The organism is Streptomyces sp. NPDC107550 (assembly GCF_055639095.1).
The window spans coordinates 1-115,343 of record NZ_JBVKBC010000009.1 but is presented as its reverse complement, the minus strand read 5'-3'; the positions used below and the strand labels follow the sequence as shown (position 1 = coordinate 115,343).

The window sequence follows — 115,343 nt, the reverse complement described above, 5'->3', positions numbered from 1 at the left end:
ACGGGACCGCATCGCCACCGGCGAGGTCTACCAGGTCAACCTCTGCCGCGTGCTCGGCGCCCCGATCGCCCCCGATGCGGACGTGGACGCCCTGACCGCCCTCCTCGCGCGCGGCAACCCGGCCCCGTACGCGGGCACGATCCGGCTGCCCGGGCACGGCGTCGAGATAGCCACCGCGTCCCCGGAGCTGTTCCTGCGCCGCGACGGGCGGATCGTCGAGTCCGGGCCGATCAAGGGCACCGGACGCACCGAGGCGGAACTGACCGCCAAGGACCACGCCGAGAACGTGATGATCGTGGACCTCGTCCGCAACGACCTGGGCCGCGTCTGCGTCACCGGCTCCGTGACCGTGCCCGACCTGTGCGCCGTCGAGAAGCACCCGGGCCTCGTCCACCTCGTGTCCACCGTGCGCGGCGAACTCCTGCCCGGCGCCGGCTGGCCCGAACTCCTCGACGCGGCCTTCCCGCCCGGCTCCGTGACCGGCGCCCCCAAGTCCAGCGCGCTGCGCGTCATCGAGGAGCTGGAGACGGCCCCGCGCGGCCCCTACTGCGGCGGCATCGGCTGGGTCGACGCCGACCGGGGCACCGGCGAACTCGCCGTCGGCATCCGCACCTTCTGGATCGACCGCGCCGCCGGTGAGCTGCGCTTCGGCGCCGGAGCCGGGATCACCTGGGGCTCCGACCCCGAGGACGAGTGGCGGGAGACCGAGCTGAAGGCGGCCCGGCTGCTGGAGGTAGCGTCGGACGGGTACGCGGACGCCCCCTAGTCCGCGCGATGGTGGAGGGACCCACGTGAAGATCTGGCTCGACGGCGGCCTGCACGACATGCAGGACGCCCGCGTCTCCGTCTTCGACCACGGGCTGACCGTGGGCGACGGCATCTTCGAGACGGTGAAGGCCGCGGGCGGGAGGCCGTTCGCGCTCACCCGGCATCTCGACCGGCTCGCCCGCTCGGCGAGCGGCCTCGGGCTGCCCGCCCCGGACCTCGACGAGGTGCGCCGCGCCTGCGCCGCCGTCCTCGAGGCCAACCCGATGGCGCTCGGCCGGCTGCGGATCACGTACACCGGCGGCGTCTCGCCGCTCGGCTCCGACCGGGGCGACCACGGCCCGACCCTCGTCGTCGCGCTCGGCGAGGTCGCCCGGCGCCCCGACACCACCTCCGTGATCACCGTCCCCTGGACCCGTAACGAGCGCAGCGCCCTCGCCGGCCTGAAGACCACCTCGTACGCGGAGAACGTCGTCGCCCTCGCCCGCGCGCACGAGCACGACGCCTCCGAGGCCCTGTTCGCCAACACCGTCGGACAGCTCTGCGAGGGCACCGGGTCCAACGTGTTCGTCGTCCTGGACGGCGAGATCCACACCCCGCCGCTCGCCTCCGGCTGCCTCGCCGGGATCACCCGCGCCCTCGCCGTCGAGTGGACCGGCGCGAAGGAGAGGGACCTGCCGCTGTCGGTGCTCGCCGAGGCCGACGAGGTCTTCCTGACCTCGACCCTGCGCGACATCCAGGCCGTGCACCGCGTCGACGACCGCGACCTCGCCGACGCGCCGGGACCGGTCACCGCCAAGGCGATGCGGGTGTGGGACGAGCGGGCCGCGGACGACATCGACCCGTGAGCCGGTGAAAAACCACTGTCGTGCGCGGGGCGGGCACGGGTAGAACTCCCGTGATGACGACCACCCTGCGGCCGACAGAGCCGCTCCAGCGCACCGCCGACGGGTCGCGGGCGCGCCGCTTCACCGTGTGCGTGAACAGCAGGCCCGTCGGCACGCTCCACCTCGCCACCCACCCCGTCTTCGGCCCCGACGTCGCCCAGATACTCGATCTGCGCGTCGATGAGGGCGACCGGGGCCGGGGGCGCGGCACCGTCGCGGCGCTCGCCGCCGAGGAGGTCGCCCGCGGCTGGGGCTGCCGGCGCGTGGAGGCGACCGTCCCCGCCGGTGAGGAGGGCCTGCTGCGGCTCGCCTCCGCCCTCGGGTACGTGGAGCGCAACCGCAATCTGGCCAAGCCGCTGCCCGCTGAGCCGCCCGCACTGCCCGAGGGGAGCGCCGGGCGCCGCATGCGGGAGGACGAGTTCCCCGCCTGGCTGGAGCACGTCAAACAGCGGTACGCGCGCACCATCGTCGCCCGGGGCGCGAGCGAGGCCGAGGCCCGCCAGAAGTCCGACCGCGACCACGACGCGCTGCTGCCCGAGGGCGTCGCCACCCCGGACGTCCTGCTCGCCGTCCTCGAACACGACGGGGACCGCGTCGGGACGCTGTGGCTCGCCCAGCGCGCCGACGGCGCCTACATCTACGACGTCGAGGTCGCCGAAGACCGGCGCGGCCAGGGCCACGGCCGCTCCCTGATGCTGTACGCCGAGGCCGACGCGGCCCGCGCGGGCGCCGACCGCATCGGCCTCAACGTCTTCGCGGGCAACGAACCCGCCCTGCGCCTGTACGCGTCCATGGGCTACAGCCCGACGCGGTTCCACCTCTACAAGCCGCTGCTGTGAGGCACGGCGCCGGGAGAGCTACTCGGCGAGCAGCCGGTCCGCGATCTCCTCGACGCGCTCCCGCAGCCCCTCCTGGCTCTTGCCGCCGTCCAGCCGCTCGCCGCCGACGACGTACGTGGGCGTGCCGGTGACGCCGATCGCCTTGCCCTCGGCCTGGTCGGCGTCGACGATCAGGATGTGCCGGCCGTCGATGAGTGCGGTGTCGAACTCCTCGGCGTCCAGGCCCAGTTCACGCGCCACGTCGATGAGGACCGGCTCGCCCGCGCGGTCGAACTCCTCGACCCGGTCGAGGACCGCCGCCACGTACTCCCAGCCACGCCCCTGCGCGAACGCCTCCTCGGCGGCCTGCGCCCCGGCGAAGGAGTGCTTGTGCTTGTCGAGCGGGAAGTGCCGCAGGCGTACGTCGATGCGGTCCGCGTAGCGCTCACGCAGGGCGCGGACGTCGGCCAGGGCCGTGCGGCAGTCGGGGCACTGCAACTCGCACCACACGTCGATGAAGGGGATCGGGGCGTTCATGCGTCCAGTCTCCCAGGCGCCGGCCCTCCGCCCGAACCAGGACCTCGGGACGAGAGCGACCCGGAGATCACCCGGAGATCACCCTGAGGTCCGCCCCGGCCGTGGCCCCGGCACGTCCCGTCGGTGCAGGATGGAGGGGAGGCGGATCGTCCCGCCGCGTACCGATGTGCCCGAACCCTGGAGGACCGGATGATTGCCGAGACCGTCTGTTCCGCCGTGTCCGTCGCGGGCCTGGGCATCGCGGCGGTCACCGCCTACCGCAAGCGTTTCCTGTCCGCCGCCCGGATCGCCGCCTACTCCCTGGTGCCGATCGGCCTGGTGATGACGGGCGCCGTCGGCTGGGCGGCGCGCACCGCGTTCAGTCCGGGCGCCTGGGCCGGCTTCGGGATGCTCGGCGTGGCCTGGCTGCTGTTCGTCACGACCCGGGCCGTCGAGCGGCGCGGCGGCGGCACCCGCAAGGAGCGCAGGGCGGCCGCGAAGGCGGCCCGGCGCGACGCGGTCGCCCCGGACGCCTCCGCGCCCTCCCTGGGCGCCTCCACGGCCGCCGCCCCCGCCACCCGCCCGCAGGCCCGCCCTCAGGCCGCGCCCAAGGCGTCCGCCCCGGCCGACGACTTCAGCGACATCGAGGCGATCCTCAAGAAGCACGGCATCTGACCGGCCGCCGCGCCCGCCGGGTCACAGGCCCGCGACGACGTTCACCCCGTCCACCCACGGCACGCTCGTGTTCGCGCACCGCACCGCGCGCCCCCGCTCCGGCTGGAGCGGATCAGGCAGCGCGAGACCGACCCGTACCCCACCCGGCGTGAAAGGCAGGGAGCCGCGCACGGTGTGCGTCGCCGGGCCGCCGTGGTCGTCGTCCGTCTCCGCCCGGCCCTGCGGCTGCCAGGTCCGCCAGTCGGCCCCGGTGTCCGCCTGCGCGAGTACCCGGCCGCCCCGGTCGAGCAGGACCAGGCGCACCGGGCGCGCGTGCTTGGGCGCCGCGAACCCGCGGTTCACGAGATCGACCTCCACCCGCACCCGGCCGGCCTCGACCGAGGTCCGCGCCTGCCGCAGCTCGATCCGGTAGCCGAGGTGGTCGCGCAGATACTCGAACGGGGTGCGGGCGACGGCCCGGCCCCGCCCGTCGCGGAAGTAGCCGTCGGAGACCGGCAGCAGCGCGCCGCGCACCTCGTCCTCGCTCAGGCTCCCCGCCTTCCAGCCGGGCACGGTCACGGTCGCGTTGTGCACGATCGACAGGCTGTCCCAGCGCAGCGTCTGGAGCCTGCGTGCCGCCGCGAGCGGCGGGATGACACTGCTCCACGCGTACGGGTCACTGCTCTGGCCCTTGTCCCAGGGCATCTCGCCGTCCATCTGGTGCTCCGGCGACACCTCCAGATAGCGCGGCCAGCCCGGGTTGTCGGGCACGTAGTAGTCCCAGACGCCCTCGCCGAGCGTCACGTAGTCGTTGTGGAAGCCGACCCTCTCGCGGACCGTGCGGTCGGTGATCATGTCCCGCTTCTCCGCGTACCGCACCTGCGTCTGCATGCCGGGCGGCAGCGCGGCGACGAGCGAGGTCATGATGGCGGTGACGGCGTCCGGGTAGTTCTCGTGGCTGTAGTAACTGCCGTGCCACTCGCCCCACGCGCCGAGGAACCCGGCCTGCCACACCGCGACCACGTCGCTGTTGCGCGCGACGACGGGCGCCAGCTGCCGGATGTGCCGCTGGATGTCCTGCACGGTGTAGCGCCGCCCCTCGCGCACCCCGTCGTCGTACGCGAACCGCAGCACCGCCGCGAACCCCTTCGCGCGCAGGCCCGCGAAGACCCGCTCGATGTTGGCGAGGGCGCTCGCGGGGATCTCCGTGGTCGCGTACTCCCAGAGGTAGAAGTAGAGCTGCGTCAGATGCGCCCCCGGCCCGTAACGGCCCTGAAGGATCTCCAGGGTGCGCGCGGCGTCGGGGGAGTGGTCGGCCTCGTTCGCCCAAGGGCTCGTCAGATCCGACGCGTTGTACGACATCTCGTAGCGGAAGCCGCGCCGCGGGTTGGCCAACTCGCCCCGCCCGTCCGGGTCGTCGGGCCTGATGCCGCGGTGGGTGACGGTCCGCCAGCCGCCCGCCGCCGCCCACGCGGGGCCCGCGCCGGGCAGGGCCAGCGCCGCCGCCGCGCCGACGCCCGCCCCCAACACCCCTCTACGGGACGGCAGTCCGAGACGCTCGATCGTCATACGCACACTCCTCGCACACGAAGGCCGGCCCGGGACGCGCGCCGCCCCGGGGCCGCCGAGTCTGGGGCGCCGGAGCAGGCCCCGACCATGGACGTACGTACGACAAGCGCTGGACTTTTCGTGCGGGCGGACGTGCGAAGGGGTCACGTATTTTGGCGAACTCCCGCCCCTGGGAGGCGTATCGGGGCCTCGGCGGGGGAAAAGCGCGCGATCATCGCCGCGAGATGCTCGACACACCGCAGCCGACGCACCGGCTGGACGCCGACCAGAAGGCCGCGCCCGTCCCCGACGACGCCGTGCCGCCCGCCCCCCAGACTCAGCGAGGATGCCTCTTCGCGCTCTCCCAGCCGCCGCTGATGATCTTCCTCGGCGTGATCGGCTGCCTGCTCCTCATGGCCGCCCTGCACGACCTGCTGCTCCTGTGAGCGGGGCCGGGCGCGCGCTCAGCCCGCGGCTTCCTTGCGGCGGGCCCGGTAGGCGGCGACATGCAGCCGGTTCCCGCACGTACGGGAGTCGCAGTAGCGGCGCGAGCGATTGCGCGAGAGGTCCACGAACGCGTGCCGGCAGTCGGGCGCCCCGCAGCGCCGCAGCCGCTCCTGTTCCCCGGCGACCACGAAGAACGCCAGGGCCATCCCGCAGTCGGCCGCCAGGTGGTCCGCGACGGACGCGCCGGGCGCGAAGTAGTGCACGTGCCAGTCGTAGCCGTCGTGGTCCGTCAGCCGGGGCGTGGTGCCGGCCGCCGCGACCAGTTCGTTGATCACGGTCGCCGCCGCGTGCGGATCGGGCGCCGCGAACACCTCCGCGAAACGGTCACGCACAGCGAGCACCGCCGCGAGGTCGCGCTCGCCGAGCGACCCCACATCGCTGATCTCGTGCTTTTCTACGAAATCCGCGAGCGCCTGGACGCTCGGGAGGGTGTCGGCCGTCCCGGCCGCCTCGTCCGGCGCGGTGTTCACCAGAGCGACCACGGTGTCGAGCGCGCACCGGGTGTCGTGGGTGATCAGCACGAGTTCGCTCCCTGGCCTGGGGGTCGGGCCTGCGCCCGCCGATGCGGGCCGAGCCTAGCGCCTCTCCCGGGCACGGGGCGGGTGGGCGGTGCCGGCGGGCGGCCCGGCGGGCGGGCACGCACCGGCGCCGCCGCAGCGGGACTCCCGCGGCGGCGGCGCCGGTGTCTGCCGTATGCGGTTGTCCTGACCAGGTGGAACCCGAGCCGTCTCCCCGAGTGGACGGCACGGGGCGCTGTCGCCCCGCCGGGGCGCCGACCGGATGCCGGCGCGAGGCTCCTCGCGGCTAGCTCTCCGCGAGGATGTGCGACAGCTCCTGGTCGAGGTCGAAGTGACGGTGTTCCGTGCCGGGGGGCACGGCGGCGTCGGTCCGCTTCAGGAACGACTCCAGGGCCCGCGCCGGGGCCTCGAGCAGAGCCTCGCCCTCAGGAGAGCTCAGGGCGATGCAGACAACGCCCTGACCGTGGCTGCGGGACGGCCAGACTCGGACGTCGCCGGTGCCGGTAGGTCGGTGCAGACCTTCGGCGAGGAGGTCGCGGGCGAACACCCATTCGACCGTCTCCTCGGCTCCGGTGTGGAAGGTGGCGTGCACGGCATAGGGATCGGCCGTGTCATACCGCAGTCCTGCGGGAACGGGCAGTGAGGACTCGCTCGACACAACGAGGCGCAGGTGCAGCTCGCAGCTGACCGTGGTGTTCATAAGCGCCAGGGCCTTTCGCTCAGTGTGCGCTCGGGGATTCGCACGTCGGCGAAATCGACATGCCACCTACGGTGCCGTTGTAAACCCCTCTGAGGGTTTTGAGGGGCTTTACGTAGCTCGTACGGCCGAGTCTTTCTTGTCGAGGAACGGCCATTCCGGTGAGAGGAATGCGTCCGGTAGGTTTGGCTCCATGAATACGGGGAGTGACGAGTCGGCCGAGGGGGTCGCGGGCGCCGGGCGGGCCCCCGCGCAGTCGCACGAGAAGCCGCTCGGCTCGCGGGCGCCGGAGTACGTGCGGGCGCGCAGGGCGCTGCACCTGAGCTGGCAGGTCGGCGTCTTCGTCGTCGGCCTCGCGGTCGTGGTCGCCGGCATCATCATGCTGCCGCTGCCGGGCCCCGGCTGGCTGGTGATCTTCGCGGGCATGGCGATCTGGGCGACCGAGTTCGTCTGGGCGCAGCTCGTGCTGCGCTGGACGAAGCGCAAGGTCACCGAGGCCGCGCAGCGCGCCCTCGACCCGCGCGTACGGCGCCGCAACATCATCCTCACCACCGTCGGCGTGGTGATCATCGCCGTCCTCGTCGGGATCTACGTGTGGAAGTTCGGCCTGGAGATGCCCTGGCGCATCAAGGAGTGAGACCGGCGGCGGGCGGCGGGTGTCCGGACCGCGTGAGGTGGTCCGGGGCACCCCCTGACATGGGGTAATGTTCTTCCTGCGCCCGGGCGATTAGCTCAGTGGGAGAGCGCTTCGTTCACACCGAAGAGGTCACTGGTTCGAACCCAGTATCGCCCACCCGGACCGAAGGCCCTGGAGATCCCGTCTCCGGGGCCTTCGGCGTATCCCGGCACACGGGGAACACCGCGTGGCGCATACCCCCGCGATCCGATTCCCCGGATCTGTTTCCGCGTCAGAACGGAAAAGCGTTCCGCGAGAACACCGAACTCCGCTTCCGCGGGCACGATCTGACGCAATGTGGTCCTTTTCCGTCGCTTCCCCGCTCTTTAATTCACCGCCGGGGCCGCGCGGTGCCGCCCCTCGCAGCCCCTCGCCTCCCGTCGCCTCCCGTCCCCGCCCGGTGATCCCGCGCCGCACGGCGACAGCGGCCCCCGCGCCCGGCAGACTCGGCGCATGACCGACCGCGACTGGTGCCACTACCGCTTCCGCAGCGTGTGGGAACTGCCCGCACCCCCCGCCGCCGTCCACGCCGTCCTCGAACGGGCCGAGGAGTACCCGCGCTGGTGGCCCCAGGTCCGCTCGGTCACCGCCCACGACGACGACAGCGGCGTCGCCGTCTTCCGGTCCTTCCTCCCGTACGCCCTCGCCGTCACCGTGCGCCGCCGCGGCCACGCGCCCGGCACCGGGGTGCTGGAGATCGCCCTGGGCGGTGACCTCGACGGGTGGGTGCGCTGGACGCTGGCCCCGCTGCCCGGCGGCGCCACCCGCGCCCTCTACGAGCAGGAGGTCGAGGTCCGCAAACCCCTCATGCGGCGCCTCGCCCTGCCGGCCAGGCCCCTCTTCCTCGCCAACCATGCCTGGATGATGCGCGGCGGCCGGCGCGGTCTCGCCGACCTCCTGCGACCGGTTTGAACTGAACCCGCCGCGACCTGTATTGTTCAACCCGTTCCCGGGCGATTAGCTCAGTGGGAGAGCGCTTCGTTCACACCGAAGAGGTCACTGGTTCGAACCCAGTATCGCCCACCCGGAAGAACCGGCCCGCCGTACTGGCGGGCCGGTTTTCGTTGTGCCAGACCCCAGAGGTCAGGCCCCCACAGGTCAGGCCGCCATCGGTCAGGCCGCCGCCGGGAGTTCCGGGCGCAGCGGCCACGCCGGGTCCACCACCTCCGGCGTCCCCGACCGCGCGAACCACGCCTGAAGACCCCGCGCCTGCGACGCGTGCCACCCCGCCTGCAACACATGCAGCTCGGCGGGGGAGAGGCGGTCGAGCCGCCCCGCGAACCGGCGCCCCAGCGCCCGCACCACGTCCAGCGCCGCCAGCGCGTCCGCCGCCGCGTCGTGCGCCTCCGCCAACTCCACCTCGTAGTGCGCGCACAGATCCGTCAGCGTCCGCCGCCCCTTGCGATAGCGGTCCAGATGCTTGTCCAGCACCCGGGGATCGAGCACGCACAGCGCGGAGCGGTCCAGATGCCGGGACAGCGACGACGCCCGGTGCCGCCGCAACTCCCGGTCCAGCAACGTCAGATCGAACGGCGCGTTCATCACCACCAGCGGGCGGCCCGCCGTCGCCTGCTCCGCCAGCGCCCGGCCCACCTCGTCCATCACCGGGGCCGGCCAGCGCCCGTTGCGCTGGAGATGAGCGTCCGTCAGCCCGTGTATCCGCGACGCCTCCGGCGGCACCGGCACCCCCGGATCGACCAGCCACCGCCGCACCCGGGGCCGCGCCCCCGCCGCGTCCTGGACCACGACCGCCGCCGACACGATCCGGTCCCGCTCCACGTCCACGCCCGTCGTCTCGGTGTCGAAGGCGGCCAACGGGCCCTCGTACCAGCACGTCATGACCCACCAACTCCTCTGCTCCCCACGGCAGATGACGCGCCGTCGCACGCCGAAGGCTGCCGACCTCGGTGATACCCGGACCGTTTGCGTCGTACGCCGAGCGGTGACAACACAGGTACGAGTCATGGCGGTTCAGCGGGATCCCGTTGACCGGCCCTTGATCAACCCCCTGGTTCCCCGCGCGGCCCGCCCCGGGAACCACCCTCCCCGGAAGGCACGTTGGACCATGGCGCTCGCACGGCCCGAGCAGGGCCTGCCGCTGCCCGACCGGATCACCCCCGCGCGCGGCACCCTCGCCACGACCGCCTGCATGGAGACCCTCCAGGTGGGCTATCTGCACGCCGTCGCGGCGGCCGCCGGCTGCTCGCTGTCACAGCCGTTCCCCGACAACGGCATCGACTGGCACGTCAGTCACAGCGCCCCCGGCCACACCGTGGACGACGAGGTCACCATCAAGGTCCAGCTCAAGGCCACGTACCAGATCGCGCCCGGACCGCCCGGGCCCACCTTCGGCTTCACCCTCGACAACGCCCACCTGGCCAAGCTCGCCCGCACCCCCGTGTCCGTCCACAAGATCCTCGTCGTGATGCTCGTGCCGCGCTCCCAGGACGACTGGCTGCGCGCCGGACACGACCGCCTCGACCTACGGCACTGCTGCTACTGGACCAACCTCGCCGGCCACCCGGTCACCGGCCGCCACCGCACCACCGTCCGCATCCCCACCGCGCGGATCTTCGACGACCGCGCCCTGTGCGAGATCATGACCCGCGTCGGCACCGGCGGACGGCCCTGAGCCGACCACGGGCGCGCGGCCTCGGAAGGAGACCCGGCCATGCACCACCGCCCGAACGAGACCGCCCCCGGCCTCCGCCCGCTCGACACCCCGCACCCCGACCCCGCCCACGCCCCTGACCTCGCCCCCGGCCTCGCCCCCGGCCTCGACGCAGGACTCGGCGCAGGACTCGACGAGGGACCCGATCCCGCCCGCGTCGATCCCGCCGTCCTCGCCGCCCTCCTCGCCCGGCACGGCTGGCGGCGCCGGGGCGGGGCCACCGGCCGCTACACCCGCTGGACGGCACCCGGACCCGGCAGCCCCGCGAGCCTCCTCGTCCCCGACACCCGCGCCTTCCCCGACAGCGACGACCTGCTCGGCGAGGCCCTGCTCGCCCTCCGGCGCGGCGCCGGACCCGCCGCCCGCGAGGTCCTTGTCGCCCTCACCGTGCCCAGCGACGAGATCCGCTGGTGGCGCGATGTCGCCCCGGGCCCCGGCGGCGCCCCCGCGCTCAGCGCCGAGGAACACCTGCGCACCGCCGCCCGCCGCACCCTGCTCGCCGCCGCCCTCGCCGTCCGCTGCCGCACCGGCTACCACGGCGCCCGCCACCGCGGCCCCGCCGGCGCGGCCCTCGACCGCGTCCTCGTCCAAGGCGCCCCCGACGGCCGCCGTCTCACCGCGTTCGTGCCGACCGAAGGCGGCCGCGCCCTCGCCGTCCGGCTGCATCAGGCGCTCTACGCCGCCCGCGAGGCCATCGACTACCGGCGCGCCACCGGCGGCATGGACGCCTTCGACGGCGCGGTCGAGGCCGGCGTCAGCCACGAGATGACCGAGGCCCTGATCACCCTCGTCCACGGCAGCGAGGGCGCCCGCGTCGCCGTCTCCTGGGCCCCCGCCGCCGGCGTCCCCGACGAGTGCACCGACGGCGACGCCCCCGTCGAGTTCTCGCCCGGCGACCTCGGCGTGCTGCGCGAGGCCGCCGCCCGCTACCGGCGCGCCGAGCCCGCCGTCCCCGTCCGCGTCACCGGCACCGTCGTACGGCTGCGCAGGACCGCTCCCGGCGGCGAGGGCACCGTACGGCTGCGGGTGCTCGCCGGGGCCGAGGTGCCGTACCTGCGGATGACGCTGGACGAGGAGGCGTACCGCATCGCCGGCCAGGCCCATCTCGTCGGGCTGCCCATCCGCGTCCACGGCCGCCTGGAGAGCCGGGGCGGCTTCCGCAGGCTGACCGGCGCCGGCGGTGTCGTACCCGTACAGGTCGAGGAGGCCGAGCGGGACCGGCTGGTCAAGGCGCTCCAGGAGAACCTGGACTTCTTCGAGGAGGCGTGCGCGGGGGAGGGGTGACGCCCGGCGGACGGGTCCGGGGCGCCGGGGACAAACCGTTTAGCGACCGGGCCGGACGACTCGGTACGATCGCTACTGCGCGCGTCACAGGTAATGGCGCGGCGTTCCATCTTCAGGCAGGAGAGATCCGGTGTCAGACGTCCGTGTGACCATCCAACGCGATTCCGAGCGGGAAGAGCGCGTGGTGACGACGGGCACTACGGCCGCCGACCTCTTCGCAGGCGATCGCAGTGTCGTCGCCGCCCGCGTGGCCGGCGAGCTGAAGGACCTCGCGTACGCCGTCCAGGACGGCGAGGAGGTCGAGCCCGTCGAGATCGGCTCCGAGGACGGGCTGAACATCCTGCGCCACTCCACCGCGCACGTGATGGCGCAGGCCGTGCAGGAGCTGTTCCCCGAGGCCAAGCTCGGTATCGGCCCGCCCATCAAGGACGGCTTCTACTACGACTTCGACGTCAAGGAGCCGTTCACCCCCGAGGACCTCAAGCGCATCGAGAAGAAGATGCAGGAGATCCAGAAGCGGGGCCAGAAGTTCTCCCGGCGCGTCACCACCGACGACGACGCCCGCGTCGAGCTGGCCGACGAGCCCTACAAGCTGGAGCTGATCGGCCTCAAGGGCAACGCGGCACAGGCCGCCGACGGCGCCGACGCCGAGGTCGGCTCCGGCGAGCTGACCATCTACGACAACCTCGACGCGAAGACCGGCGACCTGTGCTGGAAGGACCTCTGCCGAGGCCCCCACCTGCCCTCGACCCGCGCCATCCCCGCGTTCAAGCTGATGCGCTCCGCCGCCGCCTACTGGCGCGGCAGCGAGAAGAACCCGCAGCTCCAGCGCATCTACGGGACCTCCTGGCCGACCAAGGACGAGCTGAAGGGCTACCTCGACTTCCTCGCCGAGGCCGAGAAGCGCGACCACCGCAAGCTGGGCGCCGAGCTGGACCTGTTCTCCTTCCCGGAGGAGCTGGGCCCTGGCCTCGCCGTGTTCCACCCCAAGGGCGGGGTGATCCGCAAGGTCATGGAGGACTACTCGCGCCGCCGCCACGAGGCGTCCGGCTACGAGTTCGTCAACACCCCGCACATCTCGAAGGAGCACCTCTTCGAGACCTCGGGCCACCTCCCGCACTACGCGGAGGGCATGTTCCCGCCCATCCAGTTCGACGAGCAGAACTACCGCCTCAAGGCGATGAACTGCCCGATGCACAACCTGATCTTCAAGTCGCGCGGGCGTTCCTACCGTGAACTGCCGCTGCGCCTCTTCGAGTTCGGCACCGTGTACCGGTACGAGAAGTCCGGCGTCGTGCACGGCCTGACCCGCTCGCGCGGCTTCACCCAGGACGACTCGCACATCTACTGCACGAAGGAGCAGATGCCACAGGAGCTGGACACGCTCCTGACCTTCGTGCTCGACCTGCTGCGCGACTACGGCCTGACCGAGTTCGAACTGGAGCTGTCCACGCGCGACGACTCCGACAAGTTCATCGGCACCGACGAGGACTGGGCCGAGGCCACGGAGGCGCTGCGGCTCGCCGCCGAGAAGCAGAACCTGCCGCTGGTCCCGGACCCGGGCGGCGCCGCCTACTACGGGCCGAAGATCTCCGTGCAGGCCAAGGACGCCATCGGCCGCTCCTGGCAGATGTCGACGCTCCAGGTCGACTTCAACCAGCCCAAGCGGTTCGGCCTGGAGTACACCGCCGCGGACGGCTCGCGCCAGCAGCCCGTCATGCTGCACCGCGCCCTGTTCGGCTCCATCGAGCGGTTCTTCGGCGTGCTGCTTGAGCACTACGCGGGCGCGTTCCCGGCGTGGCTCGCGCCCGTGCAGGCGGTCGGCATCCCGATCGGCGACGCGCACGTGGAGTACTTGCAGGAGTTCGCCGAGAAGGCGCGCGCCCAGGGCCTGCGGGTCGAGGTCGACTCGTCGTCGGACCGCATGCAGAAGAAGATCCGCAACCAGCAGAAGGCCAAGGTGCCCTTCATGGTCATCGCGGGCGACGAGGACATGAACGCCGGTTCGGTCTCCTTCCGCTACCGCGACGGCTCGCAGGAGAACGGCATCCCGGTCGACGAGGCCATCGCCAAGATCGTGAAGGTCGTCGAGGAGCGGGCGCAGGTCTGATCCGTCAGACGCCCTCACCGGTGTCACGGGCCCCCGGGGAATTCCGCGGGGGCCTGTCGGCGTCCTGGGCGCGTACGGTCTCGCCCTCCCGCGCGAACACCTGGACCAGCCACGACGAGAACGAGCCGGTGACCGCCCCGAGCAGTGCGAGACCGCAGGCCATCAGGCCCACCGAGACCAGTCGGCCGAGCGCGGTCACCGGCGTCTTGTCGCCGAAGCCCGTCGTCGACAGGGTCGTGCACGTGAACCACACGGCGTCCCCGTACGTCCGGATGTCCGCCCCCGGCACCCCGTGCTCCTGCTGGTACACGGCGAGGGACCCCGCGAAGCCCAGCAGCGCGACGGACACCCCCGCGTAGGTGATCACCCGCGCGTACAGCGCCAGCCGGGGCCGGTCGCGGTGCCGCTGCACGGTCTCGTACGCCTGCACGATCCGCACCGGCCGCAGCAGCGGCAGCAGCAGGACGAGGGTGTCCAGCCAGTGCGTCCGTACGAAGCGGGCGGGGCGCTGCCGGCTCAGGCGCAGCCGGACGACGTAGTCGACGAGGAAGACCGCCCACGCGGCGAGCGTGACCGCGAGGCTCAGGTGCCTGACCCAGCCGGGCAGCGCGTGGCCGAGGACGTGGACCGCGTACGAGGCGAGAAAGAGCAGGGACGCGGTGGCGAGGACGGCGCCGTTGTGCCGCTCCCAGCGGGCCAGGGGAGTGTCGGTCATCCGCACAGGATCGCCCGGGGTGCCTGGCGGCGGGCCCCGGCGACACGCCCCGCCGAGGTGACGCCATATGCTGCCTTTCATGACGAGTGAGCCGGAGCAGCAGATCGGTCCTGTGGGTGAGCCGGACGGATTCGGGCGTCTGTGGACCCCGCACCGCATCGCCTACATCCAGGGAGAGGGCAAGCCCACCGGCCCCGGCGCGGACGACGGCTGTCCCTTCTGCGCGGCCCCCGGCAAGTCCGACGAGGACGCGCTGATCGTGGCGCGCGGTGAGCACGTCTTCGCCATCCTGAACCTGTACCCGTACAACGGCGGGCATCTGATGGTGCTGCCGTACCGGCACGTCGCGGACTACACGGACCTCGACGACGCGGAGACGGCCGAGCTGGCGCTGTTCACCAAGCGGGCGATGACGGCTCTGCGGTCGGCGTCCGGCGCACACGGCTTCAACATCGGCATGAACCAGGGCGCCGTCGCCGGGGCGGGGATCGCCGCGCATCTGCACCAGCATGTCGTGCCGCGCTGGGGCGGGGACACGAACTTCATGCCGGTCGTCGGCCACACGAAGGTGCTCCCGCAGCTCCTGAGCGACGTCCGCACGATGCTCGCCAAGTCCTGGCCCACCCCCTGACCCCAGCCCCGCAATGGGCGAGGACCGCGAGATCACACCCCCACCCAGCCCCGTAAGGGGCGCGGGGAACTGCGCGAGCAACCACCCACGCCCCGCACCCACCGACGAACCCCTGGCCGGACGAAGCCCCGTAAGGGGCGCGGGGAACTGCGCGAGAACCCCCACCCACCCGCACCCGAAAACCAAACCCGACGCAGCCGCCCCGGCGCACGACGCAGCCGAACCCTGAACCCGCCCCAAGCGGCCAGCGCTCACGCGTCGTAGACATCAGCCTTCCGCGGCGAAGCATCCTGCACCTGCCCGCTGAGGAACCCGGACCGCGTACCGAACTTCGTCGTGTCCACGCCGTGCTCCTCCAGCACCCGGAACGCCGCCGCGTGCACGACCCGCAGCACCGGCGTGGCCGTACGCAGCGCGTCGTCCGCCATGAACCGGTGCCGCCAGGGCTGGTCGGCCCAGGCGTGCCGCAGGCCGAACGGCTCGGGCAGGACCAGCTTGCCGCCGAGGTGGTCGAGGACCGGCGGGTACCACGTGAACGGCGCGCGGACCGCGAGACGCACGACCTCGTCGGGGTCGATCAGCGGCAGCGTCTTCTCGGTGGTCTCCCAGAAGCGTATGGACTTCGAGACGGTCTTCGTCTTCGGCGCCGGCTTCGACGTGAACAGCGAGTTGACCGGGCCGAGCGCGTGGCCGGTGATCTCGATGCGCAGCGTCTCGTGCAGCACGGTCACCGTGATGAGCATGGTGATGACCAACTGGCCGTCCCACAGCGTGAACTGGACGCCCAGATAGTGCCGGTCGCCGCTGCCGAACTGCTGCTCGTTGCAGATCCGCTGTATCTCGTGCTGCTTGATCTGGTACGCGTCGACGTCCTCGCCCGACGGCCGGGCCACCGCCTTCGCGTTCTCCCCGACCGGCGTCACGATCCAGTGCTTGATCGAGGGGGTGGGGAAGCCGCCCGTGTGCAGCGGGCCGCGCTCCAGGAGCCGCAGTTGGTCGTGGATGGCCCGGATGACGTCCCAGCTGCGGAACGGGTGGATCTCCTTGCCGGGGTCGCGGGAGACCAGGTCTTCCGCGAGCTGCCAGCTTCCCCAGCGGGTGCCCATGCCGAGGATGCCCTTGGGGCCGGCGTAGAACACGGAGTTCGACTGCTGTTCGGCGCTGAGGCGGGCGAGGCCCTGGCGCAGTTGCTCGGCCGCGTCGCCGGGGGTGCCCGGCACCGCCTCGGGGATCTTCGCGCCGATGCCGCCGCCCGACAGCAGTCCGTCCCACCGGTCCCGCAGGTCTCTCGCGGTGCCCTCGCAGATCTGCCGGGCCCAGAACCCGCCGACGAGGGGCGCGACGAACGAGAGCCGCAGGTACCAGGCGAGGGGCCCGCCGAACGGCAGCCGGATCAGCAGGATCACGACGCCGACGCCGACGACGGCCATCACCGCCGTCATCACGGCGGCCCGCCCGCGGGCCTCGCGCTCCTTCTTGCGGGCCTCGCGCTTGACCGCCGAGGCGCCGCCCTCCGCCTCCTTGGCCTCCTTCTCCGCCTGCGCCACCTTGTTGTTGTTCGTACGGCGGATCTGGAAGGCGGCCAGCCACAGCAGGAAGCCGGGCAGGAACAGGAAGCCGAAGACGACGGTGACGAGGGTCAGCATCCGGTCGCGCCCGCGCCTGATGTTCGTCGCGGCGAGGCAGTGCTCCACGACGACCTGCGGCTCGGTGCCGAACGACTGGATGAGCGGCTTGCGTCCGCCGCCCAGCATCCGCACCTGCACCGCGCGCGAGAACGCCTCACCGAGATTGGGCGCGAACAGCGACCACATGCCCTTCGTGACCGTGGACTTGTGCCACTCGTTGTTCGCGTCCTCCATCTTGGCCGCCGGGTCGTCGCGGTACGCGGCCGACGCGATGGCGAACGTGGCCGCGGTCTGGCCCGCGGAACCCTGGAGCGGCACCTGCGCTCCCGGCCTGAAATCGAATGCGTCGTCCGCCACTGCCGCCCCCATCGCCGCCCTGCCCGCTGCTGCGGCTCTTCCCGACTTCCCTGCCCCGCACACCTGTTGATCAGTTCATCGTGCTGATCACGTTGATCGTCGTCCAGCGTAACGGCCGCCACCGACATCCCGCTCCGGGTCACGGAATGCCGGTGGCCGCAAGGGCGCGGACCGGCCGATCACGCGCCGTCGAGGGCCTGCCGGCGCAGCCGGTCGCCGAGTGCGGCGGGCATCGGCTCATGCCGGACGTAGCGGCGCTCGAAGCGGGCGGTGCCGTGCGAGAGCGCCCGCAGGTCCACCGCGTACCGCTCGATCTCGATCTCCGGCACCTCCGCCCTGACCAGCGTCCGCCCGCCCGGTGTCTGCTCGGTGCCCACGACCCGGCCCCGGCGCGCGGACAGATCGCTCATCACGGCACCCACGTACTCGTCGCCGACCAGGACCCGTACTTCGGCGACCGGCTCCAGCAGATGGATGCGGGCGCCCGCCGCCGCGTCGCGCAGAGCCAGCGCGCCTGCCGTCTGGAACGCGGCGTCGGAGGAGTCCACCGAGTGCGCCTTGCCGTCCAGGAGCGTCACGCGTACGTCGGTCAGGGGGTGCCCGGCGGCGACTCCCTTGGCGGCCTGAGCCCGTACGCCCTTCTCGACGGACGGGATGAACGGGCGGGGGACCGCGCCGCCGACGACCTTGTCGACGAACTCGATGCCGGAGCCGGGCGGCAGCGGCGCCACCTCGATCTCGCAGACCGCGTACTGGCCGTGCCCGCCGGACTGCTTGACGTGCCGCCCGCGCCCGCCCGCCCGGTCCGCGAACGTCTCGCGCAGCGCCACCTGATGCCCGACGACGTCCACCTGGACCCCGTACCGGCTGCGCAGCCGTTCGAGCGCCACCTCCGCGTGGGCCTCGCCGAGACACCACAGGACGAGCTGGTGCGTGTCCGGGTTCTGCTCCAGGCGCATCGTCGGGTCCTCGGCGACCAGGCGGGTCAGGCCCTGCGACAGTTTGTCCTCGTCGGCCTTGCTGTGGGCCTGGACGGCGAGGGGGAGCAGCGGCTCCGGCAGGTCCCAGGGCGTCATGAGCAGCGGGTCGCCCTTGGCGGAGAGGGTGTCGCCGGTCTCCGCGCGGCTGAGCTTGGCCACGCACGCGAGGTCGCCCGCGACGCACTGGGAGAGCGTGCGCTGCTGCTTGCCGAAGGGCGCCGAGAGCGCGCCGACGCGTTCGTCGGCCTCGTGCAGCGGGCGCTCCTCGTGCCCCGGGTCGGTGAGGCCGTGGCCCGAGACGTGGACGGTGTCGTCGGGGCGCAGGGTGCCGGAGAAGACGCGGACGAGGGAGACACGGCCGACGTAGGGGTCGGAGGACGTCTTGACGACCTCGGCGACCAGCGGTCCTGCCGGATCGCAGGGGATGGTTCCGCGGTCCGTGCCGTCCGGCGTGGTGACGGCCGGCGCGGGGCGCTCCAGCGGGGTCGGGAAGCCGCCGGTGATCAGTTCGAGGAGTTCGACCGTGCCGATGCCCTGGCGGGTGCCCTCGGGCGCCGGGGCCGCGGCGAGGACGGGGTGGAAGACACCGCGCGCGACGGCCCGCTCCAGGTCGTCGATCAACGTCTTGACGTCGATGTCCTCGCCGCCGAGATAGCGGTCCATCAGGGTCTCGTCCTCGCTCTCGGCGATGATCCCCTCGATGAGCCGGTCGCGGGCCTCGTCGAGCGCGGGCAGCCGCCCGGCGTCCGGCGCGGACTCCACGCGTTCGCCAGACGCGTAGTCGTACACCCGGCGCGTCAGCAGCCCCACCAGGCCCGTCACCGGCGCGTGCCCGTCCGGCGCGGGCTCGCCGCGCAGCGGCAGATACAGCGGCAGCACGGCGTCCGGGTCGTCGCCGCCGAACACCTCGGCGCACGCGCGGGTGACCTCCTCGAAGCCGGCGCGGGCCGCCTCCAGGTGCGTGACGACGATGGCCCGGGGCATGCCGACGGCCGCGCACTCCTCCCACAGCGTCCTGGTCGCCCCCGCCATGGTCTGCGGGCCGTCCGCCGCCGAGACGACGAAGAGGGCCGCGTCCGCCGCCCGCAGACCGGCCCTCAGCTCCCCGACGAAGTCCGCGTAGCCGGGGCTGTCCAGCAGATTGATCTTGCAGCCGCCCCAGGCGAGGGGGACCAGCGAGAGCTGCACCGAGCGCTGCCGGCGCTGCTCGATCTCGTCGTGGTCCGAGACGCAGGTGCCGTCCTCGACGCGGCCCGCCCGGTTCACCGCCCCCGCCGTCTGCGCGAGGGCCTCCACCAGTGTCGTCTTGCCCGAGCCGCTGTGGCCGACCAGGACCACGTTGCGTACGGTCGCGGGGTGGTCGGCCGTCACCGCCCTGCCGGCGGCCCCGGGGTGTGTGTGCGCCCTGTCGCCCATGTCCTTGCCTCCCGCTTCGCTGCCACCCTGCGGTGGTCTTGCTCGGGACCTCGTCATGCGGCGAGCGGACACGCGAAGCCGCGTGCAAGGAGGCGGCTCCGGCGGCGCCCGCGGTGTCTTCGAGCTTTGCACTCGGCTCCGCGCGCGTCCATACGTCGTACCCGATAGCACATACGTCGTACGGGATCGCACGCGCGCGTGGTGGCCCGGCGGCCGTCAGGGCGCGCGCGTGGCTACGATGGGCCAGCCGGTGGCCAGCAGGGGCCGCACGGCCACCGACCCTCCGGGAAGGCCATGCTGAACAAGTACGCGCGTGCATTCTTCACGCGTGTCCTCACACCGTTCGCCGCGTTTCTCATCCGCCGCGGGGTCAGCCCCGACGCGGTCACGCTCCTGGGCACCGCGGGAGTGGTGGCGGGCGCGCTGGTCTTCTATCCGCGCGGCGAGTTCTTCTGGGGCACCGTCGTCATCACGCTGTTCGTGTTCTCGGACCTCGTCGACGGCAACATGGCCCGCCAGCTCGGCCGCTCCAGCCGCTGGGGCGCGTTCCTCGACTCCACGCTCGACCGGGTGGCGGACAGCGCGATCTTCGGCGGTCTGGCGCTCTGGTACGCGGGCGGCGGCGACGACAACGTGCTGTGCGCGGTCTCCATCTTCTGCCTCGCCAGCGGCCAGGTCGTCTCGTACACCAAGGCGCGCGGCGAGTCCATCGGCCTGCCCGTCGCGGTCAACGGCCTGGTGGAGCGCGCCGAGCGGCTCGTCATCTCCCTGGTCGCGGCCGGCTTCGCGGGCCTGCACAAGTTCGGCGTGCCCGGCATTCAGTACCTGCTGCCCGTCGCCCTGTGGATCGTCGCCGTCGGCAGCCTCGTCACGCTGATCCAGCGCGTGGTCACCGTGCGCCGCGAGTCGGCGGAGGCGGACGCGGCGGCGCACGGCGCGGGCCGGGAGCAGGAGGAGACCGCCTCGTGAGCAGCGCGCAGGACCGTGTGACCGACGCGCTGTACGGGCTGGGCTGGGCGGGCGTCAAGAAGCTCCCCGAGCCCGTCGCGGCCCGCCTCGGGCGCACCATCGCGGACGCCACCTGGCGCCGGCGCGGCAAGGGCGTACAGCGCCTGGAGGCCAACCTCGCGCGCGTGGTGCCCGACGCCACGCCCGAGCGGCTGCGCGCCCTGTCCCGGGCCGGCATGCGCTCGTACCTGCGCTACTGGATGGAGTCCTTCCGGCTGCCCGCGTGGAGCAGGCAGCGCATCGAGAACGGCTTCGCCGGGCAGGACCTGCACCACCTCACCGAAGCGCTGGAGGCCGGCAAGGGCGTCGTCCTCGCGCTGCCGCACATGGGCAACTACGACCTCGCGGGCGCCTGGGTCACGACCAAGCTGGGCATCCCGTTCACGACGGTCGCCGAGCGGCTCAAGCCGGAGACCCTGTACGACCGGTTCGTCGCCTACCGCGAGGGCCTCGGCATGGAGGTCCTGCCGCACGCGGGCGGCTCCGCGTTCGGCACGCTGGCCCGGCGGCTGCGCGCGGGCGGCCTCGTCTGCCTGGTCGCGGACCGGGACCTGTCCACGTCGGGCGTCGAGGTGACGTTCTTCGGCGAGAGGACGCGGATGCCCGCCGGGCCCGCCGCCCTCGCCCAGCAGACCGGCGCGGCGCTGCTCCCGGTGACGCTCTGGTTCGACGACACGCCCGTCATGCGCGGCCGCGTCCACCCGCCCGTCGAGGTGCCCGCGACAGGCACCCGGGCCGAGAAGACGTCCACGATGACACAGGCGCTGGCCGACGCCTTCGCCACCGGCATCGCGGACCACCCGGAGGACTGGCACATGCTGCAACGGCTGTGGCTCGCCGACCTGGAGCGTTTCGAGGAGCGGCCCGCGTGAGGATCGGAATCGTCTGCCCCTACTCGTGGGACGTGCCCGGTGGCGTCCAGTTCCACATCCGTGACCTGGCGGAGCACCTGATCGCCCTCGGGCACGAGGTCTCCGTCCTCGCCCCGGCGGACGAGGAGACCCCGCTGCCGCCGTACGTGGTGTCGGCAGGCCGCGCGGTGCCGGTCCCGTACAACGGCTCGGTGGCGCGGCTGAACTTCGGCTTCCTGAGCGCGGCCCGCGTACGCCGATGGCTGCACGACGGCACCTTCGACGTCATCCACATCCATGAGCCGGCCTCGCCCTCGCTCGGGCTGCTGACGTGCTGGGCGGCGCAGGGTCCCATCGTGGCGACCTTCCACACCTCCAACCCGCGCTCGCGGGCCATGATCGCCGCCTACCCGATCCTCCAGCCGGCGCTGGAGAAGATCAGCGCCCGCATCGCCGTCAGCGAGTACGCCCGCCGCACCCTCGTCGAACACCTGGGCGGCGACGCGGTCGTCATTCCCAACGGCGTCGACGTGGACTTCTTCGCGCGCGCGGAGCCCCGGCCCGAGTGGGAGGGCGGCACGATCGGCTTCATCGGACGGATCGACGAACCCCGCAAGGGCCTGCCCGTGCTCATGAAGGCGCTGCCCCGGATCCTCGCCGAGCACCCCGACACCCGGCTGCTGGTCGCGGGGCGCGGTGACGAGGAGGAGGCCGTCGCCTCCCTGCCCGAGCGGATGCGCGAGCGCGTCGAGTTCCTCGGCATGGTCAGCGACGAGGACAAGGCGCGCCTGCTGCGCAGCGTCGACCTGTACGTCGCGCCCAACACCGGCGGCGAGTCCTTCGGCATCATCCTCGTCGAGGCGATGTCGGCGGGCGCCCCGGTGCTCGCCTCCGACCTCGACGCGTTCGCCCAGGTCCTCGACCAGGGCAACGCGGGCGAGCTGTTCGCCAACGAGGACGCCGACGCCCTCGCCGACGCCGCCGTCCGCCTCCTGTCTGACCCGGCCCGGCGCACCGAACTGCGCGAGCACGGCAGCAAGCACGTACGCCGCTTCGACTGGTCCACGGTCGGCGCGGACATCCTCTCCGTCTACGAGACCGTCACCCAGGGCGCCTCGGCGGTCGGCGAGGACGAACGGATCGGCCTGTGGGGCCGCCTGAAAGCCACCCGCGACTGACCGGCCCCGGGGACGCCCGAAGGCCCGCCCGGGGCCGCACACGGGCCCTACACTCGCCGCCGTGCTCCGCATCACCCCGTGCGCCGCCGACGCGCCCGAGCTGTCGGCCCTGCTCCTCGCCAACCACGGCGAACACGTGCGCCGCTACCCCGAACTCGCGGGCGCCTTCCGCGCGGTCGTCGTCGACGACGCCTCCTACCTGCTCGCGTTCCACCCCGACCACGGCGACGACCGCCCGGTGGGCTGCTGCGCCGTCCAGCCGCTGACCGCGCCGGGCGTCCCCCCGCGCGCGTACGAACTCAAACGCATGTACGTGCTACCCGGAGCGCGCCGGCTCGGGGTCGGCCGGGAGCTGGTGGCCGCCGCCGAGCAGGTGGCTTCCCAACACGGCGCCGATGCCCTCTACTTGGAGACCGGCGTCCGGCACCACGCGGCCCTGCGGCTCTACGAGGAGTGCGGCTTCACCCCCGTCCCGCTGTACGAGCCCTACCTCGACGACCCGTTCGCGCGCTGCTACGCCAAGCGCCTCGCCAGGAGGCCGCTCTGAGGGGGAACTGAGGGGGAGGGGCCATGTGGGGCATCCGTCTTCGGCGCCGGCAGACGCATCCGGTGGAGCAGCAATCGTGGCGCTGGTGGGTCAGCAGCCGCTCCGCGTGGCTGCTGCTCGGCGGCCTGTTCGGCTCGCTGATCCTGCTCTCGTTCGCCCTCGCCGCCCTCCAGTCGGCCAGCCCGCCGGCCGGAGCGCGGCGGGCGGACCGGTTCGACGACCTCAGCGACTTCCTGCACCTGACCGCCGTCATCTTCCAGTCGCTGCTCGGCAGCCGCGACTACCCGGCCGACGAACCGCCGAGCACACTCGCGGACGTCCTCGGCTCGTTCGCCGCGGGGGTCTCCCTCGTCCTGCCCGCCCTGGTCATCGCGGTCGTCTTCGTACGCCTCTATGCGATCCGCGGGTTCGTGTGGCGCACGTCGGTCAGCGTGTGCCTGCCCTGGGAGGTGGACGAGGTGCCCTACCGGCAGGAGCTCGAAGGCACCCACAAGGGCACGCTCGCCGTGCGCTTCTACAAGCAACTGCGCCACCTGGCCATCTCCGACCTGCGCTGCGAGGCGTATCTGCGCTTCCTCGAACCGTCGGGCGTGGACGGCTCGCGGCTCATCCGCACCCATCCGCTGAAGGTCCTCGGTTCGCAGGGCACCCGCGTCGACTCCCGGCTGTGGCCCGTCTCGCGCGCGGGCACCACGTTCACCCTGTGGATCCCCATGGACGCCGAACTCGACGGCGGCCTCATCCGGACCGTGCAGGGCGTCGACATCGCCGACAGCAGCCTGCACGAACTGCTCGTACGGGTCTCCGGCAAGGTCGGCGGGCTCGGCGTCGACGTGTACGACGAGCACTGGTACAGCCTCGGCAGGGACGCCGTGCAGATAGGCCGCTTCGCGCGCGTGGAGGTCGACCTCGACCGTCCCAGCCGCCAATGGGTGGGCTGGGACCGCTTCGACGAGCCCGCCCGCCAGGCCCTGTTCGTCTACGGCCGCCTCGTCGACCCGCAGGCCCTGCGCGACCTGTACGGACACATGCCGCGCCAGGGCGTCGACTACGTACGGGCCCGCATCCGGGGTTTCAGGCGCACCTGGAGCGTCGCCACCGACAACGGCGACGCCGAACGCGCCATCGCCTACCGGAACGCGGGCGGCGGCCCCGACATCGAGCCCGTGCAGGTCCTCTTCCTCAACCTGGAGGGCGCCCCCGGCCACTTCACCGAGGGCCTGCTGCTGCGCGTCAGCAGTGACACCGTCGCCAAGCTCGACAGCCCCGACGGCAACTTCGTCGTCGAGGACGTCACGAACCTCGTGGAGTTCGACCGCCCTTTCGCCGACGGTCCGCCGGACGTCATCCGTACCTACCTCGGCCGCGCCGACGCCCTCGACGTCGCCCGGCGCGGCCTGGACGCCGGGACGGCCGTCATCACCCGGGAGTTCCTGAGCGAGGTGCGGCGCGGCATGAACGCGTACGACCTCGCCATGCGCACCACGTTCGCCGCCGAGCCGCTGCCCGACGTGCCCGTCGTCGACCTCACCCGCACCCTGCGCGACCCCGCCCGCTCGATCGGCACCTCCCGCATCCCCGAACAGGGCTGAACGCCGTGTTTCCGGGGCGCGGGGCGGCGCACGGTAGCCTCACCTGTCGTGGATCTCCCCCTGACCCTGCTGTGGATCGTCGTCGTCTTCGTCCTCGTCGGGATCTATCTGAGCTGGACCGCCGGCCGTCTCGACCGCCTGCACACGAGAATCGACTCCTCGCGGGCCGCCCTGGACGCTCAGCTCCTGCGCCGCGCCTCGGTCGCCCAGGAACTGGCCACCTCCGGCGTCCTGGACCCGGCCGCCTCGATCGTCCTGTACGAAGCAGCCCATGCCGCCCGCCAGGCCGAGGAGGAGCAGCGGGAGGTCGCCGAGAGCGAGCTGAGCCAGGCGCTGCGGGCCATCTTCGGGGACACCGCGCAGGTCGAGGCGGTACGGGTGGCGCCAGGCGGCGAGGAGGCGGCGGAGGAGCTGGCGCAGGCCGTGCGCCGCGTTCCGATGGCCCGCCGCTTCCACAACGACGCGGTCCGGGCCGCCCGCGCCCTGCGCCGGCACCGCAAGGTCCGCTGGTTCCGCCTCGCGGGGCACGCGCCGTTCCCGCTGGCGTTCGAGATGGACGACGAGCCGCCGGTCGCCCTCGCGGACCGGGCGGCCTGACCCGCACAGGGCCCTGGCGTCGGCTTCGCCGAGGGATCGCAGGCCAAAAGGGGCCACCGCCTGACTATTGGCCCTTGTAGTGGACTGGTCGGCGGGGGTTTCCTCGGTGCCGTACCACCCCTCTTCAAGCGAGTTCACCGAGCGAGGTCCCCGTGTCCACTGTCGAAAACCAGGCTCCCGCCACCGGCACCGCCCGCGTCAAGCGCGGCATGGCCGAGCAGCTCAAGGGCGGCGTCATCATGGACGTCGTCACGCCCGAGCAGGCGAAGATCGCCGAGGACGCGGGCGCGGTCGCCGTCATGGCCCTTGAGCGGGTCCCCGCGGACATCCGCAAGGACGGCGGCGTGGCCCGGATGTCCGACCCGGACATGATCGAGGGCATCATCGAGGCCGTCTCCATCCCGGTCATGGCCAAGTCCCGCATCGGCCACTTCGTCGAGGCCCAGGTCCTCCAGTCGCTCGGCGTGGACTACATCGACGAGTCCGAGGTCCTCACCCCGGCCGACGAGGTCAACCACTCCGACAAGTTCGCCTTCACCACCCCCTTCGTCTGCGGCGCCACCAACCTGGGCGAGGCCCTGCGCCGCATCGCCGAGGGCGCGGCCATGATCCGCTCCAAGGGCGAGGCCGGCACCGGCAACGTCGTGGAGGCCGTCCGCCACCTGCGCCAGATCAAGGGCGAGATCGCCAAGCTGCGCGGCTGCGACAACAACGAGATCTACGCCGCCGCCAAGGAGCTGCGCGCCCCCTTCGAGCTGGTCAAGGAGGTCGCCGAGCTGGGCAAGCTGCCCGTCGTGCTGTTCTCCGCGGGCGGTGTCGCCACCCCCGCCGACGCCGCGCTCATGCGCCAGCTCGGCGCCGAGGGCGTCTTCGTCGGCTCCGGCATCTTCAAGTCCGGCGACCCGGCCAAGCGCGCCGCCGCCATCGTGAAGGCCACCACCTTCTACGACGACCCGAAGGTCATCGCGGACGCCTCCCGCAACCTGGGCGAGGCCATGGTCGGCATCAACTGCGACACCCTCCCCGAGGCCGAGCGCTACGCGAACCGGGGCTGGTGACCCGCCCCATGAGCACCACCCCCGTCATCGGCGTCCTGGCCCTCCAGGGCGACGTACGGGAGCACCTCATCGCCCTGGCCGCGGCCGACGCCGTGGCCAGGCCGGTGCGGCGCCCCGAGGAACTGGCCGAGGTCGACGGCCTGATCGTCCCCGGCGGCGAGTCGACCACCATCTCCAAGCTCGCCGCCCTCTTCGGCGTGCTGGAGCCGCTTCGCGCGCGCGTGGCCGACGGCCTGCCCGTCTACGGCACCTGCGCCGGCCTGATCATGCTCGCCGACAAGATCCTCGACCCGCGCTCCGGGCAGGAGACCATCGGCGGCATCGACATGATCGTCCGCCGCAACGCCTTCGGCCGGCAGAACGAGTCGTTCGAAGCCGCCGTCCCCGTCCGCGGTGTCGAAGGCGCCCCCGTCGAAGGCGTCTTCATCCGCGCCCCTTGGGTGGAGTCCGTCGGCGCGGCCGTGGAGGTCCTCGCCGAGCACGAGGGCCACATCGTCGCCGTCCGCCAGGGCAACGCCCTCGCCACGTCCTTCCACCCCGAGCTGACGGGCGACCACCGCCTGCACGCCCTGTTCGTGGAGATGGTGCGCGAGGCGGTGCGGGCGAAGGACGCCGCACGATCCTTGTAGGATCTCTGGCGTTCGTACTGAGGTTGGTTACGCGAAGGAGACAGGCAGATGTCCGGCCACTCTAAATGGGCTACGACGAAGCACAAGAAGGCCGTGATCGATGCCAAGCGCGGCAAGCTCTTCGCGAAGCTGATCAAGAACATCGAGGTCGCCGCGCGCATGGGCGGCACCGACGTCGAGGGCAACCCGACGCTGTACGACGCCATCCAGAAGGCGAAGAAGCAGTCGGTCCCCAACAAGAACATCGACTCCGCGGTCAAGCGCGGCGGCGGCCTCGAGGCCGGCGGCGCCGACTACGAGACGATCATGTACGAGGGCTACGGTCCCAACGGTGTCGCGGTGCTCATCGAGTGCCTCACCGACAACCGCAACCGCGCCGCCTCCGACGTGCGCGTCGCCATGACCCGCAACGGCGGCAACATGGCCGACCCCGGTTCGGTGTCGTACCTGTTCAACCGCAAGGGCGTTGTCATCGTCCCCAAGGGCGAGCTGAGCGAGGACGACGTCCTCGGTGCCGTCCTGGACGCGGGCGCCGAAGAGGTCAACGACCTGGGCGAGTCCTTCGAGGTGCTCTCCGAGGCCACCGACCTCGTCGCGGTCCGTACGGCCCTGCAGGAAGCCGGCATCGACTACGACTCCGCCGAGGCCAACTTCGTCCCGACCATGCAGGTCGAGCTGGACGAGGAGGGCGCGCGCAAGATCTTCAAGCTGATCGACGCGCTGGAGGACAGCGACGACGTGCAGAACGTCTTCGCCAACTTCGACGTATCCGACGAGGTCATGGCCAAGGTCGACGCCTGACATGACATCAGCGGCGGGCCGGCGGGACACACCCCGCCGGCCCGCCGCTTTGTCAGTGGCACCCGATAGCCTGCACAAACAGGCGATCGAAGTTGGGGGCGAGGCGTGCGCGTACTGGGTGTGGACCCGGGTCTGACCCGGTGCGGGGTCGGCGTGGTCGAGGGGGTGGCGGGCCGCCCCCTGACGATGCGCGGCGTCGGTGTCGTACGGACCCCGCCCGACGCGGAGCTCGGCCACCGTCTCGTCGCCATCGAGCAGGGCATCGAGCAGTGGCTCGACGAGCACCGGCCCGAAGTCCTCGCCGTGGAGCGCGTCTTCAGCCAGCACAACGTGCGCACGGTCATGGGCACCGCCCAGGCCAGCGCCGTCGCCATGCTCTGCGCCTCCCGCCGCGGCATCCCCGTCGCCCTGCACACCCCGAGCGAGGTCAAGGCCGCCGTCACCGGCAGCGGGCGCGCCGACAAGGCCCAGGTCGGCGCCATGGTCACCCGCCTGCTGCGGCTCGACGCACCGCCCAAGCCGGCCGACGCCGCCGACGCCCTCGCGCTCGCCATCTGCCACATCTGGCGCGCCCCCGCGCAGAACAGACTCCAGCAAGCCGTAGCCCTCCACGCCTCGAAAGGCCGTACCGCATGATCGCCTTCGTCACCGGCACCGTCGCCGCGCTCGCCCCGGACGCCGCCGTGGTCGAGGTCGGCGGCATCGGCATGGCCGTCCAGTGCACCCCCGACACCCTCTCCGGGCTGCGCATCGGACAGCAGGCCAAGCTCGCCACGTCCCTCGTCGTGCGCGAGGACTCCCTCACGCTCTACGGCTTCGCCGACGACGACGAGCGGACCACGTTCGAACTGCTCCAGACCGCGAGCGGCGTCGGCCCCCGGCTCGCCCAGGCCATGCTCGCCGTGCACAGCCCCGACGCCCTGCGCCGCGCCGTCTCCACCGGCGACGAGAAGGCCCTGACCGCCGTCCCCGGCATCGGCAAGAAGGGCGCCCAGAAGCTCCTGCTCGAACTCAAGGACCGGCTCGGCGCGCCCCTCGGCACCGGCGGCCCCGCCGTCGGCACGCCCGTCGCCACCGGCTGGCGCGAGCAACTGCACGCGGCGCTCATCGGCCTCGGCTACGCCACCCGCGAGGCCGATGAGGCGGTCACCGCCGTCACCCCGCAGGCCGAGGCCGCCGAGGGCACCCCGCAGGTCGGCCAACTGCTCAAGGCCGCCCTCCAGACGCTCAACAAGGCGCGTTAGCCCCCGGCCGGCCCGAGACCTTCCCCCCGTAACGACGACGCGAGGCACACCTGATGAACTGGGACGAGACGACCGACGAGGCCCCCCAGGACCGGCTCGTCGGCGCGTCCGCCGACGGCGAGGACCAGGCCGTCGAAGCGGCTCTGCGCCCCAAGGACCTGGACGAGTTCATCGGCCAGGAGAAGGTCCGCGAGCAGCTCGACCTCGTCCTGCGGGCCGCCCGCGCGCGCGGCGCCACCGCCGACCACGTCCTGCTCTCCGGCGCCCCCGGCCTCGGCAAGACCACCCTGTCCATGATCATCGCCGCCGAGATGGGCGCCCCCATCCGCATCACCAGCGGCCCCGCGATCCAGCACGCCGGCGACCTCGCCGCGATCCTCTCCTCCCTCCAGGAGGGCGAGGTCCTCTTCCTCGACGAGATCCACCGCATGTCGCGGCCCGCCGAGGAGATGCTGTACATGGCGATGGAGGACTTCCGCGTCGACGTCATCGTCGGCAAGGGCCCCGGCGCCACCGCCATCCCGCTGGAACTGCCGCCCTTCACCCTGGTCGGCGCCACCACCCGCGCCGGACTGCTGCCCCCGCCGCTGCGCGACCGCTTCGGCTTCACCGCCCACATGGAGTTCTACGAACCGGCCGAGCTGGAGCGCGTCATCCACCGCTCCGCGCATCTGCTGGACGTGGAGATCGACGCGGAGGGCGCGGGCGAGATCGCCGGCCGCTCCCGCGGCACGCCCCGCATCGCCAACCGGCTGCTGCGCCGCGTCCGCGACTACGCGCAGGTCAAGGCCGACGGCCGGATCGACAGGGACATCGCATCCGCCGCCCTCGGCGTGTACGAGGTGGACGGCCGGGGCCTCGACCGCCTCGACCGCGCGGTCCTCGAAGCCCTCCTCAAGCTGTTCGGCGGCGGTCCTGTCGGCTTGTCGACACTCTCCGTCGCGGTGGGGGAGGAGCGGGAGACCGTGGAGGAAGTGGCCGAGCCGTTCCTCGTACGCGAGGGCCTGCTCGCCCGCACCCCCCGGGGCCGCGTCGCCACCCCCGCCGCCTGGGCCCACCTGGGCCTCACCGCCCCCCAGGGCCGCCCCGGCGCCACCGGGCAGGGGGACCTGTTCGGGGGGTGACGGCGAGGGGACTCGCCGGGGCTGGAACCCCGGTGCCATGCTGAGCGTTGTTCCCACCGTGCGGACTCGCTTAGACTCCGCCGACGCCGTCTTTCACGACGGCCCGCACCCCCGAAACCGACGAGGCCGCTCCCCGGCGCGGTCGTATGAAGGAAGTTCCCACCCGTGAGTCTCGTGACCCTCCTCCCGTTCATCGTGCTCATCGGGGCCATGTTCCTGATGACCCGGTCTGCCAAGAAGAAGCAGCAGCAGGCCGCACAGATGCGTAATGACATGCAGCCCGGCTCCGGCGTCCGCACGATCGGGGGCATGTACGCGACGGTCAAGGAGGTCAACGAGGACACGGTCCTCCTCGACGCCGGCCCCGGCGTCCACCTCATGTTCGCCAAGAACGCGATCGGCGCCGTCCTCTCCGACGACGAGTACAACCGCATCGTGCACGGCGTCGACGCCGACGAGCTGACCGACGACGCCGTCGTGCCGGACGACGCGTCCTCCCTCACCGCCACCGACGAGACCGCCGACGCGGACGTCGCGCGCATCGACCTCGGCAAGAAGGACGAGGCCGACGAGACCGTCGCGCCCACCGAGACGGACAAGCCCGTCGAGGCCGCAGGGACCGTCGACGCCGACAAGGCCGTCGACGCCGAGCCGAAGAAGGCCGAGCCGAAGAAGACCGACGGCGAGTCCGACGCGAAGTAGTCACGACCGGGGGACCGGGGCGCCCGCACGCGCCCCGGCGGTCCCCGGGCGTTCGACGTCGCGCGTGGATTCTCGACACCATTTCATGGCCGCCGCGCACCGACTGTGAGCCCGGCGGATGGAGAGGGAGAACGAGAAGGTGGCAGCACCCAAGAAGGGCCGAAGTTCAGGCGCCCAGAGCAGGCCGGGCCGCACGCTCGCCCTGATGCTGATCGTCATGGCGGCCCTCGTCGGCGGGATGTTCCTGTCCGGCCACAACACCCCGCGCCTCGGCATCGACCTGGCCGGCGGCACGAGCATCACCCTTCAGGCGAAGAGCGAGCCGGGCCAGAAGAACGCCGTCAACCCGACCAACATGAACACGGCCGTGAGCATCATCGAGCGCCGTGTCAACGGGCTCGGCGTCTCCGAGGCCGAGGTCCAGACCCAGGGCAACGACAACATCGTCGTCAACATCCCCAAGGGCACCGACCAGGCCCAGGCCCGCAAGCAGGTCGGCACGACCGCACAGCTCTACTTCCGCCCCGTGCTGACGGTCGCCGCCGGAGCTCCCGCGGCCGACCCCGGCAAGTCGCCCAGCCCCTCCGCGAGCGCCCCGGGCGAGACCGCGAGCGGCAAGCCCGGCGCCAAGGCGTCCGAGAAGGCCACCGACAAGGCCACCGGCGGCAGCGCCACGGCCACCCCGTCGGCGACGGCCACTTCGCAGGGCCGGGCCCTGACCGACGCGCTCAAGGCCGACACCACGCCCTCCGCGTCGGCGTCCGCCGGCGGTGACGACAAGGCGAGCCCCTCCGCGACCCCCAGCGCCGACCCCGCCACGGCCGCGCTGCAGAAGAAGTTCACGGAGCTGGACTGCACCGACCAGGCCGCCCGCGCCAAGGTCACCGAGGGCGTCAAGCCCACCGACCCGATGATCGCCTGCGGCAAGAACGGTGCCGGTCAGTGGGAGAAGTACGTCCTGGCGCCCGCCGAGGTCGAGGGCAAGGACGTCGACAAGGCCCAGGCCGTCATCAACCAGCAGAACGGCCAGTGGGTCGTCAACATGGACTTCACGGGCGGTGGCTCGAAGAAGTTCGCCAAGACCACCTCGACGCTGAAGGACAAGCAGTCCCCGCAGAACCAGTTCGCCATCGTCCTCGACGGTGACGTGGTCTCCGCGCCCAGCGTCAGCTCCACGCTCAGCCAGAACGCCGAGATCTCCGGCAGCTTCACCCAGCAGTCCGCCCAGGACCTGGCCAACGTGCTGTCGTACGGCGCCCTGCCGCTCACCTTCCACGAGCAGTCCGTCACCACGGTGACCGCCGCGCTCGGCGGCGAGCAGCTGCACGCCGGTCTCATCGCGGGCGCCATCGGCCTCGCGCTGGTCATCATCTACCTGGTGGTCTACTACCGGGGCCTGTCGCTCATCGCCATCGCCTCGCTCGCGGCCTCCGCGATCCTCACGTACGCGCTGATGACGCTCCTCGGCCCGGCCATCGGCTTCGCGCTGAACCTGCCGGCCGTCTGCGGTGCCATCGTCGCCATCGGTATCACCGCGGACTCGTTCATCGTGTTCTTCGAACGCGTGAGGGACGAGGTCCGCGAGGGCCGCACCCTGCGCCCGGCCGTCGAGCGTGCCTGGCCGCGCGCCCGGCGCACGATCCTCGTCTCCGACTTCGTGTCGTTCCTGGCCGCGGCGGTGCTCTACATCGTCACGGTGGGCAAGGTGCAGGGCTTCGCGTTCACGCTGGGCCTGACCACCCTGCTCGACGTCGTCGTGGTCTTCTTCTTCACGAAGCCGCTCATGACGCTGTGCGCGCGTGGCAAGTTCTTCTCCAGCGGCCACAAGTGGTCCGGCCTCGACCCCGTGCGCCTGGGCGCCAAGCCGCCGCTGCGCCGCACCCGGCGCGCTTCCGCTCCCGTCGACCACACGAAGGAGGCGTGAGCAGATGTCGAAGCTCGGCAATCTCGGCGCCCGGCTGTACCGCGGTGAGGTCGGGTACGACTTCATCGGCAAGCGCAAGATCTGGTACGGCGTCTCGATCCTGATCACCATCACGGCGATCCTGGGTCTCGTCGTGCGCGGCGTCAACGAAGGCATCGAGTTCCAGGGCGGCGCCGTCTTCACGACGCCCAAGACGTCCGTCTCGGCCGCCAAGGCCGAGGAGTACGCGCAGCAGGCATCCGGCCACGACGCCATCGTCCAGGAACTGGGCAACGGCGGCCTGCGCATCCAGGTAGCGGGCATCGACACGGGCCAGTCGGACCAGATCAAGGCCGACCTGTCCAAGGACATGAACATCCCGGCCAACAAGATCAACGCGGATCTGGTCGGTCCGAGCTGGGGCGCGACCATCGCCAACAAGGCATGGACCGGCCTCGTCGTCTTCATGGTCCTGGTCGTGATCTATCTGGCCATCGCCTTCGAATGGCGGATGGCCATCGCGGCCCTGATCGCGCTGATCCACGACATCACGATCACCGTCGGCGTGTACGCCCTGGTGGGCTTCGAGGTCACCCCGGGCACGGTGATCGGTCTGCTGACCATCCTCGGTTACTCGCTCTACGACACCGTCGTCGTCTTCGACTCCCTCAAGGAGCAGACGAAGGGCATCGAGAAGCAGACCCGGTACACCTACAGCGACATCGCCAACCTGTCGATCAACAGCACCCTCGTCCGGTCGATCAACACGACGGTCGTCGCGCTGCTCCCCGTCGCGGGCCTGCTGTTCATCGGCGGCGGTTTCCTCGGCGCGGGCATGCTCAACGACATCTCCCTGTCGCTGTTCGTCGGCCTCGCCGCCGGTGCGTACTCCTCCATCTTCATCGCCACCCCGCTGGTCGCCGACCTCAAGGAGCGCGACCCGAAGATGAAGGCCCTCAAGAAGCGGGTGCTCGCCAAGCGGGCCGCCGCCGCGGCGCAGCCCGAGGCGGCCGTCGTCGGCCACCAGCCCGAGGGCGACGCGGGCGACGACCCCGAGGACGCCACCCCCGCGGGCGCGGGCCCGCGCAGCCAGCCGGCCCGCAACCGCGGGCGCGGCCGGCCCTCGGGCAAGCGCCGCTGAGCGCATCCCCTCGTACGCGGGCGTCGACGGCCACCCGGCTGTCGGCGCCCGCGTCGTTGCGCCCCGGGCCCGCTGCTAGGGTGGTCGACCGGACCGAGCCCGCCCACACATGCCCTGAGGTGCAGAAATGACCGACATCAAGGAGCTGCTCCTCAGCCGCATCCGGGACGTCGCCGACTACCCCGAGCCCGGCGTGGTCTTCAAGGACATCACCCCGCTGCTCGCCGACCCGGCCGCGTTCACCGCGCTCACCGACGCCCTCGCCGAGCTGTGCGTACGGCACGGCGCCACCAAGGTCGTCGGCCTGGAGGCCCGCGGCTTCATCCTCGGCGCCCCCGTCGCCGTCCGCGCGGGCCTCGGCTTCATCCCCGTACGCAAGGCGGGCAAGCTGCCCGGGGCGACGCTCAAGCAGTCCTACGACCTGGAGTACGGGTCCGCTGAGATCGAGCTGCACGCCGAGGACCTCAGCGCCGGCGACCGGGTCATGGTCATCGACGACGTGCTCGCCACCGGCGGCACCGCCGAGGCCGCCGTCCATCTCATCCGCCGCGCGGGCGCCGAGGTCGCGGGCGTCGCCGTCCTGATGGAACTCGCGTTCCTCGCCGGCCGCGCCCGCCTGGAGCCCGCGCTGGCCGGCGCCCCGCTTGACACCCTGCTCACCGTGTAGACCCCCAGGTCACAGCCGCCCCGAGCGTCCCGGAGGAATCCCCGGCCCCACCGTGCTGTTCCGGTAGTACGTATCCGCCTTCCCGGCCGAATACGTTCGGTCGCCGCCGGATCGCTACCATGGGCTTTCCGGGACCTGAACGGGGACCCGTCGCGCACGAGGAGCGCCGTTGCCAGACGAGGCCAAGCCACTGCCCGCCGCCGAGCCCGACCAGCAGGCCGCCAAGGCCGCGGCGGCGCCCGCAGCCGCGCCCGCGAAGCCCGCGACCGGCGGCCAGGGCGCCGCACGGCCCGGGCAGGGTTCCTCCGCCGCGACGCCCGCCGCGCCCGCGTCCTCCGGCTCCGGCGGCAAGCCCCGGTCCGCCGACGCGCCGCGCCCCGCGCCCGCGCCGCCCGCGGTCCGCCAGGCGGCGAGCCAGTCGGCCCGTTCCGGCTCCTCCAACCGCGTACGGGCCCGCCTCGCCCGGCTCGGCGTGCAGCGCTCCAACCCGTACAACCCGGTCCTGGAGCCGCTGCTGCGGATCGTCCGGGGCAACGATCCGAAGATCGAGACCTCGACGCTGCGCCAGATCGAGCGCGCCTACCAGGTCGCCGAGCGCTGGCACCGGGGGCAGAAGCGCAAGAGCGGCGACCCCTACATCACGCACCCGCTCGCCGTCACCACCATCCTCGCCGAGCTGGGCATGGACCCCGCCACGCTCATGGCCGGGCTGCTGCACGACACGGTCGAGGACACCGAGTACGGCCTCGACACGCTCCGCCGCGACTTCGGCGACCAGGTCGCGCTGCTGGTCGACGGCGTCACCAAGCTCGACAAGGTCAAGTTCGGCGAGGCCGCGCAGGCCGAGACCGTGCGCAAGATGGTCGTGGCGATGGCCAAGGACCCCCGCGTCCTCGTCATCAAGCTCGCCGACCGCCTGCACAACATGCGCACCATGCGCTACCTCAAGCGCGAGAAGCAGGAGAAGAAGGCGCGCGAGACCCTGGAGATCTACGCGCCGCTCGCCCATCGCCTGGGCATGAACACGATCAAGTGGGAGCTGGAGGACCTCGCCTTCGCGATCCTCTACCCCAAGATGTACGACGAGATCGTGCGGCTGGTCGCCGAGCGCGCGCCCAAGCGCGACGAGTACCTGGCCATAGTGACCGACGAGGTGCAGAGCGACCTGCGGGCGGCCCGCATCAAGGCCACCGTCACCGGACGCCCCAAGCACTACTACAGCGTCTACCAGAAGATGATCGTGCGCGGCCGCGACTTCGCCGAGATCTACGATCTGGTCGGCATCCGCGTCCTCGTCGACACCGTCCGCGACTGCTACGCGGCACTGGGCACGGTCCACGCCCGCTGGAACCCGGTTCCGGGGCGGTTCAAGGACTACATCGCCATGCCCAAGTTCAACATGTACCAGTCGCTGCACACGACGGTCATCGGGCCCAACGGCAAGCCGGTCGAGCTCCAGATCCGCACCTTCGACATGCACCGCCGCGCCGAGTACGGCATCGCCGCGCACTGGAAGTACAAGCAGGAGGCCGTCGCCGGCGCCTCCAAGGTGCGCTCCGACGCGCCCAAGGCCACCGGCAAGGACGACCACCTCAACGACATGGCGTGGCTGCGCCAGCTGCTCGACTGGCAGAAGGAGACGGAGGACCCGGGCGAGTTCCTGGAGTCCCTGCGCTTCGACCTCTCGCGCAACGAGGTCTTCGTCTTCACCCCCAAGGGCGACGTCATAGCGCTGCCGGCCGGGGCCACCCCCGTGGACTTCGCGTACGCCGTCCACACCGAGGTCGGCCACCGGACCATAGGGGCCCGGGTCAACGGGCGCCTGGTCCCCCTGGAGTCCACCCTCGACAACGGCGACCTCGTGGAGGTCTTCACCTCCAAGGCGTCCGGCGCCGGCCCCTCCCGGGACTGGCTCGGCTTCGTCAAGTCGCCGCGCGCCCGCAACAAGATCCGCGGCTGGTTCTCCAAGGAGCGGCGCGACGAGGCCATCGAGCAGGGCAAGGACGCCATCGCGCGGGCCATGCGCAAGCAGAACCTGCCGATCCAGCGCATCCTCACCGGGGACTCCCTCGTCACGCTCGCGCACGAGATGCGCTACCCGGACATCTCGTCCCTGTACGCGGCCATCGGCGAGGGGCATGTCACGGCGCAGTCCGTCGTGCAGAAGCTCGTCCAGGCGCTCGGCGGCGAGGAGGCCGCCAACGAGGACATCGCGGAGAGCGCCCCGCCGTCGCGCGGCCGTTCCAAGCGGCGGTCCAACGCGGACCCCGGGGTCGTCGTCAAGGGCGTCGAGGACGTCTGGGTCAAGCTCGCCCGGTGCTGCACCCCGGTCCCCGGCGACCCCATCATCGGGTTCGTGACGCGCGGCAGCGGCGTCTCCGTGCACCGCAGCGACTGCGTCAACGTGGACTCCCTGTCCCGCGAGCCCGAGCGCATCCTGGAGGTCGAGTGGGCGCCGACCCAGTCCTCGGTCTTCCTCGTCGCCATCCAGGTCGAGGCCCTGGACCGCTCGCGGCTCCTGTCGGACGTCACGCGCGTCCTCTCGGACCAGCACGTCAACATCCTGTCGGCGGCCGTCCAGACCTCCCGCGACCGGGTCGCCACGTCCCGCTTCACCTTCGAGATGGGAGACCCGAAGCACCTCGGGCACGTCCTGAAGGCGGTACGGGGTGTGGAGGGCGTCTACGACGTCTACCGCGTCACCTCGGCCCGCCGCCCCTGACAGCCCGCGTCCACCGCGTCCCGTCGGCCCGCCTCTGACACCGCGCACAGCAGACGGCCCCGGCCCCTTGACGGGGGCCGGGGCCGCGAGCGTGCCCGGAGCGGCAGGTCAGCCGCCGAACTCCTGGAGACCCTTGAGGGCGGAGTCCAGGAGGGCCTGACGGCCGTCCAGTTCCTTCTGGAGCTTGTCCGCCTTCGCGTTGTTCCCCTCGGCGCGGGCCTGCTCGACCTGGCCCTTGAGCTTGTCGACGGCGGCCTGGAGCTGACCCGTGAGGCCCGCGGCACGCGCCCGCGCCTCAGGGTTCGTCCGCCGCCACTCGGCCTCCTCGGACTCCTGGATCGCCCGCTCGACCGCGTGCATCCGGCCCTCGACCTTCGGCCGCGCGTCCCGCGGTACGTGGCCGATGGCCTCCCAGCGCTCGTTGATCGAGCGGAACGCGGCACGGGCCGCCTTCAGATCCCCGATCGGGAGCAGCTTCTCGGCCTCCTCGGCCAGCTCCTCCTTGAGCTTCAGGTTCTCCGTCTGCTCGGCGTCCCGCTCCGCGAACACCGCGCTGCGCGCCGCGAAGAACACGTCCTGGGCGCCGCGGAAGCGGTTCCACAGCTCGTCCTCGTGCTCGCGCTGCGCCCGCCCGGCCGCCTTCCAGTCCGCCATCAGCTCCCGGTACCGGGCGGCCGTCACACCCCAGTCCGTCGAGTTCGACAGGGACTCGGCCTCGGCGACCAGCCGCTCCTTGGCCTTACGGGCGTCCTCGCGCTGCGCGTCCAGCGACGCGAAGTGGGCCTTGCGGCGCTTGGAGAACGCGGAGCGCGCGTGGGAGAAGCGGTGCCACAGCTCGTCGTCCGACTTCCGGTCGAGCCGCGGCAGCCCCTTCCACGTGTCCACCAGCGCGCGCAGCCGCTCACCGGCCGCCCGCCACTGCTCGGAGGCGGCCAGCTCCTCCGCCTCGGCGACCAGCGCCTCCTTGGCGTGCCGCGCCTCGTCGGACTGCTTGGCCTTCTGGGCCTTGCGCTCCTCGCGGCGCGACTCCACGGTCTCGACCAGCTTGTCGAGCCGCTTCGCCAGCGCGTCCAGGTCCCCGACCGCGTGCGCGTCGGTGATCTGCTCCCGAAGGTGCTCGATCGCCGTCATCGCGTCCTTGGTCGACAGGTCGGTGGTCCGCACCCGGCGCTCGAGGAGCCCGATCTCGACGACCAGACCGTCGTACTTGCGCTTGAAGTAGGCCAGGGCCTCATCGGGCGATCCGGCCTTCCAGGAGCCGACTTCACGCTCGGTGCCGTCGGCGTTACGCACGTACACGGTCCCCGTCTCGTCGACGCGGCCCCACGGGTCGCTGCTCACAGCGCCTCCTCCACATGATGCCTGCGGGCGGCTCGTGGGCCCCCGGGCATCGTCCACAGTTTCGTCACGGCCAACATAGGCGACCGGCGGGGATGCTGTCCGCATCCCGCACGACCGAAATTTGTCGGTCGCCAGGTCAGTCCTTCGTCACCGTCGCGGTCTTCACCGTGACCGCCTTCTTCGGGGCGCCGTCGGTCGGGCTCTGGCCGCCGGCCGCCACTCCGCCCTTGGCCACGCCCTGCACGGCCTTGAGCCCCGCCGAGTCCATCGTGCCGAACGGCGTGTACTGCGGCGGCAGCTTGCTGTCCTTGTAGACCAGGAAGAACTGGCTGCCCCCGGTGTGCGGCTGGCCGGTATTCGCCATCGCCACCGTGCCCGCCGGGTACGTCACCGTGCCGTCCTTGCCCGGCTTGCCGAGGCCTTTCAGGTTCTCGTCGGGCAGCGTGTAGCCGGGGCCGCCCGCGCCGGTGCCCTCGGGGTCGCCGCACTGGAGCACGTAGATGCCCTGGGTGGTGAGGCGGTGGCACTTCGTCTTGTCGAAGAAGCCCTTGTCGGCGAGGTACTTGAACGAGTTCACCGTGTGCGGGGTCTTCGCCGCGTCCATGGCGATGCCGACGTCGCCCTGGTTCGTCTTCAGGGTGAAGGTGTACTTCGCCTTCTTGTCGACGGCCATCTTCGGCTCGGGCTTCTCCGTCGAGGAGGCGCTCGGGCTCGGCTTCGCCGCCTTCGCGTCCTTCTTGCCGTCGTCACTCTTGAACGCGCCCGCGGCGTACGCCCCGCCCGTGCCGAGCACGGCGACCGCCAGCACGGCGGCGATCACGGTGTTACGGGTGCGCGCCTTGCGTCGCGCGGCCTCGCGCCGCTGCTGTTGGCGCAGGAACTTCTCCCGGGCGAGCTGGCGCTGCCGCTGATCCTTCGTGACCACCGGGTCTTCTCCTCGTACGTCTCGTGACCTGAGCTGCCGGCCGTCGGCTGGTGCCCCGTACCGTATATGGGTTCGCTGTGGAATCGGCAGCGCCGGTAGGCTCTGATCTGCCGCATTCCACTGTTACGACGACATACGAAGGACGATCGTGCTGATTGCCGGGTTCCCCGCCGGAGCCTGGGGCACCAACTGTTATCTGGTGGCCCCCGCCGCGGGTGAGGAGTGCGTGATCATCGACCCTGGCCACCAGGCCACCGAGGGAGTCGAGGAAGCGCTCAGGAAGCACCGGCTCAAGCCGGTCGCCGTCGTCCTCACGCACGGCCACATCGACCATGTCGCCTCCGTCGTCCCGGTGTGCGGGGCCCACGACGTCCCGGCCTGGATCCACCCCTCGGACCGCTACATGATGAGCGACCCCGAGAAGGGCCTCGGCCGCTCCATCGGCATGCCGCTCATGGGCGAGCTGACCGTGGGCGAGCCGGACGACGTACGGGAGCTGGCCGACGGCGCCGTGCTGAACCTCGCCGGGCTGGAGTTCGGCGTCGCCCATGCCCCCGGGCATACCAAGGGGTCGGTGACCTTCCGGATGCCCGAGTCGGCGGACGTGCCGTCCGTCTTCTTCTCGGGCGACCTGCTGTTCGCCGGCTCCATCGGACGCACCGACATGCCCGGTGGCTCCATGGACGACATGCTCGAATCGCTGGCCCGCGTGTGCCTGCCGCTCGACGACTCGACCGTGGTGCTGTCCGGACACGGCTCCCAGACGACCATCGGCCAGGAACGCGCCACCAACCCGTATCTGCGGCAGGTGGCCGCCGGCCAGGGACCCTCCACCGAGGCTCCCCGACGAGGAATGTGACGAGAAGACTTCCCGTGAGCACCTTTCAGGCCCCCAAGGGCACGTACGACCTGCTGCCGCCGGACTCCGCGACCTACCTCGCCGTCCGCGAGGCGATCTCCGGCCCGCTGCGCAACTCCGGTTACGGCTACATCGAGACGCCCGGCTTCGAGAACGTCGAACTGTTCGCGCGCGGTGTCGGCGAGTCCACCGACATCGTGACCAAGGAGATGTACGCCTTCGAGACCAAGGGCGGCGACCGGCTCGCCCTGCGCCCCGAAGGCACCGCCTCCGTGCTGCGCGCCGCCCTTGAGGCCAACCTCCACAAGGCCGGCAACCTCCCCGTCAAGCTCTGGTACTCGGGCTCGTACTACCGCTACGAGCGCCCCCAGAAGGGCCGCTACCGCCACTTCTCCCAGGTGGGAGCCGAGGCGATCGGCGCCGAGGACCCGGCCCTGGACGCCGAGCTGATCATCCTGGCCGACCAGGCGTACCGCTCGCTCGGCCTGCGGAACTTCCGCATCCTGCTCAACTCGCTCGGCGACAAGGAGTGCCGTCCCGTCTACCGGGAGGCCCTCCAGACGTTCCTGCGCGGTCTCGACCTCGACGAGGAGACGCTGCGCCGCGCCGAGATCAACCCGCTACGCGTCCTCGACGACAAGCGGCCCGACGTGCAGAAGCAGCTCGCGGACGCGCCGCTGCTGCGCGACTACCTGTGCGACGCCTGCAAGGCGTACCACGAGCAGGTACGGGAACTGCTGACCGCCGAGGGCGTCGCCTTCGAGGACGACGCGAAGCTGGTCCGCGGCCTGGACTACTACACGCGTACGACGTTCGAGTTCGTGCACGACGGCCTCGGCTCGCAGTCCGCGGTCGGCGGCGGCGGGCGCTACGACGGCCTCTCCGAGATGATCGGCGGCCCCTCGCTGCCGTCCGTGGGCTGGGCGCTCGGCGTCGACCGGACCGTCCTCGCGCTCAAGGCCGAGGGCGTGGAGCTGGAACTGCCCGCCGCCACCAGCGTGTTCGCCGTCCCGCTCGGCGACGAGGCGCGCCGCGTGCTGTTCGCCAAGGTGACCGAGCTGCGCAAGGCCGGGATCTCCGCCGACTTCTCCTTCGGCGGCAAGGGCCTCAAGGGCGCCATGAAGAACGCCAACCGCAGCGGCGCCCGCTACACCGTCGTCGCCGGTGAGCGCGACCTCGCCGAGGGCGTCGTCCAGCTCAAGGACATGGAGTCCGGCGAGCAGAGCGCGGTCGCCGTCGACGAGATCGTCACCGTCCTCAAGGACAGGCTGGGCTGACCCGGCCGGCACGGAGGGGACGGAAGGGGAGGGCAGGGCCGCGCGGTCCCGCCCTCCCCTTCCGCGTGCCCGCGCCCCGCAGGTACTTATGCGCATCGAACGGTGTACGGGCCACCCCTTGCGGCACAATGAGCCTGCCCGAGGGCCCACACCGCCCACTGACTCTGCGACGACGGATCGGCGTGATGAGCGACACCACCTCTGCAAGCGACAGCGTCCCCCGCACGAGCGGCGACAGCGGCGTCGCGCGCCTTGTCGGCGGCAGCCGCGCCTTCGCGCTGCTCCTGGTGATCACGGGCGCGGCCGGGGTGCTCGCCGCGTGGGTCATCACGCTCGACAAGTTCAAGCTCCTCGAGGACCCGAACTTCACGCCGGGCTGCTCCATCAACCCGGTCATCTCCTGCGGCTCCATCATGAAGAGCGACCAGGCGGCGGTCTTCGGCTTCCCGAACCCCATGCTCGGCCTCGTCACGTACGGCATCGTGATCTGCGTCGGCATGAGCCTGCTCGCGGGCGCCCGCTTCCCGCGCTGGTACTGGCTGACCTTCAACGCGGGCTGCCTGTTCGGCGTCGGGTTCGTCACCTGGCTCCAGTTCGAGTCCCTGTACCGGATCAACGCGCTGTGCCTGTGGTGCTGCCTCGCCTGGGTCGCCACCATCCTCATGTTCTGGTACGTGACCTCATCCAACGTCCGCAACGGCTTCCTCCCCGTGCCGGGCTGGCTGCGGAGCTTCTTCGCGGACTTCACATGGGCGCTGCCCGTCGTGCACATCGGGATCGTCGCCGTCCTGATCTTCACGCGCTGGGGCGACAAGCTCTGGGCCTGAGCGCCGCCCCCGGAGGCCCGGCGAGGCCCGGGCCCGGCGGGTTGTCAGTGGGGTGACATAGGGTTTTCGTCGTGGAGCCCGACCTGTTCACCGCCGCAGCCGAAGACCGCCAGGAGAAGGACCCGTCCGCGAGCCCCCTGGCCGTCCGGATGCGCCCCCGCACCCTCGACGAGGTCGTGGGGCAGCAGCACCTGCTCAAACCGGGCTCGCCGCTGCGCCGTCTCGTCGAGGGCGGCTCCGGCCCGGCGGGCGCCTCGTCGGTGATCCTGTGGGGCCCGCCCGGCATCGGCAAGACGACCCTCGCGTACGTGGTCTCCAAGGCGACGAACAAGCGGTTCGTGGAGCTGTCCGCGATCACCGCGGGCGTCAAGGAGGTCCGCGCGGTCATCGAGGGGGCCCGGCGCGCGATGGGCGGGCACGGCAAGGAGACCGTCCTCTTCCTCGACGAGATCCACCGGTTCAGCAAGGCCCAGCAGGACTCCCTGCTGCCCGCCGTGGAGAACCGCTGGGTGACGCTGATCGCGGCGACCACCGAGAACCCGTACTTCTCGGTGATCTCTCCGCTGCTCTCCCGCTCCCTGCTGCTCACGCTGGAGCCGCTGACCGACGACGACCTGCGCGGGCTGCTGCACCGGGCGCTGGGCGAGGAGCGCGGGCTGGCCGGGGCGGTGACGCTGGAGGCGGAGGCGGAGGAGCATCTGCTGCGGGTCGCCGGCGGGGACGCGCGGCGGGCGCTGACCGCGCTGGAGGCCGCCGCCGGGTCCGCCCTCGCCAAGGGGGAGGAGACGATCACCCTCGAAAGCGTCGAGGAGACCGTCAACCGGGCGGCCGTGAAGTACGACAAGGACGGCGACCAGCACTACGACGTGGCCAGCGCCCTCATCAAGTCCATCCGGGGCTCGGACGTGGACGCGGCGCTGCACTATCTGGCGCGGATGATCGAGGCGGGGGAGGACCCGCGGTTCATCGCGCGGCGGCTGATGATCTCCGCGAGCGAGGACATCGGGCTCGCCGACCCGACCGCGCTTCCCACGGCGGTGGCCGCCGCGCAGGCCGTCGCCATGATCGGCTTCCCCGAGGCGGCGCTCACGCTGAGCCACGCGACGATCGCGCTGGCGCTGGCGCCGAAGTCCAACGCGGCGACGACCGCGATCGGGGCGGCGCTGGAGGATGTGCGCAAGGGGCTCGCGGGGCCGGTGCCGGCGCATCTGCGGGACGGGCATTACAAGGGCGCGGCCAAGCTGGGGCATGCGCAGGGGTATGTCTACCCCCATGACGTGCCCGGGGGGATCGCGGCGCAGCAGTACGCGCCGGATGCGGTGGCCGGGCGGGAGTACTACTCGCCTACGCGGTATGGGGCGGAGGCGCGGTATGCGGATGTTGTGGAGCGGGTTCGTGAGCGGTTGCGGGGGGACGGGGGGTAGGGGGCGGTCCCTGGGGGAGCTTTCCAGCGCGGGCTGCTTGCAGTGACCGTTCGCGCAGTTCCCCGCGCCCCTAGGGGGTTCTCCGGCTCAGGCCCGCTGTGCCCAGGGGGGAGATGGCGACGTAGTCGGCCCTCCCAGGGGCGCGGGGAACTGCGCGAGCAACCCCCACCGGCCGGTGGAGGGGCGACAACCTCAGGGGGCTGGTCAAGGCGGGCCGGGTTGTCCGGTAGGATGGCGCGGAGCGCTGTGTCCCGTGCTTCCGCTCCCGAAAGGGAGAAGAGGCGTCACCAGAGCGGGACATCCAGCCGGGCCCCCCGAACCGCAAGGCACAGGGGACCCAGGAGCGTCGCGCACCGTCGAAGGTGTCGCGGGCAGCCCACCACCCTCCCGCCCGGCGGGACCAGGTCGGTGGGCCACTCGCGTGCTGCACGTATGTGCCCAGACCCAGGAGCGGCTGCCTGCCCGTCCGCAAGGACGACGCGGGTTTCCCGGGCTGCGGATGCGACCTCCCGAACCCTGGTGAAGCCGTATTCGAAAACGAAACATGAGGTGTTTGGTTCATGGCGAACCAGTCCCGCCCCAAGGTCAAGAAGTCGCGTGCCCTCGGCATCGCGCTGACCCCGAAGGCCGTCAAGTACTTCGAGGCCCGCCCCTACCCGCCGGGTGAGCACGGCCGCGGCCGCAAGCAGAACTCGGACTACAAGGTCCGTCTGCTCGAGAAGCAGCGTCTGCGCGCGCAGTACGACATCAGCGAGAAGCAGATGGCCCGCGCCTACGACCGCGCCAAGAAGGCCGAGGGCAAGACCGGCGAGGCCCTGGTCATCGAGCTGGAGCGTCGTCTCGACGCCCTGGTCCTGCGTTCGGGCATCGCCCGCACGATCTACCAGGCCCGTCAGATGGTCGTCCACGGCCACATCGAGGTCAACGGCCAGAAGGTCGACAAGCCGTCCTTCCGCGTCCGTCCCGACGACGTCGTGATGGTCCGCGAGCGCAGCCGCAACAAGCCGCTGTTCCAGGTCGCGCGTGAGGGTGGCTTCGCCCCCGAGGGCGAGACCCCGCGTTACCTCCAGGTGAACCTGAAGGCCCTGGCCTTCCGCCTGGACCGTGACCCGAACCGCAAGGAGATCCCCGTGATCTGCGACGAGCAGCTCGTCGTCGAGTACTACGCCCGCTGATCTTCCAGCAGGCGCAGCGCTCTTGCGTGTGAGCCCGCCGTCTTCCCACCGTTCGCGGTCGGGGAGGCGGCGGGTTCGCGTTGCGGGGGTAATGCGGTACGGACCGCGGGGTGGGGCGCGATAGGCTCGGGGGACGACTTTTCGATGTGCGGCGGTGACGTACGGTCAGCGCCCGCGCACGAGCGAAAGCCCGACGAACCAAGGAGCGGTGCCGAGTGTCCGGTGGTGAGGTGGCCGGGATCCTGGTGGCCGTCTTCTGGGCGATCCTGGTCTCCTACCTCGCTGTGGCGCTGGCGAGGCTGGCCCAGACGCTCAGGGCGACCACGAAGCTGGTCGCGGACGTGACCGAGCAGGCCGTGCCGCTGCTCGCGGACGCCTCCGCCGCCGTGCGCTCCGCGCAGACCCAGATCGACCGGGTCGACGCCATCGCCACGGACGTCCAGGAAGTCACGTCGAACGCGTCGGCGCTCTCCTCCACCGTGGCCTCCACCTTCGGCGGCCCGCTGGTCAAGGTGGCCGCCTTCGGCTACGGAGTGCGCCGCGCCATCGGCGGGCGCGGCAAGGAAGCGCCCGCCAAGCAGAGCCGCCGCACCGTCATCGTGGGCCGCCCCGTCCCCGGCGCGCGGCGTGCCAAGCGAGCCGACCGGAATAAGAGGGACTGACCGAGCGATGTTCCGTCGTACGTTCTGGTTCACCGCGGGCGCAGCCGCCGGCGTGTGGGCCACCACCAAGGTCAACCGCAAGCTCAGGCAGCTGACGCCGGAAAGCCTCGCCGCGCAGGCCGCGAACAAGGCGGTCGAGGCAGGCCACAAGCTCAAGGACTTCGCGCTCGACGTCCGCGACAACATGGCGGAACGCGAGGCACAACTCGGCGACGCGCTCGGCCTGAACGATCCGGTGGACTCCGAACTGCCCGCGCAGCGCCGCTTCGCGGTCATCGAGAACACCTTCAAGACCCCCACCAAGCACCCCACGTACCTGAAGAACGACAGGTACGCGATCGACAACCGGAATGAGGACCACTGATGGAGTCGGCTGAAATCCGTCGCCGCTGGCTGAGCTTCTTCGAGGAGCGTGGCCACAAGGTCGTGCCCTCGGCGTCGCTCATCGCGGACGACCCGACTCTGCTGCTGGTGAACGCGGGCATGGTCCCGTTCAAGCCGTACTTCCTCGGCGAGGTCAAGCCGCCCGCCCCGCGCGCCACCTCCGTGCAGAAGTGCGTCCGTACGCCGGACATCGAAGAGGTCGGCAAGACGACCCGGCACGGCACGTTCTTCCAGATGTGCGGCAACTTCTCCTTCGGCGACTACTTCAAGGAAGGCGCCATCAAGCTGGCCTGGGAGCTGCTCACCTCCCCGGTCGACAAGGGCGGCTACGGCCTGGACCCGGAGAAGCTCTGGATCACCGTCTACCAGGACGACGACGAGGCCGAGCAGATCTGGAAGGACGTCGTCGGCGTCCCCGCCGAGCGCATCCAGCGCCTGGGCAAGAAGGACAACTTCTGGTCCATGGGCGTCCCCGGCCCCTGCGGCCCCTGCTCCGAGATCAACTACGACCGCGGCCCCGAGTTCGGCGCCGAGGGCGGTCCCGCCGTCAACGACGAGCGGTACGTGGAGATCTGGAACCTGGTCTTCATGCAGTACGAGCGCGGCGCGGGCATCGGCAAGGAGGACTTCGAGATCCTCGGCGACCTCCCGTCGAAGAACATCGACACGGGCCTCGGCCTGGAGCGCCTCGCCATGATCCTGCAGGGCGTACAGAACATGTACGAGACGGACACCCTGCGCGTCGTCATCGACAAGGCCACCGAGCTGACCGGTGTCCGCTACGGCGAGAACCACGACTCGGACGTCTCCCTGCGCGTCGTCGCCGACCACCTGCGTACGTCGACCATGCTCATCGGCGACGGCGTCACCCCCGGCAACGAGGGCCGCGGCTACGTGCTGCGCCGCATCATGCGCCGCGCCATCCGCAACATGCGCATCCTCGGCGCCACCGGGCCGGTCGTGAAGGAACTGCTCGACGTCGTCGTCGAGACGATGGGCCTGCAATACCCGGAGCTGATCTCGGACCGCAAGCGCATCGAGACGGTCGCCCTCGCCGAGGAGGCCGCGTTCCTCAAGGCCCTCAAGGGCGGCACGAACATCCTCGACACCGCCGTCACCGAGACCAAGTCCGCCGGCAAGACCGTCCTGCCCGGCGACAAGGCGTTCCTGCTCCACGACACCTGGGGCTTCCCGATCGACCTCACCCTGGAGATGGCCGCCGAGCAGGGCCTCACCGTGGACGAGGACGGCTTCCGCCGTCTGATGAAGGAGCAGCGGGAGCGCGCCAAGGCCGACGCCCAGGCCAAGAAGACCGGCCACGCCGACCTGCACGCCTACCGTGAGATCGCGGACAGCGCCGGCGCCACCGACTTCATCGGCTACACCTCGACCGAGGGCGAGTCGACCATCGTCGGCCTGCTGACCAACGGCGTCTCCTCGCCCGCCGCCTCCGAGGGCGACGAGGTCGAGGTCGTCCTCGACCGCACCCCCTTCTACGCCGAGGGCGGCGGCCAGATCGGCGACACCGGCCGCATCAAGCTGGACAACGGCGCGGTCATCGAGGTCCGCGACTGCCAGAAGCCGGTCCCCGGCGTGTACGTGCACAAGGGTGTCGTGCAGGTCGGCGAGGTCACCGTCGGCTCCCCGGCCCAGGCCACGATCGACGTGACGCGCCGGCGTGCCATCGCCCGCGCCCACTCCGCCACGCACCTCACCCACCAGGCGCTGCGTGACACGCTCGGCCCGACGGCCGCCCAGGCCGGCTCGGAGAACCAGCCGGGCCGCTTCCGCTTCGACTTCGGCTCCCCGTCCGCCGTGCCCACGGCCGTGATGACGGACGTCGAGCAGAAGATCAACGAGGTCCTCGCCCGCGAACTCGACGTGCAGGCCGAGGTCATGTCGATCGACGACGCCAAGAAGCAGGGCGCCATCGCCGAGTTCGGCGAGAAGTACGGCGAGCGCGTGCGCGTCGTCACCATCGGCGACTTCTCCAAGGAGCTGTGCGGCGGCACCCACGTCCACAACACCGCGCAGCTCGGCCTCGTCAAGCTGCTCGGCGAGTCGTCCATCGGCTCTGGCGTGCGGCGCATCGAGGCCCTGGTCGGCGTCGACGCGTACAGCTTCCTGGCCAAGGAGCACACGGTCGTCGCCCAGCTCCAGGAGCTGGTCAAGGGCCGCGCCGAGGAGCTGCCGGAGAAGATCTCCGCGATGCTCGGCAAGCTCAAGGACGCCGAGAAGGAGATCGAGAAGTTCCGCGCGGAGAAGGTCCTCCAGGCCGCCGGCGGTCTCGCGGACTCCGCCAAGGACGTACGGGGCGTCGCCCTGGTCACCGGGCAGGTCCCGGACGGCACGGGCGCCGACGACCTGCGCAAGCTGGTCCTCGACGTGCGCGGGCGCATCCAGGGCGGCCGGGCCGCCGTGGTGGCGCTGTTCACCACGGTCAACGGCAAGCCGCTCACGGTCATCGCCACCAACGAGGCGGCCCGCGAGCGCGGTCTCAAGGCCGGTGACCTGGTGCGCACCGCCGCCAAGACGCTCGGCGGCGGTGGCGGCGGCAAGCCGGACGTCGCCCAGGGCGGCGGCCAGAACCCGGCCGCGATCGGCGACGCCATCGACGCCGTCGAGCGCCTCGTCGGGGAGACCGCGAACTGATGCGCAGAGGCCGCCGACTGGCGATCGACGTGGGGGACGCGCGGATCGGGGTCGCGTCCTGCGACCCCGACGGCATCCTCGCCACGCCGGTGGAGACCGTGCCGGGACGCGATGTCCCGGCCGCCCACCGGCGGCTGCGGCAGCTCGTCGAGGAGTACGAGCCGATCGAGGTCGTCGTCGGACTCCCTCGCTCCCTCAAGGGGGGCGAGGGCCCGGCCGCCGCGAAGGTGCGCGCGTTCACCCAGGAGCTGGCGCGGGGCATCGCGCCCGTGCCGGTGCGGCTCGTGGACGAGAGGATGACCACAGTCACCGCGAGTCAGGGGCTGCGCGCCAGCGGCGTAAAGTCCAAAAAGGGCCGCTCTGTCATCGACCAGGCGGCGGCCGTCATCATCCTCCAGCAGGCTCTGGAGTCCGAACGGGCGTCAGGTAAAGCTCCCGGCGAGGGCGTCGAAGTGGTCATCTGATCGCGGTACGGTAACGTTCCGCGCGATCGGCGGCGTTCGAACAGCCGCCGCACTGCATCAAGAGGCGGAACGGTTGCCCTCCTGACCGGAACCAGGGTCCGGCGCCTCGCGGCTCGTAGGGGATCGATGACTGAGTATGGCCGGGGCCAGGGCTCCGAACCGTGGCATCCCGAGGACCCGCTCTACGGGGACCAGGGATGGGGGCAGCAGGCCGGTTCCGGCCAGGCTGCCTACGGGGGCCAGGAGCAGTACCACCCCCAGGGCGCCTACGGCGGCGGGGAGTGGAACACCGGCAATTCGCCCGAGTACGGGCAGCAGCCGGGCCCCGACTACGGCGCTCACCCGGGCCACGGTTACGGCCAGGACCAGGGGTACGGGCAGCAGGCGTACGGCGGTCAGCAGGGTCAGGGCGGCTGGGACGAGAGCGGGCAGCAGCCGGGGCAGGTCCCGTACGGGCATGACCCGATGGACCCCTACGGCACCGGCCACCAGGCCGCCTACCAGCCCGAACAGCCGGACTACTACGACGTCCCCGGCGCCTACCCGCCGCCCGAGCCGCCCGGCCGGCGCCGGCCGCCGCAGGCCGAGCCGGAGCCGGAGTGGGACGCGGGCCCCGACCAGGGCGAACACGCGTTCTTCAGCGGTGGCGGCGACGAGGACGACCTCGACGACGAGCGCGGCGGGCGGCGCGGCAGGGGCGGCAAGAAGCCCAAGAAGCGCCGCAGCGGCTGCGCCTGTCTGGTCCTCACCGCGATCTTCGTGGCGGGTGTCGGCGGCGTCGGCTACTTCGGCTACCAGTTCTACCAGGACCGCTTCGGCGCGGCCCCGGACTACGAGGGCTCGGGCAACGGCGAGACCGTCACCGTCGTCATCCCCAAGGACGCCGGCGGGTACGTCATCGGCCAGAAGCTCAAAGAGTCCGGAGTCGTGGAGAGCGTCGACGCGTTCGTCGCGGCACAGGCGGCCAACGACAAGGGCAAGTCCATCCAGGACGGCGCGTACGTCCTGGAGAAGCAGATGTCCGCCGCGAGCGCCGTCGATGCCATGCTCGACCCCAACCACCGCGCCAACCTCATCGTCTCCGAGGGCATGCGCAACGTCGTCGTCTACGCGAAGATCGACGACCGCCTCAAGCTGCCCAAGGGCACGACGGCCGGCGTGGCGAAGAAGGACTACAAGGACCTCGGGCTGCCCGACTGGGCGAGCGGCCACCCGAACGTCAAGGACCCGCTCGAAGGCTTCCTGTACCCGTCGAGCTACGCGGCGGCGAAGGGCATGAAGCCGGCGGACGTCCTCAAGCAGATGGTCGGGCGCGCCAACGACAAGTACGCGGCACTGGACCTGGAGGCCAAGGCCAAGAGCCTGAACCTGGAAAGCCCCTGGCAGCTGGTCACGGTGGCGAGCCTCGTACAGGCCGAGGGCAAGACGCACGACGACTTCCGCAAGATGGCCGAGGTCGTCTACAACCGGCTCAAGCCCACGAACACCGAGACGAACCAGATGCTCCAGTTCGACTCGACGTACAACTACCTCAAGGGTCAAAGCAAGATCAATATCGGGGAGGGCGAGATCACCTCGAACAAGGACCCGTACAACACCTACCACCACAAGGGGCTGCCGCCCGGCCCGATCGGCAACCCTGGGGACGTGGCGCTCGCCGCGACGCTCGACCCGACCAAGGACGGCTGGATGTACTTCGTCGCCACGGACGGCATGCACAAGACGGAGTTCGCCAAGACGAACGCCGAGTTCGAGAGGCTGAAGGCCAAGTTCAATGACAGCCAGAGCTGAACCGCGCAAGGCGGCCGTCCTCGGCTCGCCGATCGCCCACTCGCTGTCCCCGCAGTTGCACAACGCGGCGTACGCGGCGCTGGGCCTCGACGACTGGACGTACGACCGGTTCGACGTGGACGAGGCGGCGCTGCCCGGCTTCCTCGCCGAGGTCGGGCGCCCCGAGTGGGCCGGCCTTTCACTGACGATGCCGCTCAAGCGGGCGGTGATCCCGCTGCTCGACGAGATCACCGATACCGCCCGCTCGGTGGGGGCCGTCAACACGGTGGTCTTCCGCGCCGACGGCAGCACGCTCGGCGACAACACCGACATCCCCGGGCTCGTCGCCGCGCTGCACGAACAGGGCGTCGACAAGGTGGGGTCCGCCGCGATCCTCGGCGCGGGCGCCACCGCCTCCTCCGCGCTCGCCGCGCTCTCCCGGATCTGCGCCGGGGAGGTCGTCGCGTACGTGCGCAGCGAGCAGCGGGCCGCCGAGATGCGCGGCTGGGGCGAGCGCCTCGGCGTCGCCGTGCGCACCGCCGGCTGGGACAGGGCCGCGGACGCCTTCGACGCGCCGCTCGTCGTCTCCACCACCCCCAAGGGCGGCGCCGACCACCTCGTCGCGGCCGTCCCCGCGCGCGTGGGCACGCTGTTCGACGTGGTGTACGACCCGTGGCCGACGCCCCTCGCGGCCGTCTGGCAGGACCGTGGCGCGCCCGTGCTGAGCGGGCTCGACCTGCTGGTGCACCAGGCGGTGTTCCAGTTCGAGCAGTTCACCGGCGACACCCGGCCTGTCCTCGGCGCCATGCGCGCGGCCGGCCTGAAGGCGCTCGGCTGACCCGGCGCGCCCACCCGTGACGGCGTCGCCGTCCCCCTCGTACCGGCCGGGTGCCCGCCGCGTGTGCGCCGCGCGTCCGCCACGCGGACACCGGGGCCGGTGGCGCGGCGTGGCATGGGAGGATCGGGGGATACACGGTGGGCCGGTCCGCGCATCCGGTGCCGGCCCGCGAAGCCGTACGCAGAGCGCGAGCATGAGGAGCACCGTTGAGCAGGTTGCGCTGGCTGACCGCGGGGGAGTCGCACGGCCCCGCACTCGTGGCGACGCTGGAGGGTCTTCCCGCCGGCGTTCCGATCACCACGGAGATGGTGGCGGACCACCTGGCACGGCGGCGTCTGGGCTATGGGCGCGGGGCGCGGATGAAGTTCGAGCGGGACGAGGTGACGTTCCTCGGCGGTGTCCGGCACGGCCTCACGCTCGGCTCGCCGGTCGCGGTCATGGTCGGGAACACCGAGTGGCCGAAGTGGGAGCAGGTCATGTCGGCCGACCCCGTCGACCCCGAGGTGCTCGCGGGCCTCGCGCGCAACGCGCCGCTGACCCGTCCCCGGCCCGGCCACGCGGATCTCGCGGGAATGCAGAAGTACGGGTTCGACGAGGCGCGGCCGATCCTGGAGCGGGCGTCGGCGCGGGAGACGGCCGCGCGGGTCGCGCTCGGCGCGGTGGCCCGTTCGTACCTGAAGGAGACGACGGGGATCGAGATCGTCTCGCACGTGGTGGAGCTGTGCTCGGTGAAGGCGCCGCAGGGCGTCTACCCGACCCCCGCCGACGTGGAGAAGCTGGACGCGGACCCGCTGCGCTGCCTGGACGCGGACGCGTCGAAGCAGATGGTGGCGGAGGTGGATCAGGCGCACAAGGACGGTGACACGCTCGGCGGCGTCGTCGAGGTCCTCGCCTACGACGTGCCGGTGGGCCTCGGTTCGCATGTGCACTGGGACCGCAAGCTCGACGCCCGCCTGGCCGGGGCGCTCATGGGCATCCAGGCGATCAAGGGCGTGGAGGTCGGTGACGGGTTCGAGCTGGCGCGGGTGCCCGGTTCGCAGGCGCACGACGAGATCGTGTCCACGCCCGAGGGCATCCGCCGGGTGTCGGGGCGTGCGGGCGGCACCGAGGGCGGCCTGTCCACGGGCGAGCTGCTGCGCGTGCGGGCCGCGATGAAGCCGATCGCCACGGTGCCGCGCGCGCTGCGCACGGTGGACGTGGCGACGGGGGAGGCGGCGCAGGCCCACCACCAGCGCTCGGACGTGTCGGCGGTGCCGGCGGCCGGGATCGTGGCGGAGGCCATGGTGGCGCTGGTCCTCGCGGACGCGGTCGCGGAGAAGTTCGGCGGCGACAGCGTCACCGAGACCCGGCGCAACGTCCGCTCGTACCTCGACAGCCTCCCGATCCGGTGAGCGGCCCGCAGATCGTCCTCGTCGGACCCATGGGCGTCGGCAAGACGACCGTGGGCGAACTGCTCGCGGCGCGGCTCGGCTGCGGCTTCCGCGACTCCGACGCGGACATCGTCGCCGCGCAGGGCCGGGAGATCTCCGACATCTTCGTCGACGACGGCGAGGAGCACTTCCGGACGCTGGAGAAGGCCGCCGTCGCCGCCGCCCTCACCGAGCACGAGGGCGTCCTCGCGCTCGGCGGCGGTGCCGTCCTCGACGAGGGCACGCGCGAACTGCTCGCCGCGCACCGCGTCGTCTACCTCTCCATGGACGTGGAAGAGGCCGTCCAGCGCACCGGCCTGAACGTCGCGCGCCCGCTGCTCGCCGTCAACCCCCGCCGCCAGTGGCGGGAGCTGATGGAGGCCCGCCGCCCGCTGTACACCGAGGTCGCCCGGGCCGTCGTGGCCACCGACGGCCGCACGCCCGACGAGGTGGCCGAAGCCGTCCTCGACGCCCTGGAGTTGAAGCACTCATGAACGCCCCGATCACCCGCATCCAGGTGGCCGGAACCGCCGGGACCGACCCGTACGAGGTACTGGTGGGCCGTCAGCTCCTGGGGGAGCTGGGCTCGCTCATCGGCACCCAGGCCAAGCGCGTCGCCGTCGTCCACCCCGAGGCGCTGGCCGAGACGGGCGAGGCGCTCCGCGCCGACCTCGCCGACCAGGGCTACGAGGCGGTCGCCATCCAGGTGCCGAACGCGGAGGAGGCGAAGACCGCCGAGGTCGCCGCCTACTGCTGGAAGGCGCTCGGCCAGTCGAACTTCACCCGCTCCGACGTCATCGTCGGCGTCGGCGGCGGCGCGACCACCGACCTCGCCGGGTTCGTCGCCGCGACCTGGCTGCGCGGGGTGCGCTGGATCGCCATCCCGACGACCGTGCTCGCCATGGTGGACGCGGCGGTCGGCGGCAAGACCGGCATCAACACCGCCGAGGGCAAGAACCTCGTCGGCGCGTTCCACCCCCCGGCCGGTGTCCTGTGCGACCTCGCCGCCCTCGACTCGCTGCCCGTCAACGACTACGTGTCCGGGCTCGCCGAGGTCATCAAGGCCGGGTTCATCGCGGACGAGCGCATCCTCGAACTCGTCGAGGAGGACCCGCAGGCCGCCCGCACCCCCGAGGGCCCGCACACCTCGGAGCTGATCGAGCGGGCGATCCGGGTCAAGGCGGACGTCGTCTCGTCCGACCTCAAGGAGTCCGGCCTGCGCGAGATCCTCAATTACGGGCACACGCTCGCGCACGCCATCGAGAAGAACGAGCGCTACAAGTGGCGGCACGGCGCGGCCGTCTCCGTCGGCATGCACTTCGCCGCCGAACTCGGCCGTCTCGCGGGGCGCCTGGACGACGCGACCGCCGACCGGCACCGCACGGTCCTGGAGTCGGTCGGCCTGCCGCTGACCTACCGGTATGACCAGTGGCCCAAGCTGCTCCAGACGATGAAGGTCGACAAGAAGTCGCGCGGTGACGTGCTGCGCTTCATCGTCCTCGACGGGCTCGGCAAGCCGACCGTCCTGGAGGGTCCCGACCCGGCCGTCCTGCTCGCCGCCTACGGTGAAGTGGCCGAATAGCGGGACCTGTTGGCCCCGGGCACTTTGCGACCTCCCCGGCCGTTCACACAACGGCGGCCGGGGACGGTACCGTTCGGTAGCGCCCTGATCGCCGGGCCCCAGTGACGGTTGTACGAGACGGAGTGGCACCGGATGCAGCACGCAGTGGGATCTCCGCTGCCACCGCCCCAGCGGTCGGGGCACGGGCCGGCCGTCCCGTGGACGCCGCCGCGGCAGTCGCAGCAACAGCCTCCTCAGCCCGCGTACGGGGCGCTGGCAGCTGCGGTACCGCAGGGATCGCCGGTACCGCAGGGATCGCCGGTTCCGCAGGGCCCGCCCGCGTCGCCGGCGCCTCAGGGCCCGCCCGTGTCCCCGGCGTCTCAGGGCCCGCCCGTGTCCCCGGCGTCTCACGTGCCTCAGGGATCGCAGGCGTCCCAGGCGTCTCACGTCCCCCAGAGTCCACACGCGCCCCAGGCGCCGAGCATGCCTCAGGGGCCGCATCAGCCTCCGGTGACCCACGCGCCGCACCCGCCGCCGGCGCCCCCGGCACCCCACGCCCCGCAGGGCCCCCCGGTGCCCCATGCGCCCCAGACGCCTCAGGCGCCCCACGCCCCGCACCCGCAACACGCCCCGCAGGGCCCGCCCCGTTCCGTGCCGCCGCCCGAGTCCACCGGGCATGTGCAGCTTCCGCCCGGGGCGCCCGTCGCCGTGCCCAGTCCGCCGGGCGCGCAGGCCGCCGTGGACCCCGGTACGACCACCCTGGCCGTCCTGCTGATCGGGCCCGCCGGCGCCGGCAAGACCAGCGTCGCCAAGCACTGGGCGGAGCGCCGCCGCGTTCCTACGGCCCACATCAGCCTCGACGACGTACGCGAATGGGTGCGCTCGGGGTTCGCCGACCCGCAGTCCGGGTGGAACGACCACTCCGAGGCGCAGTACCGGCTGGCCCGCCGCACCTGCGGCTTCGCCGCCCGTAACTTCCTGGCGAACGGGATCTCCTGCATCCTCGACGACGCCGTCTTCCCCGACCGCCCGGTCGTCGGGCTCGGCGGCTGGAAGCGGCACGTGGGCCCCGGCCTGCTCCCGGTGGTGCTGCTCCCGGGCCTGGAGATCGTCCTGGAGCGCAACGCGCAGCGCAGCGGCAACCGCAGACTCAGCGACGAGGAAGTGGCCCGTATCCACGGCCGGATGGCCGGCTGGTACGGCTCGGGCCTGCCCATCATCGACAACTCCCAGATGGACGTGGCCGCCACCGCGCAGGTCCTCGACGAGGTGCTCGCCCGGGCCATCGCCAGCCCGCCCACCTGGTGACACCCGCCGGGCCGCCCGCCCCGAGACCCGCCGGGACACCCGCGCCGCCGCCCGTCCGGACGCGCTGAACCGGCCGCCCGGCGGGCCCGCTCGTACGCTCGGCTCATGGCAGAGGTGTACGCGGCCCGCAGGGACCGGCTGAGAGAGCGCGCGACGGCGGGCGGCAGCGCCGCCGCCCTGGTGTCGCGGCCCGCCAACGTCCGCTATCTCGCGGGAGCCGCGCCCGAGGGCGCCGTCCTGCTGCTCGGCCGGGAGGTCGGCGGCGGCGATGTGCTGCTGTGCGCGGGCCCGCCCGGCGGACAGCCCGCCGAGGGGCGGCCGGACGAGGAGCTGCGGGTCGAGGTGCTGCCCCCCGCCCGCGACACGGCCGTCGCCGCCGCCGACATCGCCGCAGGCCAGGGCGGTGACTCGCTCGCCGTCGAGGAGCACCACCTGACGGTCGCCCGGCACCGGGCGCTCGCCTCGGCCGCTCCCGGGCTGCGGCTGACGGACCTCAACCTGGCCGTCGAGCAGTTGCGGTACGTCAAGGACGAGGACGAGATCTCCTGTCTGCGGATCGCCGCCGAGATCGCCGACCAGGCCCTCGGCGAACTCCTCGAATCCATCCTCGTGGGCCGCACCGAACGCCATCTCGCTCTCGAACTGGAACGTCGACTTGTCGACCACGGCGCCGACGGTCCCGCCTTCCCGACCTCCGTGGCCACCGGCCCGAACTCCGGGCGCGGCGACCACCGGCCGAGCGACCGGCGCGTGGAGGAGGGCGACTTCCTGTCCGTGTGCCTGGGCGCCACATACCGGGGATACCGGTGCGAGATCGGGCGTACGTTCGTCATCGGGACGACGCCCGCGGACTGGCAGATCGAGCTGTACGACCTCGTCTTCGCCGCTCAGCGCGCGGGCCGCGAGAGCCTGCTGCCGGGTGCGGAGTGCCGCGAGGTGGACAGGGCCGCCCGGCACGTACTGGACGCGGCGGGGTATGGTGAGAGGCTTCCGCGCCTGACCGGACACGGGGTGGGACTCGAAATCGACGAGGACCCGCAATTGGCCCCGGCGGCCATGGGTAAACTTGACGCCTGTGTGCCGGTCACCGTCGAACCGGGGGTCCACCTCCCGGGCCGGGGCGGCGTCCGGATCGATGACACGCTCGTCGTCCGCCCCGAGGCGGACGGCGGACCCGAGCTACTCACCATCACGACCAAGGAGCTGCTCGCGCTGTAGCCCACGGCTACGCGCTGTGCCCCGGGGTCGTCCACGTCAGTCCAGGAGATTCCGCAACCGTGGCTTCCACGAACGACCTCAAGAACGGCCTGGTGCTCAAGCTCGAAGGCGGCCAGCTCTGGTCCGTCGTCGAGTTCCAGCACGTCAAGCCCGGCAAGGGCCCGGCCTTCGTGCGCACCAAGCTCAAGAACGTGCTCTCCGGCAAGGTCGTCGACAAGACCTTCAACGCCGGCGTCAAGGTCGAGACGGCCACTGTCGACAAGCGCGACATGCAGTTCTCGTACATGGACGGCGACTACTTCGTCTTCATGGACATGGAGACCTACGACCAGCTCCACGTCGACCGCAAGGCCGTCGGTGACGCCGCCAACTTCCTGATCGAGGGCTTCACCGCCACGGTCGCCCAGCACGAGGGCGAGGTGCTCTTCGTCGAGCTGCCGGCCGCCGTCGAGCTGGTCGTCAAGGAGACCGAGCCGGGCGTCCAGGGCGACCGCTCCACCGGTGGCACCAAGCCGGCCATCCTGGAGACGGACCACCAGATCCAGGTCCCGCTGTTCATCACGACCGGCGAGAAGATCAAGGTCGACACCCGTACGAGCGACTACCTCGGCCGGGTGAACAGCTAACCGTGGCCGCCCGTAACACGGCCCGCAAGCGCGCCTTCCAGATCCTCTTCGAGGCAGACCAGCGCGGCGCCGACGTCCTGACGGTCCTCGCGGACTGGATCCGGCACTCGCGCAACGACACGCGCCAGCCGCCCGTCAGCGAGTACACGATGGAGCTGGTCGAGGGGTACGCGAAGCACGCGTCCCGGATCGACGAGCTCATCTCGCAGTACGCCGTCGGATGGACCCTGGACCGGATGCCCGTCGTCGACCGCAACATCGTGCGGCTCGGCGCCTACGAGCTGGTCTGGGTCGACGGGACCCCGGACGCCGTCGTGCTCGACGAGGCCGTCTCGCTGGCCAAGGAGTTCTCCACCGACGAGTCCCCGGTGTTCATCAACGGTCTTCTGGGCCGCTTCAAGGACCTGAAGCCGACGCTCCGCCGCGACGAGGCCTGAGCCGAGCCGCGCAGCACATTCCGCGGGCCCGGAGCAGAACATGAACATGGTTCTGCTCCGGGCCTGGTGCGTTCCCCGGTGGCTTCACTAGGTTCTGGCCATGTCCACCACCGGCCTCCCGGCCCGGGTGCGCGTCGGCTACGGCCTCGGCTCCTTCGCCACCGGCACCTTCGGCACCGTCCCCGGTCTGCTGCTGCTCTACTACCTCACCGATGTGCTCGGCGTCGGCGCCGGGATCGCCGGACTGCTCGTCTTCCTGCCCAAGGCGTGGGACGTCCTGCTCAACCCGTGGATAGGCAGCCTCTCCGACCGCAGCACCCGCTCCCGGCTGGGGCCGCGCCGCTCCTGGATGCTGCTCGGCGCGCTCACGCTCCCGCTCTGCTTCGCCGCCCTGTTCGCCGCCCCCGGCGGGATCGAGGGCGGCCCGGCCGCCGCGTACGTCGCCGTCCTCTTCCTGCCGGCCGCCTCCGCGTACGCCTGCTTCCAGGTCCCGTACGTGGCGCTGCCCGCCGAACTCACCGCCGACCCCGACGAGCGCGCCCGGATCATGTCCTGGCGCGTCGCCTTCCTCGGCGCCGCCATCCTCGCCTCCGGTGCCCTCGCGCCCGTGCTCGCCGGGGCCTCGGGCGACGCGCACGGCAGCGCGGGCGGCTACCGGTTCATGGGCGTCGTCATCGGCGCGGTGCTCGCCGCCGGGATGCTCGCCGCCGTCGCCGCCACCCGCGGGGTCGGCCCCGTCGTACGGACCACGACCGAGGGCGGGCTGCGCGCCCAGCTCCGCGCGGCCCGCGGCGACGCGCCCTTCGCGCGGCTCCTCGGCGCGTTCGTCACGCAGGCCACCGCGACGGGCCTGATGCTCGCCGGCACCCAGTACTTCGCCACGTACATTCTCGGCCGGCCGGGTGCCGTCACCGTTCTCTTCGCCTGTCTGATCGTGCCGTCGCTGCCGGCCATGCCGCTGTGGCTGGCCCTCGGGCGGCGCTTCGGAAAGCGGGACGCGGCACTCGGCGCCTCGCTCTGCTTCCTGCTCGGGGCGCTCGCCGCCGCCGCGGGCCGCGCGGTGCCGGACGCCCTCCTGTACGCGGCCGTGGGCATCGCGGGCGTCGGGTACGCGGGCATGCAGATGCTGCCCATGGCGATGCTGGGGGACGCCGTCGCCGCCGACGCGTACCGCACCGGGCGGCGCAGGGCGGGCGTCTTCACCGGGCTCTGGACGGCGGGGGAGACCCTCGGGCTCGCGCTCGGGCCCGGCCTGTTCGGGCTCGTCCTCGCCGTCGGCGGCTTCGCGTCCACCGACGCCGGGCACCGTGTGCCGCAGCCGGACTCCGCGCTCACCGCGATCGTCGTCGGCTTCGGCGGCCTGCCCGCGCTGCTCCTGCTGATGAGCCTGCCGCTGCTCGCCCGCTACCGGCTGACCGAGGCCGAACTGACCCGGCTGCGCGAGCAGTCCGCCGCACGATCCACCCAGCGAGACGAGGAATCCGTATGACGAGCAAGGACACCCCCGCCGGCGACGAGCGCGGGGCCGATGGCCCCGGCGGCGGACCGGCGGGCGCCGACGCGCGCATCCTCGGGCGGCTGACCGCCCTGCGCGCCGGGGACCTGCCGGTGCGCGGCGGCCGCACGATGGCGTACGTGTACGACGCCGGGCTCGACGGACTCGACGAGCTGGCCGGTGCCGCGGCCGCCGCCTTCTCCGGGGTCAACGGCCTGGACATGACGGCCTTCCCCAGCGTCGTCGAGCTGGAGAACGACCTCGTGCGCCGGGCCACGGCCCTGCTCGGCGGCGGCGCGGGCACGTTCACCAGCGGCGGCACCGAGAGCTGCATGCTCGCCGTCCTGACGGCACGTCAGCATGCGCGGCGCACGCGCGGGGTGACGGAGCCGGAACTGGTCCTGCCCGAGACGGCGCACGCCGCCTTCCACAAGGCCGCCGCACTCTTCGGCCTGACCGTCGTGTCCGTACCCGTCGATCCCGCGACCTTCAAGGTGCGGGCCGCCGACATGGCCGCCGCGCTCACCGAAAGGACGGCGCTGGCCGTGGTCTCCGCGCCCTCGTACGCGCACGGCGTCATCGACCCGGTGGCGGAGGTGGCGGCCGAGGCGGCGGGGCGGGGCGTGCTGTGCCATGTCGACGCGTGCATGGGCGGCTGGTACCTCGGCCACCTGCGCAAGGCGGAGGACGCGCCGGCGCTGCCCGACTTCGATCTGCACGTCCCCGGGGTCACGTCCCTCTCCGTGGACCTGCACAAGTACGGATACACACCGAAGGGCGCCTCGCTGCTGCTGTTCAAGGACGCCGAGCTGCGCCGGCACGGCTGGTTCGCGCATGCCTCGTGGCCGGGATACCCCGTCGTCAACGCCACGCTCCAGGGCACCAAGTCGGCCGGGCCGCTGGCCGCGGCGTGGGCGGTGACCGAGCGCGTCGGCGCCGAGGGTTACACCGCGTTGTCGACGCGCGTCCACCGCGCCACCCGGGCGCTCGCCGAGGGTGTCGAAAAGATCGCGGGGCTGCGGCTGCTCGCCCGGCCGGAGGCGTCGCTGCTCGCCGTCGCCTCCGACGCGCCTGACGTGGACGTCTTCGTCGTCGCGGACGAGATACGGGAGGCCGGCTGGTACCTCCAGCCGCAGCCCGCGTTCGGCTCCTCGCCCGCCAACGTGCACCTGACAGTGACGGCGGCCGTCGCCGACGAGGAGACCGTACGGGCCCTGCTCGCCGACCTCGAACGGGCGGTGGAGCGGGCGCGCGGGGCCGGGCCCGTGCAGGTGGACCCGGAGATCGTGGCCGCCGCGGCGAGCCTCGACCCGGACGCGCTCACCCCGGAGGAGGTCGATCTGGTGCTCGCTCTCGCGGGGGTGGGGGAGTCGGGCCTGCCCGAGCGGATGGCGCCGGTCCTCGCGGTCCTCCAGGCGTTGCCCCCGGCCCTGTCCGAACGCCTCCTGCCCGAGGTGATCGGCAGGCTGTACCAGGTGTGATCCGCTCCAAGCGGGCGGGAAGCGTCGCGGACACGGTCACGCCGAGGGGGAGCGGCCGAAGGCGGCCGAGGGGAGGGGGGCAGCGACCCGAAGGCGGCTGCCCGAGAGGAGAGCGCCCCGAAGGCGGCCACGCCGATTACTCCGTTCGAGGGAAGCCGCGCGGCTCCGGGATGACGAAACGGGCGGTTCCGCTGGGGAACCGCCCGTTTCGGGTGTGACGTTTCTTCGGTGGTGAGGGCCGGTGTCAGGCCTCTTCGTGGGCCACCGCGCGGCGCGCGTCCGCGTCCAGGACACCCCAGCTGATGAGCTGCTCGGTGAGGACCGAGGGCGACTGGTCGTAGATCACGGCGAGGGTGCGCAGGTCGTCCTGGCGGATCGAGAGCACCTTGCCGTTGTAATCACCGCGCTGGGACTGGATCGTCGCCGCGTAGCGCTGGAGCGGGCCCGCCTTCTCCGGCGGCACGTGCGCGAGGCGCTCCAGGTCGAGCACCAGCTTCGGCGGCGGCTCGGCGGCGCCGCCCGGGGTCGTGCCCGGCAGCAGCTCCTGCACCGGCACCCCGTAGAAGTCCGCCAGCTCGGCGAGGCGCTGCACGGTCACGGCGCGGTCACCGCGCTCGTAGGACCCCACCACGACGGCCTTCCAGCGGCCCTGGGACTTCTCCTCGACGCCGTGGAGGGAAAGGCCCTGCTGGGTACGGATCGCACGGAGCTTGGCCCCGAGCTGTTTGGCGTATTCGCTGGACATATAGCTCCCCGGACACTGCATCACTGTGCGGCTCCGCCGCGTGGCTGGTAACTCACTGTGAGGTTACGCAGCGTTACTTGCCCGCGTCAAGCCGAATGGTCCGTACCGACCTTCACCCGAAACCGCGCTCCGCGCATCCGCAGGGGGGTGATCAGCGATGTTGGGGGCCTGGTAGCCTGGGTGGCGCAAATCCGACGTCCTTTAAGGTCCGTCCCGTGAGGCGGAGAAGGAGGTCCGTTTCGTATGGACACGCACAGCGCGCCGAGCGCGCCCCCCTCCGATGCCCGTCCCGTCCTCGAAGGCCCGGACATCGCGCGGGTACTGACCCGCATCGCCCACGAGATCGTCGAGCGCGCCAAGGGCGCCGAGGACGTCGTGCTCCTGGGCATCCCGACGCGCGGCGTCTTCCTGGGCCGCCGGCTGGCCGCCAAGCTCGAAGAGATCACCGGCCGCGCCATCCCCGTAGGGTCGCTCGACATCACGATGTACCGCGACGACCTGCGCATGCACCCGCCGCGCGCCCTCGCCCGCACCGAGATCCCCGGTGACGGCATCGACGGCCGGCTCGTCGTCCTCGTCGACGACGTGCTGTTCTCCGGGCGCACCATCCGCGCCGCCCTCGACGCCCTGAACGACATCGGGCGCCCCCGTGCGGTCCAGCTCGCGGTCCTCGTCGACCGCGGTCACCGCGAACTCCCGATCCGCGCCGACTACGTCGGCAAGAACCTCCCCACGTCGCTGCGGGAGGCGGTCAAGGTCCAGCTCGCCGAGGAGGACGGCCGCGACGCCGTGCTGCTCGGTGCCAAGCGGGACCCCAAGGCGGCCGAGCAGTAGCACCCCCGTCGCCGTACGCCCGCCGTACGGCCTCACAGGTGTGCCCGCGCGCGCCCGTATGCCCCGATTTCTCCTGAACTTCCCTACGGAGCACCCCCGATGATGCGACACCTCATCTCGGCCGCCGACCTCACCCGCGACGACGCCGTGCTCATCCTCGACACCGCCGAGGAGATGGCCCGCGTAGCCGACCGGCCGATCAAGAAACTCCCCGCGCTGCGCGGCCGCAGCATCTGCAACCTCTTCTTCGAGGACTCCACCCGCACCCGGATCTCCTTCGAGGCCGCGGAGAAGCGGCTGTCCGCCGACGTCATCAACTTCGCCGCCAAGGGCTCCAGCGTCTCCAAGGGCGAGTCCCTGAAGGACACCGCGCAGACCCTGGAGGCCATGGGCGTCGACGCCGTCGTCATCCGCCACGGAGCCTCCGGCGCGCCCTACCGGCTCGCCACCTCCGGCTGGATCGACGCCCCCGTCATCAACGCGGGCGACGGCACCCACCAGCACCCGACGCAGGCGCTGCTCGACGCGTTCACCATGCGCCGCCGCCTCGTCGGCCGGGACGCCGGGCTCGGCAAGGGCCTCGACGGCACCCGCGTCACCCTCGTCGGCGACATCCTGCACAGCCGCGTCGCCCGCTCCAACGTGGACCTGCTGCACACCCTCGGCGCCGAGGTCACCCTCGTCGCGCCGCCCACCCTGCTCCCCGTCGGCGTCGAGTCCTGGCCCTGCGAGGTCTCGTACGACCTCGACTCCACGCTCGGCAAGACCGACGCCATGATGATGCTGCGCGTCCAGCGGGAGCGGATGAACGCCGCGTTCTTCCCGACCGAGCGCGAGTACAGCCGCCGCTACGGCCTCGACGGCGAGCGCATGGCGAAGATGCCCGAGCACGCCATCGTCATGCACCCCGGCCCGATGGTCCGCGGCATGGAGATCACCGCCGAGGTGGCCGACTCCGACCGCTGCACGGTCGTCGAGCAGGTCGCCAACGGCGTCCACACCCGTATGGCCGTCCTCTACCTGCTGCTCGGCGGCAACGAACCGGCCGTGTCCCACTCTCGTACCGAGGAGACCAAGTAACCATGAGCAAGACCCTGATCCGCGGTGCGAAGGTCCTCGGCGGCGAGCCGCAGGACGTCCTGATCGACGGCGACGTCATCGCCGAGGTCGGCACGGGCCTGTCCGCCGACGGCGCCGACACGGTCGTCGAGGCCGGCGGCAAGATCCTCCTGCCGGGCCTCGTGGACCTCCACACCCACCTGCGCGAGCCCGGCCGCGAGGACTCCGAGACCGTCCTCACCGGCACCCGCGCCGCCGCCACCGGCGGCTACACCGCCGTGTTCGCCATGGCCAACACCTTCCCCGTCGCCGACACCGCCGGCGTCGTCGAGCAGGTCTACCGGCTCGGCCAGGAGCACGGCTACTGCGACGTGCAGCCCATCGGCGCCGTCACCGTCGGCCTGGAGGGCGCCAAGCTCGCCGAGCTGGGCGCCATGCACGAGTCCGCCGCCGGCGTCACCGTCTTCTCCGACGACGGCAAGTGCGTCCACGACGCCGTGATCATGCGCCGCGCCCTGGAGTACGTGAAGGCGTTCGGCGGGGTCGTCGCCCAGCACGCGCAGGAGCCCCGGCTCACCGAGGGCGCCCAGATGAACGAGGGCACCGTCTCCGCCGAACTGGGTCTCGGCGGCTGGCCCGCCGTCGCCGAGGAGTCGATCATCGCCCGTGACGTGCTGCTCGCCGAGCACGTCGGCTCCCGCGTGCACATCTGCCACCTGTCGACCGCCGGCTCGGTGGAGATCGTGCGCTGGGCCAAGTCCCGCGGCATCGACGTCACCGCCGAGGTCACCCCGCACCACCTGCTCCTCACCGACGAGCTGGTGCGCACGTACAACCCGGTCTACAAGGTGAACCCGCCGCTGCGCACCGAGAAGGACGTCATGGCGCTGCGCGAGGCGCTCGCCGACGGCACGATCGACATCGTCGCCACCGACCACGCCCCGCACCCGCACGAGGACAAGGACTGCGAGTGGGCCGCCGCCGCCATGGGCATGGTGGGCCTGGAGACCGCGCTCTCCGTCGTCCAGCAGACGATGGTGGAGACGGGCCTGCTCGACTGGGCCGGCGTCGCCGACCGCATGTCCGTCAAGCCCGCCGAGATCGGCCGGGCCCGCGGCCACGGACGCCCCGTCTCGGCAGGTGAGCCCGCGAACCTCGTCCTGCTCGACGCCGACTACCGTGGAGCGGTGGACCCCGCGGGCTTCGCCTCCCGCAGCCGCAACACCCCCTACGAGGGCCGTGAGCTGCCGGGGCGCGTCACCCACACCTGGCTGCGGGGCAAGGCCACCCTCGCCGACGGGAAGCTCGCGTGACCTCACCTCTCACCCTCGCCGCCGCACAGAAGTCGGCGGACGTGACCGACTGGCCCGACCGGATCGGCTGGATCGTCGGACTGCTGCTGTTCATCACCCTCCTGTACTGGCTGATGCGCCAGGGCTGGAAGTGGCGCGGCACGCTCCAGGGCGATCTGCCCCCGCTGCCCGACGCGCCCGCCGAGCCCGGCCCGGCGACACTGGAGGCGAGCGGCCGCTACCACGGCTCCACCAGCGCGGGGCAGTGGCTCGACCGGATCGTCGCGCACGGCCTCGGCACCCGCAGCCGGGCCGAGCTGACCCTCACGGACGCGGGCCTCGACGTCACGCGCCCCGGCGCGCGCGACTTCTTCGTCCCGGCCGCCGCCCTGCGCGGGGCCCGGCTCGACAAGGGCATCGCCGGAAAGGTGCTCACGGAGGGCGGTCTGCTGATCGTCACCTGGGCCCACGGCGACAAGGAGATCGACTCCGGGTTCCGCCTCGACCATGCCGCCGACCAGGCCGGCTGGGTCACCGCACTCAACGACATGACCAACACGACGGAAGGCACCGCACGATGACGACCTCCACCCGGGGAGCGACGCCCGCTCCCGCCGTACTCGTCCTGGAGGACGGCCGCATCTTCCGCGGCCGCGCCTACGGGGCCGTGGGGGAGACCTTCGGCGAGGCCGTGTTCTCCACCGGCATGACCGGCTACCAGGAGACCCTGACCGACCCGTCGTACGACCGCCAGATCGTGGTCGCCACCGCCCCCCAGATCGGCAACACCGGCTGGAACGACGAGGACGACGAGTCGGCCCGCATCTGGGTCTCCGGCTACGTCGTGCGTGACCCCGCCCGCATCCCCTCCAACTGGCGCGCCAAGCGCTCCCTCGACGACGAGCTGGTCGCCCAGGACATCGTCGGGATCTCCGGCATCGACACCCGCGCCCTCACCCGCCACCTGCGCGAGCGCGGCTCCATGCGCTCCGGCATCTTCTCCGGCGAGGCGCTGGCCGCCGACGCCGAGCTGATCGCGCGCGTCCAGGCGCAGCCCGCCATGAAGGGCCTGAGCCTGTACGAAGAGGTCGCCACCAAGGAGGCGTACGTCGTCCCCGCGGTCGGCGAGAAGAAGTTCACCGTCGCCGCCATCGACCTCGGCATCAAGGGCATGACCCCGCACCGCATGGCCGAGCGCGGCATCGAGGTGCACGTCCTGCCCGCGACCGCCACCGCCGACGACGTGTACGCGGTCGGCCCCGACGGCGTGTTCTTCTCCAACGGCCCCGGCGACCCCGCCACCGCCGAAGGCCCCGTCGCGCTGATGACCGCCGTCCTGGAGCGCAAGACGCCCCTGTTCGGCATCTGCTTCGGCAACCAGATCCTCGGCCGCGCCCTCGGCTTCGGCACGTACAAGCTGAAGTACGGCCACCGCGGGATCAACCAGCCTGTCCAGGACCGCACGACCGGCAAGGTCGAGGTCACCGCGCACAACCACGGCTTCGCCGTGGACGCGCCGCTCGACAAGGTCAGCGAGACGCCCTTCGGCCGAGCCGAGGTCTCCCACGTCTGCCTGAACGACAACGTCGTGGAGGGGCTCCACCTTCTCGACCAGCCGGGCTTCTCCGTCCAGTACCACCCCGAGGCTGCCGCAGGCCCGCATGACGCCGCGTACCTCTTCGACCGCTTCGTGACCCTCATGGAGGCCGAGCGTGCCTAAGCGCACCGATATCCAGTCCGTCCTGGTCATCGGCTCCGGCCCGATCGTCATCGGCCAGGCCGCCGAGTTCGACTACTCCGGCACCCAGGCGTGCCGCGTGCTGAAGTCCGAGGGCCTGCGGGTCATCCTCGTGAACTCCAACCCGGCGACGATCATGACCGACCCGGAGATCGCCGACGCCACGTACGTCGAGCCGATCACGCCCGAGTTCGTCGAGAAGATCATCGCCAAGGAGCGCCCCGACGCGCTGCTGCCGACCCTCGGCGGACAGACCGCGCTCAACACCGCGATCTCCATGCACGAGCAGGGCGTCCTCGAGAAGTACGGCGTCGAGCTGATCGGCGCCAACGTCGAGGCGATCAACAAGGGCGAGGACCGCGACCTCTTCAAGGACGTCGTCGAGGAGGTCCGCAAGAAGATCGGGCACGGCGAGTCCGCCCGCTCGGTCATCTGCCACTCCATGGACGACGTCCTCAAGGGCGTCGACACGCTCGGCGGCTACCCCGTCGTCGTGCGCCCCTCCTTCACCATGGGCGGCGCAGGCTCCGGCTTCGCGCACGACGAGGAGGAACTGCGCCGCATCGCCGGACAGGGCCTCACGCTCTCCCCGACCACCGAGGTGCTCCTGGAGGAGTCCATCCTCGGCTGGAAGGAGTACGAGCTTGAGCTGATGCGCGACAAGAACGACAACGTCGTGGTCGTCTGCTCCATCGAGAACTTCGACCCGATGGGCGTGCACACCGGCGACTCGATCACCGTCGCCCCGGCGATGACGCTCACCGACCGCGAGTACCAGCGGCTGCGCGACATCGGCATCGCCATCATCCGCGAGGTCGGCGTCGACACCGGCGGCTGCAACATCCAGTTCGCGGTGAACCCCGAGGACGGCCGGATCATCGTCATCGAGATGAACCCGCGCGTCTCGCGCTCCTCCGCGCTCGCCTCCAAGGCCACCGGCTTCCCGATCGCCAAGATCGCCGCCAAGCTGGCCGTCGGCTACACGCTGGACGAGATCCCCAACGACATCACGGAGAAGACGCCCGCGTCCTTCGAGCCCACGCTCGACTACGTGGTCGTCAAGGCCCCGCGCTTCGCGTTCGAGAAGTTCCCGAGCGCCGACTCGACGCTGACCACCACCATGAAGTCGGTCGGCGAGGCCATGGCCATCGGCCGCAACTTCACCGAGGCGTTCCAGAAGGCCCTGCGCTCCCTGGAGAAGAAGGGCTCGCAGTTCACCTTCGTCGGCGAGCCCGGCGACAAGACCGCCCTGCTCGAAGAATCGGTCCGCCCCACCGACGGCCGCATCAACACCGTCATGGCGGCCATCCGCGCGGGCGCCACGCCCGAGGAGGTCTTCGCGTACACGAAGATCGACCCCTGGTTCGTCGACCAGCTCTTCCTCATCAAGGAGACCGCCGACGAGCTGGCCGCCGCGCCCGAGCTGACCCGCGAGCTGCTCGCCGAGGCCAAGCGGCACGGCTTCTCCGACCACCAGATCGCCGAGATCCGGGGGCTGCGCGAGGACGTCGTACGCGAGGTCCGGCACGCGCTCGGAGTGCGCCCGGTCTACAAGACGGTCGACACCTGCGCCGCCGAGTTCGCCGCGAAGACCCCGTACTTCTACTCGTCCTACGACGAGGAGTCCGAGGTCGCGCCGCGCGAGAAGCCCGCCGTGATCATCCTCGGCTCCGGCCCGAACCGCATCGGCCAGGGCATCGAGTTCGACTACTCCTGCGTCCACGCCTCCTTCGCCCTCAGCGACGCCGGCTACGAGACCGTGATGGTCAACTGCAACCCGGAGACCGTCTCCACCGACTACGACACCTCCGACCGCCTGTACTTCGAGCCGCTGACGCTCGAAGACGTGCTTGAGATCGTCCACGCCGAGTCCCTCGCCGGCCCGATCGCGGGCGTCGTCGTCCAGCTCGGCGGCCAGACCCCGCTGGGTCTTTCGCAGGCGCTCAAGGACAACGGCGTGCCCGTCGTCGGCACCCCGCCCGAGGCCATCCACGCCGCCGAGGACCGCGGCGCCTTCGGCCGCGTCCTCGCCGAGGCCGGCCTGCCCGCGCCCAAGCACGGCACGGCCACCACCTTCGCCGAGGCCAAGGCCATCGCCGACGAGATTGGCTACCCGGTCCTCGTACGTCCGTCGTACGTGCTCGGCGGACGCGGGATGGAGATCGTCTACGACGAGGCCCGGCTGTCGACGTACATCGAGGAGTCCACCGAGATCAGCCCCTCGCGGCCGGTCCTCGTGGACCGCTTCCTCGACGACGCCATCGAGATCGACGTCGACGCCCTGTACGACGGCGAGGAGCTGTACCTCGGCGGCGTCATGGAGCACATCGAGGAGGCCGGCATCCACTCCGGCGACTCGGCGTGCGCCCTGCCCCCGATCACCCTCGGCGGCTACGACATCAAGCGCCTGCGCGCCTCCACCCAGGCCATCGCCAAGGGCGTCGGCGTCCGCGGCCTGATCAACATCCAGTTCGCCATGGCCGGGGACATCCTGTACGTCCTCGAAGCCAACCCGCGCGCCTCGCGCACCGTCCCCTTCACCTCGAAGGCGACCGCGGTGCCGCTGGCGAAGGCCGCCGCCCGCATCTCGCTCGGCGCCACCGTCGCCGAGCTGCGCGCCGAGGGCCTGCTCCCGAAGACCGGCGACGGCGGCACGCTCCCGATGGACGCGCCGATCTCCGTCAAGGAGGCCGTCATGCCGTGGTCGCGCTTCCGCGACATCCACGGCCGCGGCGTCGACACGGTCCTCGGCCCGGAGATGCGCTCCACCGGCGAGGTCATGGGCATCGACACGGTCTTCGGCACGGCCTACGCCAAATCGCAGGCCGGCGCCTACGGGCCGCTGCCCACCTCGGGCCGCGCCTTCATCTCGGTCGCCAACCGGGACAAGCGCTCGATGATCTTCCCGGCCCGCGAGCTGGTCGCGCACGGCTTCGAGCTGCTCGCCACCTCCGGCACCGCCGAGGTCCTCAAGCGCAACGGCATCAACGCCACGGTCGTGCGCAAGCAGTCCGAGGGCGAGGGGCCGGCCGGTGAGAAGACCATCGTCCAGCTCATCCACGACGGCGAGGTCGACCTCATCGTCAACACCCCCTACGGCACCGGCGGCCGGCTCGACGGCTACGAGATCCGCACCGCGGCCGTCGCCCGGTCCGTGCCCTGCCTGACGACGGTCCAGGCGCTCGCCGCCGCCGTCCAGGGCATCGACGCCCTCACCCACGGCGACGTCGGCGTCCGCTCGCTCCAGGAACACGCGGAGCACTTGACCGCGGCCCGCGACTAGCAGCCGCAAGAGGGGGACACCGGCCGCGGTGTCCCCCTCTTCATGCGACCGTCCCCCGCGCCCCAAGGAACCGAGCCCCAAGGAACCGAGCCCATGTACAAGCTGTTCTTCCGCCTCGTCTTCACGCGCATGGACCCCGAGAAGGCCCACTACCTGGCCTTCCGCTGGATCCGGCTCGCCGCCCGCACCCCCGTCCTGCGCACCTTCGTCGCCGCCGTCCTCGCGCCCCGCTACAAGGAGCTGCGCACCGAGGCGCTGGGCCTGCGCATGCACGGCCCCTTCGGCCTCGCCGCCGGCTTCGACAAGAACGCCGTCGCCATCGACGGCATGGCCATGCTCGGCTTCGACCACATCGAGATCGGCACCGTCACCGGCGAACCGCAGCCCGGCAACCCCAAGAAGCGCCTGTTCCGGCTGGTCCCGGACCGCGCCCTGATCAACCGCATGGGCTTCAACAACGAGGGCTCGCTCGCCGTCGCCGCGCGCCTCGCCTCCCGTACGCCCGCCTTCAGGACCACCGTCGGCGTCAACATCGGCAAGACCAAGGTCGTCCCCGAGGCGGAGGCCGTCGCCGACTACGTGAAGTCCACCGAGCGCCTCGCCGCGTTCGCCGACTACCTCGTCGTCAACGTCTCCTCGCCCAACACCCCCGGCCTGCGCAACCTCCAGGCCACCGAGGCGCTGCGCCCCCTGCTGACCGCCGTGCGCGAGGCCGCCGACCGCACCGTCCGCTCCCGCCGCGTGCCGCTCCTGGTGAAGATCGCGCCCGACCTCGCGGACGAGGACATCGACGCCGTCGCCGACCTCGCCGTCGAGCTGGACCTGGACGGCATCATCGCCACCAACACCACGATCTCCCGCGCGGGCCTGACGACCCGGGGCTCCGTCGTCGAGGAGACCGGCGGCCTGTCCGGCGCGCCCCTCAAGGAGCGCTCTCTTGAGGTCCTGCGGCGCCTCTACGCGCGCGTGGGCGACCGGATCACCCTCGTGGGCGTCGGCGGCATCGAGAACGCCGAGGACGCCTGGCAGCGCATCCTCGCGGGCGCCACCCTCATCCAGGGCTACTCGGCCTTCATCTACGAGGGCCCCTGCTACGCCCGCGCGATCCACAAGGGCCTCGCCGCCCGCCTGAACAACTCCCCGTACCCCACCCTCGCCGACGCCGTCGGCGCCGACGTGAAGAAGGCCGCCGCATGAACGCCCCCGAGCCCTTCGGCGCCCGTCTGCGCCGCGTCATGGACGAGCGCGGCCCGCTCTGCGTCGGCATCGACCCGCACGCCGCCCTCCTCGCCTCCTGGGGCCTGGACGACGACATCGCGGGCCTGGAGACCTTCACGCGCACCTGCGTCGAGGCGCTGGCCGACACGGTCGCCGTGGTCAAGCCCCAGATGGCGTTCTTCGAGCGGTTCGGCTCGCGCGGCATCGCCGTCCTGGAGAGCGCCGTGGCCGAGCTGCGCGCCGCGGGCACCCTCGTCGTCATGGACGCCAAGCGCGGCGACATCGGCTCGACCATGGCCGCGTACGCCGAGACGTACCTGCGACCCGGGGCGCCCCTGTTCAGCGACGCGCTGACCGTCTCGCCCTACCTCGGCTACGGCTCGCTCAAGCCCGCCGTCGACCTCGCGCGCGAGTCGGGCGCCGGCCTCTTCGTGCTCGCCCTCACCTCCAACCCGGAGGGCGGCGAGGTGCAGCACGCGGTGCGCGCAGACGGGCGGGACGTGGGCGCGACCATGCTGGCCCGGCTCGCCGAGGAGAACGCGGGCGCGAGCCCCCTCGGCTCGTTCGGCGCGGTCGTCGGGGCCACGCTCGGGGACCTCTCCTCGTACGAGCTGGACGTCAACGGTCCGCTTCTCGCGCCCGGCATCGGGGCGCAGGGCGCGACGGCCGCGGATCTGCCCCGCGTCTTCGGCGCCGCGGCCCGCAACGTCGTACCGAACGTGAGCCGCGCGGTCCTCCAGGCGGGTCCGTCCGCCGGCGCGCTCAAGGACGCGGCGGCGCGCTTCGCGGACGAGGTGCGCGAGGCCGTGGCGGGGGCGCGCTGAGGGGCGCCCGGGACCCCGCGCGGGCGCGGTCGGAGGTGGCACGGCGTGCCGACCTTCGGCCGCGCGCCCGTATCCGGACCGATTTCGGCGTCGTTATGTCCTTTATGTCCGCGTCTACCAAGGCTGACCAGGACTTTTCGTCTGTTCTCGCTGACTCAGAGGGCTCAGGCCGCTAGTCTCCGACCAGTGGGGGCCGCTCCCACCTCCGTCCAGGCGGTGGGGGAGAACGGGCAGGCAAGTCGCTCGTTGCTCCCCAGGTGAGGGGCGACCAGGTTCCTCACCGGTCCGTATCCGACAGTTCGACATCCGAGGTGACGTAGGCGTGGCTCTTCCGCCCCTTACCCCTGAACAGCGCGCAGCCGCGCTCGAAAAGGCCGCCGCGGCTCGCCGGGAGCGGGCCGAGGTCAAGAATCGACTCAAGCACTCCGGCGCCTCCCTCCACGAGGTCATCCAGCAGGGCCAGAAGAACGACGTCATCGGCAAGATGAAGGTCTCCGCCCTGCTCGAGTCCCTCCCCGGCGTGGGCAAGGTGCGCGCCAAGCAGATCATGGAGCGCCTCGGGATCTCCGAATCCCGCCGGGTGCGCGGTCTCGGCTCCAACCAGATCGCCTCCCTGGAGCGCGAGTTCGGCAGCACCGGCGCCTGAGTGACCGGGACCGGCTCCGGGGCTGGTCCCGCCACTGCGGAACAACTGGAATAATCGCCGCATGGCTGCAACATCCCGGGGGACGACCCCCGAGCCCCCGGACGTACGTCCGCGGCTGACCGTGCTCTCCGGCCCCTCCGGGGTCGGCAAGAGCACGGTCGTCGCTCATATGCGCAACGAGCACCCCGAGGTCTGGCTCTCGGTGTCGGCGACGACCCGCAAGCCGCGCCCCGGCGAGAAGGACGGTGTCCAGTACTTCTTCGTCACCGACGAGGAGATGGACAAGCTGATCGCCAACGGCGAGCTGCTGGAGTGGGCCGAGTTCGCGGGCAACCGCTACGGCACGCCCCGCCGCGCCGTCCTCGACCGCCTCGAAGCGGGCGAGCCGGTGCTCCTGGAGATCGACCTGCAGGGCGCCCGCCTGGTCCGCGAGTCGATGCCCGACGCGCAGCTCGTCTTCCTCGCGCCGCCGAGCTGGGACGAACTGGTCCGCAGGCTGACCGGCCGGGGCACCGAGGCGCCCGACGTCATCGAGCGCCGGCTCCAGGCCGCCAAGGTCGAGCTGGCCGCGGAGTCCGAGTTCGACACGACCCTGGTCAACACCTCCGTCGAGGACGTGGCCCGCGAGCTGCTAGCCTTGATGAAGGTTCTTTGATCTTTACCCCAGTCGGGACCCCGGTCCCGGCCCCCATCGGAAGGCAGAGAGTGTCCTCTTCCATCACCGCGCCCGAGGGCATCATCAACCCGCCGATTGATGAGCTGCTTGAGGCCACCGACTCGAAGTACAGCCTGGTCATCTACGCCGCCAAGCGCGCGCGCCAGATCAACGCGTACTACTCGCAGCTCGGTGAGGGCCTGCTCGAGTACGTCGGTCCGCTGGTGGACACCCACGTCCACGAGAAGCCGCTCTCGATCGCCCTCCGCGAGATCAACGCGGGCCTGCTGACGTCCGAGGCCATCGAGGGCCCCGCGCAGTAACGCCTCATTCTCGACGTCATCCCAGGCCCGGCAGCGCATCTGCCGGGCCTGTGGTGTGTCATGGAGGGGTTACGTAACCGAGTGCGGGGAGGCACCGAGAGTGGACAAGCCCAAGATCGTCCTGGGGGTCAGCGGCGGCATCGCGGCCTACAAGGCGTGCGAACTGCTGCGCCGGCTGACCGAGTCCGGGCACGACGTCCGCGTCGTCCCCACCGACTCCGCGCTCCACTTCGTCGGCGCCGCCACCTGGTCCGCGCTCTCCGGCAACCCGGTCTCCACCGAGGTCTGGGACAGCGTGCACGAGGTGCCGCACGTGCGCATCGGCCAGCACGCCGACCTCGTCGTCGTCGCCCCGGCCACCGCCGACATGCTCGCCAAGGCCGCCCACGGCCTCGCCGACGACCTGCTGACCAACACCCTGCTCACCGCCCGCTGCCCGGTCGTCTTCGCGCCCGCCATGCACACCGAGATGTGGGAGCACCCGGCCACCCAGGAGAACGTGGCGACGCTGCGCCGCCGCGGCGCCCATGTCATCGAGCCCGCCGTGGGCCGTCTCACCGGCGTGGACACCGGCAAGGGCCGCTTCCCGGACCCGGCCGAGATCTTCGCGTACGCACGGCGTGTCCTCGCCCGGGGCGACGCGGCCCAGGACCTCGCCGGGCGGCACGTCGTCGTCAGCGCCGGCGGCACCCGCGAACCCCTCGACCCGGTCCGCTTCCTCGGCAACCGCTCCTCCGGCAAGCAGGGGTACGCGCTCGCCGCCACCGCCGCCGCGCGCGGTGCCCGCGTCACCCTCCTCTCGGCCAACGCGGCACTGCCCGACCCGGCGGGCGTCGACGTGGTGCCCGTCGGCACCGCCCTCCAGTTGCGTGAGGCGGTCATCGAGGCCGCCGCCGACGCCGACGCCGTGGTGATGGCCGCGGCCGTGGCCGATTTCCGGCCCGAGACCTACGCCACCGGCAAGATCAAGAAGAAGGACGGCGAGGAGCCCGCGCCCATCGCCCTCGTCCGCAACCCGGACATCCTGGCCGAGGTCTCCGCCCGGCGGGCCCGCGCGGGACAGGTCGTCGTGGGCTTCGCCGCCGAGACCGACGACGTCCTCGCCAACGGCCGCAAGAAGCTCGCCCGCAAGGGCTGTGACCTGCTCGTCGTCAACGAGGTGGGGGAGCGCAAGACGTTCGGCGCCGAGGAGAACGAGGCGGTCATCCTCGGCGCGGACGGCGCCGAGACGCCCGTACCGTACGGGCCCAAGGAGGCGCTCGCCGACCGGATCTGGGACGAGGTCGCCCGCAGGCTGCCCGGCGACGCGACACGGTGAGATCCGGCCGAACCCGGGGGCAACGCGCCCGGGGCGGCGCGCGCGGGGAAAATCCGCGTACGCCCCTCCTGGCGCGTTGAAACCCCGGAAACACGGGAATTTCGGGCGCCCGGTACTCTTCCGAAGAACGATCGTCGTATCGCAGAATGCGGTGTCGCAGGTCACAGCGCTCCCACTTGGCGAGACGCGTGGTCCGACCGCCGAGCACGACCGATAAACTGTTCTCGGACGTCCACGGGCGCAGCTCCCGTACCGTCCGTCAATGATCAGCCAGCAGCCGCTGCAACCACAGGGAGCGTTGTGTCCCGTCGCCTGTTCACCTCGGAGTCCGTCACCGAGGGTCACCCCGACAAGATCGCTGACCAGATCAGCGACACCATTCTCGACGCGCTGCTCCGCGAGGACCCCACGTCCCGTGTCGCCGTCGAGACGCTGATCACCACCGGCCTCGTGCACGTGGCCGGCGAGGTCACCACCAAGGCCTACGCGGACATCCCGTCCCTGGTCCGCGACAAGATCCTCGACATCGGCTACGACTCCTCGAAGAAGGGCTTCGACGGCGCGTCCTGCGGCGTCTCGGTCTCCATCGGGTCGCAGAGCCCCGACATCGCGCAGGGCGTCGACACGGCGTACGAGAAGCGCGTCGAGGGCGACGACGACGAGCTGGACAAGCAGGGCGCCGGCGACCAGGGCCTGATGTTCGGCTACGCGTGCGACGAGACGCCGGAGCTGATGCCGCTCCCGATCCACCTCGCGCACCGCCTGTCGCGCCGCCTGTCCGAGGTCCGCAAGAACGGGACGATCCCCTACCTGCGCCCCGACGGCAAGACCCAGGTCACCATCGAGTACGACGGCGACAAGGCGGTCCGCCTGGACACGGTCGTCGTCTCCTCGCAGCACGCCAGCGACATCGACCTGGACTCGCTGCTCGCCCCCGACATCCGTGAGTTCGTCGTCGAGCCCGAGCTGAAGGCGCTCGTCGAGGACGGCATCAAGCTGGAGACGGACGGCTACCGCCTGCTGGTGAACCCGACCGGCCGCTTCGAGATCGGCGGCCCGATGGGTGACGCAGGGCTCACCGGCCGCAAGATCATCATCGACACGTACGGCGGCTACGCCCGCCACGGCGGCGGCGCCTTCTCCGGCAAGGACCCGTCCAAGGTGGACCGTTCGGCCGCCTACGCCATGCGCTGGGTCGCCAAGAACGTCGTCGCGGCCGGGCTCGCCGCCCGCTGCGAGGTCCAGGTCGCGTACGCGATCGGCAAGGCCGAGCCCGTCGGTCTCTTCGTCGAGACCTTCGGCACCAACACGGTCGACACCGACAAGATCGAGACGGCCATCGCCGAGGTCTTCGACCTGCGCCCGGCCGCCATCATCCGCGACCTCGACCTGCTGCGCCCGATCTACGCCCAGACGGCCGCCTACGGTCACTTCGGGCGTGCGCTGCCCGACTTCACCTGGGAGAAGACGGACCGCGTGGACGCGCTGCGCAAGGCCGCGGGGCTCTAGCCTTTCTGGTCTCCGCGAAGCCCGGTCCTCCGTGTGGGGGCCGGGCTTCGGCGCGTTCGGGTGTTTCGGTCCTGCCCGGGGGCTTTGGTGGGGGAGGGTGGCTGGTCGTCTGCGCGGGGGCTGGGCTTTGACGGGTGCGGGCGTCCGGTCCGGCCTTTGGGGGCTGGGCCTTGGCGGGTGCGGGCGTTCGGTTCTGCCTCGGGCTTCCCCTGTGTGCCTGCCGGGCCGGGCTTCGGCGGGCGCCGGGCGATGTCAGAGCGCTCTGGTAGGAATGCACGTGTGAGCAGCGAGAACGACACCCCCGAGCCGCCGGCCGCCGGCGAGCCGGAGCAGCTTGCGCTGATCCGGGAGAGCGTGCGCCGGGCCAAGAAGCCGAAGGCGAAGCCGCGGACCTGGCGCGGGGCGCCGCTCGCGGAGCACCTGCCGGTCGCGCGCGTGCTCGTCGACAAGGGAGTGCTCCACCTCGACCGGTACTTCGAGTACGCGGTGCCCAAGGAGCTGGACGAGACCGCGCGTCCTGGCGTCCGCGTCCGGGTCCGCTTCGGCGCCGGCAGCAAGAACGTGCGGGACGGGCGCCGGGAGGGCGGCGGCCTGATCGACGGGTTCCTCATCGAGCGCGTCGCCGAGGCCGAGTACCAGGGGCCGCTGGCCGCGCTCGCCCAGGTCGTGTCGCCCGAGCCCGTCCTCGACCCCGAACTGCTCGGCCTGACGCGGGCCGTCGCCGACCGGTACGCGGGCAGCCTCGCGGACGTCCTGCAACTGGCCGTGCCGCCGCGGCACGCGCAGGCCGAGGCCCGCGAGTTCCCCGCCCCGCCCCCGGCGCCCTCCGCGCCCGCGCCGGGCTCCTGGCAGCGCTACGAGCGGGGCCCCGACCTGCTGGCCTCCCTCGCCTCCGGGGGCGCCCCGCGTGCCGTGTGGACGGCACTGCCGGGCCCCGAGTGGGCCACCGAGATCGCCCTCGCCGTCCGCGCGACCCTCGCGGCCGGGCGCGGCGCGCTCGTCGTCGTGCCTACGGTACGGCTCGCCGCCCGCGTCGATCAGGCGCTCGGCGCGGTCCTCGGGCCCGGCCAGCACGCGCTGCTCACGGCGGACGCGGGGCAGCAGCGGCGCTACGAGGAGTGGCTCGCCGTGCGGCGCGGCGCGGTGCGGGCCGTGGTCGGGACGCGGGCCGCGATGTTCGCGCCCGTACGGGACCTCGGGCTCGTCGTCGTCTGGGACGACGGGGACGCCCATCACAGCGACGACCACGCGCCCTTCCCGCACGTCCGCGAGGTGCTGGAACTGCGGGCCACCCGGGACAAGTGCGCGTTCCTGCTCGGCGGTTGGGGGTGCACGGTCGAGGCGGCGCAGCTCGTGCGCAGCGGCTGGGCCGGGGCCGTCGCCGCCCCCCGCGAGGTCGTGCGCCGCGTCGCGCCCCTGGTGCGGACCGTCGGTGACCTGGATGTCGCGCGGGACGAGGCGGCCCGCGCCGCGCGGCTGCCGAGCATCGCGTGGGAGGTCGCGCGGACGGCGCTGCGGGAGGGGCCGGTGCTCGTGCAGGTGCCCCGGCGGGGGTACGTGCCCCGGCTCGCGTGCCAGCGCTGCCGTGAACCGGCGCGCTGCCGGCACTGCGCGGGCCCGCTGGAGGCGCGGCAGGCGGCGGGGGAGCTGGCGTGCGGGTGGTGCGGGCGCGACGAGCCGCACTGGGTGTGCGCGGAGTGCGGGGGCGTGCGGCTGCGGGCGCAGGTCGTCGGCGCGCGGCGCACCGCGGAGGAATTGGGGCGGGCGTTTCCCGCCGTGCCGGTACGGACCTCAGGGCGCGAGCAGGTCCTCGACACCGTGCCCGGCGATCCGGCGCTCGTGGTCAGCACGCCGGGGGCGGAACCGGTGGCGGAGGGCGGGTACGCGGCGGCGCTGCTCCTCGACGGGTGGGCGATGCTCGGGCGGCCCGATCTGCGCGCCGGCGAGGACGCGCTGCGGCGCTGGATCGCGGCGGCCGCCCTCGTCCGGCCCCAGGAGCGCGGGGGGACCGTCGTCGTCATGGCCGAGCCGACGCTGCGGCCCGTACAGGCGCTCGTGCGGTGGGATCCGGTCGGGCATGCGGTGCGGGAGCTGGCGGACCGGGCCGAACTGGGGTTTCCACCGGTGTCCCGGATGGCGGCGGTCAGTGGGGTGCCGGAGGCGGTCTCCGGGTTCCTCGGGGCGGTGGAACTGCCGTCCGACGCGGAGGTGTTGGGGCCGGTGCCGGTGGCTGACGCGGGGGTGGGGGGTTCGCGGCGGCCTGGGGGGCCGCCGGTGGGGGAGCGGTGGGAGCGGGCGCTTATTCGGGTGCCGCCGGGGAGTGGGGCGGCGCTGGCCCATGCGCTCAAGCTGGCGCAGGCGTCCCGTATGGCCCGGGGCACGACAACCCCGATCCGCCTACGAGTAGACCCCCCCGACATCGGCTAGCCCGAAGGGCCCGGCTGGCGCTCAGACCAGCCCCGTCAGGGGCGCGGGGAACTGCGCGCTCAGCCACGACGCACCCGGCACTCTGGGGCTCCGCCCCAGCCCCCGCTCCTCAATCGCCGGAGGGGCTGGGTGTTGGCGGCGAGGCCAGCCCCGTAAGGGGCGCGGGGAACTGCGCGAGAAGCCCCACCGGGGCTGCACCCGAGGCACAACGTGTTCGCACCCGGCGCTGGGGTGCCGCCTTGCCCACCCTGCCGCCCCAGGCGGCAGATTGCCCAAGGCGGGGGCGGGCGGCGCCTAAGAGTCACCGGCGCTGACAGCCCCGTAAGGGGCGCGGGGAACTGCGCGACCAGCCACGATGCAACCGGCACTCTGGGGAACTGGCGCGGAGGTCAGGAAGACGGGCCGCAAGAGACCTCGCCGCCAGTTACCGCACCGTACGCCCCCGCCGCCCGAGGCGACTCCGCGCGAACCGCCTCGACCCCCTTCCAGTCCGCCCCGGCGACCACCTTCATGAGCGGCCCACGCCCCGGCACGGCCCGCATCTGCGCATACGGCAGCGCAGCCCGCACGGACGCCGCCGACCGGTCCCACCGGGGGTCGTACAGCACGACGGTCCGCTCGACCCCCCGCCCCGCCGCGTTCACCGGCACCCCCGTCGTACGGAACCCCGTACCGCGCAGCGCCGCGTCCGCCTGCCGCCCGAGCCCCGCCGTAGGCGTCCCGTTCTCGACCTGCACCTGGATCTGCTCCGGCGCCACGTCCACGACCGCCGCCGGCTTCTTGTGGGGCCCCGCGCCCGCCGCCCGCGCCGGCGGCGGGGCCAGCGGCTTGTCCTCGCGCAGCGCGTCGAACAGCTTGCGGGACTTGTCCTCGTCCCACTTCACGGTCGAGCCGATCCCGGGCACGGGGTAGCTGACGTTCCCGAGCGGCACGGTCGTGAACTCCGACGACGACGGCGAGAACCCGCGCATCGCCCGCGCCAGCTCCACCATCTGATCCGTCCCGAACCCCTTGTCCGCCCGTACGGAACTGAGCAGGGAGCGCGCCACCTCCCGGAACCGCACCGGGTTCAGCAGCACCCCCGACTTCGTCGTCTCGGCGATGAGCGAGGCCATGAACCGCTGCTGGCGCTGCATCCGGCCCAGGTCGCCCTCGCCGTCGGTGTGCCGGGCCCGTACATACTGCAGAGCCTGCCCGCCATTGAGGCGGTGCCTGCCGGGGCCGAGGTCGAGCCCGGTGTAGGAGTCCTTCAGGGGGCGCGCGGTGCACACCTCGACCCCGCCGAGCACGTCGACCGTCTTCATGAAGCTCGTGAAGTCGACCTCCAGATAGTGGTCGATCTTGACGTGCGTCATGTCCTCGACCGTCCGCAGCGTCAGCGCCGGCCCGCCCTCCGCGTACGCCGCGTTGATCTTCACGGGGTGCGCGCGGTGCTTCTCGCCGCTGTTGCGGTCGGTGTGCTCGGGCAGCATCGCGTACGAGTCCCGGGGCACGGAGACCACCGAGGCGCGGTCGTGGTCGGCGGAGATGTGCACGATCATGATCGTGTCCGTGCAGTGGCAGGGCGCCCCGCCGAGCCGGTACGCGCGCTTCTCCTCGGGGCTGATCCGGTCCCGGCCGTCGGTGCCGACGAGCAGTACGTTCATGCCGTGGCCGGCGGCCGGCCGGTTCTTCATGTCCTTGAACAGGTCGATGCGGTCGATGCCGCTGTCCAGGCCGCTGACGAGGGCGTGCCCGATGCCCGCGGCGGCCAGCACGGTCACCGACAGGGTCGTGGCGAGCCGCATGGCCCAGCGCGGCCTGCGCCGGCGCGGCCCGCGCCCCGGCGAGGGGTTCGGCCCGGGCCCCCGGGGACGCTGGGGACGCGGCGGTGGGGCGGGGGAGCGGGGCGGTGCGGGCACGGGGGACACCTCCGCGGAAGCGGGCCGGCGTGGGATCGTGAGCACCGTAGGCCGATACGATCTCCACTCCGCGGTAGCGACCCGGGCGGCGCGCGACCGTGTCCCCCATTAGCGGTAACGTGACCCGCGATGAACGCCAACGCCAACACCGCCGAACCGCTCCCGGCCGTCTCCGTGATCATGCCCATCCTCAACGAGGAGCGGCATCTGCGCGAGGCCGTCGAAGCGATCCTCGCGCAGGAGTACGACGGCGAGATGGAGGTCGTGCTCGCCCTCGGCCCCTCCAGCGACCGCACGGACGAGATCGCCGCGCTGCTCGCCGCCGAGCACCCGCGCGTGCACACCGTGCCGAACCCGACCGGCCGCACGCCCGCCGCGCTGAACGCCGCCATCAAGGCGTCCCGGCACCCCGTCGTCGTCCGCGTCGACGGCCACGCCGCGCTCTCCGCCGGGTACATCGCCACCGCGGTGCGCCTCCTTGAGGAGACCGGCGCGATGAACGTCGGCGGCATCATGCACGCCCAGGGCACCAACGCGTGGGAGGAGGCCGTCGCCGCCGCGATGACCTCCAAGATCGGCGTGGGCAACGCGGCGTTCCACACCGGCGGCGAGGCGCAGCAGGCCGAGACGGTCTACCTGGGCGTCTTCCGCCGCGAGGTCCTGGAGCGGCTCGGCGGCTACAACGAGGAGTTCATCCGCGCCCAGGACTGGGAGCTGAACTTCCGCATCCGCGAGTCCGGCGGCCTGATCTGGTTCTCGCCGGAGCTGAAGGTCTCCTACCGGCCCCGGCCGAGCGTGCGGGAGCTGGCGAAGCAGTACCGCAACTACGGCCGCTGGCGGCACGTCGTCGCCCGCTACCACGCCGGCTCGATCAATCTGCGCTACCTCGCCCCGCCGGCCGCCGTGTGCGCCATCGCCGCCGGACTCGTCGTCGGCGCCGCGCTCACCCCCTGGGGCTTCGTCGTCCCCGGCGGCTATCTCGCGGCGATCGTCGCGGGCTCGGTGCCGGCCGGCAAGGGGCTCGGACTCCGGGCCCGCGCGCAGATCCCCGTCGCCCTCGCCACCATGCACATGTCGTGGGGCTGGGGCTTCCTCACCAGCCCGAAGTCCCTGGCGAAGCGGGTCATCGCCTCCCGCCGCCCCGCGGCCCTCGCCGCCAAGTAGCGCGCCGGGCGCGGGAGTTCACACCCCCGCGCCCGCTGCCGCCGCTACCACCGGTAGCCGGGCTCGACCTTCATGCAGGCGGTGTCGTCCGCGCCGTTCTGCGTCTGCTCCTTGTCGAGCGCCTTGTCCGCGCCGTCATCGGCCGCGCCCTTCGGATAGCGCGTGCCGGTGCGCCAGTCGGCGCCGACGACGAGGGTCACCCCGGACACCTGCGTCGACTTCTTCACCGCACCGGCCGGCACCCCGAGCGCCTTGGCGACGGCCAGCGCGTCACCCTTCAGATCGGCCGACGGATAGCGGATCACCGTGTGCTCCTCGCCCTGCGCCTGCGCCTGGTCGGCGACCGCCTGCGTGAAGCCCTCGCCGGTGAGGGTCTGCGCGACCTGCCGGGCCCGGCCGGGCACCGGGGCCGTCGTCGCCGTCCGCGTGCCGTTGCGGACCTGCACCGCGATCTTGTCGTCGGGCGAGGCCGGATCGGCGGAGGACTCGGCGGCCGGCTTCTTGCGGCCCTTGCCGTCGAGCGGTACGTCGTCGCGGATCAGCCGCCACAGCGCCTGCGCGGCACCCTCCTTGGGGGCGACGCGGGCACCCACGTACACGAACGGCATCGTCGTCATCGTGATGCGGTCGGGCTCGGGCTGCTTCAACTCGTTGCTCAGGTCGTACAGCTTCTTGACGGTGTCGAGGCCGTCGTCCACGTGCAGGGCGCGCGTGGCCTCCTCGGCGAGCATGCGCAGCCGGTTGGGGTGCGTGAACGTGGCGTTCTTGCGCAGCTCACGCACCATCGCGCTCATGTACATGTGCTGGGCCTTGGCGCGCGCGATGTCGCTGCCGTCCTCGAAGCCGTGCCGGGTGCGCAGCCACTGGAGGGCCTTCTTGCCCTTGACGTACGTGGTGCCCTTCTTCAGCCGCAGGCCCGAGCCCTCGCCCCGGCTGTTGCGCGAGTACACGTTGGCGTCGACGCAGACCGGGACGCCGCCGACCGCGTCCGCCATCGACACGACGCCCGAGAAGTCGACCATCATGAAGTGGTCGATCGAGACGCCGGTCATCTGCTCCCACAGGGCGACCGTGCAGCCGGGGCCGCCGCGCCCCAGCGACTCGTTGACCATGCGCCGCGAGACCGTCGCCTCGTACACCCGGCCGGTCTTCGGGTCGGTGCACTTGGGCAGCGGGGCGAGCGTGTCACGGGGCATGCTGACCACCGACATGTTGCTGCGGTCCGCCGACAGGTGCACCAGCATCTGCACGTCCGCGAGCGGCGGCGCCCCCACGCTCGCCTTGGCCCCGCCGAGCTTCAGATTGGCCTTGGAGTTACGGCTGTCCGAGCCGATCACGAGGATGTTCAGCGGGGTCTGGCCGGCCGCGTTCGGCGTGGGCTTGGCGACCTTGTGCTCGCCGAGGTTCAGCTTGTCCGTCGTGATGTTGCTGTTGAGGTGCCGGTAGTAGAGATAGCCGGCGCCGGCCGTGCCGACGACGAGCACCGCGACCGAGAGCGCCGCCCAGCGCAGTATCCGGCGGCGGCGCCTGCGCGGTCTGCCGCCGGTGCGCCTGCGCCGCCCGTGCCCCGGCCGGCCGTCCGCGTCCGTGCCGCCCCGCCCCGGCCCGGACCCCGGTGCGGAATCCTTTCCGTACGGTGCTTCCTCATGCCCCGTGTCGCCGGCCCGCGGCACGCCGTGCGCGTGCCCGGCCGGCCGTGAGCGCTCTTTGCGCACACCGGTTCTCCCCATGTCCTGCCCCACCCTCCCCGCCCCACGGCCATGACTCGGCCGCCCCGCTGTCGTGTGGTGAGACAGTCAGAGGGCGGCCGAGGTTGGTCACTTGGCGCACACAGTTTTGTCCGCCGTCGTCTTGTCCACGTCCGGCGCCTTCGCGTTGGTGCTGTCCAAGGGCGTCCCCGGGCCCTGGAAGTCGGCGCCGAGGACGAGGATCATCGCCGGCAGTCCCTGGTCGTTCTTCTCGCTCTTGCCCGGCTTGAGCGCCGAGCCGGGCAGCCCCATGATGTCGGCCAGCGCGCGCGCCTGGTCGGCCTGGTCGGGCGCGTACTCCAGGGTCGTCTTCTTCTGGTTCTTCGGCGCGTTGCCCAACTGGCTGGACTTGAGGACCTGCTGCTGGTTCTGCAGCCAGGTCAGCGTCGTGCTCGCCGAGCCGGGGGGCGCGCCGCCGTTGTAGATGTCGACGCGCACGTCGCCGGGCGTGGACCGCTTGCCCTTGAGCTTCGCCGCGTCGGCCGCCTTCGCCTGCGCCTGCGCCTTCTTCTTCGTCGCCGTCAGCGAGACATCGCCCTTGATGGCGTTGAAGACCTGCGGGGCGCGCGTCTGGTCGACGACGACCGTCGCGTGCACCTTCTCCGCCGGGTTGTCGATGACGGGCGTCGTCACGAACGACAGGTTCTTCGGCGGCACCTTCTTGATCTCGAGGGCGACGTCCTTGAGGGCCGTCAGGCTGCCGATGCCCTGGTCGACGGTGAGCGCCTTGGTGGCGGCCTCCGCGAGACTGGTGAGCTTGCGCGGGTTGGTCAGCGTGTCGCTCGAACTCATCTTGCGGGCCAGCGACCCGAGGAACTGCTGCTGCACCTTGATCCGGTCCAGGTCGCCCTGGTTGCCGAAGCTGTGCCGGGTGCGCAGGAACGCGAGCGCGTCCTCGCCCGCCAGATTGTGCTTGCCCGCGTCCAGTTTCAGATGCGAGTCGGGGTCGTCGACGTTCTTGGCGACGCAGACCTCGACGCCGCCGACCGCGCTGGAGAGCGTCTTGACCGCGTTGAAGTCGGCCATCATGAAGTGGTCGACGGTGATCCCGGTGACCGCCTTGACGGTCTTCATCGTGCAGCCGGGGTCCCGGCCGTCCTGCCCGAGACTGGTGTTGAACCGCACCTTCTGCGAGCCGGGGATCACCTTCCCGTCGACCTCGCAGTCCGGCACGTCCACGATCAGGTCGCGGGGGATGGACAGCACCGTCGCGTTGGTGCGGTCCTTGGAGACGTGCAGCAGCACATTGGTGTCGGCGTGGCCGACGCTGCCCTTGTCGCCGTAGCCCTCGTTGCCCTTGCCGGTGCGCTTGTCGGTGCCGATGACGAGGATGTTGAACGCCTCGTCCTTGCTGAAGCCGTCCTTGGCCTCAGGGGTGTCGGTGACCGTCAGGTTCCCGTTCAGATGCTCGTAGTAGAAGTACAGCCCGCCGGCGGCGGCCAGGATGACGAACGCGGTGCCGCCCGCCGTCCAGCCGAGGATCTTCTTCGCCTTGGACTGCTTCTTCGGACGCGAGCGGCGCCGGCCGGCCGCGGCGCGCTGCGACTCGGCGGGCTCGCGCCGCCTGCGCTGCGAGGGCACCTCACGCTCCCGCCGCTCGCGCGGCTCCTGCTGCGGCGGGCGGCGGCGCGAGGCACGCGGCTCGGGCACCGGCGACTGCCCAGAGGAAGGGGTCAGTCGCAGTTCGTAGTCGCCGGTCTCGGGGTTGAGCACCCACTGGTCTGCGGGGTCGACATGGTCAGCCCGCCCACGGCCTTGCGCGTCCACGGTTGTCTGAGTCCTCCGTCGGGGCCACGCGGCGCCACACCCCCCTCAAGCGGGCGCCCGGTCTTCGATAAGCAGTGCGCGACCTCGCCCTGGGACATGGCCGGGTGCACCGGATCGCTCACACTATCCGCCCAGTTCAGCGCCTAGCGACGGCGGTGACAAATTCCACTTCCCTACAACTGGGCAATCCGGCGCATATCTTTTGGCCTTGGTGCCCCCGGATGACCTGGGCTTTACCCGCAGGCGGACTGACGGGCCGTACTGCCGCGGAACGTGGGCGCGGGGGAGGGGCTCGCGAAGGCCGCGCCGGGCGCCCCCGGGCCCTTCCCATCGCCTCCCTCCGCGCTCCCCTCGCTCCCCGCGCGCTCCCGCTCGGCGAGGACGTCCGCGGGCGTGTTCTTGGTGACGGCGACGGGGGCGTCCTCACGGAGCCGGGTGAAGAGACGGTCGGCGGCGGGCTGGACGAGCTGGTCGCGGTTGGCGTCGTACACGTACGACTCGCGCGGGACTGTCAGGAACTGGAGGCGGTCCGAGGGGATGTTCCGCATCCCGCGCGCGAGGTCGTACAGGCCGCGCAGGCTCGCCAGGCCCGGGTCGGTGGTCAGGGACGAGGTGGCCGCGTCAAGCAGCGGATAGAGCTTGGCCGGGTTGAGCAGCACCTGACCGCTCTCGATCTTCGTGGCGAGCGCGCCGAGGAAGCGCTGCTGGCGGTCCATCCGGTCGGTGTCGCTGCCGTTGCCGAGCGTCTTGCGGGCCCGGACGTAACCGAGCGCCTGCTCGCCGTCGAGCAGATGCCGCCCCGCGGACAGCTTCAGATGCGCGTCCTTGTCGTCGATCGCCCTGTCGAGGCAGACCTCGACGCCGTCGACCGCGTCCACCATGTTCTTGAACCCGGCGAAGTCGACGACCATGTGATGGTCGATCCGGACGCCCGTCATCTTCTCGACCGTACGGATCGTGCAGGCCGAACCGCCCACCTCGAACGCGTAGTTGAACATGGCGAACATCGGCTCGGTCTGCCGGCCGCCGCGCATCCCGCACGCCGGTACGTCGACCATCAGGTCCCGGGGGAAGGAGACGGCCGTGGCGCTTCTGCGGTCGGCCGCCACATGCAGCAGGATCGTCGTGTCGGAGCGCTGGGTGCCGTCGTTGCGCCCGTACCGGCCATTGGCCCCGGCGCGCGAGTCGGAGCCGATGAGCAGCAGGTTCTGCGCGCCGCCGACGAGGACCGTGGGGCGTTCCTTCTCGTAGCGGGACAGTTCGGCGGCCGCGTCGGTGTCCGCGGTGATGTTCCCTTCGAGCTTCGCGTACAGCGCCCAGCCCGCCCCGCCCGCCACCAGCACCGCGAGCGCCACGCCGAGCGCCGCGCAGCCGAACCGCCGCCTGCGCCTGCGCCGCGTACGGCCCGCGCCGGTGGGGGACGCCCCGGCGCCCGGCCCGTGCGGGGCGCCGCCTCCGGGCTCCGAAGGCGTGGCGGCGGAGTCGGTCACGGGCGGGTCCCCCTCATGGCGACGGAAAAGTGGCGTCGCTACGACCATGGACCGTCACGCGGCGCGCGGCCGGGGGAGTTGCGCCGAACGGGTCGTTCAGGGGGCCCGTCAGGGCGTACGGGGCCTCAGCGGACGCTCGCCGTGACGCGCTCGGCGTCGACGCGGCGGGCGAGGGCGTCGGCGTCCAAGCGGTCGAGATTGCGGCACAGCACGACGGAGCCGCCGCTCGTCAGCGGGGCGTAGAGCCCGGCGGCGAGCCCCCGCCAGGTGTCGAACGCCAGGCCCGACAGGAGGCGGTCTCCCGGCGCGGCCAGCCCGAGCTCCGGCGCGTCGGCGCGGGCCCGCTCCACGATCTGGGCGCCCGTCAGTTCCGTGCCGGCGACGGCCAGCGCGGGCTCGTCCGGGTCCACCGGGGCGAACGGAGCGAAGCGGTCGCCCTGGGCGGGGACCTCGACGGCGTAGTCCACGAAGCCCTCGGGCGGCTGCGGGAACCGGCCGCCCAGGGGGCGCAGCGCCAGTGCGACGCGGTCGCCGGAGCAGGCGCGGGCCTCCTCCAGGGTGTCCGGGCCGCTCACCACGAGGTCGGCGGCGGCCGGGTCGCCCTGCACGTCGGCGAGGACGCCCACGCTGTGGCAGGCCGCCAGCCAGACCGTCGTCTGCCAGTGCGCCGGCAGCAGCAGGGCGAGGCGGTCGCCCGGCTGGGCGTTCAGGTCGCCCTGGAGCAGGTTGGCCGTTTTGGCGACCCAGTTCCGAAACGTGGTGACGGACAGTTCGACGCGTTCGCCGGTGGCGTCGTCGTAGTACGTGACCAGCGGTCGTCCCGGGTCGCCCCCGAGCCCCGCCCACAAAACCTCAGCAACATCACTCACCCCCCAACCCTAAGCGCGGGCGCTGCCGCTTGGGGCGGGTGGTCATCTTTAGGCCGGTAACGGGCTGATCGCGCAGTTCCCCGCGCCCCTGAGGAGTTCTCCGGCCGAGGCCCGCTGCCCTGAACGTTGCGCAGTTCCCCGCGCCCCTGATGGGGCGCTGCCCCCTGAGGTGGGTGGTCATCTTTCGGCCGGTGGCGGGCTGGTCGCGCAGTTCCCCGCGCCCCTGAAGGCGGGGCTTCGCCCCAGCCTTCCCCGATAGAGGTAGCGCACGAAGTGCGCACCGAAGGGGCGCGGGGAACTGCGCGACCAGCCACGACGAAAGTCGAGGATCCCCACCGGCCGGAGCCACCCACTCACCGACGCGGCGTCAGATGTACCCGAACGTCTCATCCCCGATGGCCGCGAACCCCCCTTTATGACCACGATCATGGGCATGCGTGGTATCCGAGCAACCCCCACCGGCGCCGCCCTCACCGCCGCCCTCCCCCTGGCCCTGGCCATGACCGTGACCCTGGCCGCCCACCCCACCACCGCCGCCCCCGGCACCCCGACCCACCCGGCCACCGTCCCCGGCCACACCCAGTCCCTCCCCCTGGGCCCCCTGACCCCGCTGACCGCCCCCCGCGCCGCAGGCACCCGCGCCGCAGGCACCCCGCAGGAGCAGGGCCTGACGCGCCGTGACGTACGCCCGTTCTCCCTGGTCGGCGTCGTCTGGGACGACCCGGACGCCGCGCTGGACGGCCAGGTGCAGGTCCGTACCCGTACGGCGGGCACGACCACGTGGTCGTCGTGGCAGGACCTCCAGACGCACAACGACGACGCCCCGGACCCCGGCACAGCCGAACGCGCCTCGGGCCACGTCCACGGCTCCACCGCCCCCCTGTGGGTGGGCGACAGCGACGGCGTCGAGATCCGCGTCCGCGCCACACCCCCCGCCGCCCGCACGGCCGCACCCCCGCTGCCCAAGGGCCTGCGCCTGGAACTCGTCGACCCGGGCACGACCCCCGCCGACGACCGCGCCACCGACGACCGCGCCACCGACGCCAGCCAGAACGCGAAGGCCGTCGAACAGGAAGCCGCCGCGAACGCGGAACTCGTCCCGCCCGGCGCCACCGCCGTCCCCGCCCTGACCCGCGAGCAGACGCGGGACGAACTCGCCGCCGCCCGGGGCGGAACCCCGGACGCGGGCGAGGCACACCCGTACGTCGGACCGCGCCCGCGCATCATCACCCGCAAGGGCTGGGGCGCCGACGAGAAACTGCGCGAGCGCGACTTCGCGTACACCAAGACCGTGAAGGCCGCGTTCATCCACCACACCGCGTCCGGCAACAACTACCGCTGCTCGCAGGCCCCCGCGGTCATCCGGAGCATCTACCGCTACCACGTCAAGAGCAGCGGCTGGCGTGACATCGGCTACAACTTCCTCGTCGACAAGTGCGGCAACGTCTACGAGGGCCGCGCCGGCGGCATCGCCCGCCCGGTGATGGGCGCCCACACCCTCGGCTTCAACACGAACAGCATGGGCGTCGCCGTCCTCGGCACCTTCGGCACGGCCGCCCCGCCCGCCGCCGCCGTGCGCGCCGTCGCCCGGATCACCGCGTGGAAGCTCGGTCTGTACGGGGCCGACCCGCGTGGGACGACGATTCTGAAGTCCGGCGGTGGCAATCTGTACCGCAAGGGAAAGAATGTGCGACTCAAGGTGATCTCCGGCCACCGGGACGGGTTCGCCACGGAGTGCCCGGGACGCCGTCTCTACGACAAGCTCGGTACGGTCCGGAGCACCGCCGCCCGCCTCCAGGGCCGCTGACGCCGGCCCGGGCGCCCCGCACGGTCTGCATACACTGGCCGGCCGAAAGACAGTTCGGCCGGCCCCAGCAGGAAGCAGAGACGACAGGTGACAGAAGCGATCCTCCTGGTCGGCGGCAAGGGCACCAGGCTGCGCCCCCTCACGGTGAACACGCCGAAGCCGATGGTCCCGGCGGCCGGCGTGCCGTTCCTCACGCACCAGCTCGCGCGGGCGAAGGCGGCGGGCGTCGAGCACATCGTGCTGGCCACCTCCTATCTGGCGGAGGTGTTCGAGCCGTACTTCGGCGACGGCTCCCGGCTCGGCCTGCACCTGGAGTACGTCACCGAGGTGGAGCCCCTCGGCACCGGCGGCGCCATCCGCAACGTCGCCTCCCGCCTGGACTCCGGCCCCGACGACCCGGTGCTCGTCTTCAACGGCGACATCCTCACCGGCCTCGACATCCAGGCCCTCGTCGACACCCACGAGACCTCCGGCGCCGACGTCTCGCTGCATCTGTCGCGCGTGGAGGACCCGCGCGCGTTCGGGCTCGTGCCCACCGACGACTCGGGCCGCGTCCAGGCGTTCCTGGAGAAGCCGCAGACGCCCGAGGAGATCGTCACCGACCAGATCAACGCGGGCGCCTACGTCTTCCGCCGCTCGGTCATCGACGCCATCCCGACGGGCCGCCCGGTCTCCGTGGAGCGCGAGACGTTCCCCGACCTGCTCGCGTCGGGCGCCCACCTCCAGGGCATGGTCGACTCCACGTACTGGCTGGACCTCGGCACCCCGCAGGCGTTCGTCCGCGGCTCCGCCGATCTCGTGCTCGGTCTCGCGCCCTCCCCGGCGGTGCCCGGCCGCTGCGGCGAACGGCTCGTGCTCGACGGCGCGAAGGTCGCCGCCGACGCGAAGATCACCGGCGGCACGGTCGTCGGCGCCCGCGCCCTGATCGGCGAGGGCGCGCGGATCGCCGGGTCCACGGTCCTCGACGACGCCGTGATCGAGCCCGGCGCGGTCGTCACGGACTCCCTGATCGGCAGGGGCGCCCACATCGGCGCCCGCAGCGTCCTGGACGGCGCGGTCATCGGCGACGGCGCCCGCGTCGGCGCGGACAACGAGCTGTGCTGCGGCGCCCGCCTCTGGTGCGACACCGAGCTGCCGACCCGCGCGATCCGCTTCTCCCCGGACCAGTAGCCCCGCCGCCCCGGCACTCCGGCGCCCGGGCCCCGCGCTCCCGCCCCGGGGGCCGGGGCCCGTCGCCGTATACGGAAGTCCCGGGCCGCCCGCGCGAGCGCCCCGCACCCCCTACCCTCGTAGGGACACACCCGTACGGCACCCCCGTACCGCACACCCCGCACACCGCACACCGCACACCCTCAGAACCCCAGGACCCGTGGCCGGCCGTCGCTTCCCCTCCGCCTCCTCCGTCCCCGCGCCCCGCCCGACCCCGGGCCCCGCGGCGGCGGACACGCGCGTACGGACCCGGACCTACGTCCCCGCCGCGCCCCTGCACCTCGGGCTGACCCTGACCCCGCTGCGTCGGGGGCCCGCCGACCCCACCTTCCGGGCCACGCCCGACGGCGCGTTCTGGCGGGTGAGCCGCACCCCGGCCGGGCCCGCCACGCTGTGCGTGACGCCGGGACCGGACGGATCGGTGCGCGGGCAGGCGTGGGGGCCGGGCGCCGACTGGTTCCTCGACCGGATGCCGGAGCTGCTGGGCGCGGCCGACGACCCGGAGCCGTTCACCCCGCGCCACCGGCTGCTCGCGCACACCGCGCACCGCCGCCCCGGCCTGCGCCTGACGCGCACCGGCCTGGTCCTCGAATCGCTGATCCCCTCGATCCTGGAGCAGAAGATCACCACCGACGAGGCGTACCGCGCCTGGCGTCGGCTGCTGCACGCGTACGGGGAGGCCGCGCCGGGCCCGGCGGGCGAGCGGCTCGGCATGCGGGTGCCCCCCGACCCGTACACCTGGACCCGCGTCCCGTCCTGGGAGTGGCACAAGGCGGGCGTCGACGACAAGCGCGCCTCGGCGATCCTGCGCGCCGCCCGCGTCGCCCCGCGCCTGGAGGAAGCGGCGGCGATGGACCCGGCCGCCGCCCGCGCCCGGCTCGAACTCGTCCCCGGCATCGGCCCCTGGACCTCCGCCGAGACCGTCCAGCGCACCCACGGCGCCCCCGACGAGGTCACCACCGGCGATCTGCATCTGCCGGGCATCGTCGGCTGGGCGCTGGCCCGCGACCGCGACGTCACCGACGAGATCATGCTCGATCTGCTCGCCCCTTACGCGGGCCAGCGGCACCGGGCGGCCCGCCTGATCCTGCTCAGCGGCGCCGCGCCGGCCCGCCGTCAGCCGAAGATGCGCAAGGTCGACATCGCCCGCTGGTGAGCCGCGACGCAGCCGCAGCCGCAGCCGCTGAGCCGCAGCGCCGCGCAGCCGCCGAGCCGCCGCAGCCGCTGCCCCGCGGAAACCCGCTAGCGGACCTCGATGAAGTCCGCCGCCTGCCGTTCCGGGCGCGGGCCCGGCTCCCGCGCCGGGTGGCCGACGGCGACCGCGCCCATGGGGTCCCAGTCGCCGGGAAGCCCGAGCACCTCGCGCACCACGTCCCGGCAGAACATCGTGGAGGACACCCACGCCGAGCCGAGCCGCTCGCCCGCCAGCGCCACCAGGAAGTTCTGCACCCCGGCGCCGGCCGCGACGACGAACATCTCCCGCTCGGCCGCGTCCCTGCGCGCGTCCCCGTACGTGTGGGAGCCGTCCATGACCAGGCAGGGGACGACGAGATAGGGCGCGTCGCGCAGGACGTCGCCGCGCCGGACCCGCTTGGCGATCGACTCCTCGCTCTTGCCGTCGCGCCGCAGGTCCGCGATCCACGCGTCGCGCATCGCGTCGAGCAGCCGGGTCCGCGCGTCCGCGCTCTCAAGGAGCACGAACCGCCACGGTGTCGTGTGGTGCGGGGCGGGCGCGGTGACGGCGGCGGCGACGGCCCGGCGCACGGCCCCCGGGTCGACCTCCTCGTCGGTGAACGCCCGTACCGTGCGCCGCAGCGTGACCGCTTCCCGTACGGCCTCGGAGGTGCCGAGGCGGAACATGTCGTCGCGCGCCCCGCGCACCAGCTCCCGCGCCCCGCCCGCGCCGCCGAGCCGCGCCGGGTCGAGGCCGCGCACGACGGCGACGGGCAGCCCGGCCGCCTTGCCCTTGACGAGGTCACCGGCCCCGGCGAGCTGGTCGGCGGTGGCGACGAGGGTCGCGGAGAGCGGGTTGCCGTGGGCGTCGGTGCCGCCGCGCAGGTCCTCCAGGACGCGGACGCCCGCGGCGCCGATGGCGATGTCGGTCAGGCCGTTGCGCCAGGGGCGCCCGAAGGTGTCGGTGAGGATGACGCCGACCTCGACGCCGAGCGCGTCCCGCAGCCCGGCGCGGATCGTCTCGGCGGACGCGTCGGGGTCCTCGGGCAGCAGCAGCACGGTCCCGGCGGGCGTGTTGGAGGCGTCCACGCCGGCCGCCGCCATCACCAGGCCGTGCCGGGTCTCCACGATGCGCAGCGGACCGCGCCGGGCGACGACCCGTACGGTCTCCGCGTCTATGGCGGCCTCCCGGTCGCCCGCGTGGACGAGACGGCCCTCGGCCTTCGAGACGATCTTGGAGGTGACGAGGACCACGTCCCCGTCGGCGAGCCCCGGTTCGGCGGCGGCGATCAGCTTCGCCAGGTCGTCGCCCTCGCGCACCTCGGGGATGCCGGGCACGGCCCATACGCGCAGTCCGCTCACGCGCCGCGCACCTCCTCGGCCAGCTCAAGCGCCTCGCGGGCCATGGCGGCGGCGGCCGTGCCGGTCTCGGGGTCGGTCATCATCAGCGGTACGGCACGGCAGCGGATGCCGGCCTTCTCCACGCGCGCGACGGCGTCCTCGTCGCGGGTGTCCACGAGCCAGCCGTCGAGGAGCCCGGCGCCGTAGTGCTCGGCGACGGCGGCGGCGCTGGACTCGACGCCGACGGCGGCGAGGACCTTGTCGGCCATGCCGCGCACCGGGGCGTCGCCGACGATGGGGGAGAGGCCGACGACGGGCGCGCCCGCCTCCGCGATGGCCTCCCGGATGCCGGGCACGGCGAGGATGGTGCCGACGCTGACGACGGGGTTGGACGGCGGGAAGAGGATGACGTCGGCGGCGGCGATGGCCTCCAGGACGCCGGGCGCGGGCGTGGCGTGCTCGGCGCCGACGGGCACGACGGCCTCGGCGTCGACGCCGGCGCGCATCTTCACCCAGTACTCCTGGAAGTGCACGGCGCGCCGCTCGCCGTCGACGGTGACCGCCACATGGGTCTCGACGCGGTCGTCGGACATGGGCAGGAGCCGGACGCCGGGCTGCCACCGCTCGCACAGCGCCTCGGTGACGGCGCTGAGCGGGAACCCGGCGGCGAGCATCTGCGTACGGACGATGTGGGTGGCGAAGTCGCGGTCGCCGAGGCCGAACCACTCGGGTCCGACGCCGTACGCGGCCAGCTCCTCCTTGACGGTGAAGGACTCGTCGGTCCGCCCCCAGCCCTGCTCCTCCTGGATGCCGCCGCCGAGCGTGTACATCACGGTGTCGAGGTCCGGGCAGACCTTCAGCCCGAAGAGATGGATGTCGTCCCCGGTGTTGCCGACGACCGTGATGTCCGCGTCGGGGGCGGCCAGTTTGAGACCGCGAAGGAACCGGGCACCGCCGATGCCGCCTGCCAGAACCACAATGCGCATGCGCCCAGCATCGCAGGCCGGGCGGGGTGCGCGGCAGGCGGTCTCAGGACGTGACCGGTTCGGCGACCGCGCAGGCGGCGGTCCGCATCGGCATCTCGGTCAGGCCGGGGAAGTAGACGTGCAGGCTGACGGCGCCGTCGAGGGAGTCGTTGGCGATGTCGTGCACGGAGCCGGGCGCGTACAGGCGCTGCGTCCCGGCGCGCAGGGTGCGGGTGCCGCGCGGTGAACGCTCCGTCAGTTCGCCCGCGAGGACGGTCAGTACGCCCGAGGAGCGGCCGTGGTCGTGGGGGCCGCTGCCCTGCCCGGGGACCCAGGACAGCAGCCAGACCTCGTAGCCGGGGCCGGTGCGCAGGCGGTGGTACCAGCGGGTGGTGGCGTCGTAGCGGACGAGGTGCGCCCACTGGGCGGGGTCGGCGGCGAGGGCGCGGGCGAGCCCGGTGAACTCGGCCACGGTCTCGGGGTGTTCGCGGGCGGGCCGCAGCAGGTGCGGCACTTCGAGGAGGTCGCCGGCGATCTGGAGGTCGCTGTCGCTGTTCATGGAGTGTGGGTGGTCCTCGGAGTGGGGCGTACGAGAGGGGGTACGCGCGGCCTGACAAGGAGGTACGGGTGGTGCGGGAGATGCGGGCCGCGCGGGGCAGGTCGTGGGGTGCGCGCGGGCCGCGGCGGGCGCCGGGCGAGGGCGCCGGTGGGCGCCCGGTGACGGGCCGTCATGCGGTGCCGGGGTGCGGCGGGCGACGGGGCGGTGGCGCGGGAGGCGTCAGGGCCGGTCGCGTGCGGTCGGAGCCGGAGGCTCGACGACTCAACAGCAGGAACAGGAACAGCTACAGCGCGCGTGGGCAGCGGCGACGGACCGAGCGGTCCGGGTCGTCACGAGTGCCAAGTTCACGAGCATGCCCACCAGCACACCGGTTCATGCGTCCCGTGTCAACTCATTGTCCGGATTGCGAGATATGTTTCACCTCATCCGGTATCTCTCGCAGGCGAAAGGTTTGTGCAGGCGTGGGAGCGGACATGTGGGGCACCAGTCCGGTGGGTAAACGCCGTTGCGATCCTGTGATCCGAATGTGATCCGGTTCGCTTCTGCGGGCCCTCCGGAACGTGATCAAACTCCGCGGCGTCCTTCGTTGTAGTGGTTTTGCGAGGGATGGAGAGGGTGAGCGAGGGCTCGTCCGGGCGGATGGGCCGGTGGCAAGTGTCACGGTTTTTGCCGATTTGAACACTTTCCGCATAGGCTTGGTTCCGCAGAGTGAATAAGGGGCCCAATAGCAGATCTCGGCTTGACTGCCCCGGATCGGCACACTTGTAATTTCACTCGTGTCGTTCAGCCGAAATCGGTAACGGCAACATCACGGGGACGCACGGACAGACGAGGGGCGCACTATGACCGAGTCGTTTACGGACCTGCTGGTCGAGGACGCGGAAGAGGAACTCGGCTGGCAGGAGCGCGCACTGTGCGCCCAGACCGACCCCGAGTCCTTCTTCCCCGAGAAGGGCGGCTCCACCAGGGAGGCCAAGAAGGTCTGCCTTGCCTGCGAGGTCCGGTCGGAATGCCTGGAGTACGCGCTCGCCAACGACGAACGGTTCGGCATCTGGGGCGGCCTGTCGGAGCGTGAGCGCCGCCGGCTGAAGAAGGCCGCGGTCTGAGCCAGGTGCCCGGCCGGGACCTCACCCGGCCCGGCCGCGCGGCCCCGAGCCGATCCCCGAACAGGCGTGGTGCGTACGGCCCGTCGCAGGTGGTTGTCCACAGGCGGCGGGCCGCTGTGGTTGTCAGCCGTTAGTGTGGGGCCCCGTCCGAGTCGCCTCGGTGTCCCCAGCGGACGCAGGCGTCCACCGCAGTCCAGACGAACCGGGGCCCGTACCTCGATGTCCGTGCACAGCCACTCGGCAGGCCAGTTCGGCGCTGCCGCAGCCGCGTTCAACCCGGGGCACGCAGCGGGGTCCGACCCGAGCGGCGCCCCCGCCCACCCCAGGCATGTCGTCACCGCCGTCCTCGTCTCCCACGACGGCTCCCGCTGGCTGCCCGACGTCCTGTCGGGCCTGCTCGCCCAGGAGCGCCCCGTGCAGAACGCGGTGGCGGCCGACACCGGGAGCGCCGACGACTCCGCCGCCCTGATCGGCGCGGCCCTCGGCGACGAGCGCGTCCTGCACCTCGCCCGCCGCACCGGCTTCGGCCAGGCCGTCGACGAGGCCGTGCGCGGCGCCGGCGTCCTCGGCCCCGAGGAACTGCCGTACCTCAAGCGCCCCAGCGGCTGGGACCCCGTCAGCCGCAGCTGGCGCGACGACGCCTATGACCTGCCCGACCTGCCGCACGGCGACCCCGTGCAGTGGCTGTGGCTGCTGCACGACGACTGCGCCCCCGACCCGGACGCCCTCGCGCAGATGCTGCGCGTCGTCGACGCCGAGTACGAGGCCGGCGCCGAGGTCGCCGTCGTCGGACCCAAGCTGCGCGGCTGGTACGACCGCAGACAGCTCCTCGAAGTCGGCGTCTCCATCGCCCGCTCCGGGCGCCGCTGGACCGGCCTCGACCGCCGCGAGCAGGACCAGGGCCAGCACGACCACGTGCGCCCCGTCCTCTCCGTCTCCACCGCCGGCATGCTCATCCGCCGCGATGTCTACGAACAGCTCGGCGGCTTCGACCGCAAGCTGCCCCTGATGCGCGACGACGTCGACCTGTGCTGGCGCGCCCAGGCCGCCGGGCACCGCGTCCTCGTCGCCCCCGAAGCCGTCGTCCGGCACGCCGAGGCGTCCTCGCGCGAGCGCCGCACCGTCGACTGCGTCGGCCGCACCGCCACCTCCCCGCACAAGGTCGACAAGGCCGGCGCGGTCTACACCCTCCTCGTCAACGCGCCCGCGGCGGCGCTCCCCTGGACCCTGGTCCGGCTCGTCGTCGGCACCGTCCTGCGCACCCTCGCCTACCTCGTCGGCAAGGTGCCCGGGCAGGCGTTCGACGAGATCACCGGGCTTTTCACGACCCTGCTGCGGCCCGGCCGCGTCCTCGCCGCCCGCAAGGAGCGCGGCCGGGGCGCCGTCGACCCGAAGGAACTGCGCCCGCTGTTCCCGCCGCCCGGCGCGACGCTCCGGCTCACCGTCGAGCAGGTCGCAGGCAACCTCTTCCGCGGCTCCGACCCCGAGACCACCACCGCGGGACGGCACGGCGGCGGCGGCCTCGAAGGCCCCGGCGACGACGAGTTCGTACCCGTCGAACGCTTCGCACGCCTCAAACGCCTCGCCCGCAACCCCGCCCCGCTCCTCTTCGCCGCCCTGCTGCTCGTGTCGCTGATCGCGTGCCGCGCCCTGCTCGGCGGCGGCGCCCTCGCGGGCGGCGCGCTGCTGCCCGCGCCCGCCGCCGCGTCCGACCTGTGGGCCCGCTACATCGACGCCTGGCACGCCACCAGCACCGGCGGCACCCAGGCCGCGCCCCCCTACCTCGCGCTGCTGGCGACGCTCGCCACCGTCCTGTTCGGCTCCACGGGCCTCGCCGTCACCGTCCTCCTGGTCGGCTCGGTGCCGCTCGCCGGCATCACCGCCTACTTCGCGTCCCGGCCGCTGGTCACCTCCCGGCTGCTGCGCGCGTGGGCGGCCGTCGCGTACGCCTTCCTGCCCGCGACCACCGGCGCCCTCGCCGGCGGCCGCATCGGCACGGCCGTCCTCGCGGTCCTGCTGCCGCTCATCGCCCGCGCCGCCCTCGCCGCGTCGGGCCTGACGAACGCGCGAGGCGTGCGCGGCAGTTGGCGTGCCACCTGGGCGTTCGCGCTGCTCCTGACCATCACCACCGCGTTCACACCGATCGTGTGGCCGATCGCGGCCGTGCTGTGCGTCGCGCTGCTCGCCGTGCGCCGCACCGACCTCGTCGCGTACGGGCCCCGGGTCCTCGCCGCTCTCGGCACCCCGCTGCTGATGCTCGCCCCGTGGTCCCTCTCGCTGCTGCCCACCGGCTTCTTCACCGAGGCAGGACTGCCCTACGGCAAGGGCAGCGCCTCCGCGCTCGGCCTGCTCGGCGCCTCGCCCGGCGGCCCCGGCACCACCGGCAGCCTGCTGCTCATCGGCATCGTCCTCGCCGCGCTCGCCGCGCTGCTGCGCCAGGAGCGCCGCCTCGCCGTGCTCGCCGCGTGGACCGCCGCCCTCGTCGCGCTCGTCTTCGCCGTCCTCGCCGACAAGTCGGCCTGGGCGGGCCCCGCGACCCTCGTCTACGGGCTCGCGCTGCTCGCCGCCGCCGCGCTCGGCGCCGACGGCGCCCGCTCCCGGGTCGCCGAGCAGAGCTTCGGCTGGCGCCAGCCGGTCGCCGCCCTCATCGCGTTCGCCGCCGCCGCCGGCCCGCTGCTGCTCGCCGCCGGCTGGATGATCGCCGGCGCCGACGGCCCGCTGGAGCGCCGGGACCCGGTCCAGGTCCCCGCGTTCGTCGCCGAGGAGGCCGGCACCCGCGACCAGGCCCGCACCCTCGTCCTCGCCGGCGACACCGGCCGCGTCTCCTACTCCCTGGTGCGCGGCGCGGGCGCCCGCCTCGGCGACGGCGAACTGATCGACGCGGCGGGCCGCAACGCCCGCCTCGACAAGGTCGTCGCCAACCTCGTCGCCGGGTCCGGCGCCGACCAGGCCGACCAGCTCGGCGGTTTCGCCGTCCGCTACGTCCTCGTCCGCGACGGCGCCCCACGCGCGATGAGCCGCGTCCTCGACGCCACCCCCGGCCTGACCCGGCTCAGCCAGCAGGACGGCACCGCGCTGTGGCGCGTGGACCGCCAGGTCGCCCGCGCGGTCGTGCTCCCGAAGGCCGACGCCGGCTCCACCTCCGACGCCGCCCAGGCCGTCGCCGCGGGCCCCGTCGAGATCCACACCCGCGTCCCCGGCGGCCCCCAGGGGCGCGTGCTGCGCCTCGCCGACCAGGCCGCCGACGGCTGGAGCGCCACCCTCGACGGCAAGCCGCTGACCCGCACCACGATCGACGGCTGGGCCCAGGGCTTCGAACTGCCCGCCACGGGCGGCACCCTCGACGTCACCTACGACGCCCCGCTCACCCACACCCTCTGGCTGTGGGCGCAGGGCGCGCTCGCCGTCGTCCTCGTGGTCCTCGCCCTGCCGGGCCGCCGCAAGGACGTCGACGACGACCTGCCGGAGGAGCCCGCTGTCCCCGCCCAGCCCGTCGCGGGCGAGGGCCGCCGCGCCCGCCGCCTGCGCGCCCAGGCCGAGGCGGAGGCGGACCAGGCGGCGGCCGGTACGGAGGCGCCCCCCGCGCCCGATGAGCAGGCCCCGGCCGCCGGCATCCCGCAGCAGCAGTACGGCGAGTGGGAGCACCCCGTGGACGCGGACGCGGGCGCGGGGTACGCCGACGCGTACGCCACGGCCGAGCAGCAGCAGTACCAGCAGGGCGGCTACGGCTACAGCCAGCCGGCCGCCGACCCCTACCAGGGCGGCCAGTACGACCCGTACGCGTACGGCGGCGCCTACGACCCGCAGCAGCAGGCCCCGTACGACCCGCAGCAGGCGTACGACCCGCAGCAGCAGGCCGCGTACGACCAGCAGCAGGGCGGCTACGACCCCGCGTACGACCAGCACGGCCACGGCCACGGCCACGGAAACGGCGCCGGCACCGAGCGCCCCGACGGGAGCCAGCAGTGAACCGCACGACCCTGTCCCTGATCGCCGCCACGACGGTCCTGGCCGCCGTCACCGGCCTCGCCGCCGCGACCACGTCCGACAGCGGCGCCGCCGAGGCGCCCGCCAAGGCCGCCGCCCATCTGCCGGTGGAGCGCTCCGGGCTGCTCTGCCCCGCGCCCAGCCAGTCGGACCTCGCGGAGACCACGTACACCTCGTACACGCCGCCCATGGCCGCCGAGAAGGGCGCCAAGGGCACCGCCTCGCTCAAGGCGGCGGGCGCGGGCGGCTCGTCCAAGTCCAAGGGCAAGCAGGCCAAGGACCCCCTCACGCCCAAGGCGCCCGGCACGCCCGCGACCGGTGACGTCTCCGGCGCCGACGCGCCCGCCCTGATCGGCACCGCCGACGGCGCGCTCGCCCCCGGCTGGACCGTGCAACAGACCACGCGGATCGACGCGGGTGCGGGCCGGGGCCTGCACGGCATCGGCTGCTCGGCCCCGGACACCGACTTCTGGTTCCCGGGCGCGAGCACCGCCGCCGACCGCACCGACTACGTCCACCTCACCAACCCCGACGACGAGGCCGCCGTCGTCGACGTGCAGCTCTACGGGCCCGAGGGCGCCGTGAAGTCGGACGTCGGCGAGGGCATCCAGGTCGGCCCGCACTCCAGCGTGCCCGTGCTGCTGTCGACGCTCACCGACAAGGCGTACCCGAATCTGACGCTGCGGGTGAGCGCGCGCAGCGGCCGGGTCGCCGCCGCCGTCTCCGACGTCGACGACAAGCGCGGCGGCGACTGGCTGGCCCCGGCCGCCGACCCGGCGCCCTCACTGGTGCTGCCGGGCATCCCGAAGGACGCGACGGACGTGCGGCTCGTGGCGTTCGCGCCGGGCCAGGACGACGCGGACCTCAAGGTGCGCCTGGCGACGTCCACCGGCCGGATCGCCCCGGCCGGGCACGACACCCTGCACGTGAAGTCCGGCATGACGGCCACCGCCGACCTCGGCGACGTCACGCGCGGGGACGCCGGTTCGCTGATCCTCACGCCGGCCGAGGGCTCCGCGCCGGTCGTCGCGGCGCTGCGCGTCACCCGGGGCAAGGGCGCGGACCAGGAGACCGCGTTCATCCCGGCGACCCGCGACATCGGCACCCGCGCCACGGCCGCCGACGCCCGCGCCAAGGGCACGACGCTGTCGCTGACCGCGCCGGGTGCCGACGGGACGGTCAAGGTCACCGCGTCGGCGGGCAGCGGGGGCGGCACGCCTGTCACGAAGGAGTACACGGTCAAGGCCGGGACGACGCTCGCCGTCACCCCGCCGGCGCCCTCGGGCCTCAAGGGCTCGTACGCGCTGACCGTGGAGCCGGTCTCGGGCGGGCCGGTGCACGCGTCGCGGATGCTGGCGCAGTCGCAGGACGGCGTGCCCGCGTTCACCATCCAGACGATGCCGGACGACCGGGGCACGGTCTCGGTGCCGGAGGCCGACGAGGACCTGACGGTACTTCAGAAGTAGCTGAGGCGGCGGCCGGCGGGGCGCTCAGTCCTCGTCGTCGTCGCCGTAGCGGGGGTCGACGGTCTCCGGGGTGAGCCCGAGGACCTCGGCGACCTGCTCGACCACCACGTCGTGCACCAGCGCGGCGCGCTCGTCGCGGCCCTTGGTACGGATCTCCACGGGCCGCCGGTAGATCACCACGCGCGCGGGGCGGTCCTCGCGCGCCGGGATCATGCCGCCGAGCGGCACGGTGTCGGCGCCCCACGCCTCGTCCTCGGCGGTCAGGCGGGGCACTTCGAGCACGATGAAATCGACCTCGGCGAGCTGCGGCCAGCGCCGCTCCAGCCGCTCGACCGAGTCCTGCACCATGTCGGCGAACGCCTCGCCGCGGCTCGTCGACAGGGGCACCTGCGGCGGCGCCACGGGTCCGCGCATGCCCCGCCCGTGCCGGTCGCGGCGGCGCGGCGGGCCCGGCTGCCCGAGGGGGCCCGGCGGCTGACTGTCTGGCCTTTCCATCACCGACGCAGCGTAGTCCTCCCGGGCGCCGGGCGAGGCGCCGCCCGCATCGGAACGCCGCATGTCATTTCCTGACCGATCAAGCCAATCTCGGGCTTGAATCCACATCTCTCCGGGACCGTTGATCTCGCGGCAATTGATGTGATTTCAACCGAGTGGTGACCGCTTTCAACAGCGCCGAGGGGCGCACGGCCCCGCTTCCGCCCAGGTCACGGGCGCCCCGTCGCAGGCCGGTGTGCGCCGTCTCACACCGCGACACGGTGGGGTGACCTAGGGGAGAGTCGTCGCGGCCCGCTCAAGAGTGCGGTACCGTCCAACGTCGTGAGCCCTGTACGTCGCTGTTCGCGCACCGCCTGCGGCCGCCCCGCCGTTGCGACGCTGACGTACGTCTACGCCGACTCGACCGCGGTCCTCGGCCCGCTCGCGACCTACGCCGAGCCCCACTGCTACGACCTGTGCGCCGAGCACTCCGAGCGCCTCACCGCGCCGCGCGGCTGGGAAGTGGTCCGGCTCTCCGACGCCACGGGCCCGAGCCGCCCCAGCGGCGACGACCTCGAAGCCCTCGCCAACGCGGTACGGGAAGCGGCCCGCCCCCAGGAGCGCGCCGCCGAAGCGGGCGGCGGCCGGGGAGCGGACCCGCGCGAGGTCGCCCGCCGCGGCCACCTCCGCGTCCTGCGCTCCCCGGACAACTAGGCCGTCCCCTGCGGGCGATGCCCTGGACCCCCTCCTCTGGACCATGCCCTTCGGACCGTGCCGTCCGGACCATGCTGCCCTCCGGGCCTCCATTACGCCGTTCGTACGCTTTGCCCAGGTAGTTTGTGGGGTCCGAGTAGGACTCCAGGAGGGCTGGGCGGCGTGGCTGCTGATCTGTCGACGATCGTGAAGGCGTACGACGTGCGCGGGGTGGTCCCCGACCAGTGGGACGAGGAGCTGGCCGCCCTGTTCGGCGCCGCGTTCGTCCGGGTGACCGGCGCGGACGCCATCGTCGTCGGCCACGACATGCGGCCCTCATCGCCCGGCCTGTCCGCCGCGTTCGCGCGCGGCGCCGCCGCCCTCGGCGCGGACGTCACCGAGATCGGCCTGTGCTCCACGGACCAGCTCTACTACGCCTCCGGCGCGCTCGGCCTGCCCGGCGCCATGTTCACCGCGTCGCACAACCCGGCCCAGTACAACGGCATCAAGATGTGCCGCGCGGGAGCCGCCCCGGTCGGCCAGGACACCGGCCTCGCCGACATCCGCCGGCTCGTCGAGGAGTGGAGCGGGACGGGCGCGCCCGAGCCCGCCGAGGTCCCGGGAACGGTGACGCGGCGCGACACGTTGAAGGACTACGCGGGGTACTTGCGCGGCCTCGTCGACCTGACCTCGGTACGCCCCCTGAAGGTCGTCGTCGACGCGGGCAACGGCATGGGCGGGCACACCGTCCCCACCGTCCTCGCCGACCTGCCGCTCACGCTCGTCCCGATGTACTTCGAGCTGGACGGCACCTTCCCCAACCACGAGGCGAACCCGCTGGACCCGGCGAACCTCGTGGACCTCCAGGCCCGCGTCCGGGCCGAGGGCGCCGACATCGGGCTCGCCTTCGACGGCGACGCCGACCGCTGCTTCGTCGTGGACGAGCACGGCGATCCCGTCTCGCCGTCCGCCGTCACCGCGCTCGTCGCCTCCCGCGAGCTGGCGAAGAACGGCGGCACGGGCACGATCATCCACAACCTCATCACGTCCTGGTCCGTGCCCGAGGTCGTCAAGGAGCACGGCGGCACGCCCGTACGCACCCGGGTCGGCCACTCCTTCATCAAGCAGGAGATGGCCACCACCGGCGCGATCTTCGGCGGCGAGCACTCCGCGCACTACTACTTCCGCGACTTCTGGAACGCGGACACGGGCATGCTCGCCGCCCTCCACGTCCTCGCGGCCCTCGGCGAGCAGGACGGCCCGCTCTCCGCCCTCGTCGCCTCCTACGACCGCTACGCGGGCTCCGGCGAGATCAACTCCACGGTCGCCGACCAGTCCGCGAGCCTCACCGCGCTGAAGTCCGCGTACGCCGGCCGCGAGGACGTCACCCTCGACGAACTCGACGGGCTTACCGTCACCGCCGCCGACTGGTGGTTCAACGTCCGCCCCTCCAACACGGAGCCCCTCCTCCGCCTCAACGTCGAGGCCCGCGACCGCACCACGATGGAACGCGTCCGCGAGGAGGCGCTGACCCTGATCCGGGGCTGACGGTGCCTCTGGCCGGGGGCGGGCGGGGGTGGGGGAGGCGTGCGGTTCCCCGCGCCCCTGAGGTGGCAGCCCCGTCGGGTGGGTTCTTCGTCTGACGGTCGCGTCGTGGCTGGTCGCGCAGTTCCCCGCGCCCCTGAGGGAGCGGGGGCCACCCCCAGCTCCCCTCTCAAGCCCCTCCGGCGCTTGAGGAGCGGGGTTCGGGGCGGAGCCCCGTGGCGTGGAGGTCCGCACCCTCACCCCGACACAACCGGCCCCCAAAAAAACCCCGCCCCCAAAAAAACCAGGCCCACCAATCACCCGCCCCACCCCCCAGGCCCCGGCGGTACGCTGACCGGGTCGGAAAGACACAAACCGCCACCCCGAAGGGAACCCCCATGCCGCTCGAAGCCGGCCTCCTGGAGATCCTCGCCTGCCCGGCCTGCCACGCCCCCCTCGAAGTGGCGGAGACCGAGCTGATCTGCACCGGCAAGGACTGCGGCCTGGCCTACCCGATCCGCGACGACATCCCCGTCCTCCTCGTGGACGAGGCCCGCCGCCCCTGACCCCAGGCCCGCGCCAAGCGCACCGCCCGAGGCCGGCGCCCAGCACAAAGCGCACCGCCCCGCGCCAAGCGCACCGCCCGAGGCCCAGCGCCCGCGCAAAGCCCACCGCCCCGCGCCCAGCGAACCGCCTGCCCAGGCCCAGCGAACCGCCTGTCCAGGCCCAGCGCCCAGCGCCCCGCGAGGAAGGCCCGCCATGTTCGACGAAACGCTCCTGGACGATCCGGACGCGCTGGCCAGGGCGGACCGCCGCGGCCTGCTCCGGGGCGCGGCGGAAGCCGGCGCCCGCGTCCGCACGGCCGCCCGCCACGCCGCGGACGCCGGCATCGCCGAGCTGAAACCCGAGGGCAGGCCCCGCGCCGTCCTCATCGCGGGCCCGGGCACGGCGGGCATCGGCGTCGCGGAGTTCATCGGCCGCCTGGCGGGCGCCGCCAGCCCCGTGATCCGGCTGCGTTCGACCGGCGTCGCCCCCGCCCCCGGCGCCCTGCGCTGGGAACTGCCGGGCTGGGCTGGCTCCGTGGACCTGCTCCTGATCGCCACCCCCGACGGCACCGAACCCAGCCTCTCCCTCCTGGTCGAACAGGCGTACAGGCGCGGCGTCAGCGTCGTCGCCGTCTGCCCCGAGGGCGCCCCGCTGACCGAGGCGGTGGCGGGCGCGCACGGCCTCTTCGTACCGATGGCGACGGCCCCGTACGAGCAGGACGAACCGGCCGCGGCCTCCGCCCCCGGCGCCCTGTGGGCCCTGCTCACCCCGCTGCTGGCGCTGCTCGACCGCACCGGCCTGCTCAGCGCGCCCCCCGAGGACCTGGAGAGGGTCGCCGACCGCCTGGACCGCACCGCCGAACGCTGCGGCCCCGCCACCGCCACCTACGGCAACCCCGCCAAGACCCTCGCCGCCGAACTCGCCGAGGCCCTGCCCCTGATCTGGACCGAGGGCGCCGCCGCGGGCCCCGCGGGCCGCCGGTTCGCGGCCGCCCTCGCCGAACTCGCGGGCCGCCCCGCCCTCGCCGCCGACCTGCCCGAGGCCATGCCCGCGCACGGCGCGCTCCTCGCCGGCGACCTCGCGGCCGGCGCCGACCCGGACGACTTCTTCCGCGACCGCGTCGCCGAGTCCCAGGCCCTGCGCGCCCGCGTCGTCCTGCTCCGCGACCGCCCCGCCGGCGGCCTGAGCGCCGCGCCCGCCGCCCGCGAACTCGCCCTCACCCACGGCACCGCCCTCAGCGAGCTGGAGCCCGAGGAGGGCAGCGACCTGGAGACGCTCGCGGAACTGATCGCCGTCACCGATTTCGCCGCCGTTTACCTGGGCCTCGCCGCGATGGCGTGAGCTGGGCCCCGCCCCCAGGCCCCGCCCCCAGACCCCGCCCCTAGGCCCCGCCCCCAGGGACACCGACCCGGGCCCCGGACCCCCGGGCCCCCGCCCAGGGACCCCGTACGCACGACCGCGCGCCCCCACGCCCCCCCCTCAGCGCAAGACAGACCGGAAGACAGATAGATCCATGGACCGCCTCACCAACACCGTCCGCCCCTACGCCTGGGGCTCCACCACCGCCCTCCCCGCCCTCCTCGGCACCGAGCCGACCGGCGAACCGCAGGCCGAGATGTGGATGGGCGCCCACCCCGGCGCCCCCTCCCGCACCGACCGAGGCCCCCTCGACCAGGTCATCGCCGGCGCCCCTGAGCGGGAGCTGGGGGAGCGGGCCGTGGCCGCGTTCGGCCCCCGCCTGCCGTTCCTGCTCAAGCTGCTCGCCGCCGGCGCCCCCCTCTCCCTCCAGGTCCACCCCGACCGCCGCCAGGCCGAGCAGGGCTACGCCGACGAGGAGGCCCGCGGCGTCCCCCTCGACGCGCCCGAGCGCAACTACAAGGACGCCAACCACAAGCCCGAACTGATCTGCGCGCTCACCGAGTTCGACGGCCTGTGCGGATTCCGCGCCCCCGCCGACGCGGCCCGCCTGCTCGAAGGGCTCGGCGTCGACAGCCTCAAGCCGTACGCGGACGCCCTGCGCGCCCGCCCCGAAGAGGCCGCCCTGCGCGAGGTCCTGACGGCGATCCTGACCGCCGACGGCGACGCGATGTCCCGTACCGTCGCCGACGCGCACGCCGCCGCCGACCGCCTCGGCGGCGAGTACGCGGCCTACGCGGGCATCGCCCACCACTACCCCGGTGACCCCGGTGTCATCGCCGCGATGCTCCTCAACCACGTACGGCTCCAGCCCGGCGAGGCCCTCTACCTCGGCGCCGGTGTCCCGCACGCCTACCTCGACGGGCTCGGCGTCGAGATCATGGCCAACTCGGACAATGTGCTGCGCTGCGGCCTCACCCCCAAACACGTCGACGTGCCCGAACTCCTGCGCATCGTCCGCTTCGAGGCCACCGACCCGGGCGTGCTGCGCCCCGAGGCGGCCACGGACGGCGAGGAGGTCTACGACACGCCGATCGACGAGTTCCGCCTTTCCCGGTTCGTGCTCGCAGAGGCCGCCGCCCCCCGCGACCTGAGCCTCGACCGCCCGCAGATCCTGCTCTGCACGGCGGGTTCCGTCCGGGCCGGTGACCTCACGCTCGCGCCCGGAGAGTCCGCGTTCGTCCCGGCGGGCGAAAAGGCCGAAGTGTCTGGGGACGGCACGCTTTTCCGGGCGACCGTCGTGGCCTGACCGCCGCCTCGTACGTCCCGTGCTGCAACAATGACCCACCGCTGCACGGGACGTACGGACGTCGTCACGCCACGAAGGGACACCGGGAACAACATGAGTGCTTCAGGCGGAGCCAAAGCCATCATCGCGGCGCTCGCCGCCAACCTCGCCATCGCGGTGGCGAAGTTCGTGGCGTTCCTCTTCAGCGGCTCCTCGTCGATGCTCGCCGAGGCCGTCCACTCGCTCGCCGACTCCGGCAACCAGTTCCTGCTCCTGGTCGGCGGCAAGAAGGCCCAGCGCGAGGCCACCCCGCAACACCCCTTCGGCTACGGCCGCGAGCGCTACATCTACGCCTTCCTCGTCTCCATCGTCCTCTTCTCCGTCGGCGGCATGTTCGCCGTCTACGAGGGCTACGAGAAGATCAAGAACCCGCACGACCTCGAACACTGGTACTGGCCGGTTGGCGTCCTCGTCTTCGCGATCCTCGCCGAGGGCTTCTCCTTCCGCACCGCCATCAAGGAATCGAACGCGCTGCGCGGCAAGCTGAGCTGGGGTCAGTTCATCAAGCGCGCCAAGGCGCCCGAGCTGCCCGTCGTGCTCCTGGAGGACTTCGGCGCGCTCATCGGTCTCGTCCTCGCCCTGCTCGGCGTCGGCCTCACCCTCGCCACCGGCGACGCCGTCTGGGACGGCATCGGCACCCTCTGCATCGGCCTGCTGCTGATCGCCATCGCGCTCGTCCTCGCCGCCGAGACGAAGTCGCTGCTGCTCGGCGAGGCCGCCGGCGTCGACGAGGTCAAGAAGATCGAGGAGGCGGTCGTCGACGGCGACACCGTCACCGGCCTCATCCACATGCGCACCCTGCACCTGGGCCCCGAGGAACTCCTCGTCGCCGCGAAGATCGCCGTCCAGCACGACGACACCGCCGCCGAGGTCGCCCGCGCCATCGACGCCGCCGAGGCCCGCATCCGTACGGCGGTGCCCATCGCGCGCGTCATCTACCTGGAGCCCGACATCTACAGCGAGACCGAAGACGCCAAGGGCCCCGACCCCGAAGCCACCCCCGGCGGCCCGACCCCCCACCCGACCCCGGGCCACTGACCCCCTCCCCGCCCCGAGCCCCCGCCGCACCCGACGGGGGCTCACCCGTGCACGGGCTCCGCGCACGCAGTGCGCACCGAAGGGGCGCGGGGACCTGCGCGACCAGCCCCCACCGGCCCGCAGGCGACACGTTCACCTGCGTACGGGCTTTGTGAGCACCTGCGTTCACCCGCGTACGGCCTTTCCGACCACCGGCGTACGGGCTTACCGCTCACCGGCGTGCGGGCCGCCTTCCGCCCACCCGTGTACGGCCCTGCCGGCTCACCCCGCGTGCGGGCGCCCGCCGCCTAACTCGCGTACAGGCCACCGGAGGTGACGGCGCCCCCGAACACGAGCGCCGCCCGCTCACTCCACCTCCGTCACTCCACCCCCGTCACTCCACCCCCATCACTCCACCTCGGCGAGGACCTCCAGCACCTGCGGGGTCCCGGGCGCCGCCGCGAGCCGCTCGCGGAACCCGGTGTCCATCAGCTTCCGCGACAGCAGCGCCAGGATCCGCAGATGCTCGTCACCGGCCGCCGCCTCCGGCACCGCGATCATGAACATGAGCTTCGCCTTCGTCCCGTCGAGCGAGCCCCATTCGACCCCCTCGGCGGACCGGGCGAACGCCACGACCGGAGCCGTCACCGCGTCCGTCTTGGCATGCGGGATGGCGATCTCCTCGCCGAGCCCGGTCGTCCCCTGCTCCTCCCGCCGCAGTGCGGTCCGCACCAGCTCGTCCAGATCGACGACCCGGCCGCTACGGTCGAGCAGCGCGGCCAGCTCCCGGATAGCCGCCTCCTTCTCCCGCGAGGCGAGGGCGACCTCGACGGTGTCCCCGGTCAGGTACCCGGACAACACGCCCCCGGAGCGAGCCGAGACCCCGCCCGCCTCCGACACCCGGCCCGACTCCGACGCCCCGCCCGCCTCGGACACCCCGCCCGCCTCGGACGTCCCGGCGCTGCCCGCCGCCGCCCCGGCGCCACCGACACCCGCCAAGGCAGGCACCGGCGCCCCCGGCGTCGCCGCCCCCGGCCCCACCCCGCGCCGCTTGCGCTCGGCGAGGTCGACGAGGGTGACCGTCGTCAACGCCGTCACCACCGTGCCGATCGCCACCGCCACGAAGAACATCGGTACGCCCCCGACCGCCCCCAGCAACGCCACGATCGGCCCGCCGTGCGGCACCGCGTCCTTCACGCCGGCCATGCCCGCCACGGCACCGGCGACCGCGCCGCCCAGCATGTTCGCCGGGATCACCTGCGCGGGCCGCGCCGCCGCGAACGGGATCGCGCCCTCCGAGATCCCGAAGCACCCCATGAACAGCGCCGCGAGCCCGGTCTCCCGCTCCTGCTCCCCGTACAGCCGCTTACGGATCAGCGTGGCGAGCCCCTGCCCCAGCGGCATCACCGGGATCGCCGCCGCGCACATGCCCATCACCGTCTGGTTGCCGGTGGCGATGAGACCCCCAACTCTCCCCTTTGCCCCCACCCCCGCACCCGCCCGGCACGGGGACGGGGTGGGTCCGGCTGAGCCGATCGGTGTAGATTCGTCACGAGCCAGACGTCGCTGCTGATGGCGGTCGGGCGCCCCGCACGCCGGGTCGTCCGAGGGAGAGAGGGCCTCCGACGGACTGCGCCGCGTGTGCCCGGGGACTCCTGTGTCCACGGACACCGCAGGTCAGCCATGCGCGCACCCCAGAGCGGGTAGGCGCGCGCCAGCCCACCTCGACCGACCGCAAACTGCACCGAGGAGCAGCTCACTTATGACTTCTGTCGCCAACCGACAGGGCCAGGACTTCAAGGTCGCCGATCTCTCGCTCGCCGAGTTCGGCCGCAAGGAGATCACCCTCGCCGAGCACGAGATGCCCGGCCTGATGGCGATCCGCAAGGAGTACGCCGAGGCCCAGCCGCTCGCCGGCGCCCGCGTCACCGGCTCCCTCCACATGACGGTCCAGACGGCCGTCCTCATCGAGACCCTGGTCGCCCTGGGCGCCGAGGTCCGCTGGGCGTCCTGCAACATCTTCTCCACCCAGGACCACGCGGCCGCCGCCATCGCCGTCGGCCCGAACGGCACGCCGGACAACCCCCAGGGCGTCCCCGTCTTCGCCTGGAAGGGCGAGACGCTGGAGGAGTACTGGTGGTGCACGGAGCAGGCCCTGACCTGGCCGAACTCGCCCACCGGCGGCCCGAACATGATCCTCGACGACGGCGGCGACGCCACCCTCCTCGTCCACAAGGGCGTCGAGTACGAGAAGGACGGCAAGGTCCCCTCGGTCGACACCGCCGAGTCCGACGAGCACCGCGTCATCCTGCAGCTCCTCAACGACACGATCTCCGAGGGCTCCCAGAAGTGGACGAAGCTCGCCTCCGAGATCCGCGGCGTCACCGAGGAGACGACGACGGGTGTCCACCGCCTGTACGAGATGCAGCGTGACGGCTCCCTTCTCTTCCCCGCGATCAACGTGAACGACGCGGTGACGAAGTCGAAGTTCGACAACAAGTACGGCTGCCGGCACTCGTTGATCGACGGCATCAACCGCGCCACCGACGTCCTCATCGGCGGCAAGACCGCGGTCGTCTGCGGCTACGGCGACGTGGGCAAGGGCTGCGCCGAGTCCCTGCGCGGCCAGGGCGCCCGCGTCATCGTCACCGAGGTCGACCCGATCTGCGCGCTCCAGGCAGCGATGGACGGCTACCAGGTCACCACGCTCGACGAGGTCGTGGACAAGGCGGACATCTTCGTCACGACCACGGGCAACAAGGACATCATCATGGCCGCGGACATGGCCAAGATGAAGCACCAGGCCATCGTCGGGAACATCGGCCACTTCGACAACGAGATCGACATGGCCGGCCTGGCGAAGATCCCCGGCATCGTCAAGGACGAGGTCAAGCCGCAGGTCCACACCTGGACGTTCCCCGACGGCAAGGTCATCATCGTGCTGTCGGAGGGCCGCCTGCTGAACCTGGGCAACGCGACCGGCCACCCGTCCTTCGTGATGTCCAACTCGTTCGCGGACCAGACGCTGGCCCAGATCGAGCTGTTCACCAAGCAGGCCGAGTACCCGATCGGCGTCTACACGCTGCCCAAGCACCTGGACGAGAAGGTCGCCCGCCTCCACCTGGACTCGCTGGGTGTGAAGCTGACGACCCTGCGTCCGGAGCAGGCGTCGTACATCGGTGTCCCGGTCGAGGGCCCGTACAAGCCGGACCACTACCGCTACTGAGCACCGGCGCACGCGGCCGGCGGCCCGACCCGCCGGCCCGCAGCGTCCCCGTTCACCGGACAGGCCCCCGCACCCCCGTGCCGGGGGCCTGTCCCGTGTCCGGCCCACCGCTGGCTACGGTGGACTCGTCCTTCGACGCCCGCCCGCACCGCACGCGGTCACGTGCCCGCGCCCGGCGGCGGCCGTCCTCAGGCCAGACAGAGGACCCCACGAACCCCATGCCCCGCGGCCGCTATTCGCTCCACGATCCGCACGATCACACCCCCCTCGGTGAGGAACACTTCCACTGCGCGCCGGGCCCCTCCGGCTGGCGCTATGTCGCCCAACGGACCACCCCCTCCGGCGATCACGCCGGCTCGATCGATCTCGCCCTCGACGAGCTCGGCCGCCCCATCCGCCTCGAACTGCACGCGGCCGGCTGGCAGGTCAGAGGTGCCGCCCTGGACGGCGTCACCTGGGTGCGCACCGATCCGACCGGCGCCCACGCCACCGAAGGAAACGCTCCCGCGCACGCGTTCACGGGCACGTCTCCCGCGTTCCTCGTCGCCACCGTGCGTCTGCTCGGCCTCACCCCCGCTTCCCCCTCGACCCGTGTCCGCCTTCTCGCCCTGACCGATCCCGTGCTGGCGCCACGCACCCTGGACCAGTCCTGGTCGTTGCTGAACAGCGAAGCACACGCCACTGACAACGGACCCCTGATCGTGGACGCGTACCAGGTCACAGCCCTGGACACGGGGGAGCAGCACGCCGTCCACATCAGCGGAGACGTGGTTCTCGCGGCCCCCGGCATCGAGCTGGAGGACCTGGAGACCCCGCCCTCCACATTCCGCTGACCCCCCGCTGCCGCCGCCCGCAGCGTCGCGCCGAAGCGCAGGCTCAGGCGGGCGGCGCGAACCCGGTGGAGGCCGGCGGCTCCTGCGGCGGCGCGGGAGCCGCGGGAGCTGCCGGAGTCGCGGGTGACCCCGCCGGAGCCCCCGGGGCGCCGCACGGCCCGTGCGAGGGCGCGGCGGCAGAGGGCGCCGGGTAGGGCGAAGGTGCCTGGTAGGGGGAGGGCGCCTGGTAGGGGGAGGGCCCCGGGTAGGGGGACCCGGCGTAGGGACCACTCCCGTACGCCCCAGCCCCGTAGCCCCCGTACGCCCCACCGGCCCCGCCCGGCGCCGGCGCCGACGGCCCGCCCGCGCCGAAGTTCCGCTGGAGTTCCCGGGACTGGCGTTCCTGCACGATCGCCGAGAGGAACACGGCGGGCGGCACATCGGCCGGCAGCGGTGCCCCGGTGTGCGCGGCGACGTCCTGCGCGAGCCGCACCGCGACGCCCCAGCCGACCTGCGGGTCCAACTGCCCCATCCGCGTCAGGTACTGGCGCACCGCGAGCCACAGCCCCTCCGGCACCGCCGAGAGGTCCAGTTCCGAGAACCGCCCGACCAGCCAGGGAGGCGGAGGCGGCACGGCGGACGACTTCCCGGCCGGCACTCTCTCCCGTACGACGAGGGTCCCCGCGAAGACGTCCCCGACGCGCCGCCCGCGCGCCGACACCAGCGACGCGATGCAGGCGACGACGCCGAACGTCATGAGGATCTCCACGACGCCGACCGCGCCGCGCACCAGCGCGTGCCGGAACCGGATCGGCCCGCCGTCGTCGCGTACGACGCGCAGCCCGCACGCCAGCTTCCCGAGCGAGCGTCCGTGACTCAGCGTCTCCACGGCGATCGGCACCCCGACCAGCACCAGCAGGAACGTCGCCACGCTCAGCGAGGCCGCGGCAGCGTCGTCCAGCGACGAGGTGGCGGCCACGATCGCCACCGTCACACCGATGTACAGCGCGAACGCCACCGCCAGGTCGATCAGCACGGCCAGCGCACGGCTCGGCAGCTTCGCGGGCCGCAGCTCCAACGCCACGGCCTCGCCCGTCACCAGATCACTCACACCGGCCACCCACCCTTCACGACCTGCCCCAGGAACGGCCAGTCTGCCAAGCTGAGGGCACATCGCGCCGCACAGGTGCCGGAAAAGCGAGGAGCAGCAGACCCGATGGACCTCGATGTCTTCGTGTCCGCCCACCGGGCAGAGTGGGACCGCCTGGACGCTCTGCTGCGCCGCCGCCGCCGACTGACCGGCGCCGAGGCCGACGAACTGGTGACCCTGTACCAGCGCACGGCCACCCATCTCTCGCAGATCCGCTCCAGCGCCCCGGACCCGCGCGTGGTCGGCCGGCTCACGCAACTCGTGGCACGCGCGCGTAGTGCGGTGACAGGAACGCGTCGCGCCTCTTGGCGGGACGTCACGCACTTCCTGACGCGCGGCTTCCCCGCGGCCGTCTACAGGGCACGCCACTGGTGGGTCCCCACCGCGCTCATATCGACGGTCATAGCCGCGCTCATCGGCTGGTGGATAGGCACGCACCCCGAGGTGCAGGCGTCGATCGCGGCCCCCTCGGAACTGCGCGAGATGACGCGCCCCGGCGGCCAGTACGAGACGTACTACTCCAGTCATCCGGCCGCGTCGTTCGCCGCACAGGTGTGGACGAACAACGCGCAGGCAGCCGCCATGTGCCTGGTCCTCGGCGTCTTCCTCGGCCTGCCCGTTCTGTGGATCCTGTTCCAGAACATGCTCAACGTGGGCGTCGGCATCGGCCTGATGTCCTCCGCCGGCCGCCTCGACACCTTCCTCGGCCTGATCCTTCCGCACGGCCTGCTCGAACTGACCGCGGTCTTCGTGGCCGCCGGTACGGGACTGCGGCTCGGCTGGACAGTCATCGACCCGGGCCCGCGCACGCGCCGGAGCGCACTGGCGGAAGAGGGCCGGGCGGCGATCGGCATGGCGATAGGCCTGGCCCTCGTCCTGTTCGTCTCCGGAGCCATCGAAGGCTTCGTCACCCCGTCCGGCCTCCCCACGTGGGCCCGCATCACCATCGGCGTCCTCGCGGAACTCGCGTTCCTAGCGTACGTGTATGTACTCGGCGGACGTGCCGTACGCGACGGCGAGACGGGTGACCTGGGCGCGACGGAGCGCAGCGCGTCCGTGCCGACCGCGGCCTGAGGCCCCAGATGTGCAAGCGGCGCCCGTGAGCTGCTAGTCTCCTCTTCGCCCCGGAAAGACCGTTGACACGGCCGGACTGGGGAGGTAGATTCGAACAGTTGCCCCGAACTCGACAGGGTCGGCAGCAACCGCTAGCATCTAGCTCGCTTCACCGAAATAACATTTCTCGGAGAAGCCCCCTCTGATGAATCAGAAATGACCGCCGGTCAGACCGGCCGAAAACCTCTGATAAAGTCGGATCAGCCGAAAGGCAAAGGCCCTCCAACGGCCACCGGAAATGAAAACCGAACCGGAAACGGAACGGAAAACGGATCTGGTAAGGTTGGAAACGCAAGACCGAAGGGAAGCGCCCGGAGGAAAGCCCGAGAGGGTGAGTACAAAGGAAGCGTCCGTTCCTTGAGAACTCAACAGCGTGCCAAAAGTCA

Annotated in this window: 99 protein-coding genes, 2 tRNA genes and 1 pseudogene (1 of these 102 running past the window's edge); 80 read left to right on the top strand and 22 right to left on the bottom strand. The window is 72.4% G+C overall.

What is annotated here, in order from left to right:
• The 3 genes in view from ACZ7LY_RS15325 to ACZ7LY_RS15315 are tightly spaced (at most 53 nt apart) and all read left to right on the top strand, a layout consistent with a single transcriptional unit that may run on beyond the window.
• Nucleotides 1-766, top strand: partial view of a chorismate-binding protein gene (locus ACZ7LY_RS15325; protein WP_471625185.1) — the 3' portion only. The gene continues 257 nt to the left of window position 1, outside the view; 766 of the gene's 1,023 nt are visible here — the last part of the coding sequence; its start codon lies off the left edge, out of view; it ends in the stop codon at nt 764-766.
• 25 nt (nt 767-791) lie between these two features.
• Nucleotides 792-1,613, top strand: a complete 822-nt coding sequence (locus ACZ7LY_RS15320; protein WP_471625059.1) for an aminotransferase class IV — start codon at nt 792-794, stop codon at nt 1,611-1,613.
• 53 nt (nt 1,614-1,666) lie between these two features.
• The gene (locus ACZ7LY_RS15315; RefSeq protein WP_471625058.1) at nt 1,667-2,491 is read left to right on the top strand and encodes a GNAT family N-acetyltransferase; all 825 of its coding nucleotides are present in this window, start codon (nt 1,667-1,669) and stop codon (nt 2,489-2,491) included.
• An 18-nt stretch (nt 2,492-2,509) separates the two neighbouring features.
• On the opposite strand, the gene ACZ7LY_RS15310 is transcribed toward ACZ7LY_RS15315, so the two are convergent.
• Nucleotides 2,510-3,007 carry a DsbA family protein gene (locus tag ACZ7LY_RS15310; RefSeq protein WP_471625057.1) on the bottom strand — a complete coding sequence of 166 codons (498 nt, stop codon included), beginning with the start codon at nt 3,005-3,007 and terminating at the stop codon, nt 2,510-2,512.
• A 189-nt stretch (nt 3,008-3,196) separates the two neighbouring features.
• On the opposite strand from ACZ7LY_RS15310, the gene ACZ7LY_RS15305 reads away from it, so the two are divergent.
• Nucleotides 3,197-3,661 (top strand): hypothetical protein, encoded by a 465-nt coding sequence (locus ACZ7LY_RS15305; RefSeq protein WP_471625056.1) that lies wholly within the window; start codon nt 3,197-3,199, stop codon nt 3,659-3,661.
• A 21-nt stretch (nt 3,662-3,682) separates the two neighbouring features.
• Here ACZ7LY_RS15305 and ACZ7LY_RS15300 read toward each other — a convergent pair whose 3' ends face one another.
• Nucleotides 3,683-5,209: a DUF4874 domain-containing protein gene (locus ACZ7LY_RS15300; RefSeq protein ID WP_471625055.1), complete on the bottom strand. Its 1,527-nt coding sequence runs from the start codon at nt 5,207-5,209 to the stop codon at nt 3,683-3,685.
• A 224-nt stretch (nt 5,210-5,433) separates the two neighbouring features.
• Between ACZ7LY_RS15300 and ACZ7LY_RS15295 the strand changes: the two genes are divergently transcribed.
• Nucleotides 5,434-5,634 carry a hypothetical protein gene (locus ACZ7LY_RS15295; RefSeq protein WP_471625054.1) on the top strand — a complete coding sequence of 67 codons (201 nt, stop codon included), beginning with the start codon at nt 5,434-5,436 and terminating at the stop codon, nt 5,632-5,634.
• Nucleotides 5,635-5,652: 18 nt separating this feature from the next.
• Here the strand turns inward: ACZ7LY_RS15295 and ACZ7LY_RS15290 are convergent, their stop codons facing one another.
• Nucleotides 5,653-6,216: a CGNR zinc finger domain-containing protein gene (locus ACZ7LY_RS15290; RefSeq protein ID WP_471625053.1), complete on the bottom strand. Its 564-nt coding sequence runs from the start codon at nt 6,214-6,216 to the stop codon at nt 5,653-5,655.
• A gap of 283 nt (nt 6,217-6,499) precedes the next feature.
• Nucleotides 6,500-6,913 carry an SsgA family sporulation/cell division regulator gene (locus ACZ7LY_RS15285; RefSeq protein ID WP_004002642.1) on the bottom strand — a complete coding sequence of 138 codons (414 nt, stop codon included), beginning with the start codon at nt 6,911-6,913 and terminating at the stop codon, nt 6,500-6,502.
• Between the two features lie 190 nt (nt 6,914-7,103).
• Here ACZ7LY_RS15285 and ACZ7LY_RS15280 point away from each other — a divergent pair, with 190 nt between their 5' ends.
• The 4 genes from ACZ7LY_RS15280 to ACZ7LY_RS15265 all read left to right on the top strand — a co-directional run bounded on the left by ACZ7LY_RS15280 (nt 7,104) and on the right by ACZ7LY_RS15265 (nt 8,609).
• Nucleotides 7,104-7,547 (top strand): TIGR02611 family protein, encoded by a 444-nt coding sequence (locus ACZ7LY_RS15280; RefSeq protein WP_471625052.1) that lies wholly within the window; start codon nt 7,104-7,106, stop codon nt 7,545-7,547.
• Nucleotides 7,548-7,631: 84 nt separating this feature from the next.
• Nucleotides 7,632-7,703: transfer RNA gene (locus tag ACZ7LY_RS15275), tRNA-Val, on the top strand.
• Nucleotides 7,704-8,039: 336 nt separating this feature from the next.
• Complete coding sequence (locus tag ACZ7LY_RS15270) at nt 8,040-8,498, top strand: SRPBCC family protein (protein WP_471625051.1); 459 nt, start codon at nt 8,040-8,042, stop codon at nt 8,496-8,498.
• A gap of 39 nt (nt 8,499-8,537) precedes the next feature.
• A tRNA-Val gene (locus ACZ7LY_RS15265) sits at nt 8,538-8,609 on the top strand.
• A gap of 90 nt (nt 8,610-8,699) precedes the next feature.
• Here ACZ7LY_RS15265 and ACZ7LY_RS15260 read toward each other — a convergent pair.
• Complete coding sequence (locus ACZ7LY_RS15260; protein WP_471625050.1) at nt 8,700-9,425, bottom strand: exonuclease domain-containing protein; 726 nt, start codon at nt 9,423-9,425, stop codon at nt 8,700-8,702.
• 226 nt (nt 9,426-9,651) lie between these two features.
• On the opposite strand from ACZ7LY_RS15260, the gene ACZ7LY_RS15255 reads away from it, so the two are divergent.
• The 3 genes from ACZ7LY_RS15255 to thrS all read left to right on the top strand — a co-directional run bounded on the left by ACZ7LY_RS15255 (nt 9,652) and on the right by thrS (nt 13,651).
• Complete coding sequence (locus ACZ7LY_RS15255; RefSeq protein ID WP_471625049.1) at nt 9,652-10,218, top strand: DUF4365 domain-containing protein; 567 nt, start codon at nt 9,652-9,654, stop codon at nt 10,216-10,218.
• 39 nt (nt 10,219-10,257) lie between these two features.
• On the top strand, nt 10,258-11,541 hold the full coding sequence (locus ACZ7LY_RS15250; protein WP_471625048.1) for a hypothetical protein: 1,284 nt from the start codon (nt 10,258-10,260) through the stop codon (nt 11,539-11,541).
• A 130-nt stretch (nt 11,542-11,671) separates the two neighbouring features.
• The gene (thrS, locus tag ACZ7LY_RS15245; RefSeq protein ID WP_471625047.1) at nt 11,672-13,651 is read left to right on the top strand and encodes a threonine--tRNA ligase; all 1,980 of its coding nucleotides are present in this window, start codon (nt 11,672-11,674) and stop codon (nt 13,649-13,651) included.
• A gap of 4 nt (nt 13,652-13,655) precedes the next feature.
• Here the strand turns inward: thrS and ACZ7LY_RS15240 are convergent, their stop codons facing one another.
• Nucleotides 13,656-14,366: a potassium channel family protein gene (locus ACZ7LY_RS15240; protein WP_471625046.1), complete on the bottom strand. Its 711-nt coding sequence runs from the start codon at nt 14,364-14,366 to the stop codon at nt 13,656-13,658.
• 67 nt (nt 14,367-14,433) lie between these two features.
• Here ACZ7LY_RS15240 and ACZ7LY_RS15235 point away from each other — a divergent pair, with 67 nt between their 5' ends.
• On the top strand, nt 14,434-14,997 hold the full coding sequence (locus tag ACZ7LY_RS15235; RefSeq protein ID WP_471625045.1) for an HIT family protein: 564 nt from the start codon (nt 14,434-14,436) through the stop codon (nt 14,995-14,997).
• Between the two features lie 251 nt (nt 14,998-15,248).
• Here the strand turns inward: ACZ7LY_RS15235 and ACZ7LY_RS15230 are convergent, their stop codons facing one another.
• Together ACZ7LY_RS15230 and ACZ7LY_RS15225 are read right to left on the bottom strand one after the other, a co-directional pair.
• A complete protein-coding gene (locus ACZ7LY_RS15230; RefSeq protein WP_471625044.1) occupies nt 15,249-16,994 on the bottom strand; it encodes a hypothetical protein in 1,746 nt (581 codons plus the stop codon).
• 167 nt (nt 16,995-17,161) lie between these two features.
• The gene (locus ACZ7LY_RS15225) at nt 17,162-19,378 is read right to left on the bottom strand and encodes an elongation factor G-like protein EF-G2 (protein WP_471625043.1); all 2,217 of its coding nucleotides are present in this window, start codon (nt 19,376-19,378) and stop codon (nt 17,162-17,164) included.
• 294 nt (nt 19,379-19,672) lie between these two features.
• Here ACZ7LY_RS15225 and pgsA point away from each other — a divergent pair, with 294 nt between their 5' ends.
• The 17 genes from pgsA (at nt 19,673) to ACZ7LY_RS15140 (ending at nt 37,142) form a co-directional block, all read left to right on the top strand.
• Nucleotides 19,673-20,347, top strand: coding sequence for a phosphatidylinositol phosphate synthase (pgsA, locus tag ACZ7LY_RS15220; protein ID WP_471625042.1), 675 nt, complete (start codon nt 19,673-19,675; stop codon nt 20,345-20,347).
• Nucleotides 20,344-21,258: a phosphatidylinositol mannoside acyltransferase gene (locus ACZ7LY_RS15215; protein WP_471625041.1), complete on the top strand. Its 915-nt coding sequence runs from the start codon at nt 20,344-20,346 to the stop codon at nt 21,256-21,258. The genes pgsA and ACZ7LY_RS15215 overlap by 4 nt, the downstream gene beginning before the upstream one ends.
• Nucleotides 21,255-22,415, top strand: coding sequence for a glycosyltransferase family 4 protein (locus tag ACZ7LY_RS15210; protein ID WP_471625040.1), 1,161 nt, complete (start codon nt 21,255-21,257; stop codon nt 22,413-22,415). The genes ACZ7LY_RS15215 and ACZ7LY_RS15210 overlap by 4 nt, the downstream gene beginning before the upstream one ends.
• Before the next feature lie 61 nt (nt 22,416-22,476).
• A complete protein-coding gene (locus tag ACZ7LY_RS15205) occupies nt 22,477-22,962 on the top strand; it encodes a GNAT family N-acetyltransferase (RefSeq protein ID WP_471625039.1) in 486 nt (161 codons plus the stop codon).
• A 62-nt stretch (nt 22,963-23,024) separates the two neighbouring features.
• Nucleotides 23,025-24,554, top strand: a complete 1,530-nt coding sequence (locus tag ACZ7LY_RS15200) for a hypothetical protein (RefSeq protein ID WP_471625038.1) — start codon at nt 23,025-23,027, stop codon at nt 24,552-24,554.
• Nucleotides 24,555-24,602: 48 nt separating this feature from the next.
• On the top strand, nt 24,603-25,151 hold the full coding sequence (locus ACZ7LY_RS15195) for a hypothetical protein (RefSeq protein WP_471625037.1): 549 nt from the start codon (nt 24,603-24,605) through the stop codon (nt 25,149-25,151).
• A 152-nt stretch (nt 25,152-25,303) separates the two neighbouring features.
• Nucleotides 25,304-26,209 (top strand): pyridoxal 5'-phosphate synthase lyase subunit PdxS, encoded by a 906-nt coding sequence (gene pdxS, locus ACZ7LY_RS15190; RefSeq protein ID WP_471625036.1) that lies wholly within the window; start codon nt 25,304-25,306, stop codon nt 26,207-26,209.
• 8 nt (nt 26,210-26,217) lie between these two features.
• Nucleotides 26,218-26,838: a pyridoxal 5'-phosphate synthase glutaminase subunit PdxT gene (gene pdxT / locus ACZ7LY_RS15185; protein ID WP_471625035.1), complete on the top strand. Its 621-nt coding sequence runs from the start codon at nt 26,218-26,220 to the stop codon at nt 26,836-26,838.
• 48 nt (nt 26,839-26,886) lie between these two features.
• Nucleotides 26,887-27,639, top strand: coding sequence for a YebC/PmpR family DNA-binding transcriptional regulator (locus tag ACZ7LY_RS15180; RefSeq protein WP_471625034.1), 753 nt, complete (start codon nt 26,887-26,889; stop codon nt 27,637-27,639).
• A 105-nt stretch (nt 27,640-27,744) separates the two neighbouring features.
• Nucleotides 27,745-28,275, top strand: coding sequence for a crossover junction endodeoxyribonuclease RuvC (gene ruvC / locus ACZ7LY_RS15175; protein WP_471625033.1), 531 nt, complete (start codon nt 27,745-27,747; stop codon nt 28,273-28,275).
• Nucleotides 28,272-28,883 (top strand): Holliday junction branch migration protein RuvA, encoded by a 612-nt coding sequence (gene ruvA, locus ACZ7LY_RS15170; RefSeq protein WP_471625032.1) that lies wholly within the window; start codon nt 28,272-28,274, stop codon nt 28,881-28,883. Before ruvC ends, ruvA begins: the two co-directional genes overlap by 4 nt.
• A gap of 53 nt (nt 28,884-28,936) precedes the next feature.
• Nucleotides 28,937-30,007 carry a Holliday junction branch migration DNA helicase RuvB gene (ruvB, locus tag ACZ7LY_RS15165; RefSeq protein WP_471625031.1) on the top strand — a complete coding sequence of 357 codons (1,071 nt, stop codon included), beginning with the start codon at nt 28,937-28,939 and terminating at the stop codon, nt 30,005-30,007.
• A 165-nt stretch (nt 30,008-30,172) separates the two neighbouring features.
• A complete protein-coding gene (gene yajC, locus ACZ7LY_RS15160) occupies nt 30,173-30,709 on the top strand; it encodes a preprotein translocase subunit YajC (protein ID WP_471625030.1) in 537 nt (178 codons plus the stop codon).
• Between the two features lie 139 nt (nt 30,710-30,848).
• Nucleotides 30,849-32,633 (top strand): protein translocase subunit SecD, encoded by a 1,785-nt coding sequence (secD, locus tag ACZ7LY_RS15155; protein WP_471625029.1) that lies wholly within the window; start codon nt 30,849-30,851, stop codon nt 32,631-32,633.
• A gap of 4 nt (nt 32,634-32,637) precedes the next feature.
• Nucleotides 32,638-33,753 carry a protein translocase subunit SecF gene (secF, locus tag ACZ7LY_RS15150; protein WP_471625028.1) on the top strand — a complete coding sequence of 372 codons (1,116 nt, stop codon included), beginning with the start codon at nt 32,638-32,640 and terminating at the stop codon, nt 33,751-33,753.
• 127 nt (nt 33,754-33,880) lie between these two features.
• Nucleotides 33,881-34,420, top strand: a complete 540-nt coding sequence (locus ACZ7LY_RS15145) for an adenine phosphoribosyltransferase (protein WP_471625027.1) — start codon at nt 33,881-33,883, stop codon at nt 34,418-34,420.
• Between the two features lie 169 nt (nt 34,421-34,589).
• Nucleotides 34,590-37,142, top strand: coding sequence for a RelA/SpoT family protein (locus ACZ7LY_RS15140; RefSeq protein WP_471625026.1), 2,553 nt, complete (start codon nt 34,590-34,592; stop codon nt 37,140-37,142).
• 108 nt (nt 37,143-37,250) lie between these two features.
• Here ACZ7LY_RS15140 and ACZ7LY_RS15135 read toward each other — a convergent pair whose 3' ends face one another.
• A complete protein-coding gene (locus tag ACZ7LY_RS15135) occupies nt 37,251-38,483 on the bottom strand; it encodes a DUF349 domain-containing protein (RefSeq protein ID WP_471625025.1) in 1,233 nt (410 codons plus the stop codon).
• 136 nt (nt 38,484-38,619) lie between these two features.
• The gene (locus ACZ7LY_RS15130) at nt 38,620-39,408 is read right to left on the bottom strand and encodes a peptidylprolyl isomerase (protein WP_471625024.1); all 789 of its coding nucleotides are present in this window, start codon (nt 39,406-39,408) and stop codon (nt 38,620-38,622) included.
• 148 nt (nt 39,409-39,556) lie between these two features.
• Between ACZ7LY_RS15130 and ACZ7LY_RS15125 the strand changes: the two genes are divergently transcribed.
• The 20 genes from ACZ7LY_RS15125 (at nt 39,557) to ACZ7LY_RS15030 (ending at nt 61,275) form a co-directional block, all read left to right on the top strand.
• The gene (locus ACZ7LY_RS15125) at nt 39,557-40,267 is read left to right on the top strand and encodes an MBL fold metallo-hydrolase (protein WP_471625023.1); all 711 of its coding nucleotides are present in this window, start codon (nt 39,557-39,559) and stop codon (nt 40,265-40,267) included.
• A 14-nt stretch (nt 40,268-40,281) separates the two neighbouring features.
• The gene (hisS, locus tag ACZ7LY_RS15120) at nt 40,282-41,544 is read left to right on the top strand and encodes a histidine--tRNA ligase (protein ID WP_471625022.1); all 1,263 of its coding nucleotides are present in this window, start codon (nt 40,282-40,284) and stop codon (nt 41,542-41,544) included.
• A 185-nt stretch (nt 41,545-41,729) separates the two neighbouring features.
• Nucleotides 41,730-42,371 carry a vitamin K epoxide reductase family protein gene (locus tag ACZ7LY_RS15115; RefSeq protein ID WP_471625021.1) on the top strand — a complete coding sequence of 214 codons (642 nt, stop codon included), beginning with the start codon at nt 41,730-41,732 and terminating at the stop codon, nt 42,369-42,371.
• Nucleotides 42,372-42,442: 71 nt separating this feature from the next.
• Nucleotides 42,443-43,795, top strand: a complete 1,353-nt coding sequence (locus tag ACZ7LY_RS15110) for a replication-associated recombination protein A (protein ID WP_471625020.1) — start codon at nt 42,443-42,445, stop codon at nt 43,793-43,795.
• Nucleotides 43,796-44,355: 560 nt separating this feature from the next.
• Entirely contained in the window at nt 44,356-44,970 is a 615-nt protein-coding gene (rpsD, locus tag ACZ7LY_RS15105; RefSeq protein WP_471625019.1) for a 30S ribosomal protein S4, read from the top strand.
• A gap of 215 nt (nt 44,971-45,185) precedes the next feature.
• On the top strand, nt 45,186-45,632 hold the full coding sequence (locus ACZ7LY_RS15100; protein ID WP_471625018.1) for a DUF948 domain-containing protein: 447 nt from the start codon (nt 45,186-45,188) through the stop codon (nt 45,630-45,632).
• A gap of 7 nt (nt 45,633-45,639) precedes the next feature.
• The gene (locus ACZ7LY_RS15095; protein WP_471625017.1) at nt 45,640-45,996 is read left to right on the top strand and encodes a DUF6167 family protein; all 357 of its coding nucleotides are present in this window, start codon (nt 45,640-45,642) and stop codon (nt 45,994-45,996) included.
• Nucleotides 45,996-48,668 carry an alanine--tRNA ligase gene (alaS, locus tag ACZ7LY_RS15090; RefSeq protein WP_471625016.1) on the top strand — a complete coding sequence of 891 codons (2,673 nt, stop codon included), beginning with the start codon at nt 45,996-45,998 and terminating at the stop codon, nt 48,666-48,668. The genes ACZ7LY_RS15095 and alaS overlap by 1 nt, the downstream gene beginning before the upstream one ends.
• Entirely contained in the window at nt 48,668-49,132 is a 465-nt protein-coding gene (gene ruvX, locus ACZ7LY_RS15085; RefSeq protein WP_471625015.1) for a Holliday junction resolvase RuvX, read from the top strand. The genes alaS and ruvX overlap by 1 nt, the downstream gene beginning before the upstream one ends.
• A gap of 126 nt (nt 49,133-49,258) precedes the next feature.
• Nucleotides 49,259-50,923 (top strand): endolytic transglycosylase MltG, encoded by a 1,665-nt coding sequence (mltG, locus tag ACZ7LY_RS15080; protein WP_471625014.1) that lies wholly within the window; start codon nt 49,259-49,261, stop codon nt 50,921-50,923.
• Nucleotides 50,907-51,740 (top strand): shikimate dehydrogenase, encoded by an 834-nt coding sequence (locus tag ACZ7LY_RS15075; RefSeq protein WP_471625013.1) that lies wholly within the window; start codon nt 50,907-50,909, stop codon nt 51,738-51,740. Before mltG ends, ACZ7LY_RS15075 begins: the two co-directional genes overlap by 17 nt.
• Before the next feature lie 206 nt (nt 51,741-51,946).
• The gene (gene aroC / locus ACZ7LY_RS15070) at nt 51,947-53,131 is read left to right on the top strand and encodes a chorismate synthase (protein ID WP_471625012.1); all 1,185 of its coding nucleotides are present in this window, start codon (nt 51,947-51,949) and stop codon (nt 53,129-53,131) included.
• Nucleotides 53,128-53,643, top strand: coding sequence for a shikimate kinase (locus ACZ7LY_RS15065; protein ID WP_471625011.1), 516 nt, complete (start codon nt 53,128-53,130; stop codon nt 53,641-53,643). Before aroC ends, ACZ7LY_RS15065 begins: the two co-directional genes overlap by 4 nt.
• Nucleotides 53,640-54,731, top strand: a complete 1,092-nt coding sequence (gene aroB, locus ACZ7LY_RS15060; protein ID WP_471625010.1) for a 3-dehydroquinate synthase — start codon at nt 53,640-53,642, stop codon at nt 54,729-54,731. The genes ACZ7LY_RS15065 and aroB overlap by 4 nt, the downstream gene beginning before the upstream one ends.
• Nucleotides 54,732-55,193: 462 nt before the next feature.
• Entirely contained in the window at nt 55,194-56,018 is an 825-nt protein-coding gene (locus ACZ7LY_RS15055; RefSeq protein ID WP_471625009.1) for an AAA family ATPase, read from the top strand.
• A 105-nt stretch (nt 56,019-56,123) separates the two neighbouring features.
• Nucleotides 56,124-57,236, top strand: a complete 1,113-nt coding sequence (locus ACZ7LY_RS15050; protein ID WP_471625008.1) for an aminopeptidase P family protein — start codon at nt 56,124-56,126, stop codon at nt 57,234-57,236.
• A gap of 59 nt (nt 57,237-57,295) precedes the next feature.
• Complete coding sequence (gene efp / locus ACZ7LY_RS15045; RefSeq protein WP_471625007.1) at nt 57,296-57,862, top strand: elongation factor P; 567 nt, start codon at nt 57,296-57,298, stop codon at nt 57,860-57,862.
• A 2-nt stretch (nt 57,863-57,864) separates the two neighbouring features.
• Complete coding sequence (gene nusB, locus ACZ7LY_RS15040; RefSeq protein WP_471625006.1) at nt 57,865-58,299, top strand: transcription antitermination factor NusB; 435 nt, start codon at nt 57,865-57,867, stop codon at nt 58,297-58,299.
• A gap of 100 nt (nt 58,300-58,399) precedes the next feature.
• On the top strand, nt 58,400-59,788 hold the full coding sequence (locus ACZ7LY_RS15035; protein ID WP_471625005.1) for an MFS transporter: 1,389 nt from the start codon (nt 58,400-58,402) through the stop codon (nt 59,786-59,788).
• A complete protein-coding gene (locus ACZ7LY_RS15030) occupies nt 59,785-61,275 on the top strand; it encodes a pyridoxal phosphate-dependent decarboxylase family protein (protein WP_471625004.1) in 1,491 nt (496 codons plus the stop codon). The genes ACZ7LY_RS15035 and ACZ7LY_RS15030 overlap by 4 nt, the downstream gene beginning before the upstream one ends.
• 244 nt (nt 61,276-61,519) lie before the next feature.
• Here the strand turns inward: ACZ7LY_RS15030 and bldD are convergent, their stop codons facing one another.
• Complete coding sequence (gene bldD / locus ACZ7LY_RS15025) at nt 61,520-62,020, bottom strand: transcriptional regulator BldD (RefSeq protein ID WP_093894511.1); 501 nt, start codon at nt 62,018-62,020, stop codon at nt 61,520-61,522.
• Nucleotides 62,021-62,263: 243 nt separating this feature from the next.
• Here bldD and pyrR point away from each other — a divergent pair, with 243 nt between their 5' ends.
• The 14 genes from pyrR to ACZ7LY_RS14955 all read left to right on the top strand — a co-directional run bounded on the left by pyrR (nt 62,264) and on the right by ACZ7LY_RS14955 (nt 79,146).
• Nucleotides 62,264-62,854 carry a bifunctional pyr operon transcriptional regulator/uracil phosphoribosyltransferase PyrR gene (gene pyrR, locus ACZ7LY_RS15020; protein ID WP_471625003.1) on the top strand — a complete coding sequence of 197 codons (591 nt, stop codon included), beginning with the start codon at nt 62,264-62,266 and terminating at the stop codon, nt 62,852-62,854.
• A 99-nt stretch (nt 62,855-62,953) separates the two neighbouring features.
• On the top strand, nt 62,954-63,934 hold the full coding sequence (locus tag ACZ7LY_RS15015) for an aspartate carbamoyltransferase catalytic subunit (protein ID WP_471625002.1): 981 nt from the start codon (nt 62,954-62,956) through the stop codon (nt 63,932-63,934).
• A 2-nt stretch (nt 63,935-63,936) separates the two neighbouring features.
• The gene (locus ACZ7LY_RS15010; protein ID WP_471625001.1) at nt 63,937-65,226 is read left to right on the top strand and encodes a dihydroorotase; all 1,290 of its coding nucleotides are present in this window, start codon (nt 63,937-63,939) and stop codon (nt 65,224-65,226) included.
• A complete protein-coding gene (locus ACZ7LY_RS15005; protein ID WP_471625000.1) occupies nt 65,223-65,786 on the top strand; it encodes a PH-like domain-containing protein in 564 nt (187 codons plus the stop codon). Before ACZ7LY_RS15010 ends, ACZ7LY_RS15005 begins: the two co-directional genes overlap by 4 nt.
• On the top strand, nt 65,783-66,925 hold the full coding sequence (carA, locus tag ACZ7LY_RS15000) for a glutamine-hydrolyzing carbamoyl-phosphate synthase small subunit (protein ID WP_471624999.1): 1,143 nt from the start codon (nt 65,783-65,785) through the stop codon (nt 66,923-66,925). Before ACZ7LY_RS15005 ends, carA begins: the two co-directional genes overlap by 4 nt.
• The gene (carB, locus tag ACZ7LY_RS14995; protein WP_471624998.1) at nt 66,918-70,226 is read left to right on the top strand and encodes a carbamoyl-phosphate synthase large subunit; all 3,309 of its coding nucleotides are present in this window, start codon (nt 66,918-66,920) and stop codon (nt 70,224-70,226) included. Before carA ends, carB begins: the two co-directional genes overlap by 8 nt.
• Nucleotides 70,227-70,319: 93 nt before the next feature.
• Nucleotides 70,320-71,423, top strand: coding sequence for a quinone-dependent dihydroorotate dehydrogenase (locus tag ACZ7LY_RS14990; protein WP_471624997.1), 1,104 nt, complete (start codon nt 70,320-70,322; stop codon nt 71,421-71,423).
• The gene (pyrF, locus tag ACZ7LY_RS14985; RefSeq protein ID WP_471624996.1) at nt 71,420-72,268 is read left to right on the top strand and encodes an orotidine-5'-phosphate decarboxylase; all 849 of its coding nucleotides are present in this window, start codon (nt 71,420-71,422) and stop codon (nt 72,266-72,268) included. Before ACZ7LY_RS14990 ends, pyrF begins: the two co-directional genes overlap by 4 nt.
• Nucleotides 72,269-72,590: 322 nt before the next feature.
• A complete protein-coding gene (locus ACZ7LY_RS14980; RefSeq protein ID WP_438488987.1) occupies nt 72,591-72,914 on the top strand; it encodes an integration host factor in 324 nt (107 codons plus the stop codon).
• Between the two features lie 61 nt (nt 72,915-72,975).
• Nucleotides 72,976-73,569 (top strand): guanylate kinase, encoded by a 594-nt coding sequence (gmk, locus tag ACZ7LY_RS14975; protein WP_471624995.1) that lies wholly within the window; start codon nt 72,976-72,978, stop codon nt 73,567-73,569.
• 50 nt (nt 73,570-73,619) lie between these two features.
• Nucleotides 73,620-73,892: a DNA-directed RNA polymerase subunit omega gene (gene rpoZ / locus ACZ7LY_RS14970; protein ID WP_005319902.1), complete on the top strand. Its 273-nt coding sequence runs from the start codon at nt 73,620-73,622 to the stop codon at nt 73,890-73,892.
• A 100-nt stretch (nt 73,893-73,992) separates the two neighbouring features.
• A complete protein-coding gene (gene coaBC, locus ACZ7LY_RS14965; RefSeq protein WP_471624994.1) occupies nt 73,993-75,210 on the top strand; it encodes a bifunctional phosphopantothenoylcysteine decarboxylase/phosphopantothenate--cysteine ligase CoaBC in 1,218 nt (405 codons plus the stop codon).
• Nucleotides 75,211-75,510: 300 nt separating this feature from the next.
• Nucleotides 75,511-76,719, top strand: coding sequence for a methionine adenosyltransferase (gene metK / locus ACZ7LY_RS14960; protein ID WP_471624993.1), 1,209 nt, complete (start codon nt 75,511-75,513; stop codon nt 76,717-76,719).
• Nucleotides 76,720-76,998: 279 nt separating this feature from the next.
• Nucleotides 76,999-79,146, top strand: a complete 2,148-nt coding sequence (locus tag ACZ7LY_RS14955) for a primosomal protein N' (protein WP_471624992.1) — start codon at nt 76,999-77,001, stop codon at nt 79,144-79,146.
• Nucleotides 79,147-79,535: 389 nt separating this feature from the next.
• Here ACZ7LY_RS14955 and ACZ7LY_RS14950 read toward each other — a convergent pair whose 3' ends face one another.
• Nucleotides 79,536-81,047: an LCP family protein gene (locus tag ACZ7LY_RS14950; protein ID WP_471624991.1), complete on the bottom strand. Its 1,512-nt coding sequence runs from the start codon at nt 81,045-81,047 to the stop codon at nt 79,536-79,538.
• A 129-nt stretch (nt 81,048-81,176) separates the two neighbouring features.
• Here ACZ7LY_RS14950 and ACZ7LY_RS14945 point away from each other — a divergent pair, with 129 nt between their 5' ends.
• Nucleotides 81,177-82,211, top strand: a complete 1,035-nt coding sequence (locus ACZ7LY_RS14945) for a glycosyltransferase family 2 protein (protein ID WP_471624990.1) — start codon at nt 81,177-81,179, stop codon at nt 82,209-82,211.
• A gap of 44 nt (nt 82,212-82,255) precedes the next feature.
• Here the strand turns inward: ACZ7LY_RS14945 and ACZ7LY_RS14940 are convergent, their stop codons facing one another.
• From ACZ7LY_RS14940 to ACZ7LY_RS14925, 4 genes are all read right to left on the bottom strand, one after another.
• Nucleotides 82,256-83,941, bottom strand: a complete 1,686-nt coding sequence (locus ACZ7LY_RS14940; RefSeq protein WP_471624989.1) for an LCP family protein — start codon at nt 83,939-83,941, stop codon at nt 82,256-82,258.
• 87 nt (nt 83,942-84,028) lie between these two features.
• Nucleotides 84,029-85,726 (bottom strand): LCP family protein, encoded by a 1,698-nt coding sequence (locus ACZ7LY_RS14935; RefSeq protein WP_471624988.1) that lies wholly within the window; start codon nt 85,724-85,726, stop codon nt 84,029-84,031.
• Between the two features lie 233 nt (nt 85,727-85,959).
• On the bottom strand, nt 85,960-87,216 hold the full coding sequence (locus ACZ7LY_RS14930) for an LCP family protein (protein ID WP_471624987.1): 1,257 nt from the start codon (nt 87,214-87,216) through the stop codon (nt 85,960-85,962).
• 125 nt (nt 87,217-87,341) lie between these two features.
• The gene (locus ACZ7LY_RS14925; protein WP_471624986.1) at nt 87,342-88,085 is read right to left on the bottom strand and encodes a TIGR03089 family protein; all 744 of its coding nucleotides are present in this window, start codon (nt 88,083-88,085) and stop codon (nt 87,342-87,344) included.
• A gap of 433 nt (nt 88,086-88,518) precedes the next feature.
• On the opposite strand from ACZ7LY_RS14925, the gene ACZ7LY_RS14920 reads away from it, so the two are divergent.
• The 3 genes from ACZ7LY_RS14920 (at nt 88,519) to ACZ7LY_RS14910 (ending at nt 92,257) form a co-directional block, all read left to right on the top strand.
• Nucleotides 88,519-89,892, top strand: a complete 1,374-nt coding sequence (locus ACZ7LY_RS14920) for a peptidoglycan recognition protein family protein (RefSeq protein WP_471624985.1) — start codon at nt 88,519-88,521, stop codon at nt 89,890-89,892.
• A gap of 87 nt (nt 89,893-89,979) precedes the next feature.
• The gene (manB, locus tag ACZ7LY_RS14915; RefSeq protein WP_471624984.1) at nt 89,980-91,062 is read left to right on the top strand and encodes a mannose-1-phosphate guanylyltransferase; all 1,083 of its coding nucleotides are present in this window, start codon (nt 89,980-89,982) and stop codon (nt 91,060-91,062) included.
• A 199-nt stretch (nt 91,063-91,261) separates the two neighbouring features.
• Nucleotides 91,262-92,257: a DNA-3-methyladenine glycosylase family protein gene (locus ACZ7LY_RS14910; RefSeq protein WP_471624983.1), complete on the top strand. Its 996-nt coding sequence runs from the start codon at nt 91,262-91,264 to the stop codon at nt 92,255-92,257.
• 86 nt (nt 92,258-92,343) lie between these two features.
• On the opposite strand, the gene ACZ7LY_RS14905 is transcribed toward ACZ7LY_RS14910, so the two are convergent.
• Genes ACZ7LY_RS14905 through ACZ7LY_RS14895 form a run of 3 tightly spaced genes read right to left on the bottom strand, consistent with a single transcriptional unit; the run spans nt 92,344 to nt 95,139 of the window.
• Nucleotides 92,344-93,636: a coenzyme F420-0:L-glutamate ligase gene (locus ACZ7LY_RS14905; RefSeq protein WP_471624982.1), complete on the bottom strand. Its 1,293-nt coding sequence runs from the start codon at nt 93,634-93,636 to the stop codon at nt 92,344-92,346.
• Complete coding sequence (gene cofD, locus ACZ7LY_RS14900; protein ID WP_471624981.1) at nt 93,633-94,601, bottom strand: 2-phospho-L-lactate transferase; 969 nt, start codon at nt 94,599-94,601, stop codon at nt 93,633-93,635. Before cofD ends, ACZ7LY_RS14905 begins: the two co-directional genes overlap by 4 nt.
• A gap of 43 nt (nt 94,602-94,644) precedes the next feature.
• Nucleotides 94,645-95,139: a cysteine dioxygenase gene (locus ACZ7LY_RS14895; RefSeq protein ID WP_471624980.1), complete on the bottom strand. Its 495-nt coding sequence runs from the start codon at nt 95,137-95,139 to the stop codon at nt 94,645-94,647.
• An 842-nt stretch (nt 95,140-95,981) separates the two neighbouring features.
• On the opposite strand from ACZ7LY_RS14895, the gene ACZ7LY_RS14890 reads away from it, so the two are divergent.
• The 3 genes from ACZ7LY_RS14890 (at nt 95,982) to ACZ7LY_RS14880 (ending at nt 101,698) form a co-directional block, all read left to right on the top strand.
• Complete coding sequence (locus ACZ7LY_RS14890; RefSeq protein ID WP_018533570.1) at nt 95,982-96,245, top strand: WhiB family transcriptional regulator; 264 nt, start codon at nt 95,982-95,984, stop codon at nt 96,243-96,245.
• 219 nt (nt 96,246-96,464) lie between these two features.
• Nucleotides 96,465-100,214 (top strand): glycosyltransferase family 2 protein, encoded by a 3,750-nt coding sequence (locus tag ACZ7LY_RS14885; RefSeq protein WP_471624979.1) that lies wholly within the window; start codon nt 96,465-96,467, stop codon nt 100,212-100,214.
• A complete protein-coding gene (locus ACZ7LY_RS14880; RefSeq protein ID WP_471624978.1) occupies nt 100,211-101,698 on the top strand; it encodes a DUF5719 family protein in 1,488 nt (495 codons plus the stop codon). Before ACZ7LY_RS14885 ends, ACZ7LY_RS14880 begins: the two co-directional genes overlap by 4 nt.
• 24 nt (nt 101,699-101,722) lie before the next feature.
• Here the strand turns inward: ACZ7LY_RS14880 and ACZ7LY_RS14875 are convergent, their stop codons facing one another.
• Nucleotides 101,723-102,256, bottom strand: a complete 534-nt coding sequence (locus ACZ7LY_RS14875) for a metallopeptidase family protein (protein ID WP_471624977.1) — start codon at nt 102,254-102,256, stop codon at nt 101,723-101,725.
• 258 nt (nt 102,257-102,514) lie between these two features.
• Between ACZ7LY_RS14875 and ACZ7LY_RS14870 the strand changes: the two genes are divergently transcribed.
• The 6 genes from ACZ7LY_RS14870 to ACZ7LY_RS14845 all read left to right on the top strand — a co-directional run bounded on the left by ACZ7LY_RS14870 (nt 102,515) and on the right by ACZ7LY_RS14845 (nt 108,677).
• On the top strand, nt 102,515-102,886 hold the full coding sequence (locus ACZ7LY_RS14870) for a DUF3499 domain-containing protein (protein ID WP_471624976.1): 372 nt from the start codon (nt 102,515-102,517) through the stop codon (nt 102,884-102,886).
• Between the two features lie 162 nt (nt 102,887-103,048).
• Nucleotides 103,049-104,413, top strand: coding sequence for a phosphomannomutase/phosphoglucomutase (locus tag ACZ7LY_RS14865; RefSeq protein WP_471624975.1), 1,365 nt, complete (start codon nt 103,049-103,051; stop codon nt 104,411-104,413).
• Nucleotides 104,414-104,787: 374 nt separating this feature from the next.
• The gene (locus ACZ7LY_RS14860) at nt 104,788-104,955 is read left to right on the top strand and encodes a Trm112 family protein (protein ID WP_471624974.1); all 168 of its coding nucleotides are present in this window, start codon (nt 104,788-104,790) and stop codon (nt 104,953-104,955) included.
• A 193-nt stretch (nt 104,956-105,148) separates the two neighbouring features.
• Nucleotides 105,149-106,276 (top strand): SIS domain-containing protein, encoded by a 1,128-nt coding sequence (locus tag ACZ7LY_RS14855; RefSeq protein WP_471624973.1) that lies wholly within the window; start codon nt 105,149-105,151, stop codon nt 106,274-106,276.
• 172 nt (nt 106,277-106,448) lie between these two features.
• A complete protein-coding gene (gene manA / locus ACZ7LY_RS14850; RefSeq protein ID WP_471624972.1) occupies nt 106,449-107,600 on the top strand; it encodes a mannose-6-phosphate isomerase, class I in 1,152 nt (383 codons plus the stop codon).
• Nucleotides 107,601-107,693: 93 nt separating this feature from the next.
• The gene (locus tag ACZ7LY_RS14845) at nt 107,694-108,677 is read left to right on the top strand and encodes a cation diffusion facilitator family transporter (RefSeq protein WP_471624971.1); all 984 of its coding nucleotides are present in this window, start codon (nt 107,694-107,696) and stop codon (nt 108,675-108,677) included.
• Between the two features lie 387 nt (nt 108,678-109,064).
• On the opposite strand, the pseudogene ACZ7LY_RS14840 reads toward ACZ7LY_RS14845, so the two are convergent.
• Nucleotides 109,065-110,120: pseudogene (locus tag ACZ7LY_RS14840) on the bottom strand (PTS sugar transporter subunit IIA); the annotation flags it as partial.
• Between the two features lie 298 nt (nt 110,121-110,418).
• Here ACZ7LY_RS14840 and ahcY point away from each other — a divergent pair.
• Together ahcY and ACZ7LY_RS14830 are read left to right on the top strand one after the other, a co-directional pair.
• On the top strand, nt 110,419-111,882 hold the full coding sequence (gene ahcY, locus ACZ7LY_RS14835) for an adenosylhomocysteinase (protein WP_471624970.1): 1,464 nt from the start codon (nt 110,419-110,421) through the stop codon (nt 111,880-111,882).
• A gap of 218 nt (nt 111,883-112,100) precedes the next feature.
• Entirely contained in the window at nt 112,101-112,715 is a 615-nt protein-coding gene (locus tag ACZ7LY_RS14830) for a hypothetical protein (RefSeq protein ID WP_471624969.1), read from the top strand.
• A 43-nt stretch (nt 112,716-112,758) separates the two neighbouring features.
• Here the strand turns inward: ACZ7LY_RS14830 and ACZ7LY_RS14825 are convergent, their stop codons facing one another.
• The gene (locus ACZ7LY_RS14825) at nt 112,759-113,805 is read right to left on the bottom strand and encodes an RDD family protein (protein WP_471624968.1); all 1,047 of its coding nucleotides are present in this window, start codon (nt 113,803-113,805) and stop codon (nt 112,759-112,761) included.
• A gap of 105 nt (nt 113,806-113,910) precedes the next feature.
• Here ACZ7LY_RS14825 and ACZ7LY_RS14820 point away from each other — a divergent pair, with 105 nt between their 5' ends.
• The gene (locus ACZ7LY_RS14820; protein WP_471624967.1) at nt 113,911-114,918 is read left to right on the top strand and encodes a stage II sporulation protein M; all 1,008 of its coding nucleotides are present in this window, start codon (nt 113,911-113,913) and stop codon (nt 114,916-114,918) included.
• Nucleotides 114,919-115,343: the final 425 nt, after the last annotated feature.

What these genes read in the sequence shown, in the direction of transcription:
- ACZ7LY_RS14945 (WP_471624990.1), top strand. Translation starts at nt 81,177, where the DNA reads ATGAACGCCAACGCCAACACCGCCGAACCGCTCCCGGCCGTCTCCGTG.
- ACZ7LY_RS14890 (WP_018533570.1), top strand. Translation starts at nt 95,982, where the DNA reads ATGACCGAGTCGTTTACGGACCTGCTGGTCGAGGACGCGGAAGAGGAA.
- ACZ7LY_RS15280 (WP_471625052.1), top strand. Translation starts at nt 7,104, where the DNA reads ATGAATACGGGGAGTGACGAGTCGGCCGAGGGGGTCGCGGGCGCCGGG.
- pyrF (WP_471624996.1), top strand. Translation starts at nt 71,420, where the DNA reads ATGAACGCCCCCGAGCCCTTCGGCGCCCGTCTGCGCCGCGTCATGGAC.
- ACZ7LY_RS15050 (WP_471625008.1), top strand. Translation starts at nt 56,124, where the DNA reads ATGGCAGAGGTGTACGCGGCCCGCAGGGACCGGCTGAGAGAGCGCGCG.
- pyrR (WP_471625003.1), top strand. Translation starts at nt 62,264, where the DNA reads ATGGACACGCACAGCGCGCCGAGCGCGCCCCCCTCCGATGCCCGTCCC.
- ACZ7LY_RS15300 (WP_471625055.1), bottom strand. Translation starts at nt 5,209, where the DNA reads ATGACGATCGAGCGTCTCGGACTGCCGTCCCGTAGAGGGGTGTTGGGG.
- ACZ7LY_RS15230 (WP_471625044.1), bottom strand. Translation starts at nt 16,994, where the DNA reads ATGGGGGCGGCAGTGGCGGACGACGCATTCGATTTCAGGCCGGGAGCG.
- ACZ7LY_RS14855 (WP_471624973.1), top strand. Translation starts at nt 105,149, where the DNA reads ATGTTCGACGAAACGCTCCTGGACGATCCGGACGCGCTGGCCAGGGCG.
- ACZ7LY_RS14820 (WP_471624967.1), top strand. Translation starts at nt 113,911, where the DNA reads ATGGACCTCGATGTCTTCGTGTCCGCCCACCGGGCAGAGTGGGACCGC.
- ACZ7LY_RS15015 (WP_471625002.1), top strand. Translation starts at nt 62,954, where the DNA reads ATGATGCGACACCTCATCTCGGCCGCCGACCTCACCCGCGACGACGCC.
- ACZ7LY_RS15145 (WP_471625027.1), top strand. Translation starts at nt 33,881, where the DNA reads ATGACCGACATCAAGGAGCTGCTCCTCAGCCGCATCCGGGACGTCGCC.
- manA (WP_471624972.1), top strand. Translation starts at nt 106,449, where the DNA reads ATGGACCGCCTCACCAACACCGTCCGCCCCTACGCCTGGGGCTCCACC.
- ahcY (WP_471624970.1), top strand. Translation starts at nt 110,419, where the DNA reads ATGACTTCTGTCGCCAACCGACAGGGCCAGGACTTCAAGGTCGCCGAT.
- ACZ7LY_RS14990 (WP_471624997.1), top strand. Translation starts at nt 70,320, where the DNA reads ATGTACAAGCTGTTCTTCCGCCTCGTCTTCACGCGCATGGACCCCGAG.
- ACZ7LY_RS15315 (WP_471625058.1), top strand. Translation starts at nt 1,667, where the DNA reads ATGACGACCACCCTGCGGCCGACAGAGCCGCTCCAGCGCACCGCCGAC.
- cofD (WP_471624981.1), bottom strand. Translation starts at nt 94,601, where the DNA reads ATGCGCATTGTGGTTCTGGCAGGCGGCATCGGCGGTGCCCGGTTCCTT.
- ruvA (WP_471625032.1), top strand. Translation starts at nt 28,272, where the DNA reads ATGATCGCCTTCGTCACCGGCACCGTCGCCGCGCTCGCCCCGGACGCC.
- aroB (WP_471625010.1), top strand. Translation starts at nt 53,640, where the DNA reads ATGAACGCCCCGATCACCCGCATCCAGGTGGCCGGAACCGCCGGGACC.
- pgsA (WP_471625042.1), top strand. Translation starts at nt 19,673, where the DNA reads ATGCTGAACAAGTACGCGCGTGCATTCTTCACGCGTGTCCTCACACCG.
- ACZ7LY_RS15260 (WP_471625050.1), bottom strand. Translation starts at nt 9,425, where the DNA reads ATGACGTGCTGGTACGAGGGCCCGTTGGCCGCCTTCGACACCGAGACG.
- ACZ7LY_RS15240 (WP_471625046.1), bottom strand. Translation starts at nt 14,366, where the DNA reads ATGACCGACACTCCCCTGGCCCGCTGGGAGCGGCACAACGGCGCCGTC.
- ACZ7LY_RS15305 (WP_471625056.1), top strand. Translation starts at nt 3,197, where the DNA reads ATGATTGCCGAGACCGTCTGTTCCGCCGTGTCCGTCGCGGGCCTGGGC.
- ACZ7LY_RS15095 (WP_471625017.1), top strand. Translation starts at nt 45,640, where the DNA reads ATGTTCCGTCGTACGTTCTGGTTCACCGCGGGCGCAGCCGCCGGCGTG.
- ACZ7LY_RS14845 (WP_471624971.1), top strand. Translation starts at nt 107,694, where the DNA reads ATGAGTGCTTCAGGCGGAGCCAAAGCCATCATCGCGGCGCTCGCCGCC.
- ACZ7LY_RS15115 (WP_471625021.1), top strand. Translation starts at nt 41,730, where the DNA reads ATGAGCGACACCACCTCTGCAAGCGACAGCGTCCCCCGCACGAGCGGC.
- ruvX (WP_471625015.1), top strand. Translation starts at nt 48,668, where the DNA reads ATGCGCAGAGGCCGCCGACTGGCGATCGACGTGGGGGACGCGCGGATC.
- ACZ7LY_RS14860 (WP_471624974.1), top strand. Translation starts at nt 104,788, where the DNA reads ATGCCGCTCGAAGCCGGCCTCCTGGAGATCCTCGCCTGCCCGGCCTGC.
- carA (WP_471624999.1), top strand. Translation starts at nt 65,783, where the DNA reads ATGACGACCTCCACCCGGGGAGCGACGCCCGCTCCCGCCGTACTCGTC.
- ACZ7LY_RS15250 (WP_471625048.1), top strand. Translation starts at nt 10,258, where the DNA reads ATGCACCACCGCCCGAACGAGACCGCCCCCGGCCTCCGCCCGCTCGAC.
- ACZ7LY_RS15235 (WP_471625045.1), top strand. Translation starts at nt 14,434, where the DNA reads ATGCTGCCTTTCATGACGAGTGAGCCGGAGCAGCAGATCGGTCCTGTG.
- ACZ7LY_RS14940 (WP_471624989.1), bottom strand. Translation starts at nt 83,941, where the DNA reads ATGGGGAGAACCGGTGTGCGCAAAGAGCGCTCACGGCCGGCCGGGCAC.
- ACZ7LY_RS15055 (WP_471625009.1), top strand. Translation starts at nt 55,194, where the DNA reads ATGCCTCAGGGGCCGCATCAGCCTCCGGTGACCCACGCGCCGCACCCG.
- ruvB (WP_471625031.1), top strand. Translation starts at nt 28,937, where the DNA reads ATGAACTGGGACGAGACGACCGACGAGGCCCCCCAGGACCGGCTCGTC.
- ACZ7LY_RS15270 (WP_471625051.1), top strand. Translation starts at nt 8,040, where the DNA reads ATGACCGACCGCGACTGGTGCCACTACCGCTTCCGCAGCGTGTGGGAA.
- pdxT (WP_471625035.1), top strand. Translation starts at nt 26,218, where the DNA reads ATGAGCACCACCCCCGTCATCGGCGTCCTGGCCCTCCAGGGCGACGTA.
- ACZ7LY_RS14885 (WP_471624979.1), top strand. Translation starts at nt 96,465, where the DNA reads ATGTCCGTGCACAGCCACTCGGCAGGCCAGTTCGGCGCTGCCGCAGCC.
- ACZ7LY_RS14920 (WP_471624985.1), top strand. Translation starts at nt 88,519, where the DNA reads ATGCGTGGTATCCGAGCAACCCCCACCGGCGCCGCCCTCACCGCCGCC.
- ACZ7LY_RS14830 (WP_471624969.1), top strand. Translation starts at nt 112,101, where the DNA reads ATGCCCCGCGGCCGCTATTCGCTCCACGATCCGCACGATCACACCCCC.
- ACZ7LY_RS14895 (WP_471624980.1), bottom strand. Translation starts at nt 95,139, where the DNA reads ATGAACAGCGACAGCGACCTCCAGATCGCCGGCGACCTCCTCGAAGTG.
- rpsD (WP_471625019.1), top strand. Translation starts at nt 44,356, where the DNA reads ATGGCGAACCAGTCCCGCCCCAAGGTCAAGAAGTCGCGTGCCCTCGGC.
- ACZ7LY_RS15295 (WP_471625054.1), top strand. Translation starts at nt 5,434, where the DNA reads ATGCTCGACACACCGCAGCCGACGCACCGGCTGGACGCCGACCAGAAG.
- ACZ7LY_RS15310 (WP_471625057.1), bottom strand. Translation starts at nt 3,007, where the DNA reads ATGAACGCCCCGATCCCCTTCATCGACGTGTGGTGCGAGTTGCAGTGC.
- gmk (WP_471624995.1), top strand. Translation starts at nt 72,976, where the DNA reads ATGGCTGCAACATCCCGGGGGACGACCCCCGAGCCCCCGGACGTACGT.
- ACZ7LY_RS15225 (WP_471625043.1), bottom strand. Translation starts at nt 19,378, where the DNA reads ATGGGCGACAGGGCGCACACACACCCCGGGGCCGCCGGCAGGGCGGTG.
- ACZ7LY_RS15180 (WP_471625034.1), top strand. Translation starts at nt 26,887, where the DNA reads ATGTCCGGCCACTCTAAATGGGCTACGACGAAGCACAAGAAGGCCGTG.
- ACZ7LY_RS15035 (WP_471625005.1), top strand. Translation starts at nt 58,400, where the DNA reads ATGTCCACCACCGGCCTCCCGGCCCGGGTGCGCGTCGGCTACGGCCTC.
- ACZ7LY_RS15030 (WP_471625004.1), top strand. Translation starts at nt 59,785, where the DNA reads ATGACGAGCAAGGACACCCCCGCCGGCGACGAGCGCGGGGCCGATGGC.
- ACZ7LY_RS15285 (WP_004002642.1), bottom strand. Translation starts at nt 6,913, where the DNA reads ATGAACACCACGGTCAGCTGCGAGCTGCACCTGCGCCTCGTTGTGTCG.
- ACZ7LY_RS15075 (WP_471625013.1), top strand. Translation starts at nt 50,907, where the DNA reads ATGACAGCCAGAGCTGAACCGCGCAAGGCGGCCGTCCTCGGCTCGCCG.
- mltG (WP_471625014.1), top strand. Translation starts at nt 49,259, where the DNA reads ATGACTGAGTATGGCCGGGGCCAGGGCTCCGAACCGTGGCATCCCGAG.
- ACZ7LY_RS15255 (WP_471625049.1), top strand. Translation starts at nt 9,652, where the DNA reads ATGGCGCTCGCACGGCCCGAGCAGGGCCTGCCGCTGCCCGACCGGATC.
- alaS (WP_471625016.1), top strand. Translation starts at nt 45,996, where the DNA reads ATGGAGTCGGCTGAAATCCGTCGCCGCTGGCTGAGCTTCTTCGAGGAG.
- secF (WP_471625028.1), top strand. Translation starts at nt 32,638, where the DNA reads ATGTCGAAGCTCGGCAATCTCGGCGCCCGGCTGTACCGCGGTGAGGTC.
- ACZ7LY_RS15010 (WP_471625001.1), top strand. Translation starts at nt 63,937, where the DNA reads ATGAGCAAGACCCTGATCCGCGGTGCGAAGGTCCTCGGCGGCGAGCCG.
- bldD (WP_093894511.1), bottom strand. Translation starts at nt 62,020, where the DNA reads ATGTCCAGCGAATACGCCAAACAGCTCGGGGCCAAGCTCCGTGCGATC.
- ACZ7LY_RS14875 (WP_471624977.1), bottom strand. Translation starts at nt 102,256, where the DNA reads ATGCGGCGTTCCGATGCGGGCGGCGCCTCGCCCGGCGCCCGGGAGGAC.